The sequence below is a fragment of the Lysobacter sp. genome (assembly GCF_035655815.1).
Taxonomy (GTDB): domain Bacteria; phylum Pseudomonadota; class Gammaproteobacteria; order Xanthomonadales; family Xanthomonadaceae; genus Lysobacter_J.
Genome location: NZ_DASRTS010000048.1, coordinates 1 through 115343, shown reverse-complemented (window position 1 = coordinate 115343; position 115343 = coordinate 1). Strand labels below are relative to the sequence as shown.

At 66.7% G+C, this 115343-nt stretch carries 93 protein-coding genes and 1 riboswitch; of the genes, 43 read left to right on the top strand and 50 right to left on the bottom strand.

Going from position 1 to position 115343, the window contains the following annotated elements:
- Positions 1-430 precede the first annotated feature (430 nt).
- From VFE83_RS13725 to VFE83_RS13715, 3 genes are all read right to left on the bottom strand, one after another.
- Positions 431-1201, bottom strand: coding sequence for a helix-turn-helix domain-containing protein (locus tag VFE83_RS13725; protein WP_324907064.1), 771 nt, complete (start codon positions 1199-1201; stop codon positions 431-433).
- Positions 1202-2247: 1046 nt separating this feature from the next.
- Positions 2248-2850: a hypothetical protein gene (locus VFE83_RS13720; protein WP_324907063.1), complete on the bottom strand. Its 603-nt coding sequence runs from the start codon at positions 2848-2850 to the stop codon at positions 2248-2250.
- A 27-nt stretch (positions 2851-2877) separates the two neighbouring features.
- The gene (locus tag VFE83_RS13715; protein ID WP_324907062.1) at positions 2878-3195 is read right to left on the bottom strand and encodes a hypothetical protein; all 318 of its coding nucleotides are present in this window, start codon (positions 3193-3195) and stop codon (positions 2878-2880) included.
- A gap of 99 nt (positions 3196-3294) precedes the next feature.
- On the opposite strand from VFE83_RS13715, the gene VFE83_RS13710 reads away from it, so the two are divergent.
- Positions 3295-3549 carry a helix-turn-helix transcriptional regulator gene (locus VFE83_RS13710; RefSeq protein ID WP_324907060.1) on the top strand — a complete coding sequence of 85 codons (255 nt, stop codon included), beginning with the start codon at positions 3295-3297 and terminating at the stop codon, positions 3547-3549.
- A 57-nt stretch (positions 3550-3606) separates the two neighbouring features.
- Here the strand turns inward: VFE83_RS13710 and VFE83_RS13705 are convergent, their stop codons facing one another.
- From VFE83_RS13705 to VFE83_RS13645, 13 genes are all read right to left on the bottom strand, one after another.
- Positions 3607-3987, bottom strand: coding sequence for a Na+/H+ antiporter subunit G (locus VFE83_RS13705; RefSeq protein WP_324907058.1), 381 nt, complete (start codon positions 3985-3987; stop codon positions 3607-3609).
- Positions 3984-4262, bottom strand: coding sequence for a K+/H+ antiporter subunit F (locus VFE83_RS13700; RefSeq protein WP_324907056.1), 279 nt, complete (start codon positions 4260-4262; stop codon positions 3984-3986). The genes VFE83_RS13705 and VFE83_RS13700 overlap by 4 nt, the downstream gene beginning before the upstream one ends.
- On the bottom strand, positions 4259-4750 hold the full coding sequence (locus VFE83_RS13695) for a Na+/H+ antiporter subunit E (protein ID WP_324907054.1): 492 nt from the start codon (positions 4748-4750) through the stop codon (positions 4259-4261). The genes VFE83_RS13700 and VFE83_RS13695 overlap by 4 nt, the downstream gene beginning before the upstream one ends.
- On the bottom strand, positions 4747-6390 hold the full coding sequence (locus VFE83_RS13690) for a monovalent cation/H+ antiporter subunit D (RefSeq protein WP_324907052.1): 1644 nt from the start codon (positions 6388-6390) through the stop codon (positions 4747-4749). The genes VFE83_RS13695 and VFE83_RS13690 overlap by 4 nt, the downstream gene beginning before the upstream one ends.
- Positions 6387-6731: a Na+/H+ antiporter subunit C gene (locus VFE83_RS13685; protein WP_324907050.1), complete on the bottom strand. Its 345-nt coding sequence runs from the start codon at positions 6729-6731 to the stop codon at positions 6387-6389. Before VFE83_RS13685 ends, VFE83_RS13690 begins: the two co-directional genes overlap by 4 nt.
- The gene (locus VFE83_RS13680) at positions 6731-9640 is read right to left on the bottom strand and encodes a monovalent cation/H+ antiporter subunit A (protein ID WP_414674748.1); all 2910 of its coding nucleotides are present in this window, start codon (positions 9638-9640) and stop codon (positions 6731-6733) included. The genes VFE83_RS13685 and VFE83_RS13680 overlap by 1 nt, the downstream gene beginning before the upstream one ends.
- Before the next feature lie 31 nt (positions 9641-9671).
- Entirely contained in the window at positions 9672-10556 is an 885-nt protein-coding gene (locus VFE83_RS13675; protein WP_324907048.1) for a universal stress protein, read from the bottom strand.
- A gap of 765 nt (positions 10557-11321) precedes the next feature.
- The gene (locus tag VFE83_RS13670; protein ID WP_324907046.1) at positions 11322-11744 is read right to left on the bottom strand and encodes a type IV pilin protein; all 423 of its coding nucleotides are present in this window, start codon (positions 11742-11744) and stop codon (positions 11322-11324) included.
- 41 nt (positions 11745-11785) lie between these two features.
- Positions 11786-15484, bottom strand: coding sequence for a pilus assembly protein (locus VFE83_RS13665; RefSeq protein ID WP_324907044.1), 3699 nt, complete (start codon positions 15482-15484; stop codon positions 11786-11788).
- 108 nt (positions 15485-15592) lie between these two features.
- A complete protein-coding gene (locus VFE83_RS13660) occupies positions 15593-16186 on the bottom strand; it encodes a pilus assembly PilX family protein (RefSeq protein ID WP_324907043.1) in 594 nt (197 codons plus the stop codon).
- Positions 16183-17184, bottom strand: a complete 1002-nt coding sequence (locus VFE83_RS13655) for a PilW family protein (protein ID WP_324907041.1) — start codon at positions 17182-17184, stop codon at positions 16183-16185. Before VFE83_RS13655 ends, VFE83_RS13660 begins: the two co-directional genes overlap by 4 nt.
- Complete coding sequence (gene pilV, locus VFE83_RS13650; RefSeq protein ID WP_324907039.1) at positions 17181-17603, bottom strand: type IV pilus modification protein PilV; 423 nt, start codon at positions 17601-17603, stop codon at positions 17181-17183. Before pilV ends, VFE83_RS13655 begins: the two co-directional genes overlap by 4 nt.
- A gap of 38 nt (positions 17604-17641) precedes the next feature.
- Positions 17642-18238, bottom strand: coding sequence for a GspH/FimT family pseudopilin (locus VFE83_RS13645; protein WP_324907037.1), 597 nt, complete (start codon positions 18236-18238; stop codon positions 17642-17644).
- A gap of 840 nt (positions 18239-19078) precedes the next feature.
- On the opposite strand from VFE83_RS13645, the gene VFE83_RS13640 reads away from it, so the two are divergent.
- Both VFE83_RS13640 and VFE83_RS13635 read left to right on the top strand, forming a co-directional pair.
- Positions 19079-19411, top strand: coding sequence for a DUF6616 family protein (locus VFE83_RS13640; RefSeq protein WP_324907035.1), 333 nt, complete (start codon positions 19079-19081; stop codon positions 19409-19411).
- A gap of 101 nt (positions 19412-19512) precedes the next feature.
- Positions 19513-20709: a hypothetical protein gene (locus tag VFE83_RS13635; RefSeq protein WP_324907033.1), complete on the top strand. Its 1197-nt coding sequence runs from the start codon at positions 19513-19515 to the stop codon at positions 20707-20709.
- Positions 20710-20786: 77 nt separating this feature from the next.
- Here the strand turns inward: VFE83_RS13635 and VFE83_RS13630 are convergent, their stop codons facing one another.
- The gene (locus VFE83_RS13630; protein ID WP_324907031.1) at positions 20787-21332 is read right to left on the bottom strand and encodes a hypothetical protein; all 546 of its coding nucleotides are present in this window, start codon (positions 21330-21332) and stop codon (positions 20787-20789) included.
- A 339-nt stretch (positions 21333-21671) separates the two neighbouring features.
- On the opposite strand from VFE83_RS13630, the gene VFE83_RS13625 reads away from it, so the two are divergent.
- Positions 21672-22121 (top strand): hypothetical protein, encoded by a 450-nt coding sequence (locus VFE83_RS13625; RefSeq protein ID WP_324907029.1) that lies wholly within the window; start codon positions 21672-21674, stop codon positions 22119-22121.
- A 1073-nt stretch (positions 22122-23194) separates the two neighbouring features.
- Here the strand turns inward: VFE83_RS13625 and VFE83_RS13620 are convergent.
- Positions 23195-23386 (bottom strand): DUF1508 domain-containing protein, encoded by a 192-nt coding sequence (locus VFE83_RS13620; protein WP_324907027.1) that lies wholly within the window; start codon positions 23384-23386, stop codon positions 23195-23197.
- A gap of 227 nt (positions 23387-23613) precedes the next feature.
- Positions 23614-24435 carry a hypothetical protein gene (locus tag VFE83_RS13615; protein ID WP_324907025.1) on the bottom strand — a complete coding sequence of 274 codons (822 nt, stop codon included), beginning with the start codon at positions 24433-24435 and terminating at the stop codon, positions 23614-23616.
- Positions 24436-25329: 894 nt separating this feature from the next.
- Here VFE83_RS13615 and VFE83_RS13610 point away from each other — a divergent pair.
- Positions 25330-26919 (top strand): ATP-binding protein, encoded by a 1590-nt coding sequence (locus VFE83_RS13610; protein ID WP_324907023.1) that lies wholly within the window; start codon positions 25330-25332, stop codon positions 26917-26919.
- Positions 26920-27035: 116 nt separating this feature from the next.
- On the opposite strand, the gene VFE83_RS13605 is transcribed toward VFE83_RS13610, so the two are convergent.
- Entirely contained in the window at positions 27036-28175 is a 1140-nt protein-coding gene (locus tag VFE83_RS13605) for a hypothetical protein (protein ID WP_324907021.1), read from the bottom strand.
- Positions 28176-28616: 441 nt separating this feature from the next.
- On the opposite strand from VFE83_RS13605, the gene VFE83_RS13600 reads away from it, so the two are divergent.
- On the top strand, positions 28617-28796 hold the full coding sequence (locus VFE83_RS13600; RefSeq protein ID WP_324907019.1) for a hypothetical protein: 180 nt from the start codon (positions 28617-28619) through the stop codon (positions 28794-28796).
- On the opposite strand, the gene VFE83_RS13595 is transcribed toward VFE83_RS13600, so the two are convergent.
- On the bottom strand, positions 28797-29813 hold the full coding sequence (locus tag VFE83_RS13595) for a transporter (protein ID WP_324907017.1): 1017 nt from the start codon (positions 29811-29813) through the stop codon (positions 28797-28799).
- Positions 29814-29947: 134 nt separating this feature from the next.
- On the opposite strand from VFE83_RS13595, the gene VFE83_RS13590 reads away from it, so the two are divergent.
- Complete coding sequence (locus tag VFE83_RS13590; RefSeq protein ID WP_324907015.1) at positions 29948-30331, top strand: hypothetical protein; 384 nt, start codon at positions 29948-29950, stop codon at positions 30329-30331.
- Positions 30332-30353: 22 nt separating this feature from the next.
- On the opposite strand, the gene VFE83_RS13585 is transcribed toward VFE83_RS13590, so the two are convergent.
- Positions 30354-30707 carry a hypothetical protein gene (locus tag VFE83_RS13585; protein WP_324907013.1) on the bottom strand — a complete coding sequence of 118 codons (354 nt, stop codon included), beginning with the start codon at positions 30705-30707 and terminating at the stop codon, positions 30354-30356.
- A 310-nt stretch (positions 30708-31017) separates the two neighbouring features.
- Here VFE83_RS13585 and VFE83_RS13580 point away from each other — a divergent pair, with 310 nt between their 5' ends.
- The 14 genes from VFE83_RS13580 to VFE83_RS13515 all read left to right on the top strand — a co-directional run bounded on the left by VFE83_RS13580 (position 31018) and on the right by VFE83_RS13515 (position 56204).
- Positions 31018-31677, top strand: coding sequence for an STN domain-containing protein (locus VFE83_RS13580; RefSeq protein ID WP_324907011.1), 660 nt, complete (start codon positions 31018-31020; stop codon positions 31675-31677).
- Positions 31674-32174, top strand: a complete 501-nt coding sequence (locus tag VFE83_RS13575) for an RNA polymerase sigma factor (RefSeq protein WP_324907009.1) — start codon at positions 31674-31676, stop codon at positions 32172-32174. The genes VFE83_RS13580 and VFE83_RS13575 overlap by 4 nt, the downstream gene beginning before the upstream one ends.
- 122 nt (positions 32175-32296) lie before the next feature.
- Positions 32297-33283 (top strand): FecR family protein, encoded by a 987-nt coding sequence (locus VFE83_RS13570; protein WP_324907007.1) that lies wholly within the window; start codon positions 32297-32299, stop codon positions 33281-33283.
- 127 nt (positions 33284-33410) lie between these two features.
- Complete coding sequence (locus tag VFE83_RS13565) at positions 33411-45614, top strand: filamentous haemagglutinin family protein (protein WP_324907005.1); 12204 nt, start codon at positions 33411-33413, stop codon at positions 45612-45614.
- Positions 45611-46066: a hypothetical protein gene (locus VFE83_RS13560; protein WP_324907003.1), complete on the top strand. Its 456-nt coding sequence runs from the start codon at positions 45611-45613 to the stop codon at positions 46064-46066. The genes VFE83_RS13565 and VFE83_RS13560 overlap by 4 nt, the downstream gene beginning before the upstream one ends.
- A 117-nt stretch (positions 46067-46183) precedes the next feature.
- Entirely contained in the window at positions 46184-47827 is a 1644-nt protein-coding gene (locus VFE83_RS13555; protein ID WP_324907001.1) for a ShlB/FhaC/HecB family hemolysin secretion/activation protein, read from the top strand.
- Positions 47828-47865: 38 nt separating this feature from the next.
- Positions 47866-49686 carry a DUF2341 domain-containing protein gene (locus tag VFE83_RS13550; RefSeq protein WP_324906999.1) on the top strand — a complete coding sequence of 607 codons (1821 nt, stop codon included), beginning with the start codon at positions 47866-47868 and terminating at the stop codon, positions 49684-49686.
- Between the two features lie 12 nt (positions 49687-49698).
- Positions 49699-50112: a biopolymer transporter ExbD gene (locus VFE83_RS13545; protein ID WP_324906997.1), complete on the top strand. Its 414-nt coding sequence runs from the start codon at positions 49699-49701 to the stop codon at positions 50110-50112.
- A 3-nt stretch (positions 50113-50115) separates the two neighbouring features.
- Positions 50116-50799 (top strand): TonB family protein, encoded by a 684-nt coding sequence (locus tag VFE83_RS13540; protein ID WP_324906995.1) that lies wholly within the window; start codon positions 50116-50118, stop codon positions 50797-50799.
- A gap of 50 nt (positions 50800-50849) precedes the next feature.
- Entirely contained in the window at positions 50850-52598 is a 1749-nt protein-coding gene (locus VFE83_RS13535) for a putative porin (protein WP_324906993.1), read from the top strand.
- Positions 52599-52608: 10 nt separating this feature from the next.
- Positions 52609-53313: a hypothetical protein gene (locus VFE83_RS13530; protein WP_324906991.1), complete on the top strand. Its 705-nt coding sequence runs from the start codon at positions 52609-52611 to the stop codon at positions 53311-53313.
- Positions 53314-53412: 99 nt separating this feature from the next.
- The gene (locus tag VFE83_RS13525) at positions 53413-53694 is read left to right on the top strand and encodes a type II toxin-antitoxin system prevent-host-death family antitoxin (protein ID WP_324906989.1); all 282 of its coding nucleotides are present in this window, start codon (positions 53413-53415) and stop codon (positions 53692-53694) included.
- On the top strand, positions 53687-54409 hold the full coding sequence (locus VFE83_RS13520) for a SapC family protein (protein WP_324906987.1): 723 nt from the start codon (positions 53687-53689) through the stop codon (positions 54407-54409). Before VFE83_RS13525 ends, VFE83_RS13520 begins: the two co-directional genes overlap by 8 nt.
- Before the next feature lie 469 nt (positions 54410-54878).
- Entirely contained in the window at positions 54879-56204 is a 1326-nt protein-coding gene (locus tag VFE83_RS13515) for a PstS family phosphate ABC transporter substrate-binding protein (RefSeq protein WP_324906985.1), read from the top strand.
- 87 nt (positions 56205-56291) lie between these two features.
- On the opposite strand, the gene VFE83_RS13510 is transcribed toward VFE83_RS13515, so the two are convergent.
- Both VFE83_RS13510 and VFE83_RS13505 read right to left on the bottom strand, forming a co-directional pair.
- Positions 56292-56759, bottom strand: coding sequence for a hypothetical protein (locus VFE83_RS13510; RefSeq protein WP_324906983.1), 468 nt, complete (start codon positions 56757-56759; stop codon positions 56292-56294).
- 910 nt (positions 56760-57669) lie between these two features.
- Positions 57670-58749 (bottom strand): S41 family peptidase, encoded by a 1080-nt coding sequence (locus VFE83_RS13505; protein WP_324906981.1) that lies wholly within the window; start codon positions 58747-58749, stop codon positions 57670-57672.
- 169 nt (positions 58750-58918) lie between these two features.
- On the opposite strand from VFE83_RS13505, the gene VFE83_RS13500 reads away from it, so the two are divergent.
- From VFE83_RS13500 to VFE83_RS13490, 3 genes are all read left to right on the top strand, one after another.
- Positions 58919-59290 carry a hypothetical protein gene (locus tag VFE83_RS13500; protein ID WP_324906979.1) on the top strand — a complete coding sequence of 124 codons (372 nt, stop codon included), beginning with the start codon at positions 58919-58921 and terminating at the stop codon, positions 59288-59290.
- Between the two features lie 94 nt (positions 59291-59384).
- Complete coding sequence (locus VFE83_RS13495; RefSeq protein WP_324906977.1) at positions 59385-59885, top strand: hypothetical protein; 501 nt, start codon at positions 59385-59387, stop codon at positions 59883-59885.
- On the top strand, positions 59879-60253 hold the full coding sequence (locus VFE83_RS13490; protein WP_324906976.1) for a hypothetical protein: 375 nt from the start codon (positions 59879-59881) through the stop codon (positions 60251-60253). Before VFE83_RS13495 ends, VFE83_RS13490 begins: the two co-directional genes overlap by 7 nt.
- Positions 60254-60538: 285 nt before the next feature.
- Here VFE83_RS13490 and VFE83_RS13485 read toward each other — a convergent pair whose 3' ends face one another.
- From VFE83_RS13485 to VFE83_RS13475, 3 genes are all read right to left on the bottom strand, one after another.
- Positions 60539-61537, bottom strand: a complete 999-nt coding sequence (locus VFE83_RS13485) for a DJ-1/PfpI family protein (protein ID WP_324906974.1) — start codon at positions 61535-61537, stop codon at positions 60539-60541.
- 124 nt (positions 61538-61661) lie between these two features.
- A complete protein-coding gene (locus tag VFE83_RS13480) occupies positions 61662-62690 on the bottom strand; it encodes a GlxA family transcriptional regulator (RefSeq protein ID WP_324906972.1) in 1029 nt (342 codons plus the stop codon).
- 619 nt (positions 62691-63309) lie between these two features.
- Entirely contained in the window at positions 63310-64446 is a 1137-nt protein-coding gene (locus VFE83_RS13475) for a S1 family peptidase (RefSeq protein WP_324906970.1), read from the bottom strand.
- 616 nt (positions 64447-65062) lie between these two features.
- Between VFE83_RS13475 and VFE83_RS13470 the strand changes: the two genes are divergently transcribed.
- The 4 genes from VFE83_RS13470 to VFE83_RS13455 all read left to right on the top strand — a co-directional run bounded on the left by VFE83_RS13470 (position 65063) and on the right by VFE83_RS13455 (position 70689).
- On the top strand, positions 65063-67684 hold the full coding sequence (locus tag VFE83_RS13470; protein WP_324906968.1) for a TonB-dependent receptor: 2622 nt from the start codon (positions 65063-65065) through the stop codon (positions 67682-67684).
- A 78-nt stretch (positions 67685-67762) separates the two neighbouring features.
- Positions 67763-69367 carry an alkaline phosphatase D family protein gene (locus VFE83_RS13465; protein ID WP_414674747.1) on the top strand — a complete coding sequence of 535 codons (1605 nt, stop codon included), beginning with the start codon at positions 67763-67765 and terminating at the stop codon, positions 69365-69367.
- Between the two features lie 491 nt (positions 69368-69858).
- Positions 69859-70239, top strand: coding sequence for a YkvA family protein (locus VFE83_RS19510; protein ID WP_414674746.1), 381 nt, complete (start codon positions 69859-69861; stop codon positions 70237-70239).
- A gap of 108 nt (positions 70240-70347) precedes the next feature.
- Positions 70348-70689: a hypothetical protein gene (locus VFE83_RS13455; protein ID WP_324906966.1), complete on the top strand. Its 342-nt coding sequence runs from the start codon at positions 70348-70350 to the stop codon at positions 70687-70689.
- A gap of 93 nt (positions 70690-70782) precedes the next feature.
- Here VFE83_RS13455 and VFE83_RS13450 read toward each other — a convergent pair whose 3' ends face one another.
- Positions 70783-70992, bottom strand: a complete 210-nt coding sequence (locus VFE83_RS13450) for a cold-shock protein (RefSeq protein WP_324906964.1) — start codon at positions 70990-70992, stop codon at positions 70783-70785.
- 337 nt (positions 70993-71329) lie between these two features.
- Between VFE83_RS13450 and VFE83_RS13445 the strand changes: the two genes are divergently transcribed.
- From VFE83_RS13445 to VFE83_RS13425, 5 genes are all read left to right on the top strand, one after another.
- Complete coding sequence (locus VFE83_RS13445) at positions 71330-71854, top strand: RNA polymerase sigma factor (RefSeq protein ID WP_324907103.1); 525 nt, start codon at positions 71330-71332, stop codon at positions 71852-71854.
- Complete coding sequence (locus tag VFE83_RS13440) at positions 71851-72927, top strand: FecR family protein (RefSeq protein ID WP_324906962.1); 1077 nt, start codon at positions 71851-71853, stop codon at positions 72925-72927. The genes VFE83_RS13445 and VFE83_RS13440 overlap by 4 nt, the downstream gene beginning before the upstream one ends.
- 163 nt (positions 72928-73090) lie before the next feature.
- Entirely contained in the window at positions 73091-76126 is a 3036-nt protein-coding gene (locus VFE83_RS13435) for a TonB-dependent receptor (protein ID WP_324906960.1), read from the top strand.
- 180 nt (positions 76127-76306) lie between these two features.
- Complete coding sequence (locus VFE83_RS13430; protein WP_324906958.1) at positions 76307-77692, top strand: hypothetical protein; 1386 nt, start codon at positions 76307-76309, stop codon at positions 77690-77692.
- A 63-nt stretch (positions 77693-77755) separates the two neighbouring features.
- Complete coding sequence (locus tag VFE83_RS13425) at positions 77756-78094, top strand: gamma-glutamylcyclotransferase family protein (protein WP_324906956.1); 339 nt, start codon at positions 77756-77758, stop codon at positions 78092-78094.
- 38 nt (positions 78095-78132) lie between these two features.
- On the opposite strand, the gene VFE83_RS13420 is transcribed toward VFE83_RS13425, so the two are convergent.
- Positions 78133-78966 (bottom strand): hypothetical protein, encoded by an 834-nt coding sequence (locus VFE83_RS13420; RefSeq protein ID WP_324906955.1) that lies wholly within the window; start codon positions 78964-78966, stop codon positions 78133-78135.
- A gap of 297 nt (positions 78967-79263) precedes the next feature.
- Between VFE83_RS13420 and VFE83_RS13415 the strand changes: the two genes are divergently transcribed.
- From VFE83_RS13415 to VFE83_RS13405, 3 genes are read left to right on the top strand one after another with little or no spacing between them, the layout of a single operon-like run.
- Positions 79264-80040: an iron-containing redox enzyme family protein gene (locus tag VFE83_RS13415; protein WP_324906953.1), complete on the top strand. Its 777-nt coding sequence runs from the start codon at positions 79264-79266 to the stop codon at positions 80038-80040.
- A gap of 5 nt (positions 80041-80045) precedes the next feature.
- Positions 80046-80465 (top strand): VOC family protein, encoded by a 420-nt coding sequence (locus VFE83_RS13410; protein WP_324906951.1) that lies wholly within the window; start codon positions 80046-80048, stop codon positions 80463-80465.
- 11 nt (positions 80466-80476) lie between these two features.
- Positions 80477-81865: an aspartate aminotransferase family protein gene (locus VFE83_RS13405; protein ID WP_324906949.1), complete on the top strand. Its 1389-nt coding sequence runs from the start codon at positions 80477-80479 to the stop codon at positions 81863-81865.
- A gap of 28 nt (positions 81866-81893) precedes the next feature.
- On the opposite strand, the gene VFE83_RS13400 is transcribed toward VFE83_RS13405, so the two are convergent.
- Positions 81894-82370 (bottom strand): helix-turn-helix domain-containing protein, encoded by a 477-nt coding sequence (locus tag VFE83_RS13400; RefSeq protein WP_324906947.1) that lies wholly within the window; start codon positions 82368-82370, stop codon positions 81894-81896.
- 61 nt (positions 82371-82431) lie between these two features.
- Here VFE83_RS13400 and VFE83_RS13395 point away from each other — a divergent pair, with 61 nt between their 5' ends.
- Complete coding sequence (locus VFE83_RS13395) at positions 82432-83295, top strand: class I SAM-dependent methyltransferase (RefSeq protein WP_324906945.1); 864 nt, start codon at positions 82432-82434, stop codon at positions 83293-83295.
- Entirely contained in the window at positions 83295-83792 is a 498-nt protein-coding gene (locus tag VFE83_RS13390; RefSeq protein WP_324907101.1) for a DUF2938 domain-containing protein, read from the top strand. The genes VFE83_RS13395 and VFE83_RS13390 overlap by 1 nt, the downstream gene beginning before the upstream one ends.
- Positions 83793-83795: 3 nt before the next feature.
- On the opposite strand, the gene VFE83_RS13385 is transcribed toward VFE83_RS13390, so the two are convergent.
- Together VFE83_RS13385 and VFE83_RS13380 are read right to left on the bottom strand one after the other, a co-directional pair.
- Entirely contained in the window at positions 83796-84251 is a 456-nt protein-coding gene (locus VFE83_RS13385) for a nucleoside deaminase (RefSeq protein ID WP_324906943.1), read from the bottom strand.
- The gene (locus tag VFE83_RS13380) at positions 84248-84742 is read right to left on the bottom strand and encodes a GNAT family N-acetyltransferase (RefSeq protein WP_324906941.1); all 495 of its coding nucleotides are present in this window, start codon (positions 84740-84742) and stop codon (positions 84248-84250) included. The genes VFE83_RS13385 and VFE83_RS13380 overlap by 4 nt, the downstream gene beginning before the upstream one ends.
- Positions 84743-84915: 173 nt before the next feature.
- Here VFE83_RS13380 and VFE83_RS13375 point away from each other — a divergent pair, with 173 nt between their 5' ends.
- Both VFE83_RS13375 and VFE83_RS13370 read left to right on the top strand, forming a co-directional pair.
- Positions 84916-85350, top strand: a complete 435-nt coding sequence (locus VFE83_RS13375) for a PepSY domain-containing protein (RefSeq protein ID WP_324906939.1) — start codon at positions 84916-84918, stop codon at positions 85348-85350.
- 357 nt (positions 85351-85707) lie between these two features.
- Positions 85708-87372 carry a M28 family metallopeptidase gene (locus tag VFE83_RS13370; protein WP_324906937.1) on the top strand — a complete coding sequence of 555 codons (1665 nt, stop codon included), beginning with the start codon at positions 85708-85710 and terminating at the stop codon, positions 87370-87372.
- A gap of 270 nt (positions 87373-87642) precedes the next feature.
- On the opposite strand, the gene VFE83_RS13365 is transcribed toward VFE83_RS13370, so the two are convergent.
- The 3 genes from VFE83_RS13365 to VFE83_RS13355 all read right to left on the bottom strand — a co-directional run bounded on the left by VFE83_RS13365 (position 87643) and on the right by VFE83_RS13355 (position 90640).
- The gene (locus tag VFE83_RS13365; protein ID WP_324906935.1) at positions 87643-89064 is read right to left on the bottom strand and encodes a TolC family outer membrane protein; all 1422 of its coding nucleotides are present in this window, start codon (positions 89062-89064) and stop codon (positions 87643-87645) included.
- Positions 89065-89138: 74 nt separating this feature from the next.
- Positions 89139-89795, bottom strand: coding sequence for a protein-L-isoaspartate O-methyltransferase (locus VFE83_RS13360; protein ID WP_324906934.1), 657 nt, complete (start codon positions 89793-89795; stop codon positions 89139-89141).
- 128 nt (positions 89796-89923) lie between these two features.
- Complete coding sequence (locus tag VFE83_RS13355) at positions 89924-90640, bottom strand: TetR/AcrR family transcriptional regulator (RefSeq protein WP_324906932.1); 717 nt, start codon at positions 90638-90640, stop codon at positions 89924-89926.
- 77 nt (positions 90641-90717) lie between these two features.
- Between VFE83_RS13355 and VFE83_RS13350 the strand changes: the two genes are divergently transcribed.
- Entirely contained in the window at positions 90718-91830 is a 1113-nt protein-coding gene (locus VFE83_RS13350; RefSeq protein WP_414674745.1) for an efflux RND transporter periplasmic adaptor subunit, read from the top strand.
- A 204-nt stretch (positions 91831-92034) separates the two neighbouring features.
- On the top strand, positions 92035-95199 hold the full coding sequence (locus tag VFE83_RS13345; RefSeq protein ID WP_324906928.1) for an efflux RND transporter permease subunit: 3165 nt from the start codon (positions 92035-92037) through the stop codon (positions 95197-95199).
- A gap of 58 nt (positions 95200-95257) precedes the next feature.
- Here VFE83_RS13345 and VFE83_RS13340 read toward each other — a convergent pair whose 3' ends face one another.
- From VFE83_RS13340 to thrA, 15 genes are all read right to left on the bottom strand, one after another.
- Positions 95258-95869, bottom strand: a complete 612-nt coding sequence (locus tag VFE83_RS13340) for a hypothetical protein (RefSeq protein ID WP_324906926.1) — start codon at positions 95867-95869, stop codon at positions 95258-95260.
- A 113-nt stretch (positions 95870-95982) separates the two neighbouring features.
- Positions 95983-97071 (bottom strand): 3-isopropylmalate dehydrogenase, encoded by a 1089-nt coding sequence (gene leuB / locus VFE83_RS13335; protein WP_324906924.1) that lies wholly within the window; start codon positions 97069-97071, stop codon positions 95983-95985.
- Entirely contained in the window at positions 97061-97660 is a 600-nt protein-coding gene (gene leuD, locus VFE83_RS13330; RefSeq protein ID WP_324906922.1) for a 3-isopropylmalate dehydratase small subunit, read from the bottom strand. Before leuD ends, leuB begins: the two co-directional genes overlap by 11 nt.
- Before the next feature lie 151 nt (positions 97661-97811).
- The gene (gene leuC / locus VFE83_RS13325) at positions 97812-99257 is read right to left on the bottom strand and encodes a 3-isopropylmalate dehydratase large subunit (RefSeq protein WP_324906921.1); all 1446 of its coding nucleotides are present in this window, start codon (positions 99255-99257) and stop codon (positions 97812-97814) included.
- Between the two features lie 32 nt (positions 99258-99289).
- On the bottom strand, positions 99290-100852 hold the full coding sequence (locus VFE83_RS13320; RefSeq protein ID WP_324906919.1) for a 2-isopropylmalate synthase: 1563 nt from the start codon (positions 100850-100852) through the stop codon (positions 99290-99292).
- An 80-nt stretch (positions 100853-100932) separates the two neighbouring features.
- Complete coding sequence (locus VFE83_RS13315; RefSeq protein WP_414674744.1) at positions 100933-102057, bottom strand: threonine dehydratase; 1125 nt, start codon at positions 102055-102057, stop codon at positions 100933-100935.
- Positions 102058-102211: 154 nt separating this feature from the next.
- Positions 102212-103165, bottom strand: coding sequence for an aminotransferase class IV (locus VFE83_RS13310; RefSeq protein WP_324906917.1), 954 nt, complete (start codon positions 103163-103165; stop codon positions 102212-102214).
- Positions 103156-103392, bottom strand: a complete 237-nt coding sequence (locus VFE83_RS13305) for an ACT domain-containing protein (RefSeq protein ID WP_324906915.1) — start codon at positions 103390-103392, stop codon at positions 103156-103158. Before VFE83_RS13305 ends, VFE83_RS13310 begins: the two co-directional genes overlap by 10 nt.
- Positions 103376-105112 (bottom strand): acetolactate synthase 2 catalytic subunit, encoded by a 1737-nt coding sequence (ilvG, locus tag VFE83_RS13300; RefSeq protein WP_324906914.1) that lies wholly within the window; start codon positions 105110-105112, stop codon positions 103376-103378. Before ilvG ends, VFE83_RS13305 begins: the two co-directional genes overlap by 17 nt.
- Complete coding sequence (gene ilvC, locus VFE83_RS13295) at positions 105112-106131, bottom strand: ketol-acid reductoisomerase (protein ID WP_324906912.1); 1020 nt, start codon at positions 106129-106131, stop codon at positions 105112-105114. The genes ilvG and ilvC overlap by 1 nt, the downstream gene beginning before the upstream one ends.
- A 39-nt stretch (positions 106132-106170) precedes the next feature.
- The gene (locus VFE83_RS13290) at positions 106171-107907 is read right to left on the bottom strand and encodes a dihydroxy-acid dehydratase (RefSeq protein ID WP_324906910.1); all 1737 of its coding nucleotides are present in this window, start codon (positions 107905-107907) and stop codon (positions 106171-106173) included.
- A gap of 101 nt (positions 107908-108008) precedes the next feature.
- Positions 108009-108197, bottom strand: a complete 189-nt coding sequence (locus tag VFE83_RS13285) for a hypothetical protein (protein ID WP_324906908.1) — start codon at positions 108195-108197, stop codon at positions 108009-108011.
- A 122-nt stretch (positions 108198-108319) separates the two neighbouring features.
- Positions 108320-109612, bottom strand: coding sequence for a threonine synthase (gene thrC / locus VFE83_RS13280; protein ID WP_324906906.1), 1293 nt, complete (start codon positions 109610-109612; stop codon positions 108320-108322).
- A 242-nt stretch (positions 109613-109854) separates the two neighbouring features.
- Positions 109855-110847, bottom strand: coding sequence for a homoserine kinase (locus tag VFE83_RS13275; RefSeq protein WP_324906904.1), 993 nt, complete (start codon positions 110845-110847; stop codon positions 109855-109857).
- 50 nt (positions 110848-110897) lie between these two features.
- Positions 110898-113396: a bifunctional aspartate kinase/homoserine dehydrogenase I gene (gene thrA / locus VFE83_RS13270; RefSeq protein WP_324906902.1), complete on the bottom strand. Its 2499-nt coding sequence runs from the start codon at positions 113394-113396 to the stop codon at positions 110898-110900.
- Positions 113397-113771: 375 nt separating this feature from the next.
- Positions 113772-113874, top strand: a riboswitch (TPP riboswitch).
- Positions 113875-113940: 66 nt separating this feature from the next.
- Here thrA and thiC point away from each other — a divergent pair.
- The coding region (gene thiC / locus VFE83_RS13265) for a phosphomethylpyrimidine synthase ThiC (RefSeq protein WP_324906900.1) at positions 113941-115343 on the top strand (1403 nt) is incomplete at its 3' end.

Sequence of the window (115343 nt, the reverse complement as noted above, 5' to 3'; positions counted from 1 at the left end):
GCCAGGCGTTGCCGGCACCGGTGCACCGGGGACGCGCCGATCCGCGCACTGCAACGCGGCGCGCACCTTCGTGCCATAGGCCGGCGCGAACTACGAGATGACCGCCACATGGTTGTCTGGCAGCCACTGCGCAGTGCAGGTATTCGAGATTCGCGACGAAGCCACAGGCGCCACGCGCATGCCAGTACACAGCCGTGAGGCCGACGGTTGCACGGCCTCAACGACGACGGCTCCGCGACTGCCCAGCTGGCTCGCGTGACGTCATCATGGTACCGCTCGGAAAATCAGGGGCCGTCGCAAGTTTGACCTTGCCGGCACGATGACTAGGGTCGGGCGCTGCGCGCGACGACAACAGGGGTGACGCAGGCGGATTGCCGGTTGGGTCCGAGACACAAATCGTCTTCGGCGCTTGCGCCGACAGGAGCGCTGTTTAGAAGAGGCGCGGGTGGGAGGCGGCGGCTTCGGCCCCGGCCTCATCTCCGTGCGCGAGGCGCTTGAGTTCGTCAGGATCGAGCACTTCCACGCGGCGACCACGCACCCAGATTACGCCGTCGTCCTGCAGGCTGGTAAAGCCACGGCTTACCGTCTCCAATGCGACTCCCAGGTATCGCCCGACATCTTCGCGGCTCAAGGGGAGTGTGAACGAGGTGGGCGAGTGTCCGCTTTGGCGGAAACGTTCGCCCAATCCGTGCAGGAACAGCGCGATGCGCTCGTTGGCCCTCCTGCGCGCGAGCAAAGCCATATGGTCGTGATCGCGATCGACCCCCTGTCCGATCACACGCAGCAACTGATGCTGCAGGTTCGGCAGTTGCGCCGCGACCAGAGCGAGCTGATCGAATGGCACTTCGCACACATTGGCTTTGGACAGCGCGATAGCTTCGCAGCGGTGCGCGCCCTCACCGAGGGCATCCAGTCCGATCAGCTCGCCGGGCAGGTGGAGGCCGACCAGTTGCTCTTCACCCTGCTCAGTGATGCTCGCGGTCTTGAACGCGCCAATGCGGGCGACATAGATGGTCGAGAGCGGGTCGCCGATGCGGAACAAGCGCTGACCGGGCACGAGTGCACGACGGCGGCGGACCATTCCGTCTAGCCGTTCCACGTCCTGCGCGGTAAGACCCGCCTGCAGGCAAAGCGCCTGCAGAGAACACCGCGCACAGCTGCGCTGCAGTTGGGCGAGGTCGAGGGGCGAGGTTTCGTTCATTCCTCAGGCCGGGTCGATGACCTGCCGCCATTGTGGATCACTTCGTTGCGGAATGGGTGGTGCTTCGGGGGAGTTCAGCTGCTTGCGACGATGACGAAATGCGCGCCGCCATGGCGTTGCGTGGACGCCCGCTCTCTGCGCGTTAGGGGCTCAGATCCGCATTCAGGATGGCTAGCGAGTGCACCGTATGGCCGCCGGTCGCGCGAGCCGCGAGGCCGCCGTGCCGTGCCAGTAGTCCACTTCTTGCGACTTAGAGAGACCAGCCGCGTCGGATGCCGCGAGACATGGACCTGCGCGAGAGTGAGGGCGGCCGTTCCAGATACGCAGAATCGCGCTGTCTGCGTGTAGTCGTCGTAGCACGTGATTCTGCGCCGGTTGCGCGGACCCCCTAATCAGCTGAATTGACTAAAGATTTCGGCAGAGGCGGCCGAACCCCTTCTTAGAAAACCACCCTTCCGAGCGCAAAAAACCCTTGTTTTCTGTGTTCTCCTCGATCTGGTGGCGGAACCCTAGGGGGCTCTGTTGAGTGGATAAGCCGGGCAGGTGGTCTAGCGATGTCTCATAGCCGGGTTTCTATTCTCCTGCGAACCTGCACGGGTGCTGGTTGCGGTTCTGAGATGCGAAGAGGACGGATTGATGGTGGGTTGGTCTTTGCTGCGACCGTCGAGACAGAGATAATTTGACCGGCTGACGGTGTTCCGGCGTGGTTCGGTCCTGGCGTGACGCGCAGCTATCCATGTAATCGGCGCGAATCCTGAGGTGACATCCCAGCGGAGCTGCGTGTCGCGAGCTTTCGAGGCCGCTTGGCAGTTAAGGTGCACCGCCCGCACTCCACGCCTCCCAGAAAGCTACTTGCTCGCGGGTGCTCATCGCACGGTCCCCGTCGTCCGCCTCCGCGAGCAGTACCTCCTCGCGGGAAATGCCCAACCCGCGCAGATGCTGGACCATCGTCGCGATCGAGGGAGCGGTGACTATCTGCCGATTCGGGAGCTGGGCCACCAGTCCAGTCCGATGCCACCCGTCGGTGTTGGCGCCCACCAATACCTTCATCGCTCAGTCCTCTGCCCGTCGGCCGCGTACTCCCCATTAACGGGGAGAATTGCGTCAGGGTTGCTGTTGACCCAATCAGGGCTGATCCTTCCGGTCGCGACCAGCCATGCGATCCGCAGCGCACGCGCATCGACGAGCGCATGGTGGCGTCGCGCGGCCGTTTGCGGATGCTGCGCAAACCATCGTTCCAGGATCGCCGTCGTCGTTCCCTGCCGATCCATGACGGTTGTGACCACCGATGGTATGGATCCGCACGGGGCCGCTTGGGGGTCCGAAAGTCGCGCGCCCACCAGAACGTGCCGAAGATGCTGCACGTCCCTTGGGTGATCGGCCAGAACGTACGGGTGAACGATGCTCGCGAGAAACCTCCGCAGCGCCTGAGTCATGGCCGCGTCCGACATGGCGGCCTCACCACGATCGAGCAACGGGTACACCGTGCGACGGACAAAGTCGGTGGGCGCACTCGGGAGGGGATCGCGTTCGGCGTAGAACACGTGCTGATCGTCAACGCTCACCAAGGCGATGCTTACCAGCTCATGGCCCGCAGCGTCGGCCCATTCGGTATCGACAAACAAGTAGGTCGGTTGGATTGCAGTCATGGCGTGGCCGCCTGGCGGCCCGTGTCCTCAGTCCGGGTCGCCTCGGTACAGATGGCGCGCAAGGAACAGTTCCATGGTTCCCCGGTACCGCAAGGCCTCTCCGGGAATTGAGATGAGACGGGTGCGCGCGATCTGAACCGCCTTTTCGACCTGATCGGCCGTCGGGCTCGATAGATCCCGGTCTATGAGGTCCCCGATGGCCCGCTCAAAGGCCATCTGCAGGCGCGTCACCAGCTGCTCCCGCGCCTGGGCACTCGTGGCCCGCTCCATCTGGATTGCCAGCCGTTCGCCGACAAAAGGCGCAAGGCCGAAGTTCAGCTCGATCTCGGCGATGTCCACACGCATGGGCATTGGACCAGGACTTGGCATCGCGACCGTCAGGTAGTCCTTTTTGGACTATTCCGGATCGGACTTTAGCTTGCCGCCAAACCCTGCGGCAAGCCCATGCCTGGCTTCACCCACAAGCGCGAGTACCGGCTGTTCACCGCCCTGATCAAGGACGCGCGACTGCGCGCGAACCTGACTCAGGAGGAGGTCGCGTCTGCCTGGGGGACCAGCCAATCGATCGTCTCCAAGATCGAGCGGGGTGAGCGGCGACTGGACCTCATCCAGTTCATCTCCTACTGCCACATCCTCGGCGTCTCGCCCGAGCAGGAATTCCGTCGCGTCCTGAGTGCCCTGCAAGGGTCACGCAAGTAGACCCACGCGCCGCTGAGGGGCGCGGTTTCGAACGGGTCCTTTTGAGCGATCAGAGCCTCAGGACGGACTCTGACGCCCGTCCGATGGCACATCGTCCTTTGCCACAAGCGCAGGAGGGGTGTCTGCGTCCCTCGCAAGGCGGCGACGGAAAAGCGCGACACGCGCCAGCAGCAGCGTGGTGACCGGCACGGTGATGGCCAACAGGAGCGGAATCAGCAGTGGGTGCAAGGCGAGCCGACCTTCCAAGGCGGAGAAGTACAACACTCCGGCCCCGGCCAAGCACCAACTGCCCAGCGTGTAGGTCAGCGCCGGTGGGTGCATGCGCAGGAAGAAGCTGCGCAAGCGCAGGAAGCCGAGTGCGGCAATGAGCACAAACAGCCCGCTGGTCACCAGCAAGATTGCGACCGCCGCTTCAACCCATGCCGGCACGGGGTTCATTCGATGACCTCCCCGCGAAGAATGAACTTCGCCATGCCCGCCGAACTGACGAAGCTGAAGAGCGCGATCAGAAGCGCGACTTCGAAGTACTGGTCGCTCTGGTGCAGCAGGCCGATGACCAGCACCACCAGCATGGCGTGCATGTACAGCAGGTCGAGGGCGAATACGCGATCTTGGGCACGCGGCCCACGCACCAACCGCACCAGCACCATTACCGACGCAATCGCATAGCAGCCTAGTGTGAAGCCGATGGCGTAGAGCAGCAGCGTGCTCATTCGAAGATCTCCCGGAGTGGCGCTTCGTAGCGCGCCTTGAAGCGGGCCGCGAATGCGGCTTCATCCGGCGCGTCCCAGACGTGCAGCAGCATCGCGCTGCGGTCGACCGCCAGCTCCGACCACACCGTACCCGGCACGACCGTGGTCACCACGGACAGTACGGCCAGCCCAGCCGGATCTCGAAGGTCCAGCGGGATCAGGATGAAGCGGTACACGGGCCGCCGCCAGGGCCAACGCAGCACGCCCCAGGCGACCACCAAATTCGAGTGCACCACGTCGCCGCCGATGCGTAGGGCGAAGCGCAGGGCGGTCAACGGGCGGCGTATCCGGGCAACCGGCCAAAGCGTCGACACCAGGATCCGCACGATTAGCGCGATCGCCATGCCGAGCAGCACCTGCGCCATCTCGACGCTGCGTGCCAGCAGCAACCAGAGCGCAAGCAGCGCGATCGATAGTCCGGGCTGCGGTACGAGTCGGCGCAGTGTCATGGCGATTCCACGCTCGGGTACTCGGGCGAAGTTGGACCTGGACGAGGCGAGGTACCGAACACCGCCTCGACGTAGGGGCGTGGCGCATGCAGGTACGCGGCCGTCGCCGTGGTGTAGCGCAGGACAGGCTCTGCGAACACCGTGAGCAGCAGGCACGCGCCGATGAGCACTAGGATGGAACCGCTCTCAACGAGTCTGAGGCGCGGTGCGAACCGCCCGCCTTTCGACCAGAAATGGCGGATGCCGGCGCGCACTAGGGCGGTGGTGGCAAACAGGCTCGAGCCCAACAGCAAGGCCATCAGCACCCAAGTGGAGGTTGGCGTTGCGGTGCCATTGCCGGTTGCGACGATCGCGGTCAAAAGCGCCGCCTTCGACAGGAAACCCGACAGTGGCGGCAGGCCGGCCACGAGCAGGGAGCCGCCCAGGTAGGCCAGGCCCAACGTGGCCACCGAGACGGGGAAGGCGCGTCCGACCAGAGGCAGCTGCTGGTCGTCGAGGTTATCGTCCTCGTCGGGCAACGCGTCGTACTGGGCGTTTCGGGCTTGGCCCTCCGAACGCATGCGCTGTACGGGCTCGACCAACAGGAACAGCGCACTGACCGCGAAGGTGGAGCTGACGAGATAGAACAGCGCGGCGGCAGCCGCTGCAGGCGACCCGGTCGCGAAGGCGGCCAAGAGCGTGCCGGAGGTGACGATGACGGAAAAGGCCGCAATGCGATCCAGCCGGATCGATGCGAGTACCCCCGCCGCGCCGAACGCCAGCGTCGCCAGCCCGACACTCAACAACACGGGCGCGCCAAACTGTGTCGCCGAGTCGCTCTGTGCCGGAAACACCAGCATCCACAGGCGCAATACCGCGTAGACCCCGACCTTCGTCATCAGCACGAACAGCGCAGCCACGGGGGCGCTCGCCGCGGTGTAGGCGGGCACCAGCCACGCATTGAGAGGCCAGGCGGCAGCCTTGATCAGGAAGGCCATCGCGAGAATCGCGGCACCGGCGTACAGCAGACCACGATCGGCCGGCGGAACCAGCGGCACTTTCGCGGCCACGTCGGCCATCGACAGGGTGCCCATCACACCGTAGAGCACCGCCAGGCCCACCAGGAACAGCGAGGAGGCGAGCAGGTTGACCGCGAGGTAATGCATCCCGGATTTCACGCGGGGCCATCCCGAGCCGTGCAGCTGCAGGCCGTAGGACGCGGCAAGCATCACCTCGAAGAAGACGAACAGGTTGAACAGATCGCCCGTGAGGAAGGCGCCGTTGAGCCCCATGAGCTGGATCTGGAAAAGCGGATGGAAGTACGCGCCCCTGCGACCCCAGCCCGCCGCCGCGTACAGCGCGACGGCCAATGCGACGACGCCGACGAGCACCAGCAGAAGCGCGGACAAACGATCGGCAACCAGTGCAATGCCGAACGGGGCGGCCCAGTTGGAGGTGAGATGGGCAGCGATCGCGTCCGGTCCGCCATTGACCGTGACCCGCCACAGAAGGGCCATCGCGGTCACCAGGCCGGCGCACGTCGCGACGACGTTGAGGAGCGAGCCCAGGCGCCGCCGCGAATCGCTGATGAGCAACAGCAGGGCGGCCGTGACGAGCGGGAGCACGATGGGCACGACGGTCCATGGCGCCAGGCTGTTCATGGCGCGTCCTGCTGTCCGTCCACGTGGTCTGTCCCACTGAACCCGCGCGCCGCGAGGAGTAAGACGAGAAACAGTGCCGTCGTGGCGAATCCGATGACGATCGCCGTAAGCACCAGCGCCTGTGGCATCGGATCGCTGTAGTGCTGCAGGTCAGCCGGCACGCCCGGCGCCACGATCGGCGCCTGGTCGATGGACAGGCTGCCCATGCTGAAGATGAACAGATTCACCGCGTAGGACAGCAACACCAGTCCCATGACCACCTGGAAGGTTCGCGGGCGTAGCACGAGCCATACGCCGGACCCCGCGAGCACGCCGATGACGAGCGCGAGCAGAACCTCCATCAGCGCTCCTCCGGGTTTATGGGATGCGGTGCCGGCGCCTGTTTGCGAATGGACTGGTGCGCCAGCGCGGTCAGGATCAGCAGCGTCGATCCCACCACGACGCCGAGCACGGCCAGATCGAAGAGCGCGGCACTGGGAAGGTGGACTTCGCCGACCATCGGCCAAGTCACGTGCGCCGTGTGACTGGTCAGGAACGGGTAGCCCAACAGCACCGCCCCCAGCCCAGTGGTGGCGCCAATCAGCAGCCCCATCGCGATCCACCGTGCAGGCCGCACGTGCGTACGCGCTTCCACCCATCGCGTGCCCGACACGATGTACTGCATCAACAGCGCGATCGCGACGATCAGACCGGCCACGAAGCCACCGCCGGGCTCGTTATGGCCGCGCAGGAAATAGTGCGCAGCCACCACCAGCGACACCGGCATCAGCCATCGCGCGATGACCGACGGGACCAGCAGGTAGCCGCGTGCGAATTCGTCCCCGCGACGTGGCTTGAGCAGATCCGTCGCCTGGCCTTCGGGCAGTGCACGCTGTTGCGCGGGCTGAGCAATGCTCTCGGCGGGCGGACGGAACCGCCGCAGCAGCGCGTACACCGTGAGCGCGACTGCGCCGAGTACCGTGATCTCGCCCAGGGTATCGAACGCGCGGAAGTCCACGAGCATGACGTTGACGACGTTGCTGCCCCCGCCGCCTGGCAGTGCGTTGGCCAGGAAGAAGGGCGAAATGCTGTGGGGCGCCGGCCGCGTCAGGAACGCGAACGAGAGGGCGGCCAGGCCGCCGCCCACGATGGCGGCCAGCAGCAGGTCGCGGCCGCGCCGGGCCCGCTCGTGCAGTGACCTCCGGCGTCCGGGCACGGGGATGCGCATCGGCAGCCACCGCAGGCCGAGCAGGAAGAGCGTCGTGGTCACCACCTCCACCACGATCTGTGTCAGTGCCAGGTCTGGTGCCGAGAACCAGGCAAAGGTCAGACACGTGACCAACCCGGCACCGCCCATGAGCGTGATGGCGACGAGGCGGTGGAACTTCGCCGTGGCGGCGGCGCCGATCGCACAGATCATGCCGATGATCCACAGCACCACGAACGCGTTGGAGACCGGAACACGCGGTCGATCGCCCCAGCTCAGCGCAACACCGCGCGAGGCGAGCAGCGCCAGGACAACGGTGCCGGCAATGATCACGAACAACTGCGGCTGCAGCCGACGGGTGCTGCACGCAGCCAGCAGATCACGTGCGCCGCGCGTGAGTCCCAGCAGGAGGGATTCGAACACATCACGCCCATTCCAGTGAGAGAGGAACGGCGTAACCAGGAGCCGACCCCGTTCTTGGCACGCGCGCAGGCCGCGATAGCCGGCAATGCCGCCGACGATGGCGATGAGGCTCATGAGCAGGGGCAGGTTGAGGCCATGCCACAGGGCAAGGCTGTAATCCGGCAAGGAGCCACCGACCACCGGCCGAGCCGCCGCTTGAAGGACACCGCCGATGGCAAAGGTGGGCGCCACGCCCACGATCACGCACGCCAATACGAGGAACTGGATGGGCATGCGCATCCAGCGCGGCGCCTCCTCCGGCGTTCGCGGCAAATCGGTCGACGGCGGACCGAAAAAGATGTCGTAGCCGAAGCGCAGGGAGTACACGACCGCAAAGAGCGAGGCGACGGTTGCAAGCACCGGCAGCGCTGATTCCACGAAGGGCGAGGCGGACAGGAACACGGTCTCGGAGAAGAACATCTCCTTGGACAGGAACCCGTTAAGCAGTGGCACGCCGGCCATTGCCGCCGTGGCGACCAGCGCGAGGACGCCCGTGCGTGGCATGGCCCGGATCAACCCGCTCAGGCGTCGGATATCGCGCGTCCCTGTTTCATGGTCGACGATCCCGGCCGCCATGAACAACGAGGCCTTGAACGTGGCGTGATTCATGATGTGGAACACGCCGGCCACCGCTGCCAGCGGGCTGTTAAGACCGAATAGGAGGGTGATCAGACCCAGATGGCTCACCGTCGAGTAGGCGAGCACCCGCTTCAGGTCGTTCTGGAACATGGCTAGGTACGCGCCGAGCAGCAGCGTGATGGCCCCGGCGCCACCGATCAACCAGAACCACAGCTCTGTCCCGGACAGGACCGGCCAGAAACGGGCCAGCACGAACACGCCGGCCTTCACCATCGTCGCCGAGTGCAGGTACGCCGACACCGGCGTCGGCGCCGCCATGGCACGCGGCAGCCAGAAGTGGAAGGGGAACTGCGCGCTCTTGGTCAGCGCACCCACGGCGATCAGCACCAGCGTCGCCGGATACCAGGCGTGCGACCGGATCCGGTCGCCCGACGCCAGCACGACGTCGAGCTGGTAGCTGCCCACGATGTGCGCGAGCAGGATGACGCCGGCGAGCAGGCACAGTCCGCCGAAGCCGGTCACGATCAGGGCCATGCGCGCACCGCGTTGCGCGTCGGTTCGGTGGTACCAGTAGCCGATCAGCAGGAACGACGCGAAGCTGGTCAGCTCCCAGAAGACGACCAACTGCAAGAGGTTGCCGGCCATGACTACGCCCAGCATGGCCCCCATAAACGCGAGCAGCATGGAATAGAAGCGCGCCGCTGGATCGTCGGGCGACATGTAATAGCGCGCATACAGACAGACCAGCACGCCAATGACCGCGATCATCAGCGCGAACATCCAGGCAAACCCGTCCAGCCGGAAGGCCAGGTCGAGCCCGATCGAGGGCACCCAGTGGATCGTTTGGCGAATCACACCGCCATCGCGAACCATCGGGAACGCTGTGAGCAGCGCGAGGGAGACCACCAAGGCGATCAGCCCGGCGAAGGTGCCGATCAGCGTGCGCGAACGCGTCGGCAGGACGGCGGCCAGCACGCTGCCGAGGAAGGGAAGGGCGACGAGCAGCCAAAGCGGCACGGTCAATCGCGCCTCCCGCTTTGCGGCGACGCACCGTTCATCGCGAATCGCCCCGGATGGCCCGCACGACCAAAACGTCGCCCGGAATCGCATCGATGATGAGGCGCGAACTGCCCACCACGGTGTCGAAGAGCAGGCCCCGAGGGTGGGCGCCGATGACCGTCACCTCCGTGTCGAGTTCCTGCGCTTGCCGGCGAAGCACGGCGGCGGGTGAACCCGCGTCCACGCGCAGGCGGATTGAGGCGCGTTGTTCGGGTGAAAGGTCGGCGTCCTCCAGTTGCGCGCGAAGCTGTGCCAGTTGCTCGGCCTCCCATTCCTTGCTGTGGCGGCGCAGCAGGCTGGAGTAGGGCATGGAGTAGGCGTGCAGGAAGGCGATCTGCGCACCACCGAACCAGCGAACGGATGTGATCAGGGCCTGTTGCGCTTCATCCGTGAGGTCGGTGCCCACTAACAGCTTGCGATACGGACCATAGGGACGATCGCGCACCGCCAGCACCGACACCGGCGAGCGGCGGACCACATGGTCCAGGGTGCCTTCGAGCGGACCGACCAGCCGGTCGCGACCCTCGCCCATGATGATGAGGTCGCAGCCTTCGCGTTCGGCCGTGCTCAGGATAGCCCGCGAGGCGGATCCTTCTTCGACATGCGCCCGCGCCGGCACCTGCTCGCGCTCAAGGCTGCGGTGCAGGCGGCGCGTTGCCTCGACGCGAGGGTCGGGACGTTCCCGCAGATACGTCTGTGCATCCACGCCGAAGGGCACCGCAGGCGGCATCGCTTCCACCACATGCAGCACGTGCAACTCGGCGCCCCACAGGTGGATGAGTTGCACGGCCCGATCGAAGGCGCGATCGGCGCGACTGGTAAGGTCGGTCGCCAGCAGGACGCGCCGCGGAGGCGCCCCCCACGCAGGGGATTGGATCATGGCAAACCTCGCCGTCGGACCGTCGCGAATCACCGCGCCGGAGTTCTAAAGGAGGTGTCGGGTCACTCTAGCCTGTGGGGAGGAACGGTGCCACCACCGAGCGTGTTCAATGGCCGGCCGGCGATGGCCGGTGAGGTTGAGCATGACCGGCCTGCACAGCGGCCACGTCTGCCGCCGGCAGCGTTGATGGGTGGCGCCAACCTGCGGGTGGCTTATCTGTCGATGCGTGTGCAAGCGCGTGCCGCTGACGGCCGTACAGTTCTTGCTACCGCCATGCACTCTTGCCTGACGAACGGGTGAAAGTACTTCGATCACGTGAACGCGAGCGGCTACGTGGGCGCCTTCTCGCACCATTGGAAGTCTTGGCGGAGGAAGTCAGCGCCGTCTCTGGGCGTGCGCTCATCACGGGGGGGGGACGGGGCGCTGAGCGGAATCGGGGCACATGGCGCGGCACGCCCTGCGTTGGCTGATTGCCGAGCTGTTGGGCGCGCTGCGCCCCAATGGGGCGCAGACGACGGTGCAGTGACCCAGCAGGTGCAGCGGCAACAGGAGCGGGAACGGGTCCTGCGCGAACCACAGGAGGCGCAACCGGCGTGCGCATGCAGGGCCGAAGCGCTGCGCACCGATGCTCGCATATAGATGAAAGGCCTTGCTTTGCGAACCACGAAATTCGCCTAGTCGGTGATGAGGCGGACCGCTTCCGGTGGACCCTGGCGGCGGTGGACTCGCTCCGCCAGTTAGCGCGGGCCTCGCGGCAACCCATCGTCACCAGCATTGGCCGACATAAGTCGTGCCGCCATTTGCCTTCTTGTTGCCTTGATGGTCGAGGGTCAACGTGCCACATGTGGTGTCCCTCGCAGCCTGTAGACCCTTCGGCGCAGCTTCAATGGTGTAGGTCGTGGCCGTGGTGGCTGCCGGAACGACTTGGATCGCGTAGAAACTCGCCAGATCGGTCATGCATTGGGATTGCGGGAGGCTGGGTGCGGCTCCGGCACCGTCAAGATACGTCAGATTGGTTGTGTAATAGCGCTCCATGAACTGAGCCGCCTCCAAGACGCACGCCGCCGCTACACCACGACGAGACCTGATGACATGGTTCTGGTAACTCGGATACGCGATACCCGCGAGGATCGCGATGATCCCAACCACGATCATTAGTTCGATCAGCGTGAAGCCGCGATGATGCATGGATCATTGCCCTTTAGGATGGCCATCTTCGAATCGCGTCGTCAGTCCAGCAATAGCTCGCGCCACGAGATGCGAGAGGCCCTCGAACCCGTGCTGCGCGTGTCGGTTTTGCGCTGTGAGCCGTCATCGAGGTTCAGCAGCATGTCGTCGTCGATGAAGATCGGGCCGTTCGGGCTACTGTCAAAGCCCAAGCCAGTGGCGGGGAGCATTTCATCGCCCAGCACGACCATGTCCTTTTCGTCGAACGTTCCGTCGCCATTGACGTCGAAGAACGAGGATGCGGGTCGTGAGCCAGTGAATGGGTCGACGGCCATCACGTAACCCTTGCCGCCCGGGCTACACACGTCGGTGGAGTTCGGAACACGCGTCGTGCCGATCAGCATGCCGCGCTCAAAGCGATTCGGAATCACCATGCGCTCGCCCTCCTTGCCACCCACGGGCGAGACCAAGTCGATATACCACCCCTTCTTTCCTGCAAGGTCGGCACCCGTCATCTTGCTGGTCACGCGCTGGACGATGGTCTTGTCTTCGTCGTTGGCGACTTCCGCGAGGATCTTGGGACTGGCAAGGTTCGCTCGAACGACTGCCTGACCGTCGTCGATCATGCCGTACCAGGATTGGACATCCTTGTTCGACACGTCGCCATCGCCGAGGTACCGGCCGGTTCCGAAGTACACCCAGAGGTCTCGGGTGTCGGAGTTCATCATGATCAGCGGGGCGGCGGTGATCGGCTGGGCAGTGCTGTCGGCATTGACGGCCGTGAACAGCGCTGCTGCGCTGGCAGCCTTCGTGCCCACGCCACTGAAGCGCCACATGTTGCCCTTGAGGTCACCGCCGTAGACGGTGTCGTAGAAGCCATCGTGGTCCGTATCCCATGCGTCGACTGCCGACAGGCCGTTGTCGTCCGCCACGCCGGTGGACACCACGGTCGCCGCACCCGACTCGACGCCGATCATTACCAACTGCGCTGTGCCTGAAGCACTGTTGGGACCATTGCCGACCAGCACCTGCCAGTTACCGTCCGCCACTTGGGTGATGATTGGCTTGCCCAGCGTGTGGCCCAGCGCCGGGATATCGGCCGCACTCTTTTCCCAGAGGAACTTGACGCTGGCCGGATTGGTCACGTCCAGGGCGAACACTGCCTTCCCGCCGCGGCCCATGCTGCCGATCAGCACCGTCTTCCAGGCCTTGTCGGCCTTGGAATAGATGTCCGCCACGGTAATCTCACCATCCACCGAGAAGTGATGCTCGTACTCCGGCGACGACAGGTTCTTCAGATTGGCGGTGATCGCCGCCGCCGGCATGAACGCGAACGTCTCTACGCCCGTTTCCGAGTTGAAGCCGTGCAACATGCCATCGTTCGCACCCACATAGACCACGCCCGTTCTGGTGCCTTGGTCTTCCGCGAACTTCACGTAGTCGCTTGCGCCGGTAAAGGCCTGGTTGTAGTAAAGCCGTGCGTCGGGTCGACCGACGTAAACCGGCTGCGAATGCACGATGTCGCCGAGGATGCCCTGGCGGACGCGGAACTTGTCGGCGCCGACGCCTTCGTTGTTGCGATCGCCACGCAGAAAATTGACCACCGCTTCACTGCCCAACATGGAGCGCTGTGTCGCCGACAGGTTGCCCCAAGTCAACAGTTGGTAGGCGTTGTTGGCGGCGCCCGTATTGACGTAGATCTTGCGTGAGGCCCAGTCCGGCAGCCGCGCTTCCGCGCTCCACGCCGGCTCTTCAGAGAACGTGCCGGTGACCGGATCGAAGTTGAAGGCCGTCAGGTCGCCACGCCAGGACGGGCTGTAGAACTTGGCCTGATAGGCCTTGGCACCCGTTTCCAGTCGCGTGGCGTTGGACGCCAGCGAGGTGGACGAACCGCTCATGTCCTTCGCAACTTGGCGGAAGGACTTGGTCAGGCTCTCGACCATCTTGTCGGCCTCGCTGGCAACGTAGAAGTTGTCAGGACGCGGGTAGCCGGTAGGGGTCGTGGTCGTGCCGCCGCCGGTGCCGCTGATGAGGTAGTCCCCGCTGGTATGCCACCATGCCGCATCCAAGGCCGTCGTGCGCGCGTAGGGATCGAACCCATCGGGCACGCGGAAGCCGCCGTACTTAGCCGCGAGCCAGTATTGGTTCTTTTCCCTTGGCTCCAGCACCTCGTTCTCGCGCACGTCCACCCAGTGCGTGGTGATCGTCTGACGCCCACCGAGGTCGCCACGGATGTCACGCGCGTGCGAGTCATAGGCGAGCGCGGCGATGTACGCGGAGTTCCTATTGGTTGAAAACACAGTCGTGTTGATCGCGATGCCTTCCAGCTGTGCGATCTTCTCGAGCGCTTTCACCACGTCGACGGATCGGTCGGCAGTCACCTCGGCAGGCGTCGGCGGTTCTGCGGTTCCGGTCTGGTTGCCGGGCAGGTTCTTGTCGGCGTGGCTGTAGACATCGCCGATACCCAGAATCACATTCGCTTGGCAACGGAATTGTATCGGGTCGTCCCAGGTCGAGATGACAGGGAAGCCGTCGGCCAGCAGGTACGCCTTAGATTTGTCGGCCGGCAATGAGGAATAGCTGGGAACGTTACCGAGATTCTTGAAGTAGCGGACAGCGGTGTAGTACAGCTCGCTGACCGGGTCGTAGGATTTGTGCGGCTCCGTGGTCATCTGGCCGAACTTGTTCAGGTAGTTGATGACGCCACTGTCCTGGATGCCCCCTGGCGTTGAAGATGCGTCCGCACTGTCCGGATTACGCACCAGCACGCCGGTGGTGGCATCCCACTCGCGGGAGGCATTGACCAGGGGCCCGTACCTCGGGTCGTAGCTTATGGGCGCCACGAACTTCTGCTTCGCGCGCAGCACGCCGCCATCACGGGACCCATTGGGAAAGCCTGTCGTATCACTATCGTTGAGGTAACCGAAAATGCTGTACCGGATACGGTCGGAATACTCCTGGATCAGGCCTTCCGGCTTCCAGCCCCGGCTGTATCGCTTGCAGTTCGCCTCGAGCAGGTTGGGAACACAGACCGCGACGCGGACGCTGACTTCGAGCAGCGTGCTCGACAGGCTATTGCAGGTTGTTACTCCGCTGCTTGTCTGGCAATCGCTGGTGTCCTCGACAACCGGGCGGTTGTTCTTGATGACTAGCAAATGGCGCGAGGGGTCGTAGGCGACGGCCGTACGATCGATATCGTTCGTGCTGCCATCGCTCTGGTAGTTTGCGGCGATGTACATCTTGTTGCCGAGCCCTTGGACGCGTACGACCATCGAGTGCCACGACGCGGGTGCCACCATTGAGACGTTGCTGCCCAGAGTCCGGTCGGGATAGCGGCGGTTGCGATCATGTCGTGCCTTCTCGAGCCAAGTCTTGTCGGGTTCGTCAACGACGCGGTAACCGCCCGTAAGTGCGAGGCGGAAGGGATCGATCGTTTGCGTCGCGGCCCAGTTCAGGTAATTGCCGCTCCAGTGGCTGCTGCACTGGTAGTTGTGGGTGGTCGATACCGGTTTGAAGTGACGTTTCGTCTCGACACTGTCGTATACGTACGTGTAGCACTTGCCCGCATCAAAATAACCCACGTACCTGTAGTTGGCATTGTAGCCACCGAGATTGGCCGGGTTGACGATCGTCGGCCACTCCACCGACAGTACCAGGGCAAGGTTGCCCGGCACCTTGGGCCCGACGTAGAGCGGGGATTGCGCAATTTCCACCTGCGCCACCACGGTGCCCGTCGCGGCAGTGATGGCAAATGCGAACATGGCGATCAGTAATCGTGACGTAGCCGACCTGCGTTCGGTGGGGTTAGCGGATCGAGATGTCATCGATCAGACTCCAAGCTTGTTCAGATTGCCGGTGTGCAGCCGGGCTTAACGCAATTCGATGGTCGCCTGCAGCGCGACGACGGCGCGGCCGGAAGCCGCTCCCGGATCATGGCTGCGGGCAGAAATCCGATAGATGGACTTTCCGTAGGTCGGCGGCGGCGCACCGTACTGGTTCGACGATGCCGAGCGGCTTGCGCTGCCGCTGTCTTCGGCACTGATCGGGAAGTCGCCCATGAACTCGATGTAGTACTGCGGCGTGCCGGCGACCTTGTTGGAATAGGCTGCAGGGTTGGTCACGTCCATCCAGCACCCCGCGACATCGGCTTTGCAACCGCTCGGGTTTGCGGCGTTGACGTTTCGCGGCGTTCCGTCGCAGATTGTGTTGATGGCGGAGCAATCGACGCCTATGGATAGACCCTTCGCCGACGCGTCGCGCACTTTTTGTTCGGCGATACGCAAGGCAGATTCGGCGGCCTGGAAGGCAATGCTGCGATCAAACATGTTGGCGCTCATGCGCTCTTCCATCAGCGCGCCACGCAGGCTCGCCAGGCCCAGGAGCGTCACCAGGATCAACAGGATCAGCACTACGACGAGTGCCGCGCCGCCCTGGTTTTGGCGGCGGGAGACGTTGCGCTTCACGAGGTGCGGTTCCGCAACGTAGTGACAATGTGGGTCAGCGTCCGCGTCAGCTGGGTCTTGCCTTCGCCAGCGTGGGTGGTGCCCAGCATCGACAAGGTGATCCGGACGGCTACCACGCCCTTCCAGTCGGTGACTGCAGAAGCAGCCACGTAGCCAGCCTTACCGCTCTGAAGGTACTCCAACTGCATGTCCTGCACCTGCTCGGCAACTTCCTCAGCCGGCTGCTCAGCGCCCTTGTCCATGTACACGCGGTACAGCGATCGGCCGCCACGACCGTTATCGGCGACATACCAGCGCGCAGCGTAGAGCTTGGCGATCAGCGAGTTGGAACCATATGACTTCGAGTAGCCTGTAGCTGTGCAGAGCACCGGCACGCCCAGATCCTTGGTGCAGTTTCCGGGCGAGGCGGAACTGCCCTTGTTGAAGCCCAAGGCGACGTTCCCGTCCGCCGCCTTGCTAAGCTGCACAATGCTGGCCTGCGTGTAATCACAGATAACGACGATGTCGTTGTCGCGCAGGCCATGATGGGTGATGTTTACCTTGATGATGGCCGGCGATCCCGGGTTGCCTGTCTGCTGATCGTGCGCAGCCACCGTCACCGGCGAATTGCCCGAGGTCAGCAGCTCTAGCGCGTCCGTGCCGGCTGCCGATCCACCGAGGGCTCCATTCTCATATCCGACCAGTCCTGGGTCCCACCTCATCCACCAGGGCCCGGTACCGCTGGACGCACCGTTGAGGACATTCGCCACGGGCAGATTCTTCCCGCAGGGATTGCCTGCCGCTTCGCGCAAGTCGCGTGCCATCAACTCGAAGGCGACGCGCGCGTTCTCCTGGATGCGCGCGAGACCTTCTGTCGCGCGGAAAGTGCGCTGGTTGGATAGAAAGATGCCGGCGGCGGCACTCACCACCAGCAGTCCCAGCACCAGCGAAATCATCAGCTCGATCAGCGTGAAGCCGGTTTGCGTCCGCCGCGTGGGCTGGCGTTGTAGGTGGCTCATAGACGTGCCACCGTGACCATCGTCTGATTCTCTTCGCCGCCCGCGCCGCGGGAGTCGTTCCATACCACTGTGATCGTACAGTCCCGCGTGGTCGAATCACCCCACGCGACGCAGTTGATCGTTCCGTACGCGCTCTCCCCGAGGTCGGTTTTCAGGGCCGTGATCCATGCAACCAGGTCACTCTTGCTCAACTCGAGATTCCCGGACCTATAGACGCCAGCTCGCGCCGCATCGAGATTCGCGCGCATGGTCTCGAGGATCGCGTAACTGTGCACGGTGGCCTGGCTTCGCTCCAGGGAGCTCTGGCTGCTGCGCAGCGCGGTCGCTTGCAAGGCGGCGATGCCGAGCAGGCCGATAGACATCACCAGCACCGAGATCAGCACCTCGATCAGGCCGACGCCGCGTTGGCGTGAAGGCATGGAATGACTCCGGTGTTGCATCTGAAAGCTCGTTGACGCTACGAATTGGTCGGCGTCGCGCACTTGCCGGCGGCGACGATGGGTTCGGACGAAATGCGACTGCCGGCCGCCAGCGTGATGAGCCGCTCGTTCTCCGCCGGTTGGGTGACCTGCTGGCAAATGGCGAGTCGTGCGAAAAGCGGTGACCCGTTTGCGGCCTTGGCCAGGCCGTCGGATCGGAAGCTCAGCTGGCTGTCCTGGATCGCGGCACTCGCACGCACTTCAAGCGGTGCGGCCGCTGTGCTGACGCGCAGGACGTCGTCCACGACGCCGTCCCGGTCGGCATCGGCCAGCATGATCCACGTACTCCACAACTCACCCGACTTGCAGGTTGCTCCGTCATCGCTGCGGCATACCGTCACCGGGGCGTTCAGTCGAACCGCTTCCATGCGCGCCAACTGGAGAGTCGCGATCATTTCGTTGGTCGCGCCAGAAAGGCGATTGGCGTTCATCAGCGTGGTCATGCTGGGAATGGCAATGGCCGCCAGGACAGCGAAGATCGCTAACGTGATGACCAACTCCATCAGACTGAACCCGGCCATCCGGCACGCGCGAGCAAGCGCGGTCTTTGGCAACGCGCCCTGGAAGAAGGACATGGATGGTTCCCCATTGGCGTGAACACGATAGCTATCCGGACCTGCTTGCTACTTGAGACCGATGGACGGCAGGCGTTGTCGGCTATTTCCCAGCGCCAGCACGCCCCACGCACGTGGTGCGTTTCGGTCGTCATCGACGGTAGCGTGCTGTGCTGTCGGCTGACACAGGCACAGTAAGAGGATCGATGACCTCGGCTCAATGAGCGCAAGTGGTGTTGAGTGGCCTAGTCGATCTTACACAGTGAAATATCTTTGTTGGCGCGGGAAAGGTTGCGCAGAAGCGAACACTGCGTTTGCGATCGTCGAACCGTCCACGATTGCGGGTGGATTCGAGTCATTCCTCATGCCTGCCGAAGCACGTCAAGTTGCGAAGTACTTCGCTCGCAGCTGATGTTGTGACCTGGAGGTGATGAATCACATCGTAAGGCCTGTGCGCGTACGCCAGCTCGATCCACTCAATGAGCGATGCATTGTTCGAAATAGGCGAACGCTGCTTGCGGCATATCGAACTGTCAATTCCGCAAGCCCTCGGCTAAATTCCCCGGTAGAAGGCAGTTGGCGCCGGGATTGTAGGGTTCTACTACGTCAGGCCAGACGCTGTTCCTAGTAGCCCCCTTTGCTGAGTTGCAGTTCGAAGTTGTGGAGGTCTGCATCGTTGCGAAGGGAGCGCACGCTGTCAGGTGAGTCTCCGGTTCGCTCTTCCATCGGCACTTCGCAGCCGCCTAGGCCTTCGGCGCAAGACACACGCCGAGATGCCGCGCGCCACCTTTCACGCAGTTTCCATTCGCTGACCCGGCCCTCATCGTTCGCGGCCTGTGCAGTACCAAACGGACCACCGCTATGGCGTGTTACCTCGTTGAGCTGTATTCGCCGAACGCCACTTGGAATGCGCTGCCGAGGGAGGGCCGCATCCAATTTCTCAACCGCGTTGCGGCAGGCTTCGCCAAGCTTCCCACCGGCAATGTGGAGGTGCTGGCGCTGACCGAAACCGACCGCGCCATCTATCGGGCCACCCCGCATCGCTTTCTCGGCATCTGGCGATTCGATAATCCAGAGTCGCGTGATGCCTTGCTTTCGGCGATCCGGGCCACTGGTTGGTACGAGTACTTCGAACATGTGAATGCAAGCGGCTGCGGCTTCACGAACGATCTGAATGATTTGGCCAATGTATGAGGCAAGAATTCCGTAGGGCCGCTGGCTCATCGCGTGACCGGCCCCGGTTCTCAGGAGCAGCCTGACTTAAGTAGAGTCCGTTCCCACGACTGAGGACGGACATGAAGAAACGCTTCACCGCCGAACAGATAGTTGGTTTCCTGAGGCAGTCGCCGGCCCACTCATCAGAGAGCTGTGCCTCAGCACGGCTTCAGCTATGCCTCCTTCTGCCTCTCCGGCGACGCAAGTTCGGCGGACTGGAAGTGCCTGATGCCAAGCGCTTGAAGTCGCTTAGGGCAGAGAACTCCAAGCTCAAGAAGATGCTGCCAGAAGCGGTGGATAACGAAGCGCCGAAGGTCGTCGCGCGAAAGAAATTCTGGGGCCTCAGACACGTAGGCGCCGTGGTGGCCGTGGGGGGCCAAGACGAAGAGGTCCGAACGGCGTGCCTGCCATTGCTGAGGGTGTCGCGCAGCGTGCTGCACTACCAGTTGCAGCGGAAGGAGGACGGCCTGCTGCGGCGACTGGTGGAGCTTGCCGGTGACCAGCGACCAGCGACCAGTTTCCCAGCCAAACAGGACCTGCTGTCACGGCCCGTAGCCGATGGCTGGATCGGTGAACCGTTATGCATCGCGCCCGTGGCGGCCTCGAGCTGTCCGCGAGCGTGGGGTTGCTGGACATCGCCCGTGATCGTCCGGCAGAGTTCGTCCGGTCCACACGCTGCTGAGCCTATGTACAGGACGTGGATGCGGAATGCACCGTCGCACCATGCGGGTGAGCGTTTCCAGACATTTCTGGCTGCTCTCCTCAAGTCGAGTCTGCGGGCAACGACCTGCTCGGCGTTGATGAGGGAGTGGTTATATGAGGTGGATCGCCTGCGCCGCAGCCGGCTATCGCTCACCGAGCAGACGTGGGTCAGCTCGGAACTCGTGAATGTTTACACGCATCTCAAGCGCAGCGACGGGGTTATTGAGGCTGCCCGCGGATGGGAGCCTGGAGAGCTCTCCGAGGGGTTCTGCTATCGGAAGTACGCAATTTCGGTCGATCTGGATCCTGAGGGCGGCCCACGTGCCTGGGCTGTGCGCCTGAAGATCGCAGCGTTGGCCGGTGCCCGCTACCGCTGCTTCCTGGAAACTCCCATAGCGTCGGGACATCGACAGCGTCTGCCCGGCAACGTGTACATGAGCTCGATCGAGCAGGCTCGGCGGATCATCGACGATCTTTGGGAGGGGCAGCTGCGCGTCCGGCTGGCGGCAGAAGAGCGGCCGGCCTCCGTGTACCGGGGCACGAAGCGGCAGGTCCCGTCGCTCGTATCAACCTAGGGCTTCCCTGTAGCCAATCTATTGGCCAACCACGAAGCTCGGCTCACCTCCCCCACTCGCTTTGCGATGAGTGGCAGTTAGAGGCTCGACTGTCGGTGGAACGAAGATGGTCGGGTCATCTTCGGCACGCCGTACTGGAAGCCATGCGGGTCGAGCTTATGCTTGGGCGAAACGCCCGCTCTTTTCTCCGCCGCTTCACCAAGTGCGAGGTATTCCGACGCTCGGTAAGCGTTATCGATTGTGGAACCGGCGCGAACACCGGTCATCGACATGGAGGCACCGGAATGAAACGCAACGCATCCAGCATCACCCTGTTGGCACTGGGGATTGGAATCGCCACCGGGTGTGCAACGCAAAGTACGCCGACCACGTTCAACCGCACCGAAGTCGGAGCGGCACGCACCGTCGAATGGGGCACGATTCGCGGCCTTCGCGACGTCACCATCCAGAACGACTCGCGCCGCGTCGCCCCCCGCAACGGACGCGGTACTCGGCAGCATGGCCAGCAGCACCATTGGCAGTGGCACGCACGCGAGTACCGCAGGTGCCGTCGCGGGTGCGGCGACGGGCAGTGCAGCAGGCAACGCGATGGCGCGTGGTTCGCGACCGGGCGTGGAGATCACCGTCGAGCTGGAAGGATGGACAGCGTGGTCCCACGTCGCGTGGGTGCTTCGGGCCTGTCATGTCGCATCGATACGATCCGGCCCATCGATGGGCGCGCTCTGCGCGAAGCCAAGCGCGAGCTGCGCGACGTGCAGACCATCGATCGCAGCGACGCCCCACCCAAAGCGGAAACGTCACAGCGATAGCCCGGGGCCGATCCGGCTTCTCAAGTCTAGCGCCACGTCTGCGTCGGCCCAGATGGTCCGACTATCCCCCTACTCTCAGTGGCTTCCGCACGGCGCCATTCAAGTTTGATTGCTCTCGGTCGTTATTGGAGCTCGTCCACCGATAAGTGACGCATGCGCTTCATTCGCGAACTACTCCTCGCCACCGGCCCACTTGCAGGTGGTCTCATCACGTGGGGCATCCTTGCCATACGCGAGCGGCTTCCGTGGCTGGCTCTCTTCTTCGATGGTTCGTTCTGGCTCTGCGGGTTGGGGTTAGTACTCAGCCTGGTGACTTTGACCGCCATGTACGCCAACCGGATCGGCCACAGCCGGTCCAGTCGGGCGGCTCTTAGCGTTTCCACCCTGTTCCTCTGCATCATGGCCTTTCCGTTGATGCAACAGGTGGACGAGCAGCTCCAGTATTTTGCACAACACGACCCCGAGCGGCTGGTACGACGTACGCTGATAGCGGCGTGCCAGTTCTTGCAGACCTCGATGTTGGTGTTGACTCTAGGCGTTGCAGCGATCGCCGTTGGCTTGCTGGCGAATGCCTTTCCTGGATTGCCTAGGGAGTCGCCGTGATGAGTGATCGCCGAACACGGCCGCTCTTTAGCGCTGTTGACGGAATCGAGGATGTACTGCGCTTTCGAAACTTTGCCAAGGCCTGATGACCAGTGCCCAGCCGCATTTTGGCTCGCCCTGGGTTGGATCCTGCGACGTTGCCGGGTGTATGGCACCGTGCGCAGCACCAGAATCGCGCAGCCGATAGCGGGCGCCGAGCTGGTCCAGATGGATATCCGCGACGAAGCTTCGGTCCAAGATGCGCTATTGGTAAGCAAATACCCCAATGGTCATCAACTCGCGGATAGGCTGTGGGATCTGTCGCCCGCTGCGAGCGGGCGGGTTAGCCGGCAGCCTGTAGTTGCACCGTCTTTACGCGAGTTGGTCGCGATCATGGCAGCGCCGCACCGATCTCCAGATGTCCAACGGGGCTGCTCAGCTAACGTTATCGGCGCCCTCGGCTGCGCGGGTCGTATCTAAGTAGAGACTGCGAAGGGGGAATGGCCCGTCCCCTCAGGTAAACCGCTCAGCGCCACTTTGGATCTACGGTCTAGAGATCAGGATTCCCTTATCCGACTCGTGGCTTCGCGCGCCCTCGCCGAAGATGGCGACTGACAAGCATGGATCTCCTAGCATGTCCCGCAGCTCGGTAGTGCGGGATCCTCGAATGTCAGGATCGGCCATTACGAGATGAAGTTGTTCAGTTGCCCACGCTCCTAGCCGCCCCGCAGGTGACCGGAACTCCTATCGCGTGCAATTCTGAGAATTTGACTCAAAGAGAGATCGCGCCCACGCCTTCATTTCTTCGTGGGAAATCGTTCTGCCAGCATCTACGTCAGCAAGGCCCGCTAGCGTGCGCTGATGCTTTTCCTCATCCGATAATTCCGGCGGGTACAGTTGTGGATCGAGATCGGGTTGGGTCATGGTCAAGACTCCATTTACTCATCCCGCGCCCACTATAGCGCCGAAATAGAGATGAGCACCTGTACGCTTGCGGGTCGGCCTGCCCCGATGCGCAGCAGGTGAGCCCGACAGATGCCTACAAACGAAACCCCAGCCAACGAATCCGCAGGCTGGGGCGGAGCACACGTGCGCTATTCGGTATAGAAGATCGGGCTTCCCGATGAGCCCTTCATGATCTCGACCGAGCGTGTACAGTCGTCGCGTCGTACATACGACTCACTGCTGCGAGCGATCTCTTCCTTGTTCGACGCGTAATAGATCCAGTACCACTGACCTTTCGCATCCTTCTTCTGCCAGTAACACGGGTACGTCACCGTTGCCATTGTTCATTACTCCTACACGGCCATAGCCGTTAGCGTCGTGTGGTGGCGTTAACACGCCTTTGGGACGCTTGGGTTAGCATAGGAGTGCCCTAGGGGCTTATGCCCCCGGGACACCGTGGTACCTACCAAGGCCACAACAGCGTTCTCTGTCCAGGAGTCGCCGCTGTTGTGGCCTTCTCTATTTGGCCCCCGCCCGGGTAGGCAGCGATCAGGGGCCGGTGACCCTCCTATTCATCGCCCGCCTCCTCGGTGTCGGGGTATAGCCAGTTGATACTTGCCTCAAACGCCTTAATCAGGCGCTGACGCTTCGCGTTGCTCATTGTCGTGCCTTCGGGCGGAAGGTCACGAATCAAGCCATAAATCGCCGGCGGGATACTCGCCTCGTCAGCGATCGCTCGACCCGCCGCCGCAGCGACAGGTTGGGGCTGCGGCGGCAACGGCAAAGGGGGCAAGCCCTCTGCGGAATCCACCGTGCCCGCCGGACGGGGCGAGGACTTCGGGTTGGCGGCAAGTGGCATTACAAGCCGCCCGCGCCCAGCCGCGTTAAAGAATCCCGCACTCTCCGCAGACTCCTGAAGCGTGCGAATCGCATTTTTGATCTGAGCCGGAACGACCTTGAACTCGACGCGCAGCAGGTTCTCTAGCCCCTGATTCGTCGGCAGCGGCTGCCCCTTGAAGCGCTCGTATACCTTCTCAAATAACTCGACGTTCAAGAACGCCTGAGCTTTCGCGCGCTGCGCATCAGTAGCGTGCACGGGCGCATATATCTGTGCGGCGAGCTGAGTCGGGCGGAGCATTCCGTTGACTTCTTCGACCAGCCCGAACATCCGCGCTGCACCGAGTTTCGAGAGAAAGCCGCCGTTCTTCACCCCGCTGTACCCAAGCATCGGTGCGAGTTGGTCGCGCGAGCAGCTTCCGCCGGCCTCATCGTGAATCCTCTCGGCGACTTCAATGGCCGAGTCGAGGTTGTAGTACGGGAACGCGACCTCGCTGCGCGGGCGGGCGGCCCCCTTGGCGGCCCTCGTACCTTCGCCTGCGTTGGAATCCATCACCTACTCCTAGAACGGCGCAACATGGAAGCATGATGGGCACGGGAACCTGCCGTGTCAACTACTGTTCGCGCAAGACCTTGCGCCGGTTTAGTTTCACGTGGAACACATACAATGTTCCACGACAGTATCTAATTGATTTTATGCGTTTTTTGTCTAAACTTTCGAGCGTCGTGGCACTCCGCTTCCAACCGTTTTAGACGTAACAATTAGTTACGTAAACCGACAGCCCTGCGACTGCTCAGTGCAGAAGCTTACTTCTCGTGACGCGCATCACATATGAATTCACTTGAAATTCAAAGACTTATCGCCTTGGGCCGCAAGTAAGGAGGATCATGCGAGCGGTTGAGGTATCGAACCGCGTTTTGGTGATGTTGGCGGCACCCGTTTTGACCTAGTCAAGCTTGGCGTAGCCACGATGTTCTTCCGATCCGGAACAACGTCGGCCGCCGCCTCGACGCTGCCCTGCTGTCCGGCAATGTCGGCCCATCCATGTATGCGGCGCAGCGCAGCGCCATCCACCCGTCCATGCGCAGGAATACTCGCCTCGACACTTTGAAGAGGAGGATTAGCAGCAAGCGTCCTCCACCCGCGCAGGGGCTACGTCGATCGAGCCACGAGTGATGCGTACAGGATCACCAAGAGGAAGTCTTGATGGTGAGCGAGGCGAGGGATCGCTTCTGGCGCGTTAGCGAAATGCTTAGGGCAACTGTCTGATTCGGAAGGCTTTTGGGTCCAGCCGTCGGAACTAGTGCCTTCTGGGGGCTCATCCAGGCGGAACTAGCTCGATCTCGGGCCCATTCGATAGCGTGACCGTGAGCCGTCACCGGCTAAGTCATTGCCCCTACTGGCCGAGCACTAGGGCGTTCTCCGAGAACCCACATAGATGGATCTATGGCGTACAAGCTCTCTGATCTTGACAAGAAAAATCTTGCAGCTTTCGAGAAGGACCATTCCAGACGCAGTTTGGTGGGAATTTCGCTTGTTGTTGGCAAGATCCGAGGCCTGTCCAACTTTCGCCTCCAGTTGTCTTATCCGCTGACGGCGATCGCGGGGCGAAATGGTAGTGGAAAGTCGACCGTACTGGCCATGGCGGCCTGTGCTTATCACGCCGACCCGAAGGGATGGCGTCTACCTGGTCGGGCGCTTCCTTACTACCGGTTTTCCGATTTTTTTGTACAAACCCAAGGCGAGGTTCCAGTCGAAGGGGTGAGTATTAAATACACCTTCCGGTCGGACAACTGGAGGATCAGCGAAGAACATCCGGAAGGCAAAGGGCTCGGTGACCAGTACCGACATAAGAGCTCCGGTGGTAAGTGGAACGACTACGACACGCGCATGCGCCGGCAGGTCGCCTTCTTTGGTATCGATAGAGTTGTGCCGCCTTCTGAAAAGAGCGTTCTCAAGAATCAAAAGAACTACTTCTCAGCGGCATCTGCAAACAAGTCCAGCATCGAGGACGCTACGCGAAAGTCAGTAGGGCGCGTTTTAGGAATTGCCTACGAGGACTTTGAGCTGCGTGGCGCAGGCGCGCATAAGCTGGCGCACGTTAAGCGAAAGGGATATCAATACTCCGGCTTTAACATGGGCGCTGGCGAACAGGCGCTTTTTGGCCTCTTTTGGGCTGTACATTCTGCAGGTAAGTCAACGCTGTTCGTGATTGACGAGATTGAACTTGGGTTACATGAAGCTGCGCAACGCATGCTTCTCAATGAGCTTAAGAATATTTCGTTCAGCGCGGGGCACCAGTTCATTTTCACGACGCACTCGCCCACAGTCCTTGAATCTCTGCCACCAGAGGGGCGTTTCTACTTAGATGGTTCGGCGAACGGAACTCAGATTACTGAAGGCATTTCGCCTGCGTTCGCTGCAGGCCGGATGTCCGAGCGTGCTAGCACAGAGCTGGTCCTGTATGTCGAAGATGCCAGCGCTAGGCAGCTACTACTTTCAGCTTTCAACAGCGAACTCCGCCGCCGCGTTCAGTTGATTGAGGTTGGATCTAATAGTGCGGTTGTCTCACATGCAAATTCACGTTTCATCGATCGAGCGCACTCCTCTAAGATGAGTCTGTTCGTTATGGATGGTGATCAACGCTCGGCGCTCACGTCGCATCGGACGGCGTTTCTGAAGCGAGTTGATCCTAAGCACAAACAGGCGGCAGCTGAGTGGATCGACGCGCGCATTGCATTTCTGCCTTCGGATATGGCACCTGAGAGATTTGTTGCATCGTTGATTCGAGATCACCACATCGATGCCTTCAGGGTCGCATTCGGTATCGAGCGCGAGGATGAGGCACACGAAATCCTAGATAAGGCGCTTGTGCGGGGTGGTCACTCGGAGATTCACTGGATATCGGAAGATCTATGTCTTCCTCCAGATCAAGTCTGGCAGGGTATGTGCCAGATAGTTGCGAATGAGCTCCCGAGCGTTTTTGAAGAGATCATCGTCAAAGTCCGCAACCTGCTCAAGGATGGCGCGCCGTAAGCCAGCCAGCGTAGCCCGGGTAAGCGAAGCGCACCCGGGGTATCAGCGCCTCTGCTGATGATTGCTTATGGCGCTCCCAGGTGCGGCCTTTGGCATTACCCGGCTTACGTAGTTCCTCACCACGGCGACCACCACGCTCCCTGCTCGGCGCCTGCGTTCTCGCGGATCGTGCGCCATACGCCGGAGGCGGCGTTCACCAGGTGCAGGCTGCGGTTGTAGTGGTTGTGGTCAAGGTCGTCCTGCTTGCGCAGCACCAGCACGCGGTTGCAGGGCGACCAGTCGAGCGGGACGAGTTCGATGCCAGGCGTCGCGGTGCCCAGTGGCCTCGGCGCGGTGCCGTCGGCATTGGCGATGAACACGCGGCTGTAGCGGTTGGTGCCCTCGTGCTGGGAATAGGCGAGGCGGCTGCCGCTGGGTGACAGGATCGGGGCCGAACCGGTGGTGATGCGGGTCAGCGCATTGGTGTCCAGATCGACCCGGTAGATGGACGGCGTGCCCGTCAGGTCGATGCCGTCGTAGTAGACAGTGTTGTTGGGGCCCACGACGAACGAGGTCGGCTGGTTCTGCTCGTGCGGGTCGATCACGCTGCGCAGTTCGAACAGCCGGCCCGTGGCTACTTCGACTGCGTACAGGCGGTGCGCCCAGTAGTCGTTGGGACTGGGATTGGACAGCCGCGTCACGAAGCTGCCGACCAATGCGACGATGTACTTGCCGTCGCGCGTCCACTCCAGCTTGCGCAGTTCCGACAGGCAGGTGAAGAACTCGTCGCACAATGTGCGCGCCGCCCATGCGACGCAGGCGATGCGCTGCAGCCCCGTGCCGTCCGGGTTGATGGTGTGGATGCATTCGGAGTTGGTCGCGCCTTCAGGTACGGTGCCGAACGCGATCTTGTTGGTCGACGCGCCGCTCCAGGCCGGGAACACGCCACGGTAGAGCGTCCGTTCGCGCTGTCCCAGCCGGTCGGTGATGACGATGGTGGGATCGTGGTGCTTGTAGTTGCCGTCCAGGCGGTACCAGCGATAACTGCGCTCGAACACCACGGACGATCCGCCCGGCGACCATGAAGCGGAATGGTCCACGTATTCGCCTGGCGGAATGGTCAGCTCGTCCGTGAACGTTCCGGCGCTGTTGATGCGATGCAGCTGCGCCCCCGCAGCGCTGTCCACGACGTCATGGAAGAGGATGTTGCCCGAGTCATGCGCCATCGCCAGCGGCGCGCTCGATGCCAGCAGCAGCCACAGGAGCGCGCGAAGCACGATGCGACGGGCAGAATGCAGGAGGAGAGTGCAGGCAGACATGACGCGCTTCCTTGGACGACAGCGGAGCGAGTTCTATGCGTCACCGGATGACGCCGTCGTCAAATCACGCGCAGTCGAATCAGGGCTTCCGACGAATGGACAACGCGAACGCGTCGGCTCCGCGGAATCCGGATTCAGACTGCTGACCGATGGGCAGCACCGGGTAACCGGCGAGTCGCCTCGTTGAACCCGGTGAATCCGCATCACGCTTTCTCAAGACGCATGCACCAATGAGAACCGCGCGGGCCGTCACGTGCTTCGCGAAGGACCACGCTGCGCGGTCGTGGCCCGGTTAACGCTTCCCGAAACCTGTGCGGCGTAATCTCCGTCACCGTCCTTTCCTGGAGGTGATGGCCCATGCGGAAGTCGCGGGATGAACTGGCCCAGGATGTGTTTTCCATGCGCGCAGCCATGCCGCTGTGGCGGCAGCGCTTGCCCAGCGAGAACGACCTGATCGCGGTCTATCGCGACAACGCGCATCGCGTGCTGTCGTGGGCCGGCGAGGAGGATCGCGAATGGGTGCGCACGCAGCTCAACGGACTGATTCCGTCGCGTCCGCTGCTGCCGCCGGAACACTAGCTAATCGCGTCCACGGCCGAAGGCCAGGTACGCCAGCACCACCGTCAGCGTCACCAGCAGGCTCACCACGATCGCGAACCCGTGTGCGCTGCCAGCCAGCGGCACGCCGCCGACGTTCATGCCGAACAGGCCCGCGACCAGGTTGACTGGCAGCGCGAGCACGGTGACGACGGTCAGCACGAACAGCGTGCGACCGGTCTGTTCGTTCACCAGTGCGGCCAGTTCTTCCTGGATCAGCTTGACGCGTTCGACCAGCGCGGCCGAATCGCCGATCGACGTGGCGAATTCCTCCGCGGCCTGGCGCAGGTCGGCCACGTCGTCGCGACCGATCCACGCGGGTGGACGGTTGAGCAGCCGGAACAGCGCGGTCGGTTCCGGTGCGAGCAGGCGCTGCAACCGCACCAGCGTGCGTCGCAGCGTGCCCAGTTCCTTGCGGTCAGTGGAGATTCGGTTGGCCAGCAGGCGGTCCTCGATCTGGTCCACCCGCACGGTCGACTTGCGCAGGATCTCGCCAAGCACGTTGGCCTGGTCGCGTAGCAGGTGCGCCAGCAGTTCCACCGGCGAGCGGAACGGCTGACCCGCGCGCACCGCACCGCGCAACTGCTCGACCGAACGCAGCGGGCGCAGGCGCGCGCTCACCACCAGCCGCGGCGCGATGCACAGGCTGGTGGTGCCGACGTCGGATGCGTCGAACGCGGAGTCGAACAGCACGTCGTGGACCACCGCGACCAGGCAGCCGTCGTCGAGTTCGAGACGCGTGGAGCCGACTTCGCTGCGCAGCGATTCGAGGAACGCGTCGGGCATCTCCAGGCCGCGGCGCAGGAAGCGCTCCGATGCCTGGTTCGACAGCGAGAAATGCAGCCACAGGAACTCGCCCGCGGTGGCCTCGCTGTCGTCGGCGAGAAAAGCCGGCACCGCGTCGGCGGTGATGGGTTCGGCCGCGCGATCGGGCGCGAAGCGGTAGCCCCAGATCAGCCCGTCCTTGTCCGAGCCGTACGAGCTATCGATGCTGCGCATGCGGGTTCCGTGCTGCCGGGCTGCGCGAAGCGTAGCGCAGGTTCCGCGGAAAGCCGTGCGATCCCGCACGGGCATCATGAAAAACGGCTGTCGCATTCGCCCCGCACACTGCGCCGCCGAAACGTTGCAGCGCCATGTCCTACGTCATCGATACGCTTGCGGAACTCGCCGTCGTCCGGGTGCGCTTCGACGGTGCGGTCCATCTTCACGATCGCGCGGAGGCGCTCGATGACCTGATCCGCCGGTGCGCAGGCACAGCGTGGCGCGGATTGCTGGTCGACTTCTCGCGCGCGCAGCCGGTTGATGCCTGTCCCCTGAACGCAGCGGCGCACGCCGCGCGGCTGGCGCGCGAGCCGCTGCTGCGCGGCATGCGCGTGGCCTATGTGGGTGCTTCGGCGTCGGAGGAGAGCGTGGAATCGCTGGCGGCGCTACGCGGCTACTTCTACCAGCGCTTCCGCACGCAGGGCGCGGCGCTGATGTGGCTGTGCGGCGAGCAGGCGCTGCAGCTGGCGGCGTAAGCGAGCCGCGCAGGCGCCGGATTCAGGGCCTGACGACGGGCGATACCGGTGGGGGCGTGGGCGGACGCTGCGGGTGCACCGAGGTGCCGAACGTGTTGCCCATGCGCTGGTGGGTGGCCGCCTGGTTGAACAGGCCGATCTCGTTGGACGGGCGCGTGGCGGTGCGTTCGGAGGCCAGTTGCGCGGCCGGCGGGACGGTGCGGTCGGCCGTCGGCGCCAGCCGCGCGCTCATGCACTCGTAGGACGGCACACGCTCTCCGTTGACCTCGACGTCGATGCAGGCCGGCGGCTCCTGCGTGGCTGCAGGTGGCGCGGCCCACGCAGCGTGCGAGGCCGCCAGCAGCGCGAGGGTCGAAGCAAGGGCGTGGAGACGCATGGCCGGTGTCCTGGTTGCCACGGTGCGGACGAGCGTACCGGCCGAAGTGTAATCGCCCGATCACGCATGGCCGTACCGGGACCGGTGTCACCTGATTGACACACCCGCTCCACAAGATTCGGGACGCAGGGCACGCAATTGCGGCCGGCGGGTCGGATGTTTCCTCGAGGGCAGGGCTGCAATGCGCGCATCGGGCCTCGCCTGTTCGTTGCTCTGCTGGGCGGCGACCGCATCCGCATCCGCGACCGCAGGGGGATTGGCGGACACCCGCCCATCCATCGCACCGCTTCACGACACCTCGAACGCAGCCATGGCCACAGGGATTGGACAAACGTGGGTTGCGCAGCGTCCGTCGCCGGCGGAAACCGGGGCGGGTGCGCTGGCGTTCGACATTCCGGCGCAGCCGCTGGACCAGGCGCTGGAAGCCTACGCGACCGCCACCGGCCAATCGGTGCTGTACGACAGCCACCTCACCGAAGGGCGCGTGTCGCGGCCGTTGCGCGGGCACTTCACGTCGCTGGACGCGCTGGACGCGATGATCGACGGCTCCGGCCTGAAGGTCCGCTACACCTCGGCCAAGGCGCTGGTGCTGGTGCGCGCCGATTCGCCCGCGCCCGCGGTGCAGGCCGATGCGCGCGCGCTGCAGCGCTATCGGGGGTTACTGCAGGCGCGCGTAGCCGAGGCGTTCTGCGCGAACCCGCGCCTATCCGCGGGCGACCGCCGCATCGCGCTGCGCCTGTGGGTCGGTGCGCAGGGTTCGATCGAGCGCGCCGACCTGCTGGACACCACCGGCGATGTCGACGTGGACGTGGCCGTCGTCGCCTCGCTGCGCGGGCTGCCGCTCGGCCAACCGCTGCCGGCCGGTGCGGCGCAGCCGTTCACCATGCTGATCATGCCGCGCTCGTCCGGCCAGGCCTGGCGATGCCCGCAACCGGCCGCGCGCGGCGCGACGGGAAGGAACCTGTCATGAGCACGAGCGCGTCGCCCAGCCTGATCGACTTCCTCACGCTGCGCTACGACGACCTGCGGCGCCGGCTCACGCGGCGCCTGGGCAGCGCGGAGCTGGCCAGCGATGCCCTGCAGGACACCTGGCTGCGCCTGCACGGCAAGCCGGTCGCCGATGCGGTAAGCCCGGGTGCTTACCTGTTCCGCATGGCCTTCAATGTGGCCATCGACCGGCAGCGATCCGAGAGCCGGCGCCTGACCACGGCCGAGATCGACGACCTGCTCGACGTGGCCGACCCGTCGCCCGATCCCGCCGACAGCGCCCAGACCCGCTCCGACCTGGAGATGCTGGTGCAGGCCATGGAGGAGCTGCCCGAGCGGCGCCGGGCGATCCTGCTGGCGGTGCGCGTGGAAGGGCTGACCCAGCCGGAAGTCGCGCGGCGCTTCGGGGTTTCGCTGCGGCTGGTGGAGCTGGAACTGCAGCGCGCCCAGGAATACTGCGCGTCCCGAGTGGACCGCTGATCGTCGCCGGAGCTGCCCGCCGCATCCCCGATTGCGGGATTGGCGCGCCACATCCGTCTTAAGCCATGGACGGCCATAATCCCCGGCCGCCTTCCCGGCGATCACTCGAGCACGCTCCGCCCATGGCGCCATTCCACCGCCAAGAAACGCCCTCCGACGCGATCGGCCGCCAGGCCCACGCATGGGTGCGGCGGCTTGCGTCGGGCCAGGCGACGGTGGCCGATGCGCAGGAACTGCGGCGCTGGTGCGACGCCGACCCGCGGCACGCGGCGGCGTTCGCGCGCGCACAGAAGCTGTGGCGCGATTTCGACCCTGCCGGGCGCGAGGTGCTGCAGCGCGAACGTGCCAGCACGTGGACATCGGCGCCGTCGCAGCGGCGCGTCAGCCGCCGTGCCTTCCTCGGTGGCGCGCTGACCGCGACGGCCGCCGCGGTGACGGTGGCCGCGGTGCATCCGCCGTTTGGCCTGTGGACGCCTGCCTCGCAGTGGGGCGCGGACTATCGCACCGCCACCGGCGAGCAGAAGCGCGTGCGCCTGTCCGACGACGTGTGGCTGGCGTTGAACACGCAAACCAGCATCGCGCTGCAATCCGATGCGACGCAGGGCATCCATCTGTTGGCCGGTGAGACCGAGATCGACCGCCGCGCGCTGGCGGGCAAGCCGTTCGGCGTGATCGCCGGCGACGGCCGCACCTGGGTGCGCGGGCAGGCACGCTTTGAAGTGCGCAACGTCGACGGTGAAGTCTGCGTGACCTGCCTGTCCGGCGAGGTCGAAGTGGAGCAGGGCGCACGACGCCAGCTGCTCACGCGCAACCAGCGCGTCGTCTACGACGCACGCGGCCTGCAGGCGCCTACTGCCATCGATCCGGCCAACGTGTCGGCCTGGCGCGAAGGCGCGGTGGTGTTCCGGCGCACGCCGCTGTCGGACGCGGTGGTCGAGATCAACCGCTACCGACCCGGCCGCGTGGTGCTGATGGACGAACAGCTCGGCCGCAACGTCGTCAGCGGGCGCTTCAGCATCCGCGACATGGACCAGGTGATCGCGCAGATCCGCGAGGTCTTCGACGTACGCGTGCGGCAACTGCCCGGCAACGTGGTGTTGCTGGGCTGACCGGCCGCTGCGCGGGCCACGCGCGGAAGACCGGGTTTGCGGGGTCCTCCGGGCCGCAACGTCTAAGGGATAACGGGCGCCGACCGGCGCTGCCGCAACCCCTTTGCCTGCGTCCACGAGAACCGTCATGCCGATCCGCACGACTGCGCCTTCCCGCCACCGCATCACCGTCCGCGACACGTGCGCAGCGACGAAGCACGGCATCCGGCTCAATCCGCTGGCCCATGCGGTGGCGCTGCTGCTGCTGGCCGGCAACGCGCAGGCGCAGCAGGCGTTCAGTCCGGCATGGTTCGCCAACAAGGGCGCGGTGCAGAACAGCGCCGCCGCCACGGGACAACTGCCCAATGGCGTGCCCGCGGCCTCGCTCACCGGGCCGCAGCGTCAGTCGCAGGCGGCGCGCGAACGTCTCAAGCAATCGCTCGACAACCTGGCCACCACTGCGCAGGCCATCGCCGCGCAGCAGGCGCTGCAACGCAACTCGCGCGCCGCGGCGCTCGGCAGCGTGCCCGACGGCCTGGGCGAGGGCGGCCTCAAGGTCGACGAGAACGCACTGACGCGCGGCTGGCTCAACGCAAGCGCGCCGACGCAGAGCGCGGCGAACGGCAAGACCACCGTCACCATCGAACAGACCGGCGCCAAGGCCATCCTCAACTGGGAGACCTTCAACGTCGGCCGCAACACCGTCGTCGATTTCAACCAGCGGGCCGACTGGGCCGCGCTGAACCGCGTCAACGATCCCTCCGCGCGGCCATCGCAGATCCAGGGCCAGATCAGCGCCGAAGGCACGGTGCTCGTCGTCAACCGCAACGGCGTGATGTTCTCCGGTTCCAGCCAGGTCAACGCGCGCAACCTCGTCGCCGCGGCGGCCAATTTCAGCGACGAGCAGTTCATCGCGCGCGGCCTGTACTCGCAGCAGCAGGCCGGCTCGCTCGCGCCCAGCTTCACCGATGCGGCCGGCGACGTGATCGTCGAAGCCGGCGCGCAGATCGCCACCGCCACGCCGACCGACGTGCGCCAGGGCGGCGGCTACGTGCTGCTGCTGGGCAACGAGGTGCGCAACGCCGGCGAGATCACCACCACGCGCGGACAGGCGCTGCTCGCCGCGGGCGACGACTTCGTCATCCGCAAGGGCGTCGGCACGGAGGCCAACACCTTCTCCACCACGCGCGGCCATGAAGTCCTGGCACGTCGCGACGAGGACAGCGAAGCCGGCGTGGTCGCCAACACCGGCCTGATCACCGCGCGCGAAGGCGACATCACGCTGACCGGCCACCACGTGCGCCAGGACGGTGTCGCGGTGTCCACCACCACGGTGAACCAGCGCGGCACCATCCACCTGTCCAACCCGGCCAGCGATGCCGAAGGTGAAGTGGCGTTGGGACGCAGCGCCGTCACCGCGGTGCTGATCGAGGACGACGGCAGGACCACCGCGCTGGACAGCCAGCGCGATGCGCTGATCGCCGAATCGAAGAAGCAGGACCAGCTGCGCTTCGTCGCTGGACAGCTGGGCATGGGCGGGTTCGACAACCTGTCGCAGCTGTCGGACCGCCGCGACCAGTCGCGCGTCGAGATCGTCAGCGGCTCAGACGTGCGTTTCGAGGGCGAATCGCTGACGGTGGCCACCGGAGGGCAGATCGCCGTCAGCGCCGAGGGCCGCGTCTTCGCCGCCGACAAGGCGAAGTTGGACGTATCCGGCGCCGTCGGCGTGCAGGTCGCGATGGAGGGCAACAACGTCCAGGTCAACGTGCAGGGCAACGAGCTGCGCGACTCGCCGGTCAATCGCGACAGCGGCGACCTGTTCAACAACACCGTGTGGATCGACCGTCGTCACCTGATCCACGTGCCGGCCGGCACCGGCGGTTACGAAGGCGAGCGCTGGTACGCGGCCGGCGGCCTGCTGGAAGTCGGCGGTTACCTGAGCAACCAAGGCCACGGCATCGGCGAATGGGCCGCGCAGGGCGGCAGCGTGGTGCTGGACGGCAACGAAGTGGTCACGCAGCGCGGTTCGTCGGTGAACCTGTCGGGCGGCTCGCTAGACGTGCAGACCGGCTACGCCTACCAGACCTGGCTGCGCGGCGCCGACGGACGCCTGTACAACCTCAACGACGCCTCCGCCAACATGGTGTTCGACGGCGTCTACAAGGGGTTCGAGGAGACGCACGAGCGCTGGGGCGACACCGTCACCGGTTTCTACTACAACCCGCTCATCGCGCCGCAGCAGCGGCTGGAGAACGGCTACACCGTCGGTCGCGACGCCGGCCGCCTCACGGTGTCGGCGCCCACCGCCGTGCTGGAAGGCGACATCGTCGCCGACGTGTTCAACGGCGAGCAGCAGGGCCGCGCGCGCGACGACCTCGACGACGGCTATCGCCAGGCGCAGACCGCCGTGGCCCGGGCCGGCACGCTGGCGTATGAGCGCACCAGCGCCATGGGCGCGAACGGCGCGTTCGACACGCAGGTGTCCATCGGCGAGGTCGCCAACATCGCCGATGCATGGAACGGCGCCGAAGACGTGATGCCCGAGGACCGCATCGGCACCCTGTCGCTGGATGCGGCCCGCCTGAGCGACGCGCGACTGGGCGGACTGCACATCACCACCGCGGACGAAATCCACATCGACCGCGCGCTGACGCTCGACGATGGCGGCGAGTTGCACCTCAACGCCGCGGTCACGCAGATCGACGCGGACGTGACCGCGCGCAGCGGTGCGATCTCGGTTGGCAATGTGGCGCCCGCCATCGGATCGACCGGCGTCGCGCTTGCCGACGCGATCCTGCTGCGCGACGGCACCTCGTCGTTCTCGCTCAGCGAAGGCGCCACGCTCGACCTGCGCGGCCTCTGGACCAACGACGCGCTCGATGGCAACCCGTGGTCGTCGACGGCATACGTCGATGGCGGCGATCTGGTGACGCGCCTGTTCTACGGCTCGATCGTGCTGGAGGCTGGGAGCGTCGTGGACGTGTCCTCGGGCGCGACGCTGAAGGCCGATGGCGATCTCGTCGGCGGACGCGGCGGCGACGTCAGGTTGCTGGCGGGCCTGGAGCGGGGTGGACTCAACCCGTTCGATGTGCGGCTGCAACTGGACGGCGAGATCCGTGCGCAGGGCGTTACCGGAGGCGGCGAGCTGGAGCTGCGCTCGCCCGGATCGGTGCTGTTCGGTGAGGATGCCCTGCTGCAGAGCGGGGTCCTGCCGGCCGGCACGGCGGCTCCGTTCGACTTCACGCTGGAGGAAGAACTGCACGTTCCGGCCGGAGGCGTCGTGCCGCTTCCGACCACCGTCAATCGGACGTTTACCGAGCTGGATGTACCCGCGCCGTTAAACCTGACGATCGGAACGATCTCCACGCCCATCGTCCTGGCCGCAAGCTGGACGGTGCCGCCCGGCATGACGCTGAGAGACGCCCGAAGCAATCCGAACGGCATTCCCATCTTTTACCGTGCTGGCCAGGTGGTCCCGGCCGGCACGTCGATCAGCAGGTTCGACGGCGCCTTCCCCATGGGCACGGTGGTGCCTTCCGCCGTGTTTCCGAACGGCATCCCGTTCCAGCCCTACAAGGTTGCGCTGGCTGCAGGCGATATCGCGCCGGTCGCGATCTCCTACGCCGCAAGGACCGTCGTCCCGCGCGGCACCCGCTTCGAGCAGGAAATCGCCTTCAGGCCGGCACTGCAACTGGAGCCGACGCTGTTCCGCACGGGCTTCTCGGACTACTCGATCACCAGCCTGGGCGTGCTGGACATCAATTCGGGCACCCGTATCCGTGCCGAAGTCCCGGTGTTGAGCCTCGCCCCCCACGGCCTGCAGGCGGCCAGCGGCGACGATCCTGCCCTTGCGCTGGAAAGCTGGACGCCGCCGGTGTTCCAGGAGGACGCCGTGCACGCGCGGATGAGCCAGCGCGAGGGCGCCAGTCTCACCCTGCAGGGCACGGACGTCGGACTGGCCGCGGACAGCAGCATCGAAGTCGACCCCGGCGAACAGGTGCGGCTGGTCGGCAGCGGGCAGGTCACGGTCGAAGGCGACATCACCGCGCCCGGTGGCGACATCGTCGTCATGGGCGGCTCGGCTCTCGACGGCAGGTCGCTGTGGATCGGCGAGGACGCGGTGCTCGACGCGGCGGGACGCGCATACACCGCGCTCGACCAGAACGGTCGCCGTTACGGCGTCGTCCAGGACGGTGGTTCCATCCGGATCGGCATCGATGACTACGACAGGTCCGACAAGGACCAGCTCGACGTCAGTGCGGGTCACGTCGTGATTCGCGAAGGCGCGAGGCTGGAGGCTTCGGGCGCCGCGGCGCAGCTCGACATGTACGCCGGCTACGATCCGCTGCATGCGTCGAACGTGGTGGACGTTGCAGGCGATGGCGGCCTGATCCGACTCGGCTCCAGGCGCGGCATCCTCAACGATGGCCAGATGCGCGCCGCAGCCGGCGGTGCCGGCGCGGCCGGCGGCGAACTCGGCCTGGCGCTGGAAAACGCGGACAACACCGAGATCAACGTCAGGACGCTGACGATCACCCAGGAGCGCGTCGGCAGCGGCATGGCCGCCGACCTGCAGCCGGGCGTGGATGATCCGAGCCTGGTCCGCGGCGTGGCCCGCATCAGTGCGGAACAGGTCGAGGCAGGGGGCTTCGACACGCTCGACCTGTGGAGCCGCGACGTCCTGAGTTTCGAGGGCGACGTGAACCTGGCGCTGGGCCGGGCACTGCATCTGCGCCGTGGCGTCATCGGCGTTGCCGACGCCACGCCGGAAGCGCAGGTGCGCCTGTCCGCGCCGTACGTGCTGCTCGACGGCAAGAGTGACAGGTTCCTGCAGGTCGACCAGTCCAATGGCGCGGACGTCGGTCTCGCCCCGATCGGCACACCGTCGTACGGTTCCTTGCTCCCCTCGGCGCACAATACCGGGGCGATGGACATCGAGGCGGACCTGATCGATGTCGGCAACTACGTCCTCTTTGGTGCATCCGGCGCGCTCTACTCCTCGCCGTCGTCCTCCACGCCGGTCGACGTCGCCGGTTTCGACAGCCTGACGCTGACCAGCCGCGGCGATGTGCGCTTCGTCAGTCCCGCCACCGAATTTCCGCTCAACCCGGGCAGCAAGCTCGCCGCCGGTGGCGACATGACGATCACCGCCTCGCAGCTGTATCCGGCGACGCACGCATCGGGTGCGATCGAGGTGGGCCGTATCTCGCTCAACAGCTTCGACCCGGAGCGCAGCCTCGTCATCCGCGGCTACGGCGAGACGCCAGCCGTCCCGCTGTCGGTCTTCGGCTCGCTCACGCTCTCGGCGGCGAACATCGACCAGGGCGGCGTGGTGCGCGCACCGCTCGGGCGCATCCTCCTGGGGCATGGTTCGGCCAACTCCACTGACTCCGTCTACGACGTCACGCTGCGCAACGGCAGCGTCACCTCCACCAGCGCTGAAGGACTGACATTGCCCTATGGCGGTACCGCCGACGGCCTGCGATACCTCTACAACGGCAAGGACGTCGCCTTCGTCGACCTCGCCGATCTGAACATCGGCACCAACAGTCACGACCTGCTCGAGACCGGCGTCGTCATGAGGCAGGCCACGTTGACGGCAGAGAACGGCTCGCTGATCGATGTGTCCGGCGGTGGCGAACTGCTGGGTGCCGGCTTCTTCACCGGTCGCGGCGGTTCGGTCGACGTGCTGCGCACGTCGCTGTTCAACGCGAACCCGGCCAACGGCTTCAGCAGCCCGGATGCGCAGGTCTACGCCATCGTGCCGGGTACGCAGCCGGGCTATGCGCCCATCGCACCGGATGCAGGCGCCGGCCAGCCGCGGATCGGCCAGCAGATCACGTTGACCCAGGCCGTCGGCGATCTGGCGGCGGGCACCTACACGTTGATGCCGTCGATCTATGCGTTGCTTCCGGGCGCCTACCGGGTCGAACTGGGCGGCGAGGTGGCGGGGCCGAACCCCGCGCCCTTCGCGATGCCGGCCGGATCGTTCAGCGGCAGTGCCCATCTGGGCGTCGCCAACACCGGCATCCGCGACGTGCTGCCGACCGCGATCACCCTTACTCCCGGCGAGGTCGTGCGGACCCACTCGCAATACAACGAGACCAGCTACGCGCAGTTCGCCATCAGCAACGCTGCCCGCTTCGGCGCGCTGCGGCCGCGGCTGGAACGCGATGCGCAGTCCATCCACCTGGACTTCGCCAGCACCGGCGACACGCCGCTCGATTTCGAAGGCGTCGCCGACATAGCCGGCGCGAAGGACGGCACCTCCGGCAATCTGTTCCTGACCGCCCACAGCGACATCGAGATCAAGGCCGAAGGCGCGACGGCCACCGACGGCTTCACGTCGCTGGATGCGCAGGACATCAACGGCCTCGATGCGGGCACGCTCACCGTCGGCGGCACCTTCGGCCTGGTCCAGGCCGTCAGTGGCCAGCAGGGCGCGACCGCGCTGGGGCCGCGGGTGGTGTTCCAGTCCACCGCGCGCGATGTGGTGGTCCGGGACGGTGCGCAGCTCACCGCCGGGCAGATATTCCTGACCGGTTCCGGCCTGACCGTGGAATCCGGAGCCGTGCTGGACACCACCGGTGGGCGCACCGATGGCATCAGCTCGTCGCTGGGTTACGTGTTCTCGGACACCTTCAACGAGGTCCACGTCAGCGGCGGCGCGATCCTGACCGTCGCCAATGGCTTCATCGATTTCAACGCGCCGTTGCGTGCCCTGGACGGGACGACCAATTCGATCACGGTCGAAGACGGCGCCGCGCTGCGCACGCTGGGTACGATCGGTTTCACCAGCAGCGGCGCGGTCGAGGTCGGCGACGCGGAGCTGGGCGCGCGCTATGTCTCGCTGTTCGTTCCCCAGATCAACATCGGCACCGATGCCTCGTTCGCGGCGGCCGAAGCGGACGGAATCCTCGGCGACGGCGTGCGCTTCAACCAGGCCACGCTGGCCCAGCTGGTACGTCCGACCCGGCCGGGCCTGGTCCCTGTCGAACGCATCAGCCTGACCGTCGGTGAGTCGATCAACCTGTTCGGCGACGTCGACTTCGATCTGCGCAACGCCGCCGAAAGCTCCGACGCGATGCTGGTCCTCAATTCGCCGGCCATCTACGGTTGGGGCGAAGCCGGGGATGTCGGCCGCATCGGTGCCGACACCCTTGTCTGGAACGGGCTGTCGAGCGGCACGGGTGCGCCGACGGACCCGTACTCCAGCCTCGACCCGGGCGCGGTCACGCCAGGCGGAGCGGGCACGGGAGCCGGCCGCCTAGTGCTGGATGCACGCGAGATCGTGTTCGGTTACGACCCGCTCGCACGCACGCAGGACCAGGTCGCGCTCGATCGGCTGGCGCTGGGCTTCTCGTCCGTCGACCTCAACGCCAGCGAGCGCATCACCGCCAACAATCGCGGCACGCTGTCCGTGTACCAGGGCGGCACGGATGCGGCTTCGTACAGCGGCGGCGCGCTAACCCTGATCACGCCGCTGCTGACCGGTGCGGCAGGCTCGTTCATGAAGTACGGCAGCGGCGGCGCGCTCACCGTGTCCGCGCCGGCGGGCAGCGGCGCGGCCAGCACGCAGGCCACCGACGCGCTCGGCGCCGAAGTGCGTCTGGACGGAAAGACGGTTTCCGTGGACACCGGCGTGGCCCTGCCAAGCGGTCGCCTGGTGATCGACGCGGACGAGGGCATCACGCTGGGCGATCGCGCCAACGTGGACCTGTCCGGCCGCGCGCTGACGTTCTTCGACGTAACCAAGTACAGCTGGGGCGGCGACCTGGTGATGGAAACCGCGGACGGCGCCGTCACCCAGAACGCCGGATCGCGCATCGACGTATCGGCGACAGACAACGATGCCGGTTCGATCAAGGCGACGGCCACCGGCGGCGGCGGCGCGGTGGCGCTGGCGGGCACGCTGCTCGGCGGCGCGTCCGCCGGGTTCGACAGCGGCGCGTTCGACGTGCGCGCCACGCGGCTGGACGACTTCGCCGGGCTCAACGCCAAGCTCAACACCGGCGGCTTCTTCAATGCGCGCAGCTTCGTCGTGAAGACCGGCGACCTGACCGTTGGCAGCGAAGTGCGCGCGAACGAGGTGGCCATTTCGGTCGATGGCGGTTCGCTCACCGTCGACGGAACCATCGATGCCAGCGGCGAGGAGGTCGGCACCATCCGCTTGGCCGCACGCGACGACCTCGCGCTCACCGGCAACGCGCTGCTCGACGTGCATGGCACGCGCCTGGCGACCGATGCGTATGGCCAGGCGATCGAAGCCTCGAATCGCGGCGAGATCGAACTGACCTCGCGCGCCGGTACGGTCGATCTGGCGTCCGGCGCGCGCATGGACCTGCGTTCGGCCGACGACGTGAGCCGCGGGCGCATCAACATCAACGCGCCGCGCATCGGCGGCGACGGCGTGGCGGTGAACGCGGCCGGCGGCGTGATCATCGACGGCGCCGCGAGCATCGCGGTCAATGCATTCGCCAGCTACACGCCGGCCGACCGCATCGTCAACGAGGGCTATCTGGATGCGATCCATGCCGACAGCACGGCCTTCATCGATGCCGCCAACGCCAATGCCGCGGTGGATGCGCGATTGGGTGGACTGAAGGCGTACGGCACGTCCTTCCATCTGCGTCCGGGCGTGGAAATCGTCAGCGACGGCGACCTGACCGTGCATGCGGACCTGGACCTGTCGGGCTATCGCTACGGGCCCGACGCGGATGCGTCGATCCGTGGCTCGGGCGAGCCGGGCGTGCTGACGATCCGTGCCGGCGGCGACCTCGACATCAACGGCAGCATCAACGACGGCTTCGCGCCGCCGCCGGCGACGCCGGACGACAAGAACTGGATTGTCCTCACGGAGATCCTCCGCAACGGCCAGCCGGCCGCCGAGCAGATCACGTTCGTGCCGCCCTTCAACCCGGGTTGGGGCGACAACGTCTACGACTTCCCGAACGGTGCAAGCGTGCTGGTGGTGTCGGGTTCGGTGAGCGACTGGTTCGGCGTCTACATGCCTGGCGACGAGATCCCCGGCTTCCTGTACGGCGAGGCCATCATCGAAGCGGGTACCGTGCTGACGGCGGCCAACCCTTCCGATGCCGACATCGCCTTCTCCGGACCGCGTGCGGAACCGGGCCGGTTGTGGGCCGTGGCGCCGATGCTCGATCCGGGCATGCTGTCTTGGTCGATGCGACTGGTCGGCGGCGCCGATACTCAGGCTGCCGACAGCCGCACGCTTGCCGCCGCTTCGGCGCTGGGCGGACGCGGCGACGTGGTGTTGAGCGACGCCCACAAGGCCGGGCCGACGCTCGACCATTCCGCGCTGTCGGTGGTGCGCACCGGCACCGGCTACCTGGACGTGCTGGCCGGTGGCGACTACCGGCAGGAATCGCTGTACGGCGTCTACACCGCCGGCACCCAGGTGGCGGACAGCGGAGCCTGGAACGAATTGCGCGCACTGCGCGAGGACGGCAGCGTGCTGGGCCTGGAAAACGCCGGCTACGAATCGACGCTGGCCATGCAGCGCATGTACTTCACCGAAGGCGGTGGTGATCTGCGGCTGGTGGCCCAGGGTGACGTGCGCGGCTTCACCGAGATCAATCCGCAGCCGGGCTACAGCCGTTCCAGCGATGACATCGGCCGATGGCTGTGGCGCCAGGGTGGCAGCGAGCTGGACCAGTTGACGGCGTGGGGTATCAACTTCGGCCAGTACCGCCACGACCGCGAAGCACAGGCGGTGGAACTGGTCGGCTTCAGCGGCATCGGCACGCTTGGCGGTGGCGACGTCACGGTGGTCGCCGGTGGCGATGCCGGCTCCACGACCAGCGCGTCGAGCGTGTCCGAACCATTCGAGACGACGGCCCTCAACGTGGTGGTCGCCGGAAGCGGCCGGGTCGATGGCGACAATCGACTCATCCAGACCGGCGGCGGCACCTTGACCCTCGATGTGGGGGGACGGATCAACACCGGTGTCGACGAGGAATACCTGTACTCCAGCAGCGGCCGCATCATGAACCTGCGCGGCGACGCGAGCGTCAGGGCCGGCAGCATCGGGCAAACGCGGGAGACGGGTTACGGACTGAGTGCATCCGGCGATCCTCGCGCTGCCGATACGCACGCGCCCCTGACGCGGTTCGGTTACTCCCCGCTGGGCGTGGCGATGGGCGACGGCATGGCGACCATCCGCTCGCGCGGGGACATCAGCGTGCTGACCGGTCAGGACGCCGGGCGCGTGAAGCTGCGCGGTGGCGACACCCTGGCCGGCGACGACGCCGTGACCGGCAGCGGCACGACCTCGTTCTCGCTGTGGACAGATCGCAGCGGCATCGACCTGTTCGCCAGCGGCGGCGACATACGGCAGACACCGCAACCAGCAGCCAACTTCAATTACGATCCCGGCCGCTTCACCGCTGTCGCCGCCAACGGCTCGGTCGTCCTGGACAACCTCGCGCTGGCGCCATCCCAGGCGGGCGACCTGCAATTGTTCGCGCGCTGGAACGTGCTGACGACCGAATCCAACCTCACTTCCGTTGACGATGGCGTTGCCATGTCCAGCGCCTCGCGATCGGCCATGGCGACGCCGCTGAATGCAGCTTGGTTCATCACTGCGCAACCCCTGCTACCGGGCGTCAGTGACTTCCTGGCGACGAATGCGAACTTCCTCCCGGCCCAGTACACCTTTGATGGCGCCAACCTGTTCGCATTCGGCCTGGACACGCCGAGCCATCTGCATGCCGGCAGCAGCAACCCGATCCGGATATACGCGGTAAACGGCGACATCGCCGCCCGGACCGGCGTGAGGCTCCCGGATATCGTCGATGGCGAGACGTTAGACTCCATCGTCGCAGCCAAGCCGGTGGCGATGCGCGCCGGTCGCGACATCCTGGCCAGCGGCCTCATCCTCAACAACGATGCGGACGATGTTTCCGTCGTCCAGGCCGGACGCGACATCCTCAACACCACGTTGGACATCTCCGGCCCCGGACTGCTGGAAGTCACCGCCGGACGCAACATCCATCAGGCACTGGCCAACGGAAGCACGATCACCAGCATCGGCCCGCTCGTCCCCGGCGACACCCGCCCCGGCGCCGACATCCTGCTCAGCGCCGGCATGGGCGCGGGCGGGCCGGACTACGCGGCCTTTGCCGATCTGTATCTGGATCCGGCCAACCGCGCAGATCCGGAGCAGCGCCTGGCCGACCAGCCGGGCAAGGTGGTGAAGACCTACGAGAAGGAACTCGCCGACTGGTTGCAGGAACGCTTCGGCTACCGCGCCGCTGGCGACAGCGACGCACTGGCCTACTTCAGCGCGCTGCCGCAGTCGCAGCAGGGCGTGTTCCTGCGCGAGGTCTACTTCGAGGAACTGCGCCAGGGCGGTCGCGAATACAACGATCCCGACAGCCGTCGCTTCCAGAGCTACCTGCGCGGCCGCAACGCCATCGCGACGTTGTTGCCCGAGAAGGACGCCGATGGCAACGCGATCGTGCGCGACGGGTCGATCTCGTTCCAGGGCGCGGCCGGCGTGCACACCAACTTCGGTGGCGACATCCAGGTGTTCGCGCCCGGTGGCGGCCTGACTCTGGGCGTGAACGGCGTTGCGCCGCCGTCGAGCACCGGCCTGGTGACGCTGGGCGAAGGCGACATCGAGATCTTCACTCAGGGCGACGTGCTGCTGGGCCTGTCGCGCATCATGACCACGCTGGGCGGCGGCATCACCGCCTGGTCGGTGGAAGGCGACATCAACGCCGGCCGCGGATCGAAGACGGCGCTGGTCTACACGCCGCCGCGCGTGGTCTACGACGACCTGGGCAACATCACGCTCTCGCCGAACGTGCCGTCCAGCGGCGCGGGCATCGCGACGCTGGATCCGGTGCCCGGCACCGAGCCGGGCGACGTCGACCTGATCGCACCCTTGGGCACCATCGACGTGGGCGAGGCGGGCATCCGCGTGTCGGGCAACGTCAACTTCGCCGCGCTGCAGGTGGTCAATGCCGCCAACGTGCAGGTGAAGGGCGACGCGACCGGCCTGCCGCCGACCACGGTGGTGAACACCGCCGCGCTCACGTCCGCCAGCGCGGCCGCCAGCAACGCCACGCAGGCGGTGCAGGAGATGACGCGCCAGCAACAGGACGCCGCGCGGCGTGCGCAACCGTCGATCATCAGCGTGCAGGTGCTCGGCTTCGGCACGGAGAGCAGCCGCATCGAGGCGCCGCGCAACGACGGTCCCACGCTGGTGCGACAGGGCGGCTACGACCCGTCCAGCGCGTTCCAGGTGCTGGGCAACGGTGAGCTGAGCGCCGAGCAGCAGGCGCGCCTGACCACGGCCGAACGCCGCAAGCTGCAGGAGCCGGAATGACGGCGCCTGCATCGACGCGCCGTCGTGGCATGCGCCTGCGATGGCTGGCCGGCGCGCTGGCTGCATTCGCGGCCTGGCAGGCGGTGTGCGCACCGCCGGTGCCGCGGCACTGGCTCGACTACGCCGGTGCGGCCAGCCAGCAGTTCCAGGCATGGCTGGGCGATGCCGACGACGAGCGCGTGCAGCGGCTGCACGCGTGGCTGCAGCAGCGCGACACCAACGACCGGCTGATGGGCCAGGCCATTCCGGTGGTGGTGCAGCTGTGGATCGCGCCGGATGGCACGGTGCATCGCCTGCAGTTCGATTCGCTGGGGCAGGCGCAGGCCGACGAAGACCTGCGCGCGCTGCTGCTGCGCCGCCTGCCCGCACCGCCAGCCGACATGCGCCAGCCCCTCGTGCTGCGGCTGTCTCTGGACCCCGCGCGCCCGGACGAGACCGGCCTCACTTTGTGACCGCACGGTCATGAATCCGTTTTGCGGGATCGCACTCCCGCAAGCGTCACAAGGAAAGGGACGACGTTGCACGCAGCCGCGCGCCCGTCGCCAGACACTTCAAGGAACGGGTCCTTCATGTCCGAGTTCGAGAGGATGCGGAACGCCACCGCATCGCCGCGTCGATGTGCATGGCTGGTCGCCCTGGTCGCGGCCGCCACGCCCGCGCTGGCGCTCGCGCAAGACGCGCCGGCTGCGGACGCGCCTGCACCGGCCGATGCCGGCGACGATCGCCGCGTCGACATCAACGAGTACATCGTGCGCGGCAACACGGTGCTGGACGGACGCAGCATCGAACGCGCGGTGACGCCGTTCCTCGGCCCGCAGCGCACGATGAAGGACATCGAGGCCGCGCGCGACGCGCTGCAGGCCGCGTACCAGCAGAAGGGCTACCAGTCGGTCTACGTCGACATTCCGGGTCAGCAGGTGAGCGGCGGCATCGTGTTCCTGCAGGTCAACGAGACCAGGGTCGGCCGGCTGCGCGTGGTCGGCGCGCAGTACAACTCGCCCACGCAACTGCGCGAGCAGGTGCCCGCGCTGCGCGAAGGCGCGGTGCCGGACTTCAACAGCGCGCAGGCGCAGCTCACCGAACTCAATCGCACCGGCAAGCGCCAGGTCGTGCCGCTGGTTCGCGAAGGCATGCGTCCCGGCACGATGGACGTGGACCTGAAGGTCGAGGACCAGTCGCCGTGGCGCTTCAGCGCGGCGGTCAACAACGACCACAGCGCCGACACCGAAGACCTGCGCGCCACGCTCAGCGTCGGCCACGACAACCTGTGGCAGAAGGGCCACAGCGCGTCGCTGACGTTCTTCGGCGCGCCACAGGACCTGGACCAGGCCAGCGTGTGGTCGGCGGCGTACGTCGCGCCGTTCCGCGGCACGCCGTGGAGCCTGGAGGGCAACGCCTACACGTCCGACAGCAACGTGGTCACCACCGGCGACACCAACGTGCTGGGCAAGGGCCACGCGGTGGGGCTGAAGCTCAACTACACCGTGCCCGACACCGGCAACTGGTTCCACATGTTCAGCTTCGGCGTGGACTTCAAGGACACCGAGGAAGCGCTGACGCTGGGCGGCGAGGGCGACACGGTGCCGCTGGAGTACGCGCCGCTGACGTTCTCGTACACCGGGTTCCGCCAGAGCGAGAGCGACCAGTTCAGCCTCAACGCCAGTGCGGTGGCCGGCGTGCGCAACTTCCTCGGCTACGGCAGCGACTGGAGCGACTTCGACCGCAAGCGCTACCAGGCCAGTCCGAGCTTCCTGGTGCTCAAGGCCGACGCCAACCACACCCACACCTTCGACGGTGGCTCGCAGTGGTACGCGCGCCTGGCGGGACAGACCGCGGATTCGCCGCTGGTGTCGGGCGAGCAGTTCGCCGCAGGCGGCATGTACAGCGTGCGCGGTTATCTGTCGGCCGAGGCCATCGGCGACTTCGGCGTGCTCGGCACGCTGGAGTGGCGCACCGCGCCGCTGACGTGGTGGTCGCGGGTGCTGCGCGACTGGCGCTGGTACGCCTTCGTCGATGCCGCGCGCCTGGGCCTGCGCGAACCGCTGCCGGAGCAGGACGACCGCTTCTCGCTGGCGTCGGTCGGCATCGGCAGCAACGTGAAGTTCGGCGAGCACGTGTTCCTGCGCCTGGACTACGCGCTGCCGCTGAAGGAAGGCCCGAACACCGACAACGACGAGCCGAACCTGCACTTCAACCTCGGCGCCAGCTTCTGACTTCCACCCATTCGATCGCCTTCGCGGAGACCCGAAACATGCAACGTTTTCTACTGCTGGCGCTTGTGGTCCTGAGCGCGTTCGCCGGCACGGCGCAGGCCGCATCCTGGTGGCAGCCGGAATGGGCCTACCGCAAGCCGATCACCATCGACGCCGGCCCGCAGGGCGGCAACGTCGGCGGCGAAGTCGGCCGCACGCCGGTGCTGGTGCGCCTGCACACCGGCACCTTCAGCTTCGACGGCGTGAAGGAGGACGGCGCGGACATCCGCTTCGTCGCGGCCGACGACAAGACCGTGCTCAACCACCAGATCGAGCGCTTCGATCCGCTGCTGGGCATGGCGTTGATCTGGGTGGACGTGCCGGCACTGAGCGGCAAGTCGCCGCAGACCACGATGTGGATGTACTACGGCAATCCGAAGGCGCCGGCCTCGGGCAACGGGCAGCTCACGTTCGATCCCGACTACACGCTGGTCTACCACTTCGGCGAAGTCGCCGGCCAGGCCGCGTCGCCGCCGCGCGACACCACGGCATACGGCAACCACGCGCAGGCCACGGTCACGCCGCTCGACGGCACCGTGATCGGCAAGGGCGCGCAGTTCAACGGCACCGCGCTGACGCTGCCGGCGACGCCGTCGCTGGCGGTACAGGCTGGCGGCGCGCAGACGGTATCGCTGTGGGTGCGTCCGGATCGCCTGGCGCCGCAGCAGGTGGTGTACGCGCGCCGCGATGGCGCGGGCGAAGTGCTGCTGGGGCTGGACCAGGGCGTGCCGTTCGTGCAGATCAACGGCCAGCGCACGGCGCCGGCGCAGCCGGTGCAAGCCGGCCAGTGGTCGCATCTGGCGTTCTCCGCCGACGCGCAGAACGTCACGCTGTTCGTCAACGGCCGCGCGGCGGGCACCATCGCCGCCAGCATGCCGGCACTCAACACGCCCGCGTCCGTCGGTGCCGACGCCGATGGCAGCGCGGCCGGCACCACTGCCTTCATCGGTGCGATCGACGAACTGCGCATCTCGCGCCTGGCGCGCCCCGCGCCGGCACTGCTGGCCGACACCGTGTCGCAGGGCGCCGAATCGCGCCTGACCGCGTTCGGCCCGGACGAGCAGCAGGCCGGCAAGAGCCACTTCGCCTTCATCCTCGAAGCGATGCCGGTGGATGCGTGGGTCGTGGTGTCGGTGCTGGGCCTGATGTTCGTCGGCTCGTGGCTGATCATGATCGGCAAGGGCCGCTACTTCGGTCGCGTCGCGCGCGCCAATGCGGCGTTCACCGAGCAGTTCCACAAGGTCTCCGGCCAGCCGCTGTCGACGCTGGCGGACCTCGACCAGCAGCGGCTGATCCCCACCGACATCAAGGAGTCGTCCACGCTGTGGCGGCTGTACCAGGTCGCGGTGGACGAGATGCGCCAGCGCCACACGCGCGACGGCCACGGTTATCTGTCGGCCGCGACGATCGGTGCGATCCGCGCGTCGATGGACGGCGCCGCCGTGCGCGAGAACGAACGCATGTCCAGCCGCATGAACTGGCTGTCGACCACCATCGAAGGTGCGCCCTACGTCGGCCTGTTCGGCACGGTGATCGGCATCATGCTGGTGTTCGCCGTCGCGGCGATGGCCGGTGCGGTGGACATCAACTCCGTCGCGCCCGGCATGGCGGCGGCGCTGCTGTGTACCGCCGCGGGCCTGGGCGTCGCGATCCCCGCACTGTTCGGCTACAACTGGCTGGCCGCGCGTTCCGAAGCGATCAGCGCCGACATGACGGTGTTCGTCGACGAGTTCTCCGCGCGCCTTGCCGAAGAGCACGACAACGTCGCCGAGCCCTTGCTCGCGTCGGTCGCCGCCAACGCCTCCGCGCAGCACGCCTGAGGAGCGGCGACCATGGCCAAGGCCGCATCCTTCGGTAGCAAGAAGCGCACGGGCGGCATCAACATCACGCCGTTCGTCGACGTGCTGCTGGTGGTGCTGGTGATCTTCATCCTCACCAGCAACGCCAGCATTCCCGGCATCCAGGTCAACCTGCCCAAGGCCAGCACCACCGTCGCGCTGGAAAAGCCGCAGACCAAGGCCATCACCATCGACGATGCCGGGCAGGTGTTCCTCGATGCCTATCCGGTGAGCCTGGCGGAACTGGAAGAACGCCTGCGCGCGCAGAAGGCGATGACGCCGGACTTCCCGGTGATCGTGCGCGGCGACGCGCAGGTGCAGTACGCCAAGGTCGTGGAGGTGCTCGACCTGCTGCGCCGCATCGAGCTCAACCAGATCGGCCTGGTCACCGGCAAGGCGCAGGGCTGACCGATGAACCGGCCGCCTTCCGAACCACGCTCGGGATTCCTGCGACGGCATGGCGGCACGGTGGTCGTCATCGCCGTCGTGCTGGCCGCGCTGGGCGCGCTGGTCTGGTACCTGCTGGCCGACACCGCCAGCACGCGCCGCCCGGCCGCGGAGATCCCGATGGTGATGCTGCCGCCGCCACCGCCTCCTCCGCCGCCGCCGGAACCGGAAAAGACGCCGGAGCCGGAAGAGCCCGAGGAAGTGGTGCAGGAGCCGGAACCGATGGAGCCGCTCAAGCCCACCGAAGCGCCGGCGCTCGACACCAGCGACCCGGTGACGATGGACGCCGAAGGGCAGGCCGGCAACGACAGCTTCGGCATCCAGTCCGGCAGCGGCGGCGGCATGTCCGGCGTGGGCGCCGGCGGCGGCAACGCCTCGTACGGCCGCTACCTCGGCTACGTGCTGCAGCAGGCCATCGCACGCGACGAAAAGGCGCGGCGGCTCGCGTTCCGTCTGCAGGTGGACATCTGGCTGAGCCCAGGCGGCGACATCGACCGCGTCGAACTGGTGCGCGGCAGCGGCAACGACGAAGCCGACCAGGCCGTGCTCGCCGCGCTGCGCGCGGTGGGTCGCATCGACGAGCGGCCGCCGGGTTCGCTCACGTTTCCCGCGCGCGTGCTGATCCAGGGACGACGGCCTTCGGGCTGAGCGCCGCAACGACATCGCCGCAACGACCTTCAAACCTGCGAGTACGCCCCATGACCCACCAAGCATTCCACCTTCGACGTCCGTCCGGGCTCCGCCAGGCGCGTCGGCTGGCGCTGGCTTCCGCGCTCGCGCTGCTGCTCGCCGCCGGTGCGGCCGATGCCCAGCAGGCACCGCAGGAAACCACCATGATCAAGCTGATCCGTGGCCTGATGGACAGCGGCGCGCTGAAGCCGGAAGTGGGCGAGGCGCTGCTGGTGCAGGCGCGCGCCGAAGCGCAGGCCGCGGCGACGGCGCCGCGCACCGCGGCGACGCAGTCGGCACAGCCGCAACTGCAGCCCGGCGATGTGCGCGTGCCGTACATCCCCGAGACCGTGCGCGACCAGATCCGCGAAGAGGTCAGCAACGACGTGATGGCGCGCGCGCAGGCCGAAGGCTGGGCGGCGCCGCACGAAGTGCCCGACTGGACCCAGCGCCTGAAGCTCTACGGCGACGTGCGCGTGCGCAACGAGTCGCGCTTCTACTCGGGCGACAACAGCAACATCGAGGTCGACTGGGCCGCCATCAACGAAGGCGACGGCTTCGACGTCAACCCCAACACCAACCTGGAACTGCCGCCGCTGCGCAACACGCGACAGGACCGCAAGAATTCCTGGCGCATCCGCGCGCGCCTGGGCGTGCTGGCCGAGATCTCCGAGCAGGCCACCGCCGGCATCCGCCTGGCCACCGGCAACGACGACAACCCCGTGTCGATGACGCAGACGCTGGGCGGCGGCCTGGAGAAGAAGGACCTGTGGCTGGACCAGGCGTGGCTGTCGTACCGCTTCGGCACGTGGTTCCAGGTCACCGGCGGCCGCTTCGCCAATCCGTACTGGTCCACCGAGACGCTGTTCTCCAATGACCTGTCCTTCGACGGCCTGGCCTTCGACTATCGCCAGCCGTTCGAGGGCGACTGGACGATCTTCGCCACCCTGGGCCTGAGCCCGCTGGAGTACTCGTCCGACAGCTTCCCCAGCCGCAGCCAGGACAAGGAAGAGAGCCACGACAAGTGGCTCAATGGCCTGCAGGTCGGCACGTCGTGGCGCTTTGCCAGCGACAACGAACTGCGCGGCGCCATCGGCTATTACGACTTCCGCAACATCAACGGCGCGTTGTCCGAACCGTGCGAGCTGTACGCCGGTGCCGACGCGTGCAGCACCGACTGGTCGCGCCCGACCTTCATGCAGAAGGGCAACACGCTGATGATGCTGCGCGACATCGCGCCCAACCCGCTCGATCCGGCCAACACCCCGATGCCGCAGTACGTGGGCCTGGCGTCGGAGTTCGAGGTGCTGGACCTCAACCTGCGCTGGGACACGCTGGTCGGCGGCCGCTTCGGCCTGCGCCTGGAGGCCGACTACCTGCGCAACCTGGCCTACGACGAGAACAAGATGTGGACGCGTGCCGAGGGCGGCATCGTCAACAACTTCGGCGATGGCGGCACCACCGACCAGGGCAACTTCGAAAGCGGCGACACCGCGTACCAGCTGCAGGCCACGTTCGGCAACTTCGAACTGAAGAACGCCGGCCAGTGGAACATGCTGATGGGCTACCGCCGCGTGGAGCCCGACGCGCTGCCCGACGCATACAACGACAGCGACTTCCACCTGGGCGGCACCAACGCCAAGGGCTATTTCGTCGAGGGTTCGTATGCGTTCGCGCGCAACACCTTCCTGACCGCGCGCTGGTTCGCCGCCAAGGAAGTGTTCGGGCCGCCGTTGTCCATCGACGTGCTGCAGCTGGAAGTCAACACCGGGTTCTGAGGATGCACGCATGAAGCACAACGATCGCGCTGCGACGGCGACCGCGCCCACGAAGCGCCGCAATAGCTGGTGGATGGCGATATGCATGGTGACCGTGTGCGGCGCGAACCACGCGCAGTCGTCCGGTTCGCAGAACATGGAAGAGCGCCTGCGTGCGCAACTGCGCGCCACCACCACCCAGCTGCAGCAGGCGCAGGCGGAGCTTGCGCAGTTGCGGGCAGGGGCCGTCGCCGCAAGCGGTCCCGCCGGCACGGCGCCTGCGGATGAACTGCAGAAACAGCTGGCCGAAACGAAGGCGCAGCTGGCCATGGAGCGGGCGAGGGCGCAGCGGCTGGAGAGCGCCCACTCCGCGATGCGCCGCGATGCGCAGTCGATCGCCGAACAGTCCTCGCAGTATCGCGACAACAACGCGCAGCTGCTCAAGAACGTCCAGGCCGCCGAAGCCGAACGCAAGCGGCTGGCCGCAGAAACGCAGCAGCAGGGTTCGGCGCTGCAGCTATGCCAGTCGAAGAACGAACAGTTGTACGCATTGGGACAGGAGGTCTTGCATGCATACGAAACCATGGACCTGGGCACGGTGCTGTCCGCGCGCCAGCCGTTCGCCGCGAAGGCGCGGGCGAAGTACGGCGCGCTGGCGCAGCAGTACGGCGACCGGCTCTACGAGGGGCGCTTCGATGCGAAGCCCAGGAGCGCCGCGACGCCGACACCCGATTAGCACCACGGCCGCGGCAGCGTCGGCCGTGCGCATCCACGCCGGCCGCCGCGTCCGAATGGGCGACGTCTCGCGGTCGTGCGCATCACTGCGAGGTGATTCATGAGCGAACCTTTCGTCAACATCCACGATTTCCGCAAGAAGCTGGAGGAATACCTGCTCTACGCGGAACAACCCGTGGTGATCACGCGCCGGCAGATGCCGGTGGGCTACTTCATCCCCGCCAAGGTCTGGTACGGCCGAGGCAGCGCCGAGAAGCTCCGCCAGCTGGTGGCGGTGACGCTGGAAGCGGCCGGCTACAGCGAGCAGGACGTGGACGAATCGATCGAGGAATTCATCCAGGTCAGCGCCGAGAACATCAGGAAACGACTGGAACATGACTGAACTGCCCCTGTTCTACCAGCGACCCGTCCCGCTCTCCACGCAGCGCCACGCCGCGTGGCGCCTGAAGCCGGGCAACCTCGACTTCGCCGCGCAGTGCACCGCGTTGCCCGTGGTGACCGACGAGTTCGCATCGGCATCACGCTCGTACCCGCTGCTGTTCTCCGCGCAGGACGCGATGCCGCTGGTACTGCTCGGGCTGGAGCGGCGCAACCTGTTCGTCGAGGACGGCGAATGGGCGAAGGACCATTACGTGCCCGCCTACGTGCGCCGCTATCCGTTCGTGTTCGTGCGCACGCCGGACCAGGACGGATATGTGCTGGCCATCGACGCCGACTCCGGGCGGGTCGCGGAATCCGGCGACGAGGGTGTCGCGTTGTTCGAGGCCGAACAACCCTCGGCGCTCACCCGCCAGGCGCTGGACTTCTGCAGCCGGTTCACTGGCGAACACTTCGCCACGCAGGCGTTCACGCAGGCGCTCAAAACGCACGGACTGCTCGCATCGCGCGACGCCAGCGTGACCTTGCCCGGCGGACGCCGCGTCAACGTCACCGGCTTCGAGGTGGTGGACGCGGAGAAGTTCGCCGCATTGCCGGAAAACGTGGTCGTGGAGTGGCACTGCAAGGGCTGGCTTGCACTGGTTCACTTCCACATGGCGTCGCTGTCGCGATTCAGCAAACTGCTGTCACGACAGAGCGCGCTGGCGCCGGCAGCCTGACGCATCAAACGCATCGAAGACTTGCGCCCCATGCCGTCATTCCCGCGAAAGCGGGAATCCATCTGGCCGCAGCCAAGGCCGCTTCCGTAGACGCGAAGCCCAAAACTGGATCCCTGTTTTCGCAGGGATGACGACAACGAGAACCTGTCATTGCATCCGTAGCCCGGGTAAGCGAAGCGCACCCGGGATTGCGGCCAATCCAACCCTGGTTCGCTCAGCTTGCCCGGCCATCGTTCCTGCGAACGCCGTCACCTCGCGCAAGCGAGATTCCACTGAAACCAAACCGACTTGCGTCGCGCAACGCACCTGCACGCGCGCTGTATTCAATTCGTTACAGCCGGTTCAAGAAAGCGCATTCAAACCTTCCACGAAAGTGCACAAACGGGGCTCATGTTGGCGTGGCGCCGAAAGGATTTTCGGCGCTTCCTTCGCATCACATGTCATCCAAACCCTCGTGAGGAGATACATCGTGTATAGCAAGCTCATCGTGCGCTCTCTCGCCGCTGCCGCCGTCATGATGACGGCCGGCTCGGCCCTGGCAGCCGACCTGTATGGCGGCGGCGCGACCTTCCCGGCCGTGCCGTACCTCGGCGACGACTACCTCGACACCACCCCGGACGCCCGCCTGTCCACCAGCGCAGGCAACCTGGCCGGTACCAACGGCAACGGTTCCAACGCCACCGAGGCCGGCCTGGGTGCCGGTTCGGTGTTCGCCACCTACTCCGCCAACTCGGGCCACCGCGTTTCGTATTGCCAGACCGGTAGCGGCTTCGGCAAAACCCGGCTGAACACCAACGGCGCCACGGGCGACTGCCGCGACTTCAGCGACTCTTCGCCGCAGGGCCTGAGCGCCGCGTCTGCCACGCCGGACTTCATCGGTACCGATTCGCCGTACAGCACCAGCGACTACACCGCCTTCCGCGCCGGCGCCAACTCCGCCAAGCAGGGCGTCACCCAGATCCCGACCATGATCGGCGCCATCGCGCTGGCGTACGACGGCAACGAAGCCCCGCTGCTCAACCTGTCCACGGAGCAGGTCTGCAAGATCTATTCGGGTCAGATCACGACCTGGAACGCGGTGGCGGGCAGCACGCTGCTGGGCCCGATCAAGATCGTCTACCGCAGCGACAACAGCGGCACCTCGTTCGCCTTCACCAGCTACCTGGCCAGCAAGTGCAATGGCAATTACGGCGTCGCGGCTGGCTTCTTCTCGCCGAACCAGAGCTTCGCCACCGCCGCCGCCAACGCGTTGGCCCTCTATGCCAGCACGGCGGCTGTGAGCGGCAACAACAACGTGGTCAGCAACGCCGGCGCCGCCGGCAGCCTAGGCCTGGGCTACGCCGACTTCGGCGAGGTGGCCAACCAGGGCGCCAACTTCGCGCGGGTCAACGGCTACAACCCGCAGAACTTCGGAGACATCGACGGCAACGGCACCGACAGCATCGCGCTGGCCACCGGCGACCTGTTGCGCGGTTACGTCCTGAACGGCGCGACCGAGGCGGCCATTTCGACTCTCGGCTTCTCGCCGGCGATCCCGACGGCCATCCAGAACTGCATGTTCGTCGTGAAGCCGTCGATGACGATCTCCGATCGCTATCCGATCGCCGCGGTGACCTACCTCAATGCGTATGCCCGCAGCAACGCCCAGCCGGCTGCCCTGAAGGGCCTGTTCCAGGCGTTCCTGGCTCATCCGCAGCTGCCGGTCGGCTTTGCCTACATGGATGGCAACGCTACGCACGCGTCGTGGATCAACGTCGCTGTCAACGGCCCGGCCACCGTCAACTGCCTGCAGTAACCGCACTGACGAATCGGCCGGGTCACAGGCCGTTCGGGAAGTAAAAAAAATCCCCCGGCCTACGCCGGGGGATTCTTTCGTGCAGCCTTACTCGCCGCAGAAGCAGGTGGCGTTGGCCGCCGTCTTGCCCGCGCTGAGGCCGGCGACGTAGAGCGAGCATTCGTTCTCGACCACGTCGCCCTGGCCGGCCACCGGACTGGCTTCGTCCTGGCACACGCCGACGCCGACGCCATGCTTGTTTGCAAGCGTCGTGTCGCAACTGGCGACGGCGATGTCGCGATTGGCGGTGCGGCCGGTAGCCGCGGCCGCCACGATGGCGCCCGGCTGGCCGATGCCGGCACCGAACACTTCCACCTTCCTGCTGCCGGTCGGGCAGGCATGGACCGCCGAGCAGAACGCGTCGTCGGCTTCGCCCTGCACCGTGGCGAACAGTTGCACGACACCCGGGATGGGCTGCACGGTCTTGCAGGTACCTGCCTGCGCCTGGCCGGACACGAAGGCGGATGAGACGAGCAGGGCGAAGACCGCGACGGTCTTGATCGTATTGCTGGACATGACGTTCTCTCCTGGTTGGGTTGCGCGCAGCTGCGCGTCGGAAGGGGAGTGCCGGCATGCCGCGATGCATCGATGACTCACCGGGATCGCGCAGCGGACGGTTCGAGGCTTTCTTCTCGCGGTGCCGGCAAGCACGGCATTCCCCGACTGTGTTTTCTAGTCGCGCAGCGTGTCCGGACCGAGAACCGGGTGTAACGCTTCGGTCATTGGTGGGCGACGGTGGAGTGGAGTGCCCGCCGCCTCCGGTGTGAACTTCTTCAGGGCATAGGAGCGAGCTTGCTCGCGACCCCGCGCCTTGCGCACGGCTCAAACGCCCCGGTCGCCAGCAAGCTGGCTCCTACGAGCCCGCTGCGAGCGGGGGCGACGCAGGCCATGCGTCGCGTGCATGCGATCGCTGCGCATTTCCGAGTGACGCGGGGCCTTCGTCGATTACCGCAGGACAGGTATCGCACTGCGCCCGGTGTGCGTGCAGATGCGCGGGCCACCAAGCGCGATCGTCTGCGTCAGTTGCCATGCATCGTTGACGGCCTGGCCTTCGGTGGGTTTCGCGCATGCACCCGGGTAGGTGCGAGCGGGCACACAAGCGGGTTCGCACGGGCACCGTTGTGGGTTCGCGAGGGCACCCGGATGGGTTCGGACGGGCACCGTGATGGGCTCGCGCAGGCGCCCGGATGGGTTCGAACAGGCACGGGGATGGGGTCGCGCAGGCACCCGGGTGGGTTCGAGCAGGCACCCGGGTGGGTTCGAGCAGGCACCATGATGGGTTCGCGAGGGCACCGAGGTGGGTTCGAACAGGCACCCGGATGGGTTCGCGAAGGCAGTCAGACGGGTTCGCGCAGGCGCGCGAGTGCCCTCGCGTGGGCACACACGTGCCCGTGCGAAGCCCCGGCGGCATCAGACCGCCTGTGGCTCATTCCCTCGCCAGTTCCAGCGCCTTGTCCAGCGCCTGGTCGGCAGGTACTTCGATGTCCGGGACGATGCCGGTGCCTTCCCAGTCCTTGCCGGTGTCGGGGTCGTAGGTGCGGCCGACCGGGATGAAGGCCACCAGCCCATCGCCGATGGGCTCGATGGCGCCGAAGTGGTTGGCGCCTGCGGTGCGTTCGCCGATCAGCGTGCCGCGATGCGTGCGCTGCAACGCCAGCGCGAAATGCTCGCCGGCCGAGCGCGTGCGCCTGGAGGTCAGGTAGAACACCTTCGCCTTGGCCAGCGCTGCGCCGGCCGCATCCGGCACGGCCACGTGCTGGCGCACCTGCAGGTGGTCGGGGCCGGGCGCGTCACGCAGCGTGTTGCCGCCGGTGGCCGGGCCACCGCGCGGGCCACCCTTGGGGACGGCCATTTCCACCAGCACCGTCTCGCGATCGAACAGTGCTGGGAACAGTGCGTCCATCTCGGCCAGGCCGCCGCCGCGCGACAACGTGCGCGTGTCGACGATGATCGCCTTCGCGTCCGCGTAGTCTCGGATGAACTGTTTGATTTTCGCCTGCGACGCCGGCTCGCCGGCGAACTGGTTGAAGCGGATGTAGGCGACGCCGTCCGCGATCCAGCGGGTCTCGGCCACGCTGGGCAGGTCGAGCGGCGCGAACGCCGAATTCCGCGCGGCACCGTTGAGCGGTGCAGCATTCGCCGGCGCGCCGGGCACGCGTGGCCCGGGCCCTGCCGGCGAAGCACCGGGTGACGGATCGACGTCGACGCGCAGATGGCCGTCGGGCGCGACGGCCTGCAGATCCCTGGTCAGGCGCTGCGCCATCGCCTTCGCATCCTCTGCGTCGTCGTACCTGCCCGCTGCCAGGTTCGCGCGCAGCATCTGCGCATAGCGTTGGCCGACGTCCGGATAGACGAACCGCGTTGACAGCTTGTCGGCCAGCGTTTCGATCGCCCGCGCGTACGGGCCTGAACCCTGCACTGCCTCCGCCAGCGGTGCGGTCATGGCGAGCGCGGCGAGGCCGAACACGGCGAGCCATCGGGGCAGGAAGCGGAGCGAATCGGGCACGGATTGCCGAGGCATGATGGGTCGCCCTTGGTAATGGATGGGTGTCGATACAGATGCCGGTTCCAGGTGGAGCGTCGCAGTCGCTGGAGTGGCCGCGGCCGAAACCCGATTGGCTACGATTCCGCAGGTCCGCTAACCTCGGCGCAATCCGGGGGCGATCGGTGCCGACATGCGTGGTTTGTACTCCATCGCGATAGTGGCGCTGCTCGCTCTGGGGGTGACGTCTCCCGCGCTTGCCACCAGCTCGCTTTCGTTCGAAGGCGAGGGCTATTGGATCGACATGGAGATCGGACACGACGTCGCGCCGGTCGTCTCCACAGTCCGGTTTCATCGGCCAGGCGACCGGACGTGGGTCACGGTCGTTCGCAGGGACCTCACGGTGGAAACCTTCGATACCCAGCGCAGGATCCTGGTGATGCATTACCGCGGCTCGCAAGGACCAGACGCCGTCGATCCGTTCACGCTGTCGGTCCACGGGGAGCAGGCAATCCTGGGGACAAGTGGCAGGAAGATCGCTTCCAGGTTCAACTGGGAAATGTGAGCCGGCTGCCGCTCCACATCCACGTTGAACTGCGCGGCTGATGCAACCAGGGCGTTGAAAACGGCACGGAACGAAGAACGGAGGGGGGCTGGCAATGAGTACGACGAGCAAGGCCGTCGCCATGGTCCTGATCGCACTGGTCTTCGCAGCCGCCCTGCCGGGAATCGCTTACGTTGCAGGCCTGATCCTGGTGAGGGGGCGTCCGGCTCCGGTCGAAGCAGCCGTACTGGATCCGGCCGCACGGGCGCACGCCATTCGCGCATGCCGCGAGGCCGCGCCGCTGCGGATGCGGCCGCTAAACCCGTGGCATGTCAGCACACGCTTCCTCTCCGACGACCCGCTCGGTTGGGAGCCGGGCGAATACGCCGCCTCGCGTATCGCAATGAAGCACAACATCGAACAACTCGCGGGCGGACACTTCCGCTGGCACGTATCGAACACCGCGCTGACCATCTGGATAACCCGCCACTGGTCGGCCGAACAGCTCTATGCAACCGCGCTGCATCACGGGGTGTGCGGGCGGCCAAGGGCCGGCGCGGCTGCAAGTCTCGGGGCAGACGCGTACACAATCCTCAGGCAGGCAGGGACATGCTGATCGAGAAAGCCAGGATCCCGAAAGGATCGAGTTTCGTCCTCCGCTCCAGCGCCATGGAGGAGGCCCTGCGTGCCGGTGCGATCGTTACCGAGGTCCACCTGCACCATGTCGGTCCCGGCATCTTCTTCGACGCGTGGTTCTGGCCGCCTCGTCCAAACGTGCCACGCGAGCGCTTCTTTGTTCGCGCCGGATGCGTACCCTCGCATCAGGCACGACAAGCACGCGAGTACGTCGAGTCATGCGTGTTGCCCGATTTCATTCTCTGGGCCAGCCAGATCCTCGCGCTTCCGCCCAATTCACCCGTGCGGCGTGGCGACCAGACGTTCTTTCGCGGGTTCCCGGTTGATGAGGCCGCGCCGGGCTCTTAAACACAGCCAAAGTTACGAACGACTCGGGCCAGGACGCCACTCCGACGCGATAGTCCAGTTGAGGAGCGCGACAGACCCTGGAGCGACCGACAAGAACACCGATTTCAACCTCGGTGTCGCAGTCATTAACTGCGGTTCGCACGCCGCATAGTGGCTCGGCCCAACCAGCGTGGTCGATGTCCGCGCCTGGCCGCTGGCGGCGTTAGTGCGGGCTAGCCCACGCACGGGGTATCAATGTCCGCTTCCGTCTCAAAAGCGGACATCATCCCCGATCCGAATCGATCGTTATTTGGCGCGCAAGGAGATCGTGAGCACGGTTTCCCCTGCCATGTGGCCTGCGCTATCGAGACGCGCGCTGGATGTCCAGGGCCGGCCTTCATCGTCCCGGAAGGTCCAGTGTGCTGCGTCCAACCTTAGATTAGGCTCGCCCCAGTTCCCGTAGCTCGACAGCAGCGATGCGATCTGCTTCAAGGTGCTCGTGCGCAGCTGCTCAGTGCCAAGCAGAAAAGAGATGGTCCAGTGATCGGCATCGCCCGAGCTCTCGATGATCTTGTGCACTTTTGCGAATGCGCCGAGTTTCTGGTCCAGGAACATCGGTAGATGGCGGAGCGCCTCGGTGCCCGGCCGATAGCCCGCGTCGGGACGCCAATCGTATTCGAGCATCTGGGCAACGTACCGCGCCTTGGCGTCGCCCTCGAGTCGCGCCACGACATGCAGCGCGCCATCGATTCCCGCCGAGAAGCCGCCGGTGGTGATGATGCGGCCAGTGTCCACCACACGCTGGTCCCGCACCACGTGAACGGCCGGGGAATGGTGCTTCAACGCAGCGACGTTGCCGCGCGTGGTCGTGGCCGGAAGGCCATCGAGAAGCCCGGCATGCGTGAGCACAAATGCCCCGTTGCAAACCGACATCACGTGCTGCGAACGTGCCGCTTCCTGCTCGATCCAGCTTAGGGTCGCCGAATCCATCATGGTGTCATCCACGTCTCCACCCGGTACGACGAGCACGTCGGCGTGTGGCGCGTTGGCGAACGTGTATCGCGGCACCACCGTCAGGCCTGCCGACGCCTGCACGGGCGCTGCGGCTGCCGCAACGGTAAAGGTTTCGTAGCCCGCGACATGAAATACCTGGGCGGGACCCGTGAAATCGATGTTCTCGACCTTGTCGAATACGAGGATCGCGACTTTGCGGGTCGCGATTTCTGATGCGGCGGTGGCCTGTGGATTCGCAAGCATCGCGGCGAGTAGCCCGGCGATTAAGAGCCGGCTGAAAGGTACCTTCATGGACACGCTCCTGTTTTTGGATTGGGTGGCCGATTGCGGCGGACAGGCGCGCCCAAGGACGCGCCGACGGCGCACGTGATGTGCTTGGGTAAAGGGGGGCGACGGTGAAGCCGCGCTCGGTGAATCAGCCCGCTTCGATGGTCCGGTGACTGGAGAAGCGATCGCGGTACGCCTTCGGGCCCACGCCGAACTGGCGCTGGAATGCACGGCGCATGGCCTGCTCATCCTGGTAGCCGGCCTGATCGGCAACGGCCTTGAGCGGGAGTTCACTGACTTCGAGCTGGCGGCAGGCAGCTTCCAGGCGGATCGACTCGACCATCTTCGCCGGCGTGATGCCCATTCGAGCGGTATAGGTTCGCGCGAAAGTCCGTGAACTCATGTGCATCCGCTCCGCCAGCCGGTCGACGGTGAGGTCGAGGCGCAGATTGGAGGCGATCCATGCGTGCAAGTCGCCGAAGCGCTCCGGGTCCTTCAGCTGGGCCGACAGTGGTTTGCTGAATTGCGATTGGCCGCCGGAGCGTTTGATGAACATGACCAGGCGACGGGCCGTTTCGATCGCCACTTGATGTCCGAAATCGTCTTCGATGAGCGCGAGCGTCATGTCGATGCCAGCGGTGACGCCTGCGGATGTCCACAACGACCCATCGCGAACGAAAATCCTGTCGGCGTCGACGTCGATGTCAGGATGACTCTCGCGCAAGCGCGATGCCCACTCCCAATGCGTGGCCACCCTCTTGCCTTGGAGCTGCCCAGCTTCCGCCAGCAGGAAGGCGCCCGTGCAGACCGAGCACAGCCGTCGAACTTCCAAGGCGCGCCGGGCCACCCAGTCGATCAACCTCCGGGGTGCGCTGTAGGTTTCGCCCTTGCAACCGCCGGGCACTATCAACGTGTCGATTGCGCACCCGTCCAGCGAGTCGACTGCAACGGTGGCGATCGCGAGGCCAGAGCTCGTGGTGACCAGTCCGCCATCAGCGGATGCCACGATGGTCTCATACTGCTTGTTCGTGGCCGCGTCTGCAAGCCTGCTTGCGGTGGCCAACGCCTGCAGCGGCCCGCACAGGTCGAGCACGTTCATGTGCTCATAGGCGAGCAGCACGACCCGGCACGAAGTTGCGGAATCCAACGGATTCGCATCGGTGCGGACAATGGCCATGGTTATCGTGCGCTCCCGCGTGCGACCGGCGACCAATGCACGTCCGAACGGACGTTCGGGAGGCGGGAGTGCATCCTGCCGCGGGTCACCATAGCTGAAGATCGCTTCTGCACGAGGGTACGCATATGACTCATTGCCTGTCCTGGGACCGGCGGCTGCCGTTGATCCCATAGTGGCCCCGAAGATCTTGGCGGAACGGACAGCGAACTGTCATTTTCTGCCAAGCAGGCACCCGGCACAATTGGTGACCCTTTCGTCACCCGCTACCTCAGTCGCTTTTATGGGGGCGGTGATCACCCTCGCGATCTCCGCTCGCCGCGACGCAACTGCTCGCGCCCTCCGCGAAGGCGCTCTCCTCAGGTGTTGATCGCTTCACTCGATGTCCGCTCCCGACCGATGCGGACGTTCGGCCTGGCGTCCCGATATCCACGCCCCATCGCTGGCAACGTGATGCACTGAAAAACGTGAGCGCCTGAAGTGGAGGTGGAAGTTCCAACGCTCCCCGACGAACATACGTATCGACGACGTTCGGGTATGCGTCAGAGGCTGCGTCAACGCGATGCGGGCGCAAAAAAACGCCCCGGAAACCCGGGGCGTCAGTTCCTGCAAACGTCCGGGATCAGGTTCCGGTGAGCAGGGTGAGGTTGTAGTTCTGCAGGATCGGCAGCAGCGGCTGGTAGAAGCTGCGGGTGCGGTTGTTGGGCTGCTTGCCCTTGCACGTGCCGCTGCCGCCCGACAGCACGCCCTGCGCCTGGCCGGCGCCGGTGATGAACGAGCCGCCCGAGTCGCCGCCTTCGGAGCAGGCGGTGGTGCGGGTCAGGTTGAGGATCGTTTCACCGCTGCTGTAGTTGACGGTCTGGTTCTTGGCTTCGATGGTGCCGCAACGCCAGCCGGTGGTACGGCCGGAGCGGCACACCGCGGCGCCGACGGCGGCTTCGGTGCTGCCGCGTACCGTGGCGTCGCCGCTGCCATAGCCGTACACGCTGGGCGAGAGCGTATGGCCTGCGTCCACTTTCACCCACGCGTAGTCGTTGCCGGTCTGCCCCGGTGACGGGAAGCTCGACGCGACGAACGAACCGATCTTCGGTCCCAGCGTCCACTGCGAGGGTTCGTAATAGGTGATCTCGCCGGCGTCGCCGCAGTGGCCGGCGGTGACGTAGCCGCCCTGCGTGACCGGGAAGCCGACCGAGCACGCGTAGAGATAACCGTCGCCAGGATTGCGCAGGTAACCCAGGCCGCCCTTCAGGTCGACGCGCAGGCTCGGCTGTTCTTCGGACGTTTCCAGACGCACGGTCTGCGCATCGGCGCCGCTGGCGGCGATGAAGTCGATGCCCGCCTGCTCGCGGCCCTTGCCGACGCTGACGACCAGCGTGTTGCTGGGCAGGTCCACGTACCAGCCGTACACGCCATCGGGCGCACCGGAACGCGCAAGCGCGGCATCGAGCTGGCCCTTCGATGCGTCGAGCTGCGCGAGGCTATGGCGCGCATTGCGGATCTCGATATCGGCCGCTCCCTTCTGCGAACGCAGCGAGGTGGTCGCCACGACGACCTGGAACTTGCCGTTCGCCTTGCGCTCGATCCAGGTACCGGCGAAGTTGCGCCCTTGCGCCTTGGCGAGCTGCTTCTCCTGCAGGTTCGCGAGGCGTTCTATCTTCAGGTACTGCGCCAGCTGGGCCGAATCCAGGCCCAGATCGCGTTGCATTGCCGCGCGCACGGCCGCGGGCAGGTTGTCGGGCGTCGCTGCGGACGCCGACATGGCGGCGATGAGCGGAAGAGGCGAAAGGACATAGAAGCCGCGTTTGACCCACGAAGCAAACTTGCGCATCTGCATTTACCCCAAATGGTTGAAGGTTGGTCGCAGGACCTGTGCTGGGTCGCGGTGGCTTGCGCCGCAACGAGCGAAGCTGGCCCGGCCGGCCGATGCTGCTTTCGCATTTGCAAGGACGATGTGAAAACGCCCCACATTCAGGACAATCCGCGGCTGCGCCGCGCGCGGGATGTGACCGGAGCCCGCTTTCACAGGCGAATGGTGTGTCGGAATGAGGTTAAGCGCGCGACTGAATGCGCGTCGCCATGTCGGCCGCGTGACTGGAGCTATGACGAAAGCGCCTGCAGTGATGCGCATGTTGATGCGATTGACCGATCGCGCAAGATTCGGTCCCGACAGCTTCATGTCTCGTGGGTTTCAAGCGATTCGCCGCCCCAAGCGACCGACTTCGCACAACTCGCGTCATCGATCCGAAACATGGCTGTCGCGTCGCGTCAGGTTCGACCATCGTCGATACGCGGTGCAGCAAAAATGAAATGAACGGCTCCTACCATGCCGGCCGCCACCCATGGGTGGCGTTTCTTTTTTCTGCCGGCAGGAATCGATGAACCGTCATCACGCGCGCAACAGGAACCGACTCGCCCTGGCCATCTCTTCGTTCGTGGCGCTGGCCGCGTCCGGACCGGGCATGGCGAACGACGCCGACATCAACACGCTGGAGTCCGTGCAGGCGGTGGCCGATTACGGTTATCAGCCGGTCGACGTGAAGCAGGCTGCGCCCACCATCGTCGACTCGGTCACCTATGACGACATCGAGGCGCCGACCGGCGACAACTCCATCGCGTCGATGCTGATCCAGGTGCCTGGCGTCAGCTACGAAGGCGACGGTGACGAGCCACGCTACGTCACCGTGCGCGGCGTCTCGTCCGACCTCAACGTCACCACCATCGACGGCATCACGCTGGCCACCACCGGCGAGAACGGCGCCGGCACGCGGCGCGTTAACCTGCAGCTGGTGCCCAGCGACATTTCCGAGCGCGTGGACGTGTACAAGGCGTTCACCGCCGAACAGGATGCCGCGGCCATCGGTGGCGCCATCGACATCGTGACGCGCTCGGCGTTCAACAGCGCCAATCCGTACTTCATGGTGGACGGTTACGGCATCTATTCCACGTTCGAAGGACCCGAAGGCGAGAACGCAGGTGGCGCCGGCAAGTCGCACTGGGGCAAGGGCCTGAAGACCGCGTTCGCGCAGCGCTTCGGCAGCGAAGACCAGTTCGGCATCGTGTTCACCGCGCGCTACCAGGACCGCGTACGCAACTCCAACAAGAACTGGACCGACGCGCGCACCTACTTCAACACCGAAGGTCGTCCGATCGCCTACCCGGACCCGGCGCTGGGCTGGGACGGCCGCAACTCCCTCACCAAGTTCGCCTATGGCGACTACAGCAACACGATCACCAACAAGGGCGCGTCGCTCAAGTTCGAATGGCGTCCGCGCGACGACATCCGCTCGTCGATCATGGGCTACTCGTACAACCGCCGCGAGTCGTCGACGATGAACTCCACCGACCTCATCGGCAGTCCCAACGAGGTCACCGAGCGCACGCAGGACACCGGCCGCGTCGGCGTGGACTACATCCAGTCGACGCTGCGCTACAACCAGTGGGACCGCACTGCCAGCGGCCTGATCTCCGCGCTCGACTGGCGCATCGACGAGCTGTCAGAGCTGTCCTTCCGTGCCGGTTACACGCGGGAAACCTACGCCGACCTCGAACCCTACGCGCAGGTGCGAACCACGCCGGACAACCAGTACTACACGTACTGGATGGACCAGTTGCCGCAGATGACGTCCTACATCGGCGACACGCTGTCCAATCCGTACATGCTGCGCACCGCGCGACTCACCGACAACCACGCCGAAGAGAACGTGCTGGACCTGCGCGTGGACTACGGTTTCAACGCAGGTCCCGGCGCGATGGGCTTCGGCTTCAGGACAGGCGTGGAATGGCGCCGCCTGCGGCTGGGCAAGGACGTCCACAGCCTGCGCTACGTCGCAACCGGCGACATCAGTGACTACATGTACAACCCGGGTTATTCGCACCACGGGAGCAACGGGCTGGTGGTGCCGTGGCTGAACTACGACCGCTTCTGGCCGGCGGTGCCTGGCATGCTGCGCGTGGACCAGGCCGCGACACGCCAGGCCAGCGCGATCAGCGACTACCGCTACGAAGAGGACGTCGCCAACGCCTACCTCTCGCTGCGCTACGCCACCGATGCCACGCAGTACATGGTCGGCCTGCGCTACGACGACACTTCGTTCGAGGGCCGCACGCCGCTGACCGTGGATGGCGTGCTGACCAGCCAGTTCGCGCGGCCGAGTGGCGACTACCGCAGCTGGCTGCCGTCGTTCAACGTGGTCCATGACCTCAACGAGCACTGGAAGCTGCGTGGCGCGTTCAGCCGCACCATCGGCCGCCCGACGCCGGGCGACATCGCGCAGGCGGAGAATGAGACCTGCGGCGAGGACACCAGCGGCTGCACGATCACGCGCGGCAATCCCGACCTCAAGCCGCGCCGCGCGAAGAACTACGACGTTGCGCTGGAGCGCTACTTCGACGGCGGCAACGCGCTGGTCGCGCTGACGGCGTTCCGCAAGGAGATCGCCGACGACATCTTCACGCTCACCACCGACGTGGAACGCGACGGCGTGGTGGACCGCATCCGCCAGCCGATGAACGCCGACGAGTCGATGGTGCAGGGCCTGGAGCTGTCGCTGGTCAACCGGAGTTTCTCGTTCCACGAGAACCTGGGCGCCGCGCTCAACGTCAGCCGTCTGAACGGCGAGATGAACTATGTCGCCGACGCGGGCCGCCGCACCATCGACCGCGTGCAGTACCAGCCCGACTGGATGGCCAACCTGACGCTCACCTACGCCATCCCGGCCATCCGCGGCACGGCGCGCCTGTCGGCCAATTACCAGGACGACTACCTGGCGTCGATCGGTTCCAACGCCTGGAACGACAAGTTCTTCCGCCACAAGACCACGGTGGACCTGTCGTTCTGGCACCAGGTCGGCGACCGCTGGACGTTCAAGTACGAGCTGGACAACGTGCTGGACTCCAAGCCGCAATGGTTCTACGGGCGCGACGTGTACGGCACGCTCTCGCAGGAAGACGAGTACGGCCAGGGCGCCTACTTCCACGTGATCTACGCGCTGGACTGAGCCGCGCCACGCAGCGCGGACATCGCCACTCCTTCATCACCGCGCCGCCAAGGCAGCGCCCGAACGCACGGTTGGACCATGATCGACTCACGACGTCGCCGCCTGATGCAGGCCCTCGGTGCCGGCACCGCCGGCGTGCTGTTCGCGCCCGGCCTGCTCGCAGCCACGCCGCTCCCACGCAATGTGCTCGAGAAGCCGACGTTCGAATGCGACCCGTTCACGCTCGGTGTCGCGTCGGGCGAACCGGCGGCGGACGGCTTCGTGATCTGGACGCGACTGGCGCCGCAACCGCTGGAGCAGGGCGGCGGCATGACGATGCGGCCGATGCCGGTGAAGTGGGAGATCGCGCAGGACGACGCTTTCCGCCGCATCGTGCGCAGCGGTACCACGCTGGCGCATCCGGAGCTCGCGCACTCGGTACACGTGGAGGTCGAGGACCTCGCGCCGGGCCGACCCTACTGGTACCGCTTCATCGTCGGCGATGCGACCAGCCCGACCGGCCGCAGCGCGACGCTGCCTGCGGCGGATGCGCGCGTGGATCGCGTGCGGTTCGCCGTCGCCGGCTGCCAGCACTACGAGGAAGGGCACTACACCGCGTGGCGCCGCATCGCGGAGGAGCCGCTGGACTTCGTGTTCCATTACGGCGACTACATCTACGAAGGGCCCGACAACGGTCCGGGCGAGCGGCGCATGAACGGACGTCCGTTCACGCCGCTGCGCCGCCACGTCGGCGGCGAGATCTATTCGCTCGACGATTACCGCCGGCGCCACGCGCTGTACCGCAGCGACCGGGACCTGCAGGCGGCTCACGCGGCCGCACCGTGGTTCGTGAGCTTCGACGACCACGAGATCGACAACAACTGGGCCGGGGAGATCGACCAGGACGGTACGCCGCGGGAGCTGTTCCTGCTGCGCCGCGCGGTCGGCATGCAGGCGTTCTACGAGCACATGCCGCTGCGTCGCGCATCGCTGCCGGTCAACGGCCGCATGCGCATGCACCGTCGCGCCGCATGGGGCGACCTGCTGCAGACGCATTTCCTCGACACGCGCCAGTACCGCAGCGACCAGGCCAACGGCGACCGCGATGCATTGCAGGACGAGGTCGTGCGCGCGCCGGAGCGCAGCATGCTGGGGCAGGAGCAGGAACAGTGGCTCTACGACGGTCTGCGTCCCGACCAGCGCCGCTGGCACGTGATCGCGCAGCAGGTCGGACTGGCGAACCTCGCGATGCAGCCGCGCGGACCGGGCAGCGAAGTCACGTATTCGATGGACCAGTGGTCGGGTTATCTGGCCAACCGGCGCCGCCTGCTGGGCCACATCGAGCAGGCCGGCATGACCAACGTGGTCACCGTCAGCGGCGACGCACATCGTCATTTCGCCAGCGACCTGCTGCCCGACGAAGGCGCGCCGCGCGTGATCTCCACGGAGTTCCTCGCCACGTCGATCACGTCCGGCTCGGATGGCACGGGCGAGGAGGACGACTTCAACCGCACCACCCGCAGCCTCAATCCGCACCTCAAGGCGATGACCGACAAGCGCGGCTACGTGCTCTGCGACGTGAACCGCGACGTCTGGTACGGCGAGTTGAAGGTGCTGGACCGGGTGATGGTGCCCGACGAGCCGGTGAAGCTGCATGCCCGCTTCGCCGTCGAACGCGGCCGGCCGGGATTGCAGCAGGCCTGAGCTTCACGACGGGTCGCTGGGGAGGGGGCAGAAGCATGAGGCGCAACGATTCGAGTCCTCCCCCTGCTTGCAGGGGGAGGTTGGGAGGGGGGCGTGAAACGCGTCAATGCCGAACTCGCCGCGCTGCGGCTCGAACCCCTCCCCAACCCTCCCCTGCGCGCAGGGGAGGGAGCAGAGGCAGAGCACAAGGCGCCAACGATTCGACTCCTCCCCCTGCTTGCAGGGGGAGGTTGGAGGGGGGCGTGAGGCCGTCATCGCCGAACTCGCCGCGTTGCGGCTCACCCCTCCCCAACCCTCCCCTGCGCGCAGGGGAGGGAGCAGAAGCACCAGGCGCTAGCGGTTCGACTCCTCCCCCCTGCTTGCAGGGGGAGGTTGGGAGGGGGTTGTGAGGCGCGCGAGCGCCGACTTCCGCGTTGCGGCTCTAACCCGTCGGGGCCGTCATCGGCGCGATGCTAACGTCGACTCGAAACGGAGCGGACATCAGGCGCGCGATGTTGGCCAGGCTTCGCAGCTGGGCGAGGGAACTGAAGCAGTCCACCCTGGTGGTGTACTTCGCTGCGCGCGACGTACGCACGCCTTGGTGGGTGCGTGTCCTCGCGCTGCTGGTTGCGGCCTACGCGCTGAGCCCGATCGACCTGATCCCGGATTTCATTCCGGTGCTGGGCTACGTCGACGACCTGCTGATCGTCCCGCTGGGCGTGCTGCTGGTGCTGAAGCTGATTCCGCCCGAGGTCAGGCGTGCCGCGAAGGAACAGGCGCTCGCCGTCGTGGACAAGCCGACGAGTCGCGCCATGGCGGCCGTCATCGTGGCGACTTGGGTAGCGGTGGCCGGCGTGCTCGGGCTGTGGGTCTGGCGACTGCTTCGCAACTGACGATCCGCGCGGCGTTTGCCGCATTGCGATCCGTGCGGCAGCGCCGATCACTCCGGGACTACGGGCCGTGACGGAACCTGCAGGTCCCTGTTACGAACCTCGCCATCGATGCCCGTCCTGCTCACTCCCGACCGCCGCTACATCGTCGTGCGCGGCCGGTTGTGGCGCGCGGCCAATCCGGCGCTCACGAGTGACGAGCGCGAGGCGCTCACCCGGCGGCTGATGCATGCGCGGCGCGAGGTGGCGGCATCGAAGCGGACGGCGGATGCCCAGCGGCTGGCACGGGCACGCGCGGAAGTCGATGTCGCGAAGGTCGCGCTGGGCGAGCGCGGACCGGTGTGGTGGACCGACGGTGCGCCGGATCTCAACCGCAAGCTGGCGAAGAACACGTCCTACGCGGCGTGGTACGGGACGGCGAAGCACGCCGGCGGGGACGACGACGGCAGATAGGCCACGCAGGTGGAGCCGACCCTCCTCGGACAGATCGCCAAAAGAAAAGCCCGGCCGGAGCCGGGCTTTTCGGGTATTGCGTGGGTCAGTCGCTTAGAGCGGCTGGACCTGGTCGGCCTGCAGGCCCTTCTGGCCCTGGGCAACGACGAAGGAGACCTTCTGGCCTTCCTGCAGGCTCTTGAAGCCCGAGGACTGGATCGAGCGGAAGTGCACGAACACGTCCTCGCCGCTCTCACGGCTGATGAAGCCAAAGCCCTTGGCGTCGTTGAACCACTTCACGGTACCGGTTTCACGATTCGACATCGTTGTATCTCTCTTGAACAAATGGAGCCGCATTTCTCACGGCGGAAAGCTGGTTGCAAGGAGAACGGGTGCAACGTTGTCGTGAAACTTTACCGACAGCATCGGGCCACGATTCAGGGTGACCCTTGGCGAACTCAGCCCGTGCACAGTAAGCGCGCCTGCCCAACAAAGCAAATGTTTTAGGCCCTGGCTGTTCAGCTTGGGCCCGCGAGCCGACCGATTCCGCTGGCCGGCGGCCCCACGAGGGCCGGCTCAAGCGGCTCCCGCGGGACCGCGGTCACCGTTGCGTCATGAGCCCTCCTTACCCTCGCGCCCACTCCAGGGGGTGGGGCGCACATTGGCCGAGCGGGCGAAACGGGGATTGGCGCGCATGTTCGCGGAACAGGCGCCGGTGCTGCGCGGGTTCTTCGTGCGTCGCGGCGCCAACGACGAAGCGGAGGACCTCGTGCAGGAGACGTATCTGCGCCTGCTCCGGGCGCACCAGACGCAGGGCGAGGCCATCGGCAACCCGGAGGCCTACCTGTTCACGGTCGCGCTGAACCTGGCGCGCGAGCAGGCGGTGCGCCGGCAGCGGCCCGTGCACTCCATCGACGAGGTGGAACACATGACGTCGCTGCTGGCGGCCGAGGAGTCCGTCGAGGACGCCACCGAGCGTGCGCAGCGGCGTCGTCGCCTGCAGGCGCTGCTGGGCACGCTGCCCGAGCGCACCCGCGCGGTGCTGGTCATGCAGTACCGCGACGGGCTGAGCTACAAGCAGATCGCGCAGCGCATGGGCGTGTCGCCGCACATGGTGAAGAAGCACGTGGTGCGCGGCCTGTCGATGTGCCGGCAGGCGCTGACGGAGGACATAGGCACGCCATGACGGAACGGAATCCAGCGCCGGGGCGCATCGCGGAAGAAGCCCTGGAGTGGCATGCGCGGCAGCGGCAGGGTGGACTGCAGGCCGCGCAGCAGGCGGAATTCATGGAGTGGCTGGTCGCCTCGCCGGAGCACCTGCGCGAGTACCTGGCCGTCGGGCGCCTGGCTGCGGAACTGGCCGACGCAATGCGCGCGATGCCGGCGGACGCGCGGCAAACCGGCGGGCCGTCGCCGGCGCGTGCCGATAATGTCGTCGCGCTGCCTACGCGTCGGCGCACGCACGACATGCCGGTTTCGAGCCCGCGTCGCGCGCACGGCCGTCGCTGGCTCGCCGCGGCCGTGCTGGTGCTGACCGTCGGCGTCGCGGTCCGCATGGCGATTCCGCAGAGCGCCCATTACGCCGCGGAACATGGCGAGCCGCGGCGTGTGGAGTTGCCCGACGGCACGGTGGCGCACCTCAATGCCGAGAGCGCGATGCGCGTGCGCTTCGGCCTGTTCGGTCGTCGCATCGAACTGGAACGCGGCCAGGCGAGCTTTGTCGTCGCGCCGGACCGCCGTCCGCTCAGCGTGCACGCGGCCGGATTGCAGATGCAGGACATCGGCACGACGTTCGACGTGTCGCTGCAACGCGAGCAGGCGCGCATCGGCGTGGCCGAAGGTCGCGTGCAGGTGATCGGCGAAGACGGCGAGGGCCGCATGCTGGCCGACCTGCATGCCGGCCAGAGCGCGCGCGTGGCCTATCGCGACCTGGCCGTCACTGTGCGCGACGAGGATGTCGACACGATGACGGCGTGGTGGACGCGCCGCATCGTCTTCCACGACGAATCGCTGCGCGACGTCGCGGACGCCTTCAACCGGCTCAATGGCACGCGCCTGCAGGTGGACGATGCCGCCGGCGCGATGCGCCTGACCGGCAACCTGCGCGCGGACGACCTGGCATCGATGCGTGCGTTCCTCGACCAGCAACCGATGCTGGTGACGCGAGCGACCGCCGGTGGGATCGAGGTGAGCGCGCGCGTGTCGCCGGTGCATGCCTCACGCGCGAGCGTTCCTTCGACTGGCGCACCGAATCGCTGAATCGCTGATGCGCGAATTCCTGCCGATCCTGTTGCGCCGAACGCTGTAAGAAAAAATTCATCGAAAAAACGGTGCCCGATTCTCCTCCGGCGCCCTCGTAGTCCAGGCATGCGCGACCGATGCGTTCGCGCCAACGCCATTACCACCCCACCTGGACCCTACGATGCGTCGAACTCTCTTTCTCTCGATCGTGCTGGCACTACAGGCCATGCCCGTCATCGCGCAGGACGCGCGCGTGGCGAGCGAGGCCATTCCCGCGCAATCGCTGGACCGCTCGCTCAATGCGCTGTCGCGCCAGACCGGCCTGCAGTTCGTCTACAGCGCCCAGACCGCAGGCAATCCGCAGACGCGTGCGATTCCCGCCGGCCTTGCGGCGGACGAAGTGCTTACGCAGTTGCTGGCCGGCACGGGCCTGCGCCATCGCTATCTCAATCCGACCACGGTGACGATCGAGGCAGAAGCGCCCCAAGGCACTGCGCCCACCGCGGCGCCGACCGCGGCCGCGCCGTCGCAGGCCGCTGCCGCGCCGCAACCGGACGACGCGGTGCTGGAACTGGAGAGCATCCAGGTGGTCGCCAGCTACAGCCGCAGCCTGGAACAGGCAGTGGAACTCAAGCGCGCCAACATCGGTTTCTCCGACTCGGTCGTCGCCACCGACGTGGCCGACTTTCCCGAGCAGAACCTGGCCGAGGCGCTGCAGCGCATGCCGGGCGTGACCATCGAGCGCAACAAGGGCCTGGGCACCAAGGTCAACGTGCGCGGGCTGCCGTCCGAGTACACGCAGGTCTCGATCAACGACCTGGCGACCGCATCGGGCAGCGGCGGTCGCGATGTCGAGTTCGACATCTTCGCCTCCGAGATCATCCAGCAGGTCACGGTGCAGAAGTCGCCGACCGCGGCCGACGAGGAAGGCGGCATTGCCGGCAACGTGAAGATCTCCACGGCGCGTCCGTTCGACTACGACGACCGCAAGCTGGTGTTCTCGGCCGAAGGCGCGCACAACTCCATCTCGGAGGAGATCGACCCGAAATTCGCGTTCCTGGCCAGCGATACCTGGGGCGACTGGGGCGGCCTGGTGTCGTTCTCCAAGGCCAGGCGCACCAACCGCACCGACTCGACCTCGGGCATCAATTTCCGCCCGATGTCGCGCTTCCTCGGCGCCTCCGGCACGCGCGGCGCGCAGGCTGAGGCGGTGCTGGAGCGCGATGCCGACGTGGTGATCAACAACCGCGCGAACACCGCCGAGTCCAACCTGATCGTCTTCCAGGACAAGGTGGGCGACCGCGTCTACGTGAACGAGCAGGACAAGTGGGGCGCCACCGCTTCGCTGCAGTACAAGCCGAGCAACCGCTTCAGCCTGAGCTTCGACGCGATGGTCGGTGCGTACGACGCCACCGAGGACGAGTACGATGCCGCGGCGTACTCCGCATCCAGCCGCAGCACGCTGGAGACCATCCACGAGTACGACGCGGACACGCTGTCGCAGTACGGCATGGTGGTCCTGCGCGACGTGTCCTACACCGCCACCCAGCACGAGTTCCTGAGCAAGGAACGCATCAGCAAGACCGACTACCAGCAGTACAGCGTCGACTTGGACTGGCTGGGCGACACCTGGCGCCTGGACGCCATGGCGGGCTTTAGCGGCGCCGAGAAGACGCTCGATTATTCCAACCTCAAGCACGTGGCGTACGCGCCGTCGCGTACCCGCTGGACCGGTAACAGCGGCGAGACCATCCCCAGCGCCAACCCGGCTTCGTTCGACATGTACAACTCGCCTTCGAGGTACCTGTTCGAGGCCTACGAGACCACGCTGGAAGAGATCAGCGACGACAAGTACGCCGCGCAGGTGGACTTCACCAAGACCTTCGACCTGGCCTTCGCCCCGGCGCTGCGCAGCGTGCAGTTCGGCGCGCGCTACACCGACAAGTCGAAGGAGCGCCAGTACGGCGAGCTGAAGATCACCGGTCCGACGGCCGGCAGCACCGCATGGGTCAACACCCGCACGCTGGCCGACAGCCCGCTGCAGTCGATCGGCGACATCGTCCCGGGCGGCGGCTACAGCCTCAAGGGCCTGGACTGGATGCAGGTGTCCAACGAGTACGCGCGCAACGCGTTCCGCTACGCCGGCTTCTACACGCCGTTCGACGATGGCCAGTACTACCGCGTGGACGAGGACGTGACGGCGCTGTACGCGATGGCCGACTTCGCCTTCGACGTGGGCCAGGTACCGGTGACAGTGAACGCGGGCGCACGCTACGTCGACACCTCGGTGTTGTCGTTCGGCTTCCACCCGGTGCAGAACGCCGACGGCACCACCGGTTACACCGATTCGCCGGTGTCGAAGAAGGGGAGCTACGACGACCTGCTGCCCAGCCTCAACGCGACCGCGGAACTGGCCGAAGGCTTGCTGCTGCGTGCAGCCGCATCGGAGACGATGATGCGGCCCTCGCTCACCGACATCGCCTACAAGCGCACCGCCAGCTGGAGTTCGTTCCGCTTCACCGACGGCAACCCGGACCTGCAGCCCACCTACGCCAAGCAGTGGGAAGTGGGCCTGGAGAAGTACTTCGACAACGGCGGCCTGCTGGCCGGTTCGTACTTCCGCAAGAAGATCGACGGCGTGGTGATCAACTCCTTCACCGGCATCGTACCGGACGTGGCCGTGTACAACGCCAACGGCACGCTCAACGGCGTCTACGACTTCGACGTGTACCAGCCGGTGAACGCCGACGGCACCTACGAGGTGGAGGGCATCGAGCTGAACGCGCAGCTGCCGCTGGGCACCCTGCACGAATCGCTGGAAGGCTTCGGCATCAACGCCAACTACACTTGGCTGGACAGCTCGCTGGCCGGCGAATCCGACCTGGGCATCCGCACGCCCATGCCGGGCCTGGCCGAGAAGACCTACAACTTCACCGCCTATTACGAGAACGACCGTTTCGACGCGCGCGTCTCGTACAACCACAAGGGCGAGTACGTGGAGTCCATCGGCTACGACATGTATCCGATCTGGCGCGACGCCTACGGCCAGGTGGACATGTCGATCGGCTATCGCCTGACCGACAACCTCAAGCTCACGCTCAAGGGCATCAACATGACGGACGAGGAGACCACCGGCTACACGATGGATCCCGCGTTCCCGACCATGTACGAGCGCTCGGGCCGCCGCATCAGCCTGGGCATCCGCGCCGACTTCTGAGCCGTCGCATGCGTGCCGGGCGGCGTATGCCGCCCGGTGCGTTCGCCTTTCAGCGTAGAGACGCCGGGCGTGCGTAGGAGCGAGCTTGCTCGCGACATGAGGCGACCTCTGTCGCCAGCAAGCTGGCTCCTACATCAAGTCCGATGAGATCGCTGATTGCTCGTATGTAAAGGAATCACCATGAAATCTGCCATGCCGCTGCACGTCCTGATCCTGCTGTGCTGCGCCTCGCCCGCGTGGGCGGCCGATGCCGACGAGGGCCGGAGCTGGCTCGCCGGCGATCACCACGTGCACAGCGAATGGAGCGTGGACTGGGACGAATCGACCTCCCCACCGACGCCGATCCGCGGCGGCGATTCGCCGTACACGCGCTCGCGCAACGCCAGGCAGGCCGTCGCGCACGGGCTGCGCTGGATGGTGCACACCGACCACGGCGGCCCGGGTCATTCGAGGGTCACGCGTGATCACGCATGGCCGGCCCTGCAACAGGCCCGACGCGACGTGCCTGCGCTGATCCAGTTCAATGGCATGGAGTTCGACGTGCCGGGTGGCGAACACGCGTCGCTGATCATCGCACCCGGTCCGGACGAGCATGACCAGCTGGTCGGCCTGGAACGCGACTACAGCCGCCGCGATCCGCTGCAGCGCGGCACGCGCGAGGACGGTCGGCTGATGCTCAACGCGCTGGCGCACATGCGCACGATGACGCCGCAGCCGCTGGTGTTCATCAATCACCCTTCGCGCTCGGCGGAAGGCGTGGGCGAGTGGGGCGACGTCGAACCTGCCGAGCTGCGCCAGTGGCACGATGCCGCGCCGCAGGTGCTGGTCGGCATGGAGGGCGCGCCGGGTCACCAGGCCGCCCCGCAGCATCGTGGCCTGTATCGCAATACCGATGCGCCCACGTTTGGTGGCTTCGACCAGATGACCGCACGCGTCGGCGGCGTGTGGGACGCCATGCTCGCCAGCGGTCGGCGGTTCTGGATCACGGCGACATCGGACTCGCACGAGAACGTGCGCGACGGTGGCCGCGATTTCGATCCTGGGCAGTACAGCAAGACCTACGTATGGGCGCGGCCCGAGGCGGGCGACGTGCTCGATGGACTGCGTGATGGACGCATCTTCGCCGTCACCGGCGACCTGATCGATGCGATGCAGCTGACCGTGCGACCTGACGGCGACGCATCACGCTCCGCGCAACTGGGCGAGACCCTGTCCGTGCCGGCCGGCACCGCGCTGCGCGTGGAACTCAAGCTGCGCCAGCCCGAACGAGCCAACTTCAACGGCGACCGGCCCGCGCTGGATCACGTGGACCTGATCATCGGCTCCGCGGGCACGGACGGCGCGCCGCACATGCAGGTGAAACGACTCGACGCCCACCAATGGCAACGCGACGGGCAATGGCTGTCGATGCAGTGGAGCCTGCCGGCCATGCCGAAAGGCGGCTTCGTGCGCGTGCGCGGCAGCAACACGCCGGAGGCCGCGCCGTCGGCCGATCCTGCAGGCGAGGATCCGTGGAAGGACCTGTGGTTCTATTCCAACCCGGTGTTCGTGCGGATCGAGGGCTGAAGCAGCGATTCACTTGACGGCGTTGACCGTATCCTCCGATTGCACGCAACGCCGGAGACCTTCGTGACCCAACGCCTTTTCGTCTACGGGAGCCTTGCGCCAGGACGCGCCAACGCGCACGTGCTGGCCGGGCTGCGTGGCACGTGGGAGCCGGCCAGCGTGAAAGGCACGCTGCGACAGGAAGGCTGGGGCGCGGCGATCGGCTTCCCCGGCATCGTGCTGGACGTCGACGGCGGGGAAGTGAATGGACAGGTCTTCACTTCAGACGAACTGCCGCAGCACTGGGCGCGACTGGATGCGTTCGAAGGCGATGGCTATGCGCGGGTACTTGCCAACGTACGCCTTCACGATGGCCGCGAGGTGGACGCCTACATCTATTGCCTCGCCGACGCGGCGGGCTGACCTTATCCGCGCACGGCCGACGCGGATGGTCCGCAGGCTTACGAATGGCCCGTACCGGTCGCCGCTTCGCGCCGACCAGAAAGATGCCTGCGCAGCGATGCGCGCGCATGGCGCAGCGGATCCTTGAACGGCAGCAGCAGTCGCCGATAGAAGAACGACAAGGCGCGACGCGACATCGGCACGCGCCGCGCGAGTCCTTCCTGGATGGTGTAGACGCATGGCCCGCACGTGCCGCATGGCTTGCCGCGCACCGGTGTATGGCAGAACCAGGTCATCTCCATGATGTCGCCCCAGTCCGAGCCGTTGGCCTGTCGGCTGATCTCGACCTTGTCGATCAGGAACAGCGGAAAGCTGAAGGAGCCGAACAGCCGGTACTCGGGGGTGCCGGCGTGCTTTGGATCCACGCGCACGCTGCGGAAGCCGGCCGGATGGTCGAACTCGGTCACCATCGTGCGCAGGACCGACTGCACGCGATCGTCGACATGCACGCCGATCTCCATGTCGTTTATGCCGTGCTGCCTGCAGAAGGCCGGCAGCCACACGTACTGGCTGCCGATGTAGTTGCGCCGGCGTACCTCGGCCAGCGCCGTGGCGAATTCGGGGTCGGTGGGAAGTTTGCTCACCTCGGCCACATGCAGGGGCTGCAGCAGCTCACGTGTATGCGGATATCGCGCATGCAGTACGCCGATGATCCCCGCCATCGTCTTCAGTTCGATGTCGGTCGACGCGCGGGTCGGATCCTTCAGGTAGTACGGTGCCACTTCGACGCGATGGACCAGAAGCAGCTGGAGCAGGCGGAAGGTCGAATCCCACCCGCCGGTCCAGAGCAGGTTCACGCGTGGCGTGCGGACGGGGCCGGAAGTAGCTTCCATCTTTCGTTCCCTTGTGACCGTTGGGTGCAATGACGCGATCTTTCTACACCACGGATTAATGAGGCCATCGTGATGTTGCTGAACGCAGCGACCGTTCATCGCACGTTGTGCGACGCAGATCGCGAAAGCCCGCAGATTGCCGATTGGAATGGCAAGGATCGATTGATCGACAGTCAGCTCGGTCAACGTCGAGTGAAAGTGTGCGAATTACCCCGGAGTATGCTCCAGACAAAACTCCAAGCAGTTCCACAACGTCGCAACGCCCGAGCGCGGTGCGGCTCTGCCAAGGTTGGACGCATGTCATTGCATAAACACGTCGACGCGCCCGCATCGCTTTCGTTTCCGACCATGGCATTGCCGGACACCTGGGATCGGCAGTCCTTCTGGAACTTCGCCGATCGCGCCAAGGAGGCGACGGAAGCGCTCGCCGAGCAGAAGATGAAGGCGCTGGAGCATATGCCGGTGGAGGCGTTGCGCGTCTTCTGCACGCAGTACCGCTTCTTCACCATCGACTACATCAGCGATCTGGCGTTGCTGGTGGCCAAGCTTCCGTTTGGCGGGCTGCGCAGCCTGCTCAGCCAGATCCTCTCGGAAGAGCTGGGCGAAGGCGATGCCACCAAGGCGCATCCGGAGATCTACGACCGGTTCCTTTCGAGCATCGGCGTGGCACGCGACGAGCTGGATCATCCGATCCCGGCCAATCACGCCATCCTGAGCGGCCTCACCGACGAGATGATGCGCAGCGGTCCCGCGTTCGGCGTGGGCCTGCGCGGCATGGGCGGCGAATGCCTGTGCCAGACCTATCTGTCGGTGATGTTCGAGCACCTTCGCGTGCATCCCTACATGCGCGAGAACGAAGACCGCATCGACTGGGAGTTCTGGACGATCCACACCGGAGAGCAGGACATCGTGCACGGCGAGATGACGCGCGCCGCCATCGACAACTACATCCGCGAGGAGCCGGGCGCGTTGCCCGAGCTGGCGCGCGGCTACGAGCGCAGTATCACGGCCTGGAACCAGTTCTGGCAGAACATCTTCGAAACCTGCGCGCCGCGTCCGCGCACCGTGTCGTGACAACGATGGGAAAGATCACGCAGTTCCACCTCGCATTCCCCGTGCGGGACCTAGACGAGGCGCGTCATTTCTACGGCGAAGTGATCGGCTGTCCGCAAGGGCGCAGCGATACTTCGTACCAGGACTTCGATTTCTTCGGTCATCACCTGGTGGCGCACATCTCCGGCGACGGGCAGCCACTGCAGGCCGGACGCTTCGATGGCGAAGCGGTGCCCGTTCCGCATTTCGGCATGAACCTGGACCGTGAAGCCTGGGAGACCCTGGCACGACGCCTCAAGGGTGCCGGCGTGCAGTTCCACGAAGAGCCGCACCTGCGCCTGAAGGGCAAGCCGGGCCAGCACGTGACGATGTTCCTGTTCGATCCATCGGGCAACGCGCTCGAGTTCAAGTCGTTCGACGATCCCGAACAGACCTTCATTCCGTGAGCGCGACGACAATGGCCCAGACCAGCGTCGAAAGCGTCCGCGAGCCCGCGACCACCACGCAGGACGACGTGTCGGCCGCGCGCCGCGACGACCGCCGCCACGTGCTGCACTCCTGGTCGTCGTACGCCAACCTGCAGCCGGTGGTGGTGACCGGAGGGCAGGGCGCCTGGTTCCACGACGAGGAAGGACGCCGCTGGCTGGATTTCTCCAGCCAGCTCGTCAACGTCAACGTGGGTCATCAGCATCCGAAGCTGGTGGCCGCCATCCAGGCACAGGCCGCGAAGCTGTGCACGATCGCGCCGTACCACGCCAACGAGGCCACCAGCGAAGCCGCGTGTCTGATCGCCGAGGTCGCACCGGGCGACCTGAATCGCGTGTTCTTCACCAACGGCGGCGCCGAGGCGGTGGAGAACGCGATCCGCATGGCGCGGCTGCACACCGGCCGGCACAAGGTGCTGACCGCGTATCGCAGCTATCACGGCGCGACCGCGGGTGCGCTCACTGCAAGCGGCGACCCGCGGCGGTGGGCATCGGAGCCGGGCATTTCCGGCATCGTGCGTTTCTGGGGGCCGTATCCGTACCGCTCCGCGTTCCACTCGGCCGACGCCGCGCAGGAATGCGAGCGTGCGCTGGCGCATCTGCGCGACACGATCATGGCCGAAGGTGCACAGAACATCGCGGCGATCCTGCTGGAATCGGTGGTGGGCGCCAACGGCATCCTCGTGCCGCCCGACGGGTATCTGCAGGGCGTGCGCAGGTTGTGCGACGCGCACGGCATCGTGATGATCGCCGACGAGGTGATGGTGGGCTTCGGCCGCTGCGGCGAGTGGTTCGCGGTCGACCACTGGGGCATCGTGCCCGACCTCATCACCTTCGCCAAGGGCGTCAATTCCGGCTACGTGCCGCTGGGCGGCGTAATCATCAGCGATGCCGTCGCGGCCAGTTTCGCCACGCGCGCGTATCCGGGCGGACTGACCTATGCAGGGCATCCGCTGGCCTGCGCGGCGGCCGTCGCGTGCATTGGCATCTACCGCGAGGAAAACCTGATCGATCGTGCACGCCGACTGGGCACCGACGTCATTGGCCCCGCGCTGGAGGCGATGAAGGCGCGGCATCCCTCGGTGGGCGACGTGCGCGGGCTCGGCGCGTTCTGGGCGATCGAGCTGGTGCGCAACCGTGCCACGCGCGAACCGCTGGTGCCGTTCAACGCATCGGCCGGCGCGGACGCGGCGATGACGGAGTTCGCCACCGCCTGCAAGCGCCGAGGCCTGTGGCCGTTCGTGGCCGGCAACCGCCTGCACATCGCGCCGCCGCTGGTCATCGACGAGCAGGATCTGCGCGACGGTCTGACGATCATCGACGAAGCGCTGGCCGTCGCCGACCGTCACTGCAGCGGCTGAATGCATCGCGCCCGCGTACCGGGTGCCGTCAGGCCTTGCTGCGACTCCGGCGAATGCGATTGGCCGACGGCGCATGCGCCGCCTGCGGCGCACGGCGCGTGCGCTTGCCAATCGCGCCTTTCGCGGCCGCATGCAGGATGCGCTGGAACGTTGGACATTCCATGTGGCTGGGCGCGCGGCATGCCGCTGCGTGCAGCAATCCCTCGCGCATCGCGGTGAGCTGGCGGATGCTGCGCTCCAGCTCACCGGCCTTGTCGACCAGCCGCTGGCGATCGATCTGCACCTGGCCGTCGGGCACGAGCATCTGCGCGATCTCGTCCAGCGGGAAGCCGGCCGCACGCCCCAGCGCGATCAGCGCCAGCCGCTGCAGCACCGCTTCGTCGAACACGCGCCGCTGGCCGCGCCGGCCGATGGAGGCGATCAGCCCCCTGTCCTCGTAGAAGCGCAGCGCGGAGGCTGGCACGCCGGAGCGCTGCGCCACTTCGCCGATGTCGAGCTCCCGCACTGTTGACCTCAAGTCGAGTTGAAGTGGCACCGTGCACCGGACCCAAGACAGGAGCACGACGATGGATGTTACGCACGACCGCCCGGATTCGCAGGCTGCGTTATGGAACGGCACCGCCGGGCAGGCATGGGTGCAACTGCAGGCGCTGCTGGACGGGATGTTCGAGCCGATCGAGCGGGTGCTGGTAGCGGAAGCGACCGCGTTCGGCAGCGGGCCGGTGCTGGACGTGGGCTGCGGCACGGGCGCGACCACGCTGGCGATCGCGCGTGCGCTTGGCCTTTCCCACGACTGCGTGGGCGTGGATGTGTCTGCGCCGATGATCGCGGCGGCACGTGACCGGGTGCCCGCGCAAGCGTCCAACGTGAGCTTCGTCGAGGCGGATGCGCAGCGGCATGCATTCGAGCCCGGCCGCTTCCGTCTGATCGTCTCGCGCTTCGGGGTGATGTTCTTCGACGAACCGGTGGAGGCCTTCGCAAACCTGCGTCAGGCGGCGACGGACGACGCGCAGATGCGCCTGATCGCGTGGCGCAGTGCAGCGGACAATCCCTTCATGACCGCTGCCGAGCGTGCCGTCGCGTCGCTGCTGCCGCCGTTCCCCACGCGCGTGCCGGAAGCGCCCGGACAATTCGCCTTCGCCGATCCGCAGCGCGTGCAGGCCATTCTTGCCCAGGCCGGATGGCATGACGTCTCGCTGCAGCCACTCGATGTCGCCTGCACGCTGCCTGGGCGTGAGTTGCCGACCTACCTGGGTCGCCTGGGGCCGGTAGGCCGCGCACTGCAGGATGTGGACGGGGACACGCGCGAACGCGTGCTGGCCGTTGCACGCCGCGCATTCGAACCGTACGTGCACGGCGGCCAGGTCCGCTTCGATGCCGCGTGCTGGATGATCGCCGCACGTGCCTCCGTGCCTGGAGCGCGCCAGTGATGGCGCCGATCGAGGTCATCGCGCGCACCTGCCTGATCGGCGTGGGCGCCACCACTGCGATGGACGTCTGGGCGCTGGTGCGCCGGCGCGTGTTCGGTCTGCCCGCGCTCGACTATGCGCTGGTCGGACGCTGGCTGGCGTGGTTGCCGCGCGGGCGCGTGGTGCACACGCCCATCGCGGCCACGCCGCCGGTGTCTGGCGAGGGCGTGATCGGATGGGCCGCGCATTACCTCATCGGTGTTGCGTTCGCGGCCGTGCTCGTCGCGCTGTGCGGAACCGCATGGCTGAGCGACCCGACGCCGGTGCCGGCCGTGATCATCGGCGTTGCCAGCGTGGTCGCGCCGTTCTTCATCCTGCAACCCGCACTCGGTGCCGGCATTGCGGCGTGTCGAACACCGCGACCGTGGGCGGCACGCATGCACAGCGTGGTGACGCACACGGTGTTCGGAGTGGGCCTGTATGCGAGCGCGTGGATCGTGGCACGGCTGGCGGCATGAGGTTCAGTCCTCGCCGATGTCCTCGTTCCATACGTCCGGATGCGCGGCGATCCAGTCGCCGAGCATCGCGATGCACTCCTCATCGTGCAGGTCGATGACGCGCACCCCGTTCTCGCGCAGCCAGTCGATGCCGCCCTGGAAGTTCACCGACTCGCCCACCACCACTGTGCCGATGTTGAACTGCCGCACCAGTCCGCTGCAGTACCAGCACGGAGCCAGCGTGGTCACCATGATGGTGTCGCGGTAGTTGCGCTGCCGTCCGGCCTTGCGGAAGGCATCGGTTTCGCCATGCACGGATGGATCGCCCTCCTGCACGCGGCGGTTGTGGCCACAGCCGAGCAGCGTACCTTCGTTGCGGTACAGCGCCGCACCGATGGGGATGCCGCCTTCAGCAAGTCCTTGACGCGCTTCGGCGACGGCGGTGGCGAGCAGTGCACGGTAGTCGGTCGTTTCGATCATGCGTGGGTTCCTTGCGGTTGCGCGCGACGCAGCATGTCGATGTGCGGGATGCCGTCGTCGAGGTAGGGATCGGATGACGGCACGAAACCGTGCCGCCCATAGAAATGCTGCAGATGCGCCTGCGCGCCGATCTGCACGTCGGCGCCGGGCCAGCGCGCGTCGATCTGCGTCAACGCGACGCGCACCAGCGGATCGCCCAGGCCGCGGCCTCGCCATGCCGGCGCAGTGAGCACGCGGCCGAAACTCACCTGCGGATAGCTCAGGCCCGCGGGCAGGATGCGCAGGTACGCGGCCAGTGCCCCATCGTCGTCGGTGGCCATCACGTGCACGGCCTCCGGATGCACGTCCTTGCCGTCGGGGTCGAGATAGACGCATTGCTGTTCCACCACGAACACTTCTGCGCGCAGCTTGAGCAGCGCGTACAGCGTAAGCGTGTCGAGTTCGCGGAAGCCGCAGGCGTGCCAGCGCAGATCGGGTTCGGGTGCGTTCATGCCGCTATCTTGCCCGCCGGAAGACGCTTGCGGCGAGTTTTCTTCACCGCGCGATGATCATGCTGAGCCGCGCCTCGACAAAGCACAACGAAGGCGTCCGATGTGCCGGCGCATTCACTCCGGGTTCGCGACGCCCGCACAAGACTCCAGTGCGTCCAAACAGGAGGAGACGAATGAACAAGTCCGTCATGCTGGGTGCGTTGCTGCTTGTCTCGGGTGCCGCTTTCGCGCAGACCACGAGTGCGCCCACCGGGCCGCTCACCGAACACCAGGTTCGCCAGCGCCTGGCCGAGCAGGGCTACACCAAGGTCAACGACGTCAAGTTCGAGGATGGCGTGTGGAAGGCCGATGCGCGCAGCGCCGAGGGCAATCGCGTCGACGTGCGCCTGGATGCGGCCACCGGCCGCGTCTATCCGGAAGAACAGGTCGCCAACCTGAGCGAGGCCGACGTGCGCGCCCGCCTCGCGGCTGCCGGGTACACCAATGTCCACGACGTCGATTTCGAGGACGGCATCTGGAACGCGGAAGGCGACGACCCGGCCGGCAAGGACGTGGAGCTGAAGATCGACCCCGCCACCGGCAAGGTGATCGGCAAGGAAAAGGATTGAGCAAGGATTGAGGCCGTGGTTGCTCCTTCCCTGCAGGCGGGGGAGGAGTCGACGGCTCCGGTTTTTGTTCCCTCCCCTGCGTGCAAGGGAGGAGTCGAATCGTTGGCGATTTGTGCTTCTGCTTCTGCTCCCTCCCCTGCGCGCAGGGGAGGGTTGGGGAGGGGTCCGAGCCGCAACATGGCGAGCTCGACGCTGACGCGCTCACCCTTTCCATCCTCCCTGCAGGCCGGAAGGAGTGAACACCGGCGCATCGGCCCGCCGCCCATTCACCCCCGCACACCCATCCGCCATTGGTTGGCTGGTCCCGCGACCCGCGGGCACCTACCATCGGCCGGCACTTCCCATCAGGCATCCACCATGAAGCAACCGGCCGTATCGCTGCTCGCGCTTTCCCTTTCCCTGGTCCTGCACCCCGCGCTGGCCGCGAAGCCGCCGCAGATCGATCCCACTCGCCTGTCGCGGGACGTGAAGGTGCTGTCCTCCGACGAGTTCGAAGGCCGCGGCCCCGCGACCGCTGGCGAGACAAAGACCGTCGAGTACGTCGTCGCGCAGCTCAAGGCGGCGGGCGTGCAGCCCGGCGGCGACCTGAAGGACGGCAAGCGCGAGTGGACGCAGGCGGTGCCGCTGGCACGTTCGGAGATCACCGGGACGCCGCAGCTGTCCGTGAAGGCCGGCGGCAAGGCGCAGCCGCTCACGCAGGGTGAGCAGATCGCCGTGCGCGCCGCGCAGGACGGCACCACGTCGGTGGACATCGCCAACGCGCCGCTGGTGTTCGTCGGTTACGGCGTCAAGGCGCCGGAGCGCGACTGGGACGACTTCAAGGGCGTGGACCTGAAGGGCAAGATCGCCGTCGTCCTGATCAACGATCCCGACTTCGAGGGTGGCGAAGGCGACTTCGGCGGCAAGGCCATGACCTACTACGGCCGCTGGACCTACAAGTACGAGGAAGCCGCGCGCCAGGGTGCGCTGGGCCTGCTGATCGTGCACGAGACCGAGCCGGCCTCGTACGGCTGGGCGACGGTGAAGAACTCCAACACCAACACCATGTTCGACGTGGTGCGCGACGATCCGGCCTCGGTGCATCCGACACTGGAAGGCTGGATCCAGCGCGACTTCGCGCAGCAGCTGTTCAAGAACGCCGGCCAGGACTTCGACGCGCTGAAGGCGCAGGCGAAGACCAAGGCGTTCAAGCCGGTCGAACTGAAGGGCGCCACGCTCAGCGCCAAGTACGACGTGAAGCGCGAGATCATCACCTCGCACAACATCGTCGGCCGCATCGAGGGCACCAAGCGTCCGGACGAGACCGTCGTGTATTCCGCGCACTGGGATCACCTGGGCGTGGGCCAGCCGGACGCGAAGGGCGACCGCATCTACAACGGCGCCGTGGACAACGCCACCGGCACCGCCGCGCTGATCGAATTGGGCCGCGCGTTCGCCAAGGCGCCCAAGCCCGATCGATCCATCGTCTTCCTGGCCGTGACCGCTGAAGAGAAGGGCCTGCTGGGTTCGGAGTACTACGCCTCCAAACCGCTGTATCCGCTGGGCAAGACCGTTGCAGTGCTCAACATGGACGCACTCGACCCGCACGGCCCCGCGCGCAACTTCACCACGTCCGGCAGCGCGAAGCAGGAACTGCTCGACCAGCTGGTGGCCACCGCGAAGCAGCAGTGGAAGCTGGACTACGTGACCGATCCGAAGCCGGAAGCCGGCCATTTCTTCCGCTCCGACCACTTCCCGTTCGCCAAGCGCGGCGTGCCGGCGGTGTCGTTCGGCTCCGGCAACGACCTGGTGGATGGCGGCCTGGAAGCGGGCAAGAAGATGGAAGAGGCCTACGTCGCCGACCGCTACCACCAGCCGGCCGACCAGTGGGAAGCCGGCTGGACGTTCACCGGCATGCAGCGCGACCTGCAGCTGCTCTACATCGTGGGCCGCGACCTGGCCGACTCGGACCGCTGGCCGAACTGGGACGCCTCGTCGGAATTCCGCGCCGCACGCGATGCCAGCGCGGCGGAGCGCAAGTAAGCGACGCTAGCAGAACATCACGACCACAAGCGAAGCGGGCGGGGCGACGGCCTCGCCCGTTTTCTTTGGGACAAGCCAGCGCATCCACCAGCGCAGCGACCCACACTTGCACTCATCGTGGTACGACCATGCAGCGCGGGCTGCATCAATGGCGGGAATCCGCCTCTCCCGGATCGGTGGACGTTCCCCGCAGGCAAATACGGTCCGCGTAAAAAAAAGAAACCGCCGGAGGCCGGCGGTTTCTCGTCGCTGCAGCGGGGTGTACAGACTTCAGCCGTTGGGCACGTCGCCCGACGGCACCTGCGATTCGGCGTCGACCGTCAGCAGGCGGTTGATGTCCTGCACGTCGGCGATGTCCAGCGTGCCGGCGGCTTCTTCCAGCAGCAGGCGGTTCTGCAGGTGGTTGTAGCGTGCGCGGGCGAACTCGAGCTGTGCGGTGAACAGGTTGTTCTGGTTCTGCAGCACGTCCAGCACGGTGCGGGTACCGACTTCCAGGCCGACCTGCGACGCGTCGTACGCGCTCTGCGCCGAGACCAGCGCCAGACGGCGCGCCTCGACCTCGCTGATGCTCGCCACCAGCGTCTGGTAGGCATTGCGCGTATTGCGCACCAGGGCGCGCTTCTGCTGCTCCAGTTCGTCCGTCGCCACGTCGCGGCGGGCCAGCGCCTGGCGCACGCCCGATTGCGTGGCCCCGCCGGAGAAGATCGGCACCGACAGGGTCAGGCCGACCGACGGACCGAAGTCGCGGCTGTCGACGTCACGGGTCGTGCCCAGCACGGTGCTGTCGCCCCAGGTTTCGTTGTCGCCGTAGGAACCGCTCAGGTACAGGCGCGGCCAGTGACCGGCGCGGGCGGTGTCCACGTCGGCCTCGGTCGAGGCGACCTGCAGTTCCTTGGCGCGCAGGGCGGGGTTGTTCTCGATGGCGGTCTGCACCCAGCCGTCGGCATCGCGCGTTTCCGGCAGCGTGGGCTGGAAATCCTTCGGCAGGCCCTTGACGTTGCGGATCGGCTGGCCGGTGATTTCGGCCAATGCCTGGTAGGCATCCTCCACCGCATTGCGCGCCAGGATGGTGTTGGCGCGCGCGCTGTCGTACTGCGCGCGGGCCTCGTGCACGTCGGTGATCGGCGCCAGGCCGACTTCCAGGCGCTTGGAGGCGTAGTCGAACTGCTTCTTCAGGGCGGTCTCGGCGGCTTCCGCGGCAGCCAACGATTCCAGCGCGATCAGCACGTTGAAGTACGCGGCGGAGGTACGCGTGGTCAGGTTGTTGCCCGATGCGGCGAGCTGGAAGTCCGAGGCCTCCGCCAGCGCCTTGGCGCTGCGATGGCGGGTGAAGTTGGCGCGGTCATAGACCATCTGGCTCAACTGCACCTGCGTGCCGCGCGTGGTGGACTCCGAATCGCGGTCGCCCGGCGTGACCGAGCCGTCGGCGTTGATCTGCGCGTCGCCGCGGCTGTAGTTGCGGCTCTTGTTGATCGAGGCCGTGCCGTCGATCTGCGGGAGCATCGCCGCGCGGGTCTGCACCGCGCCTTCGCGGACGGCCAGGCGGTTGGATTCGGCGGCGGAGAGTTGTGGATCGCTGTTGCGCGCCAGCTCGTAGGTCTGCAGGAGGTCTTCGGCGGAGGCCGTGGCCGGCAACAGGGCCGACAGGCTCACGGCAGCGGCGAGGGCGATGACGAGCGGGCGGCGGATCATGCGATGTCCTTGTCCGTTTTACGTTCTTATGGAGCCGCCCGCATGGAGATCACACGGGCGATGTGGGGATAGAGTCAGAACTGGAACGTCGGTGCGGGGGCCGCGCCGGCGAGGTAGGGGATATCGGTTTCGAACAACGACTGGATGCGCGGAGCGTTGACATCGTTGCGCACCAGCACCGCTTCCATTACCGGCGAGCGGCCGCGCACGATGAACATGCGCCCGTTCGGTTGCAGCCATTCGATGAAGCGCTGCGGGATGGCGTCCACTGCGCCCGTGACCAGGATCGCGCTGAAGCGGCGGTCCGGATTCCAGGAGAAAGCGTCGGCGTGGACCACCTGAGCATTGCCGATGGCCTGCTCGGCCAGCGCGGCGCGGGCGGCCTCGGCCAGGTCGGCGTGGCGCTCGATGCCCACCACTTCGCGCGCCAGGCGGCCGGCGCAGGCGGTGAGGTAGCCGGTGCCGGCACCGATCACCAGCACGTCGTCGGCCGGGTCCAGCGCCAGCGCCTGCAGCGCACGACCCTCGACCACCGGCTTGAGCGAGAACTCGCCATGGCCCAGCGGCAGCGCCAGGTCGGCGTAGGCCAGGGCGCGATGCGCCGCGGGCATGAAGGCCTCGCGCGGCAGCGTCGTCATCACATCGAGCACGCGCGGGTCGAGCACGTCCCAGGGACGTACCTGCTGCTCGACCATCAGTTCGCGTGCCTTGTTGTAATCCATGGAATTCATCGGGTGCATCTCGCGCAAAGGACCGCGAATTGTAACGGTTTCGGCCTATCGGGCCGTCGCGGGCGCGGCGCACAGGATGGCGGCGCGCCGACGGACGGACTGAGTGCCAGAAGTAACCAAGACGGATGTCATCGACGCGCCTGTGCCGTCTTGCCGGACTTGGCCGCAGCCGCCGGAGGTGCCTGGTAGGCGCGCAGGAACAGGTCCACGGCGGCGGCCAGATGGGCCTCGATCTCCGCCGCCGCCGGGCCCGGGCCGCCGAACACCATGCAGGCGTGCGGCTCACCCTTCAACAGGGCGAAGAACTGTCCGGCTGCGCGCGGCACGTCGGGGATGTCGAGCTCGCCCGCCGCGATGCGGCGCTCGAGCAGCGCCGCGAAATCCCCCTGCACACGCATCGGGCCGGCTTCCCAGAACCGTCGCGGCAGCGACGAGGCCGCCATCTGCGGCGAACACAGCATGCGGTGCCCGGCCACGGCTTCCGGTGCGGTGACCATCGAATAGAACGCGTGCGCGATTTCCAGCAGGCGCTCGCGCAGCGGCGTCTCGGGCGAGGGTTCGAACAGCGAGGACGGCAGCGACAGGTCGCAATGGGATTCCACCGCGGCGACGAACAATGCCTCCTTGTCGCCGAAGTGGCTGTAGACGGTGAGCTTGGAGACGCCGGCCTCGGCCGCGATCTGGTCCATGCTCACGCCGTCGAGCCCGTGCTGGGTAAACATCCGCTTCGCCGCCTCGAGGATGGCGGCGCGCTTGCCCAGATCCTTGGGGCGGCCGGGGCCGGAAGACTTGGGATGGCTGGCAGCCGTCGACGGATTGGCTGCGGGCTGGCGTGAAGCGCTCATGCTGTAATACTAGACTAGCCGGTTTGATATTTATACAGTACTGACAGGTACATTAATTAACCCCGAGGTCCCCCGCAATGCGCAGCCGAGCTCCCGCTGCTGCCCGCCGCACCGCATGGATGCTGTTGGGCGTGTCGACCTTTTTATTGGCGTCCTGCGGGGGCGATGCGGCCCCCGAAGAGGTCCCGCGGCCGGTCCTGGTGACCCACCCGGTCGCCGCCGACCAGACCGCCACCGCCTTTGCCGGTGAAGTGCGGGCCCGCGAGGAAAGCCCGCTGTCGTTCCGGGTCGGCGGAAAGCTGATCGAGCGCAAGGTCGAGGTGGGCGATCACGTCCGTCGCGGGCAGGTGCTCGCGGTCCTCGATCCGGGCGACCTGCAGGCGCAGGCGCGTGCGGCGCAGGCGCAGCTCGCCGCGGCCGAAGCCGAACTGGGTCGCGCGCGCGCCGACCAGGCGCGCTTCGCCCGGCTCGCCAACGACCAGCTGGTCAGCCGTTCCACTCTGGATGCGCAGAACGCCGCCGCCACCGCCGCGCAGGGCCAGGTGAATGCCGCCCGCGCGGAGCTGGAAGTCGCGCGCAACCAGGCCGGGTATTCGCAACTGCGTGCCACGCGCGACGGCGTGATCGCCGCTCGCAACGCGGAAGCGGGGCAGGTGGTCGCCGCGGGCCAGACGGTCTTCAGCCTGGCCGCGGATGGTGTGCGCGAAATCGCGATCGCGCTGCCAGAGGCGATGGTGTCGAACGTGGCCGTCGGACAGCCGGTGCAGGTCGAAGCCTGGTCGCGGCCGGGCAACCGCTGGAATGGACGCATCCGCGAGATCTCGCCGGCCGCCGATCCCGCCTCGCGCACGTTCGCCGCGCGCGTGACGGTGGATGCGCCCGCCGGTGCGATCGAACTGGGTCAGAGCGCCCGCGTCTACCTGCCCGGCCATGGCAACGGCGGCCTGAGCGTGCCGCTGTCGGCGCTGCAGCGCCAGAACGGTGGCAGCGCCGTGTACGTGGTCGACAACAAGACGTCTACGGTGAAGCTGCGGCCGGTGCAGACCGGCGCCTTCGGCGAAGACCGCGTGCCGGTGAAGAGCGGCCTGGCCGCATCGGACTGGGTGGTCGCCGCGGGCGGACATCTGCTGCGCGACGGGCAGAAGGTGCAGCCGGTGGATCGGGACAACCGCCCCGTAAAGGCGAACTGACCGAAGCAGTCGAGCGTGATGCTCTCGATGAAGCAGTAGAAGCGACTCCCGCAAGGCACGAACGCCCTTCCCCTGCTTGCGGGGGAAGGGGACGGGATGGGGCGAGCGTCGAAGCAGTTCGATTCGAGCGCATCGCTCTCGCCCTCACCCCAACCCTCTCCCGCAAGCGGGAGAGGGGGCGAAAAGCTAAAGAGCTGACCACCCATGCGCTTCAACCTTTCCGAATGGGCGCTGCGCCATCGCAGCCTGATCATCTACGCGATGCTGGTGATGGCCATCGCCGGCACGTTCTCGTACCTGCGGCTGGGCCGCAGCGAGGATCCGTCCTTCACCTTCAAGGTGATGGTGGTGCGCACGCTGTGGCCGGGCGCGACCGCCGAGGAAGTCTCGCGCCAGGTTACCGAGCGCATCGAGAAGAAGCTGATGGAGACCGGCCAGTACGAGTTCATCCGCTCGTACTCGCGCGCCGGCGAATCGCAGGTGATGTTCATCGCCAAGGATTCGCTGCGGTCGAAGGACATCGGCCCGCTGTGGTACCAGGTGCGCAAGAAGATCGGCGACATCCGGCCGACGCTGCCGAGCGATGTGGTGGGGCCGTTCTTCAACGACGAGTTCGGCGACACCTTCGGCAACATCTATGCGCTGACCGGCAAGGGCTTCGACTACGCCGTGCTGAAGGACTACGCCGAGCGCGTGCAGCTGGCGCTGCAGTCGCAGCCGGACGTGGGCAAGATCGAGCTGTTCGGCGTGCAGGACGAGAAGGTCTGGATCGAGCTGTCCAACGTGAAGCTGTCCACGCTGGGCGTGCCCGCTGCGGCCGTGCAGCAGGCGCTGGACGAGCAGAACGCGATGGTCCCGGCCGGCTTCTTCGAGACCGGCAGTACGCGCGTGCCGCTGCGCGTTGGCGGCAAGTTCAGTTCGGTGGAAGAGATCCGCGAGTTCCCCATCCGCGTCGGTGATCGCACGTTCCGCCTGGGCGACGTCGCCGACGTGCGCCGCGGGTTCGCCGATCCGCCGGCGCCGCGCATGCGCTTCATGGGGGAGGACGCCATCGGCATCGGCGTGTCGATGAAGGAAGGCGGCGACATCCTCAAGCTCGGCAAGACGCTGGAAAGCGAGTTCGCCAACCTGCAGAAGACGCTGCCGGCCGGCATGGAGCTGCGCAAGGTCGCGGACCAGCCCGCGGCGGTGACCGAGTCGGTCGGCGAGTTTGTGCGCGTGCTGTCCGAGGCCGTGGCCATCGTGCTGCTGGTGAGCTTTTTCTCGCTCGGCCTGCGCACCGGCTTCGTGGTGGCGCTGTCCATCCCGCTGGTGCTGGCGATGACCTTCGCGGTGATGGACGTGTTCGGCGTGGGCCTGCACAAGATCTCGCTGGGCGCGCTGGTGCTGGCGCTGGGCCTGCTCGTCGACGACGCGATCATCGCGGTGGAGATGATGGCCATCAAGATGGAGCAGGGCTTCAGCCGCCTGAAGGCGGCGGCCTTCGCGTGGGACAGCACCGCCTTCCCGATGCTCACCGGCACGCTGATCACCGCCGCCGGCTTCCTGCCCATCGCCACCGCCAAGTCCAGCACGGGCGAATACACGCGCTCGCTGTTCGAGGTGGTGACCATTGCGCTGGTGGTGTCGTGGATCGCGGCGGTCGCGTTCATCCCCTACCTGGGCGACAAGTTGCTGCCCGATTACGGCCACGCCGCCAAGCCGCCGAAGCCCGGCTCGATCCCGCAGCGCTGGTACGCGCTGCGCGAGCGCATCGCCAGCCGCTTCCCGAAACTGCACGACTACATCGCGCCCAAGCCGCCGATCGACGGGCATGCGCACGATCCATATGCGAGCAAGTTCTACGTGCGCTTCCGCGAGTGGGTCACCTTCTGCGTGCGTCATCGCTGGTTGGTGATCGCGGTGACGGCGGGTGCGTTCGTGCTGTCTATCGTGATGTTCCGCTTCGTGCCGCAGCAGTTCTTCCCGGATTCCACCCGGCCGGAACTGATGATCGACATGGAACTGGCCGAAGGCAGCTCCCTGCGTGCGACCACCACCCAGGCCCAGCGCCTGGAAGCCGTGCTGAAGGAGCGCAAGGACCTGGCGAACTTCGTCGCGTACGTCGGCACCGGTTCGCCGCGTTACTACCTGCCTCTGGACCAGCAACTGCCGGCTGCCAACTTCGCGCAGTTCGTGCTGACGCCCAAGAGCCTGGAGGCGCGCGAGGAGATCCGCAGCTGGCTGATCGAGGACGTGTTCAAGCGCTTCCCCGAGCTGCAGATGCGCGTGACGCGACTGGAGAACGGCCCGCCTGTGGGCTATCCGGTGCAGTTCCGCGTGTCGGGCGAGCACATCGACAAGGTGCGCGAGATTGCCTACCAGGTGCAGAAGAAGTTCCGCGAGAACCCGCACGTGGCCAACGTGAATCTGGACTGGGACGAACCCAACAAGGTCGTGCGCCTGGTGGTTGACCAGGAGCGTGCGCGCGCGATGGGCGTGAGCTCGGCGCGGCTGTCGCAGTTCCTGTCCAGCTCGCTGTCGGGCTCGCACATCAGCACCTACCGCGAGGGCAACGAGCTGATCGAGATGCTGCTGCGCGGCCCGGCCGAGGAGCGCCTGCGGCTGGACATGCTGGGCAGCCTGATGGTGCCGACTGAAAGCGGCAAGAGCGTTCCACTGACGCAGATCGCCACGCTCGACTACGGCTTCGAGGAAGGCATCATCTGGCATCGCGACCGTCGCCCGACCATGACCGTGCGCGCCGACATCTACGACGGCACGCAGCCGGCCACGGTGACCGCGCAGATATCGCCGACGCTGGATGACCTGCGCGCGAAGCTGCCGTACGGCTATTCCATCGACATCGGCGGCAGCGTGGAGGACTCCGCACGTGGCCAGAAGTCGATCAACGCCGGCATGCCGCTGTTCCTGTTCGTGGTGTTCACGCTGCTGATGCTGCAGCTGCGCAGCTTCTCGCGCAGCTTCATGGTGCTGCTGACCGCGCCGCTGGGACTGATCGGCGTGACACTGTTCCTGCTGGTGTTCCGCGTGCCGTTCGGCTTCGTGGCGATGCTGGGCACCATCGCGCTGGCCGGCATGATCATGCGCAACTCGGTGATCCTGGTGGACCAGATCGAGCACGACATCCGCGAGGGTTCGCAGCCGTGGGAGGCGATCGTGGAGGCCACGGTGCGGCGCTTCCGCCCGATCGTGTTGACCGCGCTCGCGGCGATCCTGGCGATGATCCCGCTGTCGCGCAGTGCGTTCTTCGGGCCGATGGCGGTGGCGATCATGGGCGGCCTGACGATGGCGACGTTCCTGACGCTGCTGTTCCTGCCGGCGCTGTACGCTGCGTGGTTCCGGGTGAAGGCGCCGCAGGCGGCATGACCGGACGTACGAGGCAGCCGTAGAAATGGAAAGGGCGCCGCGAGGCGCCCTTTCTGTTTCAGTGCGCGCCCCAGGGCGGCGGCGGTGCGGGAACAGGTTGCGACAGGTCGAACTCGACACGGAACAATCGGCCCGGTCGCGCGAGTTCGTAGACGAAACGCCGGTCCGGTTCGATCTCCATCGCCCAGACGTTGGTGAGGGAAACCTCGCGCTTCTCGCGCGTGAACAATGCCCTGGACTCGTCATCCGCCGGGAACGTCTGCCGCTTCGGCGTGCCGGCATCGACGGTGTCGCCGCCGTACATCGTCAGTACATCCTCGCTGCCATCCTCATGGCGGTGGTCGTGCTTGAGACGCAGGCCATCGGGCGTACGCGTGAGCACCCACGTGCGCGAGCGGTCCTTGCCGACCACGAACGGAATGCGCAGCGTGTCGCCGTCGCATTCGCGCACGTACATCACGAGCGCCTTGCCCGCGAACGGGTCAGGGCCCTGCGCAGATGGTGTGTCGATGACCACGCGGCCGGCGTACGCCTTCCCGCACAGGGCGGCGAGGTTGCGGAAGAAATCATCGGCGGGCGTGCCGTCCGCCGCAGGAGCGGGAGTGAGGGTGCTGCAGGCGCTTCCGAGCAACGCCAGGCAGAGCAGGGGAATGCGAAGGAGGGTCTTCATCGCCGCACGCTAGCCCGAAGTGCCGTCCCGAGGCAACGCGTTGCGCGCGACGAATAAAGAGAGGCCTTCCCCACGCAGGAGGAAGGCCCGGGGTAACGATACGGAGAGGCCGGTCAGTCGCGCATCATCACCGGCTGGCACTCCAGTTCCAGTTGCTCGAGCACGGCAGCGGTAGCAGCCTGCGTGCCCACGCCGCGCCCGCCCGGCGCCAGGTCAGCGGTGAACACACCGTTGTCGAGCGCGCCGTCGACGGCCTTCTCGATGCAGCGCGCTTCGTTCTCCAGGCCCAGCGAGTGGCGCAGGAGCATGGCGGCGCTGAGGATGGTCGCGTACGGATTGGCGATGCCGCGACCGGCGATGTCGGGCGCGGAACCGTGGATGGGCTCGTACAGGCCGACCGTGCTCTCGCCCAGCGACGCCGAAGGCAACAGCCCCAGCGAGCCCGCCAGCATCGAGGCTTCGTCGGTCAGGATGTCGCCGAACATGTTCTCGGTGACGATGACGTCGTACTCGCGCGGCTTGGCGAGCAGATGCATGGCCATCGAGTCGACCAGCTGGTGCTCCAGTTCGATCCCGGGGAACTCCTCGCGCACCACGCGCGTGACGACTTCGCGCCACAGGCGCGAGGTCTCCAGCACGTTGGCCTTGTCGACGGAGGTCACGCGCCCGCGACGCGACTGCGCCAGCGTGCACGCGCGGCGCGTGACGCGCTCGATCTCGGCGACGGAGTACTCGCACAGGTCGCTCGCGCTGTCGGCGGTGCGCTGCTTCTGGCCGAAGTAGATGCCGCCGGTCAGCTCGCGCACCACCATCAGGTCAACGCCGGTCAGCAGGTGCGGCTTGATGGGCGAGGCGCCGAGCGCGGCCGGATGCGGCTTCACGGGACGTAGGTTGGCGTACAGGCCCAGTGCCCTGCGGATGGCGAGCAGGCCCTGTTCCGGACGCACCGTCGCTTTGGGATCGGACCACTTCGGTCCGCCGACCGCACCCAGCAGCACCGCGTGCGCGCGCTGTGCGGCGGCCAGTGTGTCGGCCGGCAGCGGCTCGCCGGTGGCGTCGATCGCCGCACCGCCGATGAGCTTTTCCTCGAAGCGGAACACGTGCCCATAACGTTGCGCGACGGCGCGCAGCACCTGCACGGCGGCGGCGGTGACCTCCGGGCCGATGCCGTCGCCCGGCAGGACGAGGATGTCAGCTTGCATGGCGGAACTCCTGAGACTGTCGTTGGGTTTCGAAGCGGGCAATGGCATCGTCCTGCTTGAGCAGGTAACCGAGCTGGTCCACGCCTTCCAGCAGGCACGTCCGCGCGAACGCATCCAGCGGGAACTGCACGCGGCTGCCATCGGGCAGGGTGACGCTGCGGCTGGCCACGTCGACGTGCAGTTCGATGCCGGGCTGGTCGAGCAGGGCGTCGACCACGCTTTCGTCCAGCACGATCGGCAGCAGCCCGTTCTTCAGCGCGTTGCTGCGGAAGATGTCGGCGATCTCGGCGCTGATCACGGCGCGCAGGCCAAGATCGGTCAGCGCCCACGGCGCATGCTCGCGCGAGGAGCCGCAGCCGAAATTGCGTCCGGCCACCAGGATGCGCGCACCGACGTTCTCCGCCTTGTTGAACGCGAACTCGGGATTGGGCGACCCGTCGGCGAGATACCGCCAGTCGTTGAACGCGTGCTTGCCCAGGCCCTTGCGCTGCGTGGTGGTGAGGAAGCGCGCCGGAATGATCTGGTCGGTGTCGATGTTGCGTTCGCGCAGCACGACGGTGCGCGCGGTGAGTTCGGTGAAGGGACGCATCAGAACGACTCCATTGAATCTGCAATGCCGTCATCCCCGCGAAGGCGCGGAGCCATGGTCGTTGCTTTTGCCCGTACTGATCCGTGGAGCAACGTCCATGGATTCCCGCTTGCGCGGGAATGACGAGCGATTGCGAAATCGGAAGTGCCCATCACGCCACCTCCAGTTCGGCCAGCGTTGCCGGCGCCGTCGTCAGGTATGGACGCGGGTCGGTGATCTCGCCCGCGACCGCACAGGCAGCCGCCGTGAGCGGCGAGGCCAGGACGGTGCGCGCGCCCTTGCCCTGGCGGCCCTCGAAATTGCGGTTGCTGGTGGATACCGCCAGCTGGCCGGCGCCGACCAGATCGCCGTTCATCGCGATGCACATCGAGCAACCCGGCTCGCGCCACTCGGCGCCGGCCGCGCGCACGACGGCGTCGATGCCTTCGGCTTCCGCATCGCGCTTGACCTGCTCGGAGCCAGGCACCACCAGCATGCGCACGCGCGGATGCACGCGTCGGCCACGCAGCACGCTGGCGGCTTCGCGCAGGTCCGACAGCCGCGAATTCGTGCAACTGCCGACGAAGACCACGTCGACGGCGCGTCCCGCCAGCGCCGCGCCCTCGCTCCAGCCCATGTAGTCGCGCGCCTTGGCCTCGTCGGCATCGTGGCCGGCGGGCACATGCCCGGCGATCGCCGCGACCTGTCCCGGATGCGTGCCCCAGGTCAGCGTCGGCTGGATGTCGCGCGCATCGATGCGGACCTCGCGGTCGAAGCGTGCGCCATCGTCGGTATGGAACTGCTTCCACGCTTCGATGGCCGCATCGAAGTCCGCGTCCTGGGGCACGCGCGGACGGCCGCGCAGGTACTCGAAAGTGACCTCGTCCGGCGCGATCAGGCCCGCGCGCGCGCCGGCTTCGATCGACATGTTGCACACCGTCATGCGCTGTTCCATCGAGAGCCTGCGGATCGCCGAGCCTCGGTACTCGATGACGTGCCCGGTTCCGCCATTGACGCCGATGACGCCGATCACGTGCAGGATCAGGTCCTTCGCGCCAACACCGGGTGCCAGTTCGCCGTCGATCGTGATGGCCAGCGTCTTCGGCTTGCGCTGCAGCAGGCACTGCGTGGCCAGCACGTGGCCAACCTCGCTGGTGCCGATGCCGAAGGCGAGCGCACCGAATGCGCCATGCGTGGCGGTGTGGCTATCGCCGCAGACGATGGTCATGCCGGGCTGGGTCAGGCCGAGTTCCGGACCGATCACGTGCACGATGCCGCGGTGCGGACTGGCGTAGTCGAACAGCTCCACGCCGAAGCGCGTGCAGTTCTCCGCCAGCTTCTCGACCTGCGCGCGCGCGTCGGGCGTGAAGTACGGGCGCTGCCCGTTCGCGTCCGGCGGCAGCGTTGGCGTGGAGTGATCGAACGTGCCCTTGGTGCGGTCCGGGCGACGCACCGGCAGGCCGCGCGCGTCGAGTTCCGCGAAGGCCTGCGGCGAGGTGACCTCGTGGATCAGGTGCAGGTCGATGTACAGCACCGCGGGTGCGGCATCGCTTTCGGGCGCGACGACGTGCGCGTCCCACAATTTGTCGAACAGGGTGCGGGGTGTCTGGCTGGTCATGTGACTCTGGCTGGTCAAGGTGTGATGTGCGCTCAGGCGATGGCGGCGGCGCGGGATTCGGCCGTCTGCACGCGCGTGCGCTGCAGGCGGTTGGCGATGTCGAGCCACGCCAGCGCACTGGCTTCGAGGATGTCGGTGCTGGTGCCCGAGCCGGTCAGTTCGCGTCCGTCGATGCGCGCGATGATCTGTGCCTGGCCTTGGGCGTCCTCGCCGGTGGTGACGCTGGACACCTGGTAGCTGTCGATTTCCAGCGCGATGCCGGTGGCGCGCGCCAGCGCCGCGAAGAGCGCGTGCACAGGGCCGTCGCCGACCGCGGCCTCGCTGACTGTGCCGCCCTCGGCATCGACCAGCTGCACGCTGGCGGTGGGCAGGCTGTCCTGTGCCACGCCGGTACTGACATGGAAACGCGCCAGCCGATGGCCACGTGCGCCGCGCGCATCGGCGCCCAGCACCAGTGCCTCCAGATCGGCGTCGAATACCTCGCGCTTCTTCTCGGCCAGCGACTTGAACGCGGCGAACACCGAGTTGAGTTGCGCCTCGTCCAATGCGAAGCCCAGCGTCTGCAGGCGGTCGGACAGGGCGGCGCGTCCGCTGTGGCGCCCCATCACCATCTGCGACTGCGCCCAGCCGACGTCTTCCGGACGCATGATCTCGTACGTGCCGCGATGCTTGAGCATCCCGTGCTGATGGATGCCCGATTCGTGCGCGAACGCGTTCTGGCCGACGACGGCCTTGTTGCGTTGCACCGCCATGCCGGTGATTCGCGAGAGCAGGCGCGAGGTCGGTACCAGGCGGCGCGAATCGATGCGCGTATGCGCGCCGTAGTACGCACTGCGCACGCGCAGGGCCATCACCAGTTCTTCCAGCGCGCAGTTGCCCGCGCGCTCGCCAATGCCGTTGATGGTGCATTCGACCTGTCGCGCGCCGCCCTCGATCGCCGCGAGAGAATTGGCAACCGCCAGGCCCAGGTCGTTGTGGCAGTGCGCGCTGAACACCGCCTGGTCCGCATCGACCACGTGGGCACGCAGGTACTCGAACAGCGCGCGGATTTCGCTCGGCGTGGTGTAGCCGACCGTGTCGGGGATGTTCAGCGTGCGCGCGCCGGCCTTCACCGCGGCGCTGCACACCTGCGCCAGATAGTCGTGTTCGGTGCGCAACGCATCCTCGGCCGAGAACTCCACGTCGTCGACGTAGCGGCGGGCCAGTTCGACGGCCATCACCGCGCGCTCCAGCACCTGCTCCCTGCTCAGGCCCAGCTTGTGTTCGCGGTGCAGCGGACTGGTGGAGATGAAGACGTGGATGCGCGGATGCGTTGCGCCTTCCAGTGCGCGTGCGCAGGCCTCGATGTCGCCGGGATGGCAGCGCGCCAGCGTGGCGATGGTGGAGCCGCGCACCTCGCGGGCGATGGCCTGCACGCCCTTGAGGTCGGCTTCGGAACTCGCCGGGAAGCCGGCTTCGATCACGTCCACGCCTAGTTCGGCCAGCGCATGCGCGAAACGCAGCTTCTGCGGCGCGGTCATACTGCAGCCTGGCGACTGCTCGCCGTCGCGCAGGCTGGTGTCGAAGATGCGTACTCGCGATGCGGGGTCGTTCATGGACAAGGCCTCGAAATCGGATCTGGCGCGGACAGGGGCGAAGCGGACGGGCGGGCGTCGGAAGGGCGAAGTCGAAGCATTCAGGCGGTCTCCATCTCGAAAGTGGTTCTTTCGGCGTCGATACGTGTCGACCCGGCTCGGGAAGTCCTGGCAGCAGGCATGAGCGTGGCGATGGCGGGCTCCAGCATTGGCGCGGCATCGCGCTGCCGGCGACGCGGCCGGCGCGGCGCACGCGGGCGCACGTCGGAAAGCAGCTGCGCCAGCACGCTGGCATCGAGGTTGCCGCCGGACACGACCGCACACTTGCGCTTGCCGGCGACGCGGCGACCGGCCGCCAGCGCCAGTGCGCCGGCACCCTCGGCGATCACGTGTTCCTCCAGCGCCAGCCGCACCAGCGTTTCGCGCAGTTCCGCCTCGCGCACCACGACGATGTCGTCCAGCAGTTGCCCGCACAGCCGACGCGTCAGTTCGCCGGGCTGCTTCACGCGTACCCCATCGGCCAGCGTCGCGGCGGGTTCGCGCGGAGCCAAGTCGCCGGCGACCGCGCGGCGCATCGAATCCACGCCCTCCACCTGCGCGCCGATCACGCGCACGCCCTGCGACTTCAGCGCCAGCGCAACGCCCGAGGCCAGGCCGCCGCCGCCGATGGGCACCAGCACCACGTCCGGCATCAACGCCGCCAGCTCCAGTCCGACGGTGCCTTGGCCGGCGATCACGTCGGGATCGTCGAAGGCGGAAAGCACGCGGTAGTCGTTCTGCGTGGCCAGCTCCGCGGCGAAGGCCTTGGCCTCGTCGTAGGTGTCGCCGTGCAGGCGCACGGTGGCGCCCCAGTGCGCGACGCCGGCGATCTTCGTCTGTGGCGCGCTGCGCGGCATCACCGTGATGGCCGTGACGCCCAGGCGGTACGCCGCCCAGGCCAGGCCCTGCGCATGGTTGCCCGCGGAGGCTGCGATCACCGTGCGCGTGTCGCCACGCTCACGTGCGGCCAGCAGGGCATTGAGTGCGCCGCGCACCTTGTACGAACCGGTGCGCTGCAGGTTCTCCAGCTTCAGCCAGCAGCCGAAACGCTCGGCATGGTGCAGCGGCGTCGGCGGCAGGTAGCGGCGCAGCCGTGCCTGAGCCGCCAGCACGTCGGCGGCGGATACGCGTACGTCGGTGCCTATGTCGCCGTCCATCATGGATTTCAACCTCCCTCTCCCCCGCATGAGGGGGAGAGGGTTGGGGTGAGGGGGCGAGTGCCGGAGGCGCTCGCGTTCTTGCCGGAATGCAGGGAGGCAGCAAGAGCCCTCCTCACCCCAGCCCTCTCCCCCGACGATGCCGGGGGAGAGGGAGCGGTTGTCTTGCAGGCGAGCGAGCGCATCAGACCGCCGTCAGCCAGTGCGCATGGGCGGGTTCCTCGCCACGCACCACGCGGCCGTACAGCGCGGCAAGCTCGCGCGTCACCGGGTTGTCGCCGAACTCGCGGCGATCCAGTGCGCTGATCGGTGCCAGCTCGGCCGCGGTGCCGCAGACGAACACCTCGTCGGCGTCCAGCAGCTCGTGATGCGTGACCGGGCGTGACGTCGCACCGCTCAGCGCCATCACCGTATCGCGCGTGATGCCAGGCAATGCGTCGCGGTGCTCGACGGCAGTCACTTCGCCGTTGCGCACCATGAACACGTTGGCGCCGGTGCATTCGACGACGTAGCCGTCGTGGTCGACGAACAACGCCTCGTCGAAACCGCGCAGGCGCGATTCGCGCTTGGCCAGGATCGAGTTGATGTACGCGCCGCACAGCTTCAGCGGCGGCAGCGACGAAGCCGGATTGCGTTTCCAGGGCGACACCGTCAGGCGCGCGCGCTTGCCGTTCAGATGCACCACCGTCGGCAGCGTGACGACCATGAAGTGCTGGCTCAGGCCCGGCACGTCCAGGCCGACGGCAACGCTGTCGGCCGCCGTGCCCAGCCAGGTCAATGGACGGATGTACGCATCGCGATGCCCGTTGGCGCGCAGCGTCTGCAGCGTCGCCTCGAACGCCTGCGCGACGTCGAAGTCGATGCCGAGCAGGTCGGCGCCCTTGCGCATGCGTTCCAGGTGGTCCTGCAGGCGGAACACCGCCGCGCCGTCGCGCGTGGCGTAGCTGCGGATGCCTTCGAACACGCCCGTGCCGTAGTGCATGGCGTGCGTGGTCAGCGGCGCCTGCAGCGAGTCGGCGCTGGCCAGTTCGCCGTCGAACCACAGCAGCGGCATTCCGGGACGGCGCGCATCGTCCAGCAGCGACACCGGCATGGACGCGCGTTGTTGCGCCGGGTTGCGTGTGGCGGTCACTGACATTGCGACACCTCCACCGACAGGCAGTCGTAGAGCTTGGCGAGCTGGTGCTGCAGGTTGCTGTCGTCGCGGTCGCCTTCGACGGTCAGCCGCAGGTACCAGCGGTCGCCGTCGGCCTGGGCCTCGCCGTCGACGGCGAGCGGTCGGAAGCCTCGACGTTCGGCTGCGCCGAGCACGCGCGCCAGCGCGCCCTCGGCCTGACGCAGGGTGAGATCAAGCTGGTATCGCATGGCGGGGATCCTCGGAGGGGGAGGGAGAGGTCGCGTGCGCATCGGCCTCGGGGTCGAGCATCTGCGCGTTGTTGTGGTTGGGCGGCACCAGCGGCCACACGTTGGCCGCGGTGTCGATGGCGACGTGCAGCAGCGCGGGGCCTGGCGCGGCGAGCAGGGCCTGCAGTGCGTCCTCGACGCGGTCGGCACGATCCACGTGCAGCGCCTGCACGCCGAAAGCCGCGGCGATCGCGCCGAAGTCCGGGTTGTCGGACAGGTCGATCTCGGAATAGCGCCGCTCGAAGAACAGCTCCTGCCACTGGCGCACCATGCCCAGCGCCTGGTTGTCGAGCAGCACGATCTTCACCGGCAGCCCGTAGCGGCGCAGCGTCGCCAACTCCTGCACGTTCATCAGGAACGAGCCGTCGCCGCTCACGCACACGACCTGCGCGTCGGGATGCTGCAGCTGCGCGCCGATGGCCGCCGGCAGGCCGAAGCCCATCGCACCCAGCGCGCCGCTGGTGAGGTGCTGGCGCGGATCGGCGAAACGCCAGTGCTGCGCGACCCACATCTGGTGCTGGCCGACGTCGCACGCAACCACGGCGCCGGGCGCCAGTTCCGACAGGCGCTTGAGCAATGCCGGTGCGTACACGGTTTCGCCCGGCGCGTCGTAACGCGCGGCATGATCGCGGGCACGCTGCTGGCAGGTCGCGCGCCACGCGCGTCGCGATGCACCGTTGCGTCCGTGCAGATGCGCGGCGCACGGCAGGGTCAGTGCGGTCAGCGTGCGGCGGATGTCGCCGCACACGCCGGCGTCGGCGTGGCGCAGCTTGCCGATCTCGCACGCGTCCAGGTCCATGTGCACCACGCGCGCGTTCGGTGCGAACTCCGCCAGCTTGCCCGTGGCGCGGTCGTCGAAGCGGGCGCCGACCACGATCAGCAGGTCGGCCTCCTGCACGGCCAGGTTGGCTGCGCGGCTGCCGTGCATGCCCAGCATGCCCAGGTTGAGCGGGTGCGCGGATGGCAGCGCACCCAGGCCCTTCAGCGTCAGCACGGTGGGGATCTGCGTCGCGTCGACGAAGGTGCGGAACGCCTGCATCGCGTCGCCCAGGGCGATGCCGCCGCCGCCGTACAGCACCGGCCGCTGCGCCTGCGAGATCAGCGCCAGCGCCGCGTGCAGCGACGCGTCCTTAGGCGCGGGCACGTCGTCGATCTGCGCCGGCACGTGCAGCGGCAGGTGCGAGGCATCGCCGACCTGCACGTCCTTGGGCAGGTCGATCAGCACCGGGCCGGGACGGCCCGAGCGCGCGATGCGGAACGCTTCGGCAACCATCTGCGGCAGGTCGTCGACACGACGCGCGATGAAGCTGTGCTTCACGATCGGCAGCGTCATGCCGAACACGTCCAGCTCCTGGAACGCGTCGGTGCCCATCAGCGTGGTCGCCACCTGCCCGGTGATGACCACCATCGGCACCGAATCCAGCATCGCATCGGCGATGCCGGTGACCAGGTTCGACGCGCCCGGGCCGGACGTCGCCACGCATACGCCCACGCGCCCGCTGGCCCGCGCATAGCCGTTCGCCGCAAACGCGGCACCCTGTTCGTGACGGACCAGTACGTGCTTGAGGTCCGACCCGTGCAGGGCATCGTAGAACGGCATGATTGCGCCGCCCGGATAGCCGAACAGCGTGTCGACGCCTTCGGTCTCCAGGGCCTGCACCAGCCAGCGGGCACCGTTCATCACGCGGCCTCGGTCTGTGCTTCGCGCTGGTCGGCAGCCGCGGCCGGTGCCGCCTGCGGGGCGGTGGACAGCCACTTCATGTTGGCGCGCAGCTTTCTGCCGACCGCTTCGATCGGATGTTCCAGGTCGCCCTGCTTGAGTGCCTTGTAATTGGCGTTGCCGGCGGCGTACTCGGCGATCCACTGGCGGGCGAAGGTTCCGTCCTGGATCTCGGTCAGCACCTTCTTCATCTGCGCGCGCGTGTTGTCGTCCACCACGTAGGTGCCGCGCGTCAGCGCACCGTATTGCGCGGTCTCGCTGATGAACTCGTGCATGCGGGTGATGCCGCCTTCGTAGAACAGGTCGACGATCAGCTTCAGTTCGTGCAGGCACTCGTAGTACGCGACCTCGGGCTGGTAGCCGGCTTCGACCAGCGTTTCCCAGCCGGCCTGTACCAGCTTGGTTGCGCCGCCGCACAGTACGGCCTGCTCGCCGAACAGGTCGGTCTCGGTCTCTTCCTTGAAGGTGGTCTTGATGGCGTTCTGGCGCGCACCGCCGATGCCGGCGCAGTAGGTCAGCGCGAGTGCCTCGGCATGGCCGCTGCGGTCCTGGTACACGGCGTACACGGAAGGCACCCCGCGGCCGATCTCGTACTCGCGGCGCACCAGCGCGCCCGGGCCCTTGGGTGCGACCAGCACCACGTCCAGATCCTCGCGCGGCGTGATCTGCCCGTAGTGCACGTTGAAGCCATGCGCGAACAGCAGGCACGCGCCCTTGGCGATGTTCGGCTCGATGACTTCGCCGTACAGCTGCGGCTGGACCATGTCCGGCGTGAGCACGGCGACCAGCTCGGCGTCCTTGACGGCCTCGGCCGGTGTTTTAACGGTGAAGCCGTCGGCCTTGGCCTTCAGCTCGGTGGGGCCGCCGGGCCGCAGCCCGATGGTGACGTCGAAGCCGGAGTCGCGAAGGTTGAGCGCATGCGCGCGGCCCTGACTGCCGTAACCGACGATGGCGACGCGGGGCTTGTGCTGGGTGGTCATGGGTGTGGTCCGTGGTCGATGGATGAAGGGCGGGGCGGGTCAAACCAGAAGCAGTTCGCGCGACTCGTCGGGAACGACGTGCAGCGGAATGTCGCGTGACGGGGTTCGTGCGATGTCGAGCGGCCCGGGCGCGGTGACCGCGCCGCGCGAGGCGGAACTCACCAGTTGCGCGTACTTGGCCAGCACGCCGGTGGTCACGCGCGGCGCGATGCGCGCGGGTTCGCGTGCGGCCAGGTCGGCGTCGACGTCGATTCGGCGCGTGCGCACGTCGATGCGCACCTTGTCGCCATCGCGCAGCTTGGCGATGGGGCCGCCGCGTGCGGCTTCCGGCGCGATGTGGCCGACCATGAAGCCGTGCGTGGCGCCGCTGAAGCGTCCGTCGGTGATCAGCGCGACGTCGTTGCCCAGCCCCTGGCCGACCAGCGCGGCGGTGACGGCCAGCATCTCGCGCATGCCCGGACCGCCCGCGGGACCTTCGAAACGGATCACCACCACGTCGCCGGCGCGGATCTGCCGCGCCTGCACCGCGGCGAATGCGGCTTCTTCCGAGTCGAACACGCGCGCGGTGCCTTCGAAGTGCTCGATGCCGTGGCCGGCGAGCTTGAGGATGCAGCCTTCGGGCGCGAGATCGCCGTACAGGATCGAATAGCCGCCGCGCGGTTTGAACGGCTGCGCGATCGGACGCACCACGTCCTGCGCGGGCGCCGGCGGCAGCGCGTCGAGCTCGGCGAAGAACGAACGGCCCGTGACGGTGGGGATGTCCTCGATGAGTCCGGCCGCACGCAGTTCGTGCGCGACCAGCGCGGCACCGCCCATCTCGAACATCTCCGCCGCGGTGTAGCGGCCGCCGGGCTTCAGGTCGGCGATCACCGGTGTATGCGCGGCCGCTTCGAACTCTTCCAGGTCGAACGGCACGCCCGCCTCGTGCGCGATCGCCAGCAGATGCAACGCCGCGTTCGTCGAACCCGCGGTGGCCGAGACCGCGCGCGCCGCGTTGCGCAGCGCAGCGGGAGAGAGGATGTCGCGCGGTCCCGGTCCACCGTCGCGCAAACGCTGCATCACCATCGCGCCACAGGCCCGCGCTGCGGCGGGCTTGTCGGCGTGGATGGCGGGAATGTCGTTGAGTTGCAGCGGCGACAGGCCGAGGAACGTCAGCACCATCGCCATCGTGTTGGCGGTGAACTGGCCCCCGCACGCACCTGCACCCGGACAGGCGTGCGATTCGATGCGGTGCAGTTCCGCATCGTCGATGCGACCGGCCGAATGCGCGCCGACGGCCTCGAAGACGTCCTGCACGGTGAGCGGCTTGCCGGCGCGATCGCCGGCGCACTTCCCCGGCATGATCGTGCCGCCGTAGAGGATCACCGTCGGGATATCCAGCCGCGCCGCCGCCATCGCCGCGGCCGGGATGGTCTTGTCGCAACCCACCAGCAACACCATCGCGTCCAGGCAGTGGCCATTCACGGCCAGCTCAATGGAGTCGGCGATGGTCTCGCGCGAGGCCAGCGACGCGCGCATGCCGTCGGAGCCCATCGCGATGCCGTCGGTGACGGCGATGGTGTTGAACTCGATCGGCGTGCCGCCGTTCTCGAGCACGCCTTCGCGCACGTGCCCGGCCAGGTCGCGCAGCGTGAAATTGCACGGCGACACGTCGGACCAGGTGTGCACGACGGCCACCAGCGGCTTCGCGATGGCCGCGTCGTCCAGTCCGGTCGCACGCAGCATGGCGCGAGCGGGAGCGCGTGCAGGGCCGTGCTTGATGGCGTTGCTTCTCACTGCGGGGTCCTGTTCGTGGTTTTTCGTGCGGAAAAAAGAAAAACCCCGCGCCTTGTCGGGCGCGGGGTCTTGGTGTTCGACCTGGGTTTGGTGCGTCTTACTTACACAAACCCGTACTCCGCGCTGGCATGCCCGGTAATAAGTACGAGTACAAGAATGAGCGCGGCCGTGATCGGCGCGAGCTTGGTCAGTACGAACGAAATGCGGTTGTCAGCGCCGGCACGCAGCGCGCCGACCGGGCCCTTGCCCTGGTTGGAAGCGGTCTGCGAGTGGTTGCTGCGCTGCGTCATGTCAGCGAGAGAAACACGGCCCTGACGGCCGTGTCAACAGTTTCGTGCGTAACGGACGTGAACTGGGATGGGCGACGCCTTCGCCGGGCCGGGATGGTTGCAACGGTTACCAATCGTGGGCTTCACGCGATCGCATGCAATGCCGCGCGTAGCGCTTCGTAGTGCGCAGGCAGCGATTCCGCATGGGCGGGCCATGCCAGCGTCCGCGCGAGTGCGGGCGGCGGCTCCACCACGTGACCCACCAGTGGCTCCACGATGCTCTCGAACTTGGCCGGATGCGCGGTGGCAACCGCTGCCCAGGGGCGCGTGTCGCCGCTTGCTCGCAACTGTTCGAGCACGTGCAGTGCGGTTGCGGTGTGCGGACAGGGCACGACGCCGTGGCGCGCTGGCGCGCTGCGGATGGTTTCGCGGATGGTGGCATCGTCGACGGCGAACGACTGCAGCGCGCCGCGTAGCGCGTCGTCGCTCTCGTGCCAATGGCGCAGCCGTTCGAAGTTGCTCGGCGCGCCGACGTCCATGGCGTTGGCCAGCGTGGCGATGGTCGGTTGCGGCGAATACGGCTGGCCGGCGAAGTAGCGCGGCAGCACATCGTTGGCGTTGCTGGCCAGGATCAGTTCGCCCACCGGCAGACCCATGCGCCTGGCGACGAATGCCGCGCAGGCATTGCCCAGGTTGCCGGTGGGCACGATGAAATTGAGCGGAGCGCCTTCGCGCTCGAAGAAGCCGAGCGCCGCGTGCGCGTAATACGCCACCTGCGGCAGCAGCCGGCCCAGGCTGATGCTGTTGGCGGAACTCAGCGGAACTTCGCGTCGCAGCGCTTCGTCCGACAACGCCTGCTTGGCCATGCGCTGGCAATCATCGAACGTGCCCTGCACGCGGAAGGTGCGCACGTTGCCGCCCCAGCATTCCAGCCCGTGCGCCTGCCGCGGCGACACGCGCCCTTCCGGATACAGAATGACCACATTGAAGCCCGCGCGGCGATGGAACGCCGAAGCCACGGCAGCACCGGTGTCGCCGGAGGTCGCGACGATGATCGTCGTCGGAGGTGCGCCGACATTGCGCAGGCGCTCCAGCGCGCCGGCGAGGAATCGAGCGGCGTAATCCTTGAAAGCGGCGGTGGGGCCGTGGAACAACTCGAGCAGATGGTCGCCGTCGTGCTTCAGCGGGCGCAATGGGGCATCGAAGGAGTACGCCTGCGCGCACAGGTGCGCAAGCGCGTCGCGCAACGAAGATTCGTCGAAGTAGGGTGCAAGCGCCGCGATGGCGGTGTCGGCAAGCGTTTCTCCGCGCGTGAGCGAGTCCAACACCGGAATGCGTTCCGGCACATACAACCCGCCGTCCGGCGCGAGGCCGGCGACCAGGGCTGCATCGATGTCGGTGGCGGGAGTGTGGCCGCGGGTGCTGATGAAGCGCATGGGATTCCGGTGAGTTATGAGACAGCCTGGGTGGAGGGGAACACGTGCTGCTTCTGCTCCCTCCCCTGCTCGCAGGGGAGGGTTGGGGAGGGGTTGTGAGCCGCACCGCGGCGAGCTCGGCGCGGCGCGCCTTCGAACCGCTCCCAACTTCCGCAAGCGGGCGAGAAGCAAAGCAGCGGATCTTTGCTCCCGTGCAGCCAATGAAAGGAAGCGACTTCCCCGACCGACCACACGCCACACAGCTACACGCGTCCGATCACCTCCGCGCGCGGCCCTGCCACCGGCGTGACATAGGCGCGCGAACCGAAACCCACCTCCGCGAACGCCGCCTGCATGGCAGGTGCAGCCGCCTCGGCCTGGGTTCTGGAAGCAAACCACGCGAACGTGCTGGGGCCGGCGCCCGAAATGCTTGCGCCGAGCGCACCCTGATGCAGCGCGGCCGCCTTGGCCTGCGCGAAGCCTGGGATGAGCGTCGCGCGTCGCGGTTCCACCAGCAGGTCGTGCAGGCCTTCTCGCAGCAGTTGGGCGTCGCCGCGTTGCAGGCCGGTGAGGAACAACGCCAGATGCGCGCTTTGTTCGACGACGAGCGAGAGCGGATACGGATCGGCCAGCACCGCGCGCGCGTGCCGGGTTTCGAGGACTTGGTCCGGATGCACCACCACCGCGTGCAGCCAGTCCGGCACCTGCAGCGGAATCATCCGCGTGTCGGTCGCCATCACCACGCCGCCCAACAGCATCGGCGCGACGTTGTCGCCGTGGCGGCTGCCGCTGGACACCGATTCGCCATCCAGCGCGAACTCGTACAGCGCCTCGCGCGGCAAGGGGTCGTCGAGCAGCGCGTTGGCCGCGACCAGCGCCGCCACGCACGAAGCGGCCGAACCACCGAGGCCGGATCCCAGCGGGATGCCTTTTTCCAGCTCCAGTTCGAAGCCGTGCGCAAGGCGCAGCTTCGCGCGCAACGCGATGAGTGCCTGGCCGGCGGTGTTGCGTCCGGCGTCGAGCGGCAACGTGTCCGCACCGGGAACGTCGCCGCGGATCGCAGCGATGCGCACCGTGGGTTCATCGATGCGGCGTACCAGCGCGACGTCGCGAATGCCTTCGATGGAGTGGCCGAGCAGGTCGAAGCCGACACCGATGTTGCCCACGCTGCCCGGCGCGAAGGCGCGCACGGCATTGCGCGAGTGTTCGCGGGGCTGCGTCGTCTGGGAGGTGATGGATGCGGGATCAGGACTCATGTGATTCCGAAGTTTGAATGGCATGCATCGCTGCGGCGCGATCTATCTCGTCACGACAACGACTGCGCGATGGCCAGCACGTCGCCGAAGACGCCCGCCGCGGTGACGTCGGGCCCGGCGCCGGGCCCTTGCACGACCAGCGGATTGTCCGCGTAACGCCGGGTGCGGAACTGCACCAGGTTGTCGGTCAGCCGCGTGTGGCAGCAGGCATGTTCGCCGGGCAGCGCGACCACGCCGACGCTGGCGCGGCCGTCGCGGTCCAGCTGGGCCAGGTGACGCAGGGACTGCTGCCGTGCGGCCGCGTCGCGATAGCGTGCCAGCATCGGCGCGTCCATCTCGTCCAGCCGCGCCAGGAACTCATCGCGGCTCACGTCGCGCAGTGCCGGCGGCACCAGGTTTTCCACGTCCACGTCCTCCAGCGACAACGCGCGACCGGCTTCGCGCGCCAGGATCACCAGTTTGCGCGCAACGTCCAGACCGGACAGGTCGTCGCGCGGATCGGGTTCGGTGTAGCCCAGCGCCTGCGCCTCGCGCACCAGCTGCGAGAACGGCGTAGTGCCGTCGAACCGGTTGAACAGCCACGACAGTGTGCCCGAGAGCATGCCGTCGATGGCATACAGCTCGTCGCCGGTGTCCAGAAGATTGCGCAATGTCAGCATGACCGGCAGGCCTGCGCCGACGGTGGCTTCGTAACGGAAGCGGCCGCCGCCGCTGCGGCTGGCATCCTGGATGGCCGCGTACTGCGTCCACGGGCCGCTGCCGGCCTGCTTGTTCGGTGTGACGACGTGGATGCCGCGCGCCAGCCAGCGCGGGTATTCCGCGGCGATCGCCGGGCTCGCGCTGCAGTCGACGATCAACGCGTGCGGGAGGTGCTCGCCACGTACGTGGCCGGCGAAACGCTCCAGGTCCAACGCGTGGGCTGCACCTCCCTGCAGGCGCGCGGCGGCGTCGGCCGGTTCGAAGCCGCGCTCATCCAGCACCATCGACCGGCTGTTGGCGATGGCGCGCAGGCGCAGATCGATGCCGCTGCGGCGCCGCAGTTCCGGCAAGGCCGCGGACATCTGCACCAGCAGCGCACTGCCCACCTGGCCGGGGCCGATCACGCCGACCGACAGCGTCTGCGGCGACAGCCAGAACGCCGCGTGCGCGGCGCGCAGTGCGCGCGTGGCATCGCGTGCGCCGATGGCCACGGAAATGTTGCGTTCGCCGGCGCCCTGCGCGATGGCGCGTGCGTTCACCCGTGCCTGCGCGAGGCCGCCGAGCAGGCGTGCGGCCACGCCGGGCGTTCCGACCATGCCATCGCCCACGGCCGCGAGCACCGCGATATCGCGCGTGAGCGTGACGCCCTGCGCCTGGCCGTCGGCGATGGCCTCGGCGAATGCATCGGCCACGGCGTCGCGCGCGCGTTCGGCCTGGTCGGCCCGCAGTACGCAGCAGATCGAGTGCTCGGACGAACCTTGCGAAATCATGGTTACCGAGACACCCGCGCCGCGCAGCGCGCCGAACATGCGTTCCGCAGCGCCCGGCACGCCGACCAGGCCGTTGCCGACCAGTTCGACGATGGCCAGGTCGTTGACCAGGCTCAGTCCTTTCACCGGCGCGCCGTCGGCCGCGTTATGCGTGCCGATCAGCGTGCCGGGTACTTCCGGCCGGTGCGTGTTGCGGATCCACAATGGAATGCCGCGCTCCTGCACCGGTGCCATGGTCTGCGGATGCAGCACCTTGGCGCCGAAGTAGGCCAGTTCGCAGGCTTCCGCATAGGACATCGACGGCAGGCATACCGCCTCGGGCACGAGGCGCGGATCGGCCGAGAGCACGCCGTCGACATCGGTCCAGATAGTCAGCGCCCGGCCATCGAACAGGTTGGCGAAGATCGCGGCGGAGTAATCGCTACCGTTGCGGCCCAGCGTCGTCGCGCGGCCATGCGTGTCGCGCGCGACGAAACCGGTGACGACCACGTGGCCATCGCCGTGGCGCGCGCGCCACTCGGCCAGGCGTGTACGGCTGGCGTCCCAGTCCACCGCCATGCCCATCTCACCCGCATGCACCACCAGCACGTCGCGCGCGTCCATGCGCAGCCAGCCGTTCGCATCGCCGCCGAGCGCCGCATGCATCAGGCGGGAGGAGAGCACCTCGCCCAGGCCCGGCAGGCCGGGAGCGATCGCATCGGCAGCGGGATCACCTGAGGCGATCGCGGTCAGTTGTTCGTGGAGGCGTTCGAATTCCTCGTCCAGCGCATCGCCAAGTGCGAACTGTTCTGCGTCCAGTGCCACGGCGGCAACGCGATGGCGTTCGCGCAGCTGTTGCCAGCCGGATGTCCAGTCGCCGCCCTCGCGCGCCGCGGAGACCAGTGCGATCAACGCATCGGTCACGCCCTGCATCGCCGAAACGACCACCACGCGCGTCGCTGCGGAATCGGCGATCAACAGCCTGGCTGCCGCGCGATACAGCGATGCGTCGGCCAGGCTGCTGCCGCCGAACTTGTGCACGTGACAGGCCGCCGCAGCGGCGACGGCAGGTGAGGCGAGGGGTGAGGCGTCGGCGGACATGGTGAGGCTCCTGGTGGGCCCCGCGTCCGGTCCGGGTGCGCATGCCGCCACACCCGGGGTCGGGTGCGGAGGCGTGGTCTTCAGATCAACCGGACACGCCCGTCCGCACCCGCAAGCGAGTGGTACCGGTACCGGTGGTAATGGTGCTGATCGCAGCCGCCACGGGCACGGCGGCGCATGTGTCCCGGCCTTGGGGCGGGAGCGTCGTCGTCTGCGGCGGCATGCTGCGATGCGTCATGGCGTCGAGAAGATCATGCGGTTTCGGCGGCTGTCAACAGTTACATACGCAACCGGCGGGCGGACGCGGCCTGCGGGCCGAGCGGGCTCTCCCTAGCGCCGGAGGTTGGACCCGGCCGCCCCCGCATGCTGAAATGCACGCCGAAGCGGGGGTACCGGCGCGTGATGCTCGCCGGTTGAGACAGACCCTTCGAACCTGATGCGGTTGAGACCGCCGTAGGGAAGCTTCGCCGGATGCGGACGACGTTCGTGTCCGTCGCTGCCCGCTTCGTCCCGGCTCGCAAGAGCGCACCACAGGACGAACCCAATGAATGCAGTTCCCTCCGAGTTGATCCAGAAGGCCGAGCGGTTGTCGGCCGACGTCACCCGTCCGATTCCCGGCTCGCACAAGATCCACGTCGAGGGTTCGCGCCCCGACATCCGCGTGCCCATGCGCGAGATCGTGCTGTCGAAGACGCCGACCATGTTCGGCGGCGAGGGCAACGCGCCGCTGGCGGTGTACGACACCTCGGGTGCCTACACCGATGCGAATGCGCAGATCGATCTGGCGCGTGGCTTGTCGCCGCTGCGCGCGCAATGGATCGCCGAGCGCGGCGATACCGAAACGCTGGCGTCGCTGTCGTCGGAATTCGGTCGCCGGCGCGAGCACGATCCGAAGCTCGACGCGGTGCGCTTCCGCAACCGTCCGTTGCCGCGCCGCGCGGTGAGCGGTGCCAACGTCACGCAGATGCATTACGCGCGTCGCGGCATCGTGACGCCGGAGATGGAGTTCATCGCCATCCGCGAGAACCAGCGCATCGAGGCCATCCGCGAGGCGCACCTGCTGCGCCAGCACGCGGGCGAGACTTTCGGTGCGAACATCCAGAAGCTGATCACCCCGGAGTTCGTGCGCGATGAAGTTGCGCGCGGCCGCGCCATCATCCCGAACAACATCAACCATCCGGAAAGCGAGCCGATGATCATCGGCCGCAACTTCCTCACCAAGGTCAACGCGAACATCGGCAACAGCGCCGTGTCGTCGGGCATCGCGGAGGAAGTGGAAAAGCTGGTGTGGTCGATCCGCTGGGGTGCGGACACGGTGATGGACCTGTCCACCGGCAAACACATCCACGAAACGCGCGAGTGGATCATCCGCAACTCGCCCGTGCCGATCGGCACGGTGCCGATCTACCAGGCGCTGGAGAAGGTGGACGGACGCGCCGAGGAACTCACCTGGGAGATCTTCCGCGACACGCTGATCGAGCAGGCCGAGCAGGGCGTGGACTACTTCACCATCCATGCCGGCGTCCGCCTCGCCCACATCCCGCTGACCGCGAAGCGCGTCACCGGCATCGTCTCCCGCGGCGGCTCGATCATGGCGAAGTGGTGCCTGGCGCATCACCAGGAGAATTTCCTCTACACCCACTTCGCCGAGATCTGCGAGATCATGCGGGCCTATGACGTCAGCTTCTCGCTCGGCGACGGCCTCCGCCCCGGCTCCATCGCCGACGCCAACGACGCCGCGCAATTCGCCGAGCTGGAGACGCTGGGCGAGCTGACCAAGATCGCCTGGGCGCGCGACGTGCAGGTGATGATCGAGGGCCCCGGCCACGTGCCGATGCACAAGATCAAGGTCAACATGGACAAGCAGCTGCGCGAATGCGGCGAGGCGCCCTTCTACACGCTCGGGCCGCTCACCACCGACATCGCGCCCGGCTACGACCACATCAC

Excerpts from the sequence above, each read along its gene's own strand:
- VFE83_RS13725 (WP_324907064.1), bottom strand. The coding sequence starts at position 1,201 with ATGAACGAAACCTCGCCCCTCGACCTCGCCCAACTGCAGCGCAGCTGT.
- VFE83_RS13720 (WP_324907063.1), bottom strand. The coding sequence starts at position 2,850 with ATGACTGCAATCCAACCGACCTACTTGTTTGTCGATACCGAATGGGCC.
- VFE83_RS13715 (WP_324907062.1), bottom strand. The coding sequence starts at position 3,195 with ATGCGTGTGGACATCGCCGAGATCGAGCTGAACTTCGGCCTTGCGCCT.
- VFE83_RS13710 (WP_324907060.1), top strand. The coding sequence starts at position 3,295 with ATGCCTGGCTTCACCCACAAGCGCGAGTACCGGCTGTTCACCGCCCTG.
- VFE83_RS13705 (WP_324907058.1), bottom strand. The coding sequence starts at position 3,987 with ATGAACCCCGTGCCGGCATGGGTTGAAGCGGCGGTCGCAATCTTGCTG.
- VFE83_RS13700 (WP_324907056.1), bottom strand. The coding sequence starts at position 4,262 with ATGAGCACGCTGCTGCTCTACGCCATCGGCTTCACACTAGGCTGCTAT.
- VFE83_RS13695 (WP_324907054.1), bottom strand. The coding sequence starts at position 4,750 with ATGACACTGCGCCGACTCGTACCGCAGCCCGGACTATCGATCGCGCTG.
- VFE83_RS13690 (WP_324907052.1), bottom strand. The coding sequence starts at position 6,390 with ATGAACAGCCTGGCGCCATGGACCGTCGTGCCCATCGTGCTCCCGCTC.
- VFE83_RS13685 (WP_324907050.1), bottom strand. The coding sequence starts at position 6,731 with ATGGAGGTTCTGCTCGCGCTCGTCATCGGCGTGCTCGCGGGGTCCGGC.
- VFE83_RS13675 (WP_324907048.1), bottom strand. The coding sequence starts at position 10,556 with ATGATCCAATCCCCTGCGTGGGGGGCGCCTCCGCGGCGCGTCCTGCTG.
- VFE83_RS13670 (WP_324907046.1), bottom strand. The coding sequence starts at position 11,744 with ATGCATCATCGCGGCTTCACGCTGATCGAACTAATGATCGTGGTTGGG.
- VFE83_RS13665 (WP_324907044.1), bottom strand. The coding sequence starts at position 15,484 with ATGTTCGCATTTGCCATCACTGCCGCGACGGGCACCGTGGTGGCGCAG.
- VFE83_RS13655 (WP_324907041.1), bottom strand. The coding sequence starts at position 17,184 with ATGAGCCACCTACAACGCCAGCCCACGCGGCGGACGCAAACCGGCTTC.
- pilV (WP_324907039.1), bottom strand. The coding sequence starts at position 17,603 with ATGCCTTCACGCCAACGCGGCGTCGGCCTGATCGAGGTGCTGATCTCG.
- VFE83_RS13645 (WP_324907037.1), bottom strand. The coding sequence starts at position 18,238 with ATGTCCTTCTTCCAGGGCGCGTTGCCAAAGACCGCGCTTGCTCGCGCG.
- VFE83_RS13640 (WP_324907035.1), top strand. The coding sequence starts at position 19,079 with ATGGCGTGTTACCTCGTTGAGCTGTATTCGCCGAACGCCACTTGGAAT.
- VFE83_RS13635 (WP_324907033.1), top strand. The coding sequence starts at position 19,513 with ATGAAGAAACGCTTCACCGCCGAACAGATAGTTGGTTTCCTGAGGCAG.
- VFE83_RS13625 (WP_324907029.1), top strand. The coding sequence starts at position 21,672 with ATGCGCTTCATTCGCGAACTACTCCTCGCCACCGGCCCACTTGCAGGT.
- VFE83_RS13620 (WP_324907027.1), bottom strand. The coding sequence starts at position 23,386 with ATGGCAACGGTGACGTACCCGTGTTACTGGCAGAAGAAGGATGCGAAA.
- VFE83_RS13615 (WP_324907025.1), bottom strand. The coding sequence starts at position 24,435 with ATGGATTCCAACGCAGGCGAAGGTACGAGGGCCGCCAAGGGGGCCGCC.
- VFE83_RS13610 (WP_324907023.1), top strand. The coding sequence starts at position 25,330 with ATGGCGTACAAGCTCTCTGATCTTGACAAGAAAAATCTTGCAGCTTTC.
- VFE83_RS13600 (WP_324907019.1), top strand. The coding sequence starts at position 28,617 with ATGCGCGCAGCCATGCCGCTGTGGCGGCAGCGCTTGCCCAGCGAGAAC.
- VFE83_RS13595 (WP_324907017.1), bottom strand. The coding sequence starts at position 29,813 with ATGCGCAGCATCGATAGCTCGTACGGCTCGGACAAGGACGGGCTGATC.
- VFE83_RS13590 (WP_324907015.1), top strand. The coding sequence starts at position 29,948 with ATGTCCTACGTCATCGATACGCTTGCGGAACTCGCCGTCGTCCGGGTG.
- VFE83_RS13585 (WP_324907013.1), bottom strand. The coding sequence starts at position 30,707 with ATGCGTCTCCACGCCCTTGCTTCGACCCTCGCGCTGCTGGCGGCCTCG.
- VFE83_RS13580 (WP_324907011.1), top strand. The coding sequence starts at position 31,018 with ATGGCCACAGGGATTGGACAAACGTGGGTTGCGCAGCGTCCGTCGCCG.
- VFE83_RS13575 (WP_324907009.1), top strand. The coding sequence starts at position 31,674 with ATGAGCACGAGCGCGTCGCCCAGCCTGATCGACTTCCTCACGCTGCGC.
- VFE83_RS13570 (WP_324907007.1), top strand. The coding sequence starts at position 32,297 with ATGGCGCCATTCCACCGCCAAGAAACGCCCTCCGACGCGATCGGCCGC.
- VFE83_RS13565 (WP_324907005.1), top strand. The coding sequence starts at position 33,411 with ATGCCGATCCGCACGACTGCGCCTTCCCGCCACCGCATCACCGTCCGC.
- VFE83_RS13560 (WP_324907003.1), top strand. The coding sequence starts at position 45,611 with ATGACGGCGCCTGCATCGACGCGCCGTCGTGGCATGCGCCTGCGATGG.
- VFE83_RS13555 (WP_324907001.1), top strand. The coding sequence starts at position 46,184 with ATGTCCGAGTTCGAGAGGATGCGGAACGCCACCGCATCGCCGCGTCGA.
- VFE83_RS13550 (WP_324906999.1), top strand. The coding sequence starts at position 47,866 with ATGCAACGTTTTCTACTGCTGGCGCTTGTGGTCCTGAGCGCGTTCGCC.
- VFE83_RS13545 (WP_324906997.1), top strand. The coding sequence starts at position 49,699 with ATGGCCAAGGCCGCATCCTTCGGTAGCAAGAAGCGCACGGGCGGCATC.
- VFE83_RS13540 (WP_324906995.1), top strand. The coding sequence starts at position 50,116 with ATGAACCGGCCGCCTTCCGAACCACGCTCGGGATTCCTGCGACGGCAT.
- VFE83_RS13535 (WP_324906993.1), top strand. The coding sequence starts at position 50,850 with ATGACCCACCAAGCATTCCACCTTCGACGTCCGTCCGGGCTCCGCCAG.
- VFE83_RS13530 (WP_324906991.1), top strand. The coding sequence starts at position 52,609 with ATGAAGCACAACGATCGCGCTGCGACGGCGACCGCGCCCACGAAGCGC.
- VFE83_RS13525 (WP_324906989.1), top strand. The coding sequence starts at position 53,413 with ATGAGCGAACCTTTCGTCAACATCCACGATTTCCGCAAGAAGCTGGAG.
- VFE83_RS13520 (WP_324906987.1), top strand. The coding sequence starts at position 53,687 with ATGACTGAACTGCCCCTGTTCTACCAGCGACCCGTCCCGCTCTCCACG.
- VFE83_RS13510 (WP_324906983.1), bottom strand. The coding sequence starts at position 56,759 with ATGTCCAGCAATACGATCAAGACCGTCGCGGTCTTCGCCCTGCTCGTC.
- VFE83_RS13500 (WP_324906979.1), top strand. The coding sequence starts at position 58,919 with ATGCGTGGTTTGTACTCCATCGCGATAGTGGCGCTGCTCGCTCTGGGG.
- VFE83_RS13495 (WP_324906977.1), top strand. The coding sequence starts at position 59,385 with ATGAGTACGACGAGCAAGGCCGTCGCCATGGTCCTGATCGCACTGGTC.
- VFE83_RS13490 (WP_324906976.1), top strand. The coding sequence starts at position 59,879 with ATGCTGATCGAGAAAGCCAGGATCCCGAAAGGATCGAGTTTCGTCCTC.
- VFE83_RS13485 (WP_324906974.1), bottom strand. The coding sequence starts at position 61,537 with ATGAAGGTACCTTTCAGCCGGCTCTTAATCGCCGGGCTACTCGCCGCG.
- VFE83_RS13480 (WP_324906972.1), bottom strand. The coding sequence starts at position 62,690 with ATGGCCATTGTCCGCACCGATGCGAATCCGTTGGATTCCGCAACTTCG.
- VFE83_RS13475 (WP_324906970.1), bottom strand. The coding sequence starts at position 64,446 with ATGTCGGCGTCCGCAGCGACGCCCGACAACCTGCCCGCGGCCGTGCGC.
- VFE83_RS13470 (WP_324906968.1), top strand. The coding sequence starts at position 65,063 with ATGAACCGTCATCACGCGCGCAACAGGAACCGACTCGCCCTGGCCATC.
- VFE83_RS13465 (WP_414674747.1), top strand. The coding sequence starts at position 67,763 with ATGATCGACTCACGACGTCGCCGCCTGATGCAGGCCCTCGGTGCCGGC.
- VFE83_RS19510 (WP_414674746.1), top strand. The coding sequence starts at position 69,859 with ATGTTGGCCAGGCTTCGCAGCTGGGCGAGGGAACTGAAGCAGTCCACC.
- VFE83_RS13455 (WP_324906966.1), top strand. The coding sequence starts at position 70,348 with ATGCCCGTCCTGCTCACTCCCGACCGCCGCTACATCGTCGTGCGCGGC.
- VFE83_RS13450 (WP_324906964.1), bottom strand. The coding sequence starts at position 70,992 with ATGTCGAATCGTGAAACCGGTACCGTGAAGTGGTTCAACGACGCCAAG.
- VFE83_RS13440 (WP_324906962.1), top strand. The coding sequence starts at position 71,851 with ATGACGGAACGGAATCCAGCGCCGGGGCGCATCGCGGAAGAAGCCCTG.
- VFE83_RS13435 (WP_324906960.1), top strand. The coding sequence starts at position 73,091 with ATGCGTCGAACTCTCTTTCTCTCGATCGTGCTGGCACTACAGGCCATG.
- VFE83_RS13430 (WP_324906958.1), top strand. The coding sequence starts at position 76,307 with ATGAAATCTGCCATGCCGCTGCACGTCCTGATCCTGCTGTGCTGCGCC.
- VFE83_RS13420 (WP_324906955.1), bottom strand. The coding sequence starts at position 78,966 with ATGGAAGCTACTTCCGGCCCCGTCCGCACGCCACGCGTGAACCTGCTC.
- VFE83_RS13415 (WP_324906953.1), top strand. The coding sequence starts at position 79,264 with ATGTCATTGCATAAACACGTCGACGCGCCCGCATCGCTTTCGTTTCCG.
- VFE83_RS13410 (WP_324906951.1), top strand. The coding sequence starts at position 80,046 with ATGGGAAAGATCACGCAGTTCCACCTCGCATTCCCCGTGCGGGACCTA.
- VFE83_RS13405 (WP_324906949.1), top strand. The coding sequence starts at position 80,477 with ATGGCCCAGACCAGCGTCGAAAGCGTCCGCGAGCCCGCGACCACCACG.
- VFE83_RS13395 (WP_324906945.1), top strand. The coding sequence starts at position 82,432 with ATGGATGTTACGCACGACCGCCCGGATTCGCAGGCTGCGTTATGGAAC.
- VFE83_RS13390 (WP_324907101.1), top strand. The coding sequence starts at position 83,295 with ATGGCGCCGATCGAGGTCATCGCGCGCACCTGCCTGATCGGCGTGGGC.
- VFE83_RS13385 (WP_324906943.1), bottom strand. The coding sequence starts at position 84,251 with ATGATCGAAACGACCGACTACCGTGCACTGCTCGCCACCGCCGTCGCC.
- VFE83_RS13380 (WP_324906941.1), bottom strand. The coding sequence starts at position 84,742 with ATGAACGCACCCGAACCCGATCTGCGCTGGCACGCCTGCGGCTTCCGC.
- VFE83_RS13375 (WP_324906939.1), top strand. The coding sequence starts at position 84,916 with ATGAACAAGTCCGTCATGCTGGGTGCGTTGCTGCTTGTCTCGGGTGCC.
- VFE83_RS13370 (WP_324906937.1), top strand. The coding sequence starts at position 85,708 with ATGAAGCAACCGGCCGTATCGCTGCTCGCGCTTTCCCTTTCCCTGGTC.
- VFE83_RS13365 (WP_324906935.1), bottom strand. The coding sequence starts at position 89,064 with ATGATCCGCCGCCCGCTCGTCATCGCCCTCGCCGCTGCCGTGAGCCTG.
- VFE83_RS13360 (WP_324906934.1), bottom strand. The coding sequence starts at position 89,795 with ATGAATTCCATGGATTACAACAAGGCACGCGAACTGATGGTCGAGCAG.
- VFE83_RS13355 (WP_324906932.1), bottom strand. The coding sequence starts at position 90,640 with ATGAGCGCTTCACGCCAGCCCGCAGCCAATCCGTCGACGGCTGCCAGC.
- VFE83_RS13350 (WP_414674745.1), top strand. The coding sequence starts at position 90,718 with ATGCGCAGCCGAGCTCCCGCTGCTGCCCGCCGCACCGCATGGATGCTG.
- VFE83_RS13345 (WP_324906928.1), top strand. The coding sequence starts at position 92,035 with ATGCGCTTCAACCTTTCCGAATGGGCGCTGCGCCATCGCAGCCTGATC.
- VFE83_RS13340 (WP_324906926.1), bottom strand. The coding sequence starts at position 95,869 with ATGAAGACCCTCCTTCGCATTCCCCTGCTCTGCCTGGCGTTGCTCGGA.
- leuB (WP_324906924.1), bottom strand. The coding sequence starts at position 97,071 with ATGCAAGCTGACATCCTCGTCCTGCCGGGCGACGGCATCGGCCCGGAG.
- leuD (WP_324906922.1), bottom strand. The coding sequence starts at position 97,660 with ATGCGTCCCTTCACCGAACTCACCGCGCGCACCGTCGTGCTGCGCGAA.
- leuC (WP_324906921.1), bottom strand. The coding sequence starts at position 99,257 with ATGACCAGCCAGACACCCCGCACCCTGTTCGACAAATTGTGGGACGCG.
- VFE83_RS13320 (WP_324906919.1), bottom strand. The coding sequence starts at position 100,852 with ATGAACGACCCCGCATCGCGAGTACGCATCTTCGACACCAGCCTGCGC.
- VFE83_RS13315 (WP_414674744.1), bottom strand. The coding sequence starts at position 102,057 with ATGCGGGGGAGAGGGAGGTTGAAATCCATGATGGACGGCGACATAGGC.
- VFE83_RS13310 (WP_324906917.1), bottom strand. The coding sequence starts at position 103,165 with ATGTCAGTGACCGCCACACGCAACCCGGCGCAACAACGCGCGTCCATG.
- VFE83_RS13305 (WP_324906915.1), bottom strand. The coding sequence starts at position 103,392 with ATGCGATACCAGCTTGATCTCACCCTGCGTCAGGCCGAGGGCGCGCTG.
- ilvG (WP_324906914.1), bottom strand. The coding sequence starts at position 105,112 with ATGAACGGTGCCCGCTGGCTGGTGCAGGCCCTGGAGACCGAAGGCGTC.
- ilvC (WP_324906912.1), bottom strand. The coding sequence starts at position 106,131 with ATGACCACCCAGCACAAGCCCCGCGTCGCCATCGTCGGTTACGGCAGT.
- VFE83_RS13285 (WP_324906908.1), bottom strand. The coding sequence starts at position 108,197 with ATGACGCAGCGCAGCAACCACTCGCAGACCGCTTCCAACCAGGGCAAG.
- thrC (WP_324906906.1), bottom strand. The coding sequence starts at position 109,612 with ATGCGCTTCATCAGCACCCGCGGCCACACTCCCGCCACCGACATCGAT.
- VFE83_RS13275 (WP_324906904.1), bottom strand. The coding sequence starts at position 110,847 with ATGAGTCCTGATCCCGCATCCATCACCTCCCAGACGACGCAGCCCCGC.
- thrA (WP_324906902.1), bottom strand. The coding sequence starts at position 113,396 with ATGTCCGCCGACGCCTCACCCCTCGCCTCACCTGCCGTCGCCGCTGCG.